Genomic DNA, 115,343 nt, shown 5'->3' on the forward strand with positions numbered 1-115,343 from the left:
GTTGCTTGGTCATCAGACACCTCTTCATGGCGAGTATTCTCGCCTAAATCAGTGTCCGGGTTCATTAGACCACTACACGTTGCTTTGGTCGGCGCGTGCGGTGCTATCAGCGCCAGAAGCTCGCGCCACGGCACCGCGTGCTCCATCTCGTCGAGAAACACTCGCTTGCGCGTGCGTCGGTTGTTCAAGTCCAGGCCAAGGTCAGTTTGTTTCATGCGCTTATTCTGGCTGCGAAATCCACCCCCGGGTATCCGGTCTTGTGCGAGTTTTGAACACTATTCCTAAGCTAAGCTCACTGCCCCGAGACGGCAATATCTTTAACGAAGAGGACATCCGGGCCGGCTTCGAGATCGTGGAGGCGCTGCAGCGCGAGGTTGAGGTATTCGTGACCAACCGGGTGAAGGAGGCGGATGCGCTCGAGAAGGCGCGGGACCCCGCCACGAGGGCGGAACTCGACCAGCAACCAGCCGAGGTGCAGAAATGGAGACTGGGCTGCGACGATCGAACGATCGCAGCTATCACCGGACGTCGCTCGTACGCATTGCCGACCTACAAGGCCGCTACCAAAATGAATTTCCATGCGTAAACGAAACAAGGCGGACTCCTCACGAAGATCCGCCTTGTGCTCCGGTCACTTGGTATAAACGGTATTGCGCTTTCGGAGCGCTATCAGAATGCAACCCGTTTCACACCAGCGCCGACATTTCGCGAGTGACGGCGTCGAGCCGGCCTTTGAGCGGTGCGATTAGGCAATGGAGCTTTGCGCCCGATACCGGTACGCTCGCGGCATTGTCGAGCAAGTCAAGCAGCACATCCATCGCATCGCTCACCTGCAGAAGATCGTCGCTCGCGTTCGAGACGGTTTCGCGAACGGTACTGCTCACGGCGCTCAACTGAGCGTAGATGTCACGAGTTTGGTCACTTTGCGATTGCGTGTCATCGCTCAAGCGCTGTCCAAGCAGAGCGAGAAGCGAAGTCTGCTCGGCCAACGACAGTTGCGAGGTGAATTCGGAGTGGGATTGATACGTCATACGGTCTCCAACGAGTGCGGTTGTCATCCCGCACCTCATCCGAGGATGAGGTGGGCGGGCACAAGGCCGGAGTCGAAAACCGGGACCGTATGAACCGGCACACGCAAGCGTGTTCCGGCCCAGGCCCGCCTATAAGGACTTTGCCAGCAAAGCAAGGGGGCAATTGTTGAGATATCTGTTCAATACGCAATTCGAGAACGTTTGGACGTTAAAGCGGCGGGGCGGACTGCGTACCTATAAACGGCCTTTTGGGTATCGTTTCTGCTGACACCGGGCCCGGATAATAACCGCGCAGTGGGACTCCACTCATTGAGAGGCATAGGCGCTTACGCATTGCCTGGCGGGCCTTCGAGTTCGCTCACTGCCGGTCTGACCTGTCGCTATCTCTGTCGTTGCGTCTCTCGCTGCGGGATAGACTCCTGAAGTTGAATTGCCAGTTGTGCTACTCGATTATGTTGCCGTGTCTGGCGAAACAACGAAACTTGGGCGATGAGGCACATAGGAAGGATCAAAGCGTTCCCCCTTGGCGAGAATGGCCCACATAATACGCGCGTGCTTGTTGGCCACCGCTATAAGCGTTCGGGACCAGCCAAGGCGTGCACGTATTTCGACAATCCAGCGCGAAAGTCGATCATGGCGACGTGCCGCGGTGGTAATTGCCGCGCGAGCACCTTGGACTAGTAGCGTGCGCAGATAGTCATTGCCCTTCTTCGTAATGTGTCCGAGGCGGCTTTTCCCTCCGCTGCTTGCCTGTTTGGGGACCAAGCCGATCCATGCCGCCATTTGTCGACCGTTCTTGAACTGTTTGGCGTCAACGATGGTGGCAAGGGTTGCGGATGCGGTGATCGGGCCGACTCCAACGATGGCTAGCAGTTGCTTGGCCTGATTGTCCTGATTGGCGTGCAACGCGATTTGTTCCTCAAGCGAAGCTATTTGTTCGTCGAGTGCCAGCCAATGTTCCCAGCCCTTCAGAAGTGCTGCACGCGCGAGACCATGGAGTTCGTTGGACGCGGCCTCTAGCGCTTCAACAAATTTCGTTCGGAATATTTCGATACCTTGCGGGATGAATACGCCAAACTCGCCTAACAGACTGCGCAACCGACTGGTCAGTGCGGTACGTTCCTCGACAAATCCGGTGCGCATCCGGTGAATTACCATGACGCTCTGCTGTGCGGGCGTTTTAACCGGAACGAAGCGCATATGAGGCCGGCTTGCCGCTTCGCAGATGGCTTCGGCATCGAGGGCATCATTTTTTACCTGCTTACCGCCTTTACGATACGGCGTGACGAATTGCGGAGCGATCAGGACCACATCATGTCCGAGCGAATGTAACCTGCGCGTCCAGTAGTTCGATGAACTGCACGCTTCCATTGCGACCCGGCAGGGCGCGAGGTTAGCGAACCATGCGGCAAATCTATCGCGTGAGATTGATTTGCGGATGACAACATTGCCTGATTCATCCACGCCATGCAGTTGCATGACGTTCTTGGCAAGATCTACGCCGATGCGGGCAACCGTATTCATCATTTCCTCCGTCGGAGATGGCTGATTGGGTTCGGTTATTTTGCCCCCTCGGTGTACGGGCCGATGGCCGCAAAGTCCTTACTAATTCATTGAAGGCGTGCGCGAACATGCCGTCAATTGACGGCCCGTCCGCTACGGTTTGCGGGTTTCGACACCCGATCGCCAATGATTCGGCGATGGAGGCATTCTCCGCAAACGCGACGGGAATCGCCATCGGACGGTTCCGAACTTTAGCCGCGAGTTGGCAAAAACGTGGCAACTTGCCGTCTGAACAGGAAAATTCCCGAAGCAATCCGACCAGGTACACTTTTTTGTCAATCGGGCGAGGCAACCTCAATCGAGCGTCTTGTTCCAATTCGCCTCGAACATCGACACGGTGTGAGCATCTCCGGCGCGATCAACGTGAGCCATCAGAAGAACAACAGCGACTAACCGAGCGCGCGAATGCCAAGCTTCAGCGCGCCGAGGACTTCAACAGCCTGCTACGTCGCCCCGATCGAAAAGCGCGCACGGTAGTCCTGCGGACCGACGCCGAGTTGCCGCAGAAAGGTGCGACGAAGATTCTGTTCGTCGCCGAAACCGCAGGCGAAAGCGATGCGCTTGAGCGGCGCATCGCTTTCCAGCAGCGCCTGCCGCGCGGCCTCGAGCCGCATCGACGCGACCGCCTTCGCGGGCGTTGTGCCGGTCCTGGCAAGATACGTGCGCGAGAAGGTGCGTGGACTCATATTGGCTTGCGCCGCCAGGCGCTCGATCGTGAGATCGTCCGACAGATGTTCGAACATCCATGCATGCAGTTCCGCGAACGGCGCCTCCGTCGCCATCTGCCGCATCAGCGGCGGACTGAACTGCGATTGCCCACCCGCACGCTTGAGGAACACCACCAGCCGCCGTGCGGCTTGCAGGGCGACGTCCGCACCGAGATCGTCCTCGATGAGCGCCAGCGCAAGATCGATGCCGGCCGTAATGCCCGCCGAGGTCCAGACCGGATCGGCGCGTACGTAAATCGGATCGGCTTCAACGCGCGCCGCCGGATAACATGCCTGCAAACGGCCGACGTCGAGCCAATGCGTCGTGGCGCGGCGTCCGTCGAGCAAGCCGGCGGCCCCCAGTACAAACGCGCCGATGCACACCGAGCAGATGCGTCGCGCGCGCGGCGCGTACCCGCGCAGCCAGTCGTCAAGTCCGGCTGGCACGAAGGGCTGGACCTGCGCCGTGCCGCCGACGACGATCAACGTGTCGACATCGACCGCATCGAGCACAGCGACAGGCTCGGTATGGATCGCCAATCCCGACGACGTCATGACGCCACCGCCGAACTGTGACACGACCACCGTCCGGTACGGCACAATGCCGAGCGGCGCCATCTGACGGCAAACCGCCTGGAAGGCGTCGAGCGGCCCGGCCAAATCGAGCAGGATGCAACGATCGAGCACAAGGAACGCGACGGTTCGCACTGGCATGTCGGCCCGTGTCATGCCGAAGCGACGTCCGGCGTGCGGCGGCGGGCGTCGAACGCGTACCAGACCGTCGTGACCGCCGCGACCGCCAGCAGCGGGAAAATGGCCTGATTGATCATCGCCCAGCCAAAGCGCGCAAGCAGTTGCCCCGCGAACAGGCTTGACGCTGCCGTGCCAGCAAAGGTGATGAACTCGTTGGCCGCCTGCGCCCGCCCCCGCTCAGCAGGCCGATACGACATCGTGAGCAGCGTGGTGCCGCCGACGAACATGAAATTCCAGCCGACGCCAAGACATAGCAATGCGGCATAGAAGTACGGCAAGGACGTCGACATCAGCGCCAGCACGCCGCAGGCCGCACACATCGCGATGCCGGCAAGCAGCACAGGCACGACGCCCCAGCGCTTGACCAGATGGCCCGAGAAGAATGACGGCGCATACATGCCGACAAGATGCCATTCGATGATCCGCGCGCCGTCGCCGATGCTGTGCCCGCATGCGACGGCCCCAATCGGCGTAGCGGTCATCACGAACATCATTACCATGAAACCGATCAGGTTGTTGGCCAGCGACGCGATGTAGATCGGCTGGCGCATGATCTCGCCCAACGGCCGCGCAGGCGCTTGCCCTGCGCCCGCCGACACCCCGGCCGTCCCCGCCACACCCGGCGCCATGGCGGCATGTACCGGAAGGTTGCGCAGGAACCCCAGCAGCAACAGCAGCGACACGCCCGAGAGCAGCGCCACGACCAGATACGAGCCGGCGAACGTCACGGGGGCCAGCCAGTCCTTGCTCCCCGCCGCAAGTGCCGGGCCGAGCACCGCCGCAATCACCCCGCCCGTCAACACGATCGAGATCGCGCGCGGCTTGTCTTCCAGTGGTACGACGTCGGCCGCCGCCAGCCGGTAGTAGCGGGCGAACGCCTGGAACACGCCAACGCACGCCGTTCCCACGCAGAACAAGGCAAAGTGTTTTTCGAAAATGGCCCATACGGAAATCAGCCCCCCCAGCGTGCCCGCCGCCGCACCGATGGCGAAGCCGATTCGCTGCCCGAGCCGCTGAATCAATAGGGATGCGAAGATCGTCGTCACGGCGGAGGCGACCGTAATCAGCGAGAACGGCAATGTCGCATTACCCTTGTCCGCCGCGAGCACGAAACCGACGAGCCCCGTCAAGGTCAGGTCCACGGACATCGCCGCCGTATACAACGCCTGGCATGCGGCGAGGATGGCGGCGTACCGTCGTCCTTGCCGCCCGGCGGCAGGATCGGCGGCGGCCAAGGTCGGTGCAGCGACGGCGGTCTCGGTGACAGCTTCTGGCATGGCGGGCATCTCATCTGAATGGGAACGGAATCGGCGCGCTCGCCGGCCCTCGGCCGTGGCACCGCGTGACGCCATCTTGCCGCCGCTCCGTTTGGCATGAATGCCAATCATGCATCAATTCTTGCCAATCGAACACACGCCCGTGTAAAACCAACGTTTCCACGCGTCGGCATCGCCCCGCGAGCCAGTTCCCATCATCCTTTCCTCCCCCGTGCGCCACGCCGGTGCGCACCACTTCGGCACGCCCACGCACCAAATTGCTTCGCATCGCTGACGAGTTTTCCATCCGTGTCAGGCAACCCAGCGGCGGCAAGCCATCGCCCGGCATGCCGACGATCGGCGGACATGGCACGACAATTGCGTTGTACCCCGAATGCCGGATCGACCGGTCTAACCAGGAAGGGGAAGAGGCATCATGAAACGACGCACGCTACTCCAGATGGCGGCCCTCTCGGGCACCGCTTCGCTCGCAGGTTGGGTACCCAGTGTCTTCGGACAGGACAAGACGCCGATCAAGATCGGCATCCTGCATTCGCTGTCGGGCACGATGGCGATTTCAGAGACGTCGCTCAAGGACGTTGCGCTGATGACCATCGAGGAGATCAATGCCAAGGGCGGCGTGATGGGGCGCCCGCTCGAAGCCGTGGTCGTCGACCCGGCCTCGAACTGGCCGCTGTTTGCCGAGAAAGCGCGCCAGTTACTGACGAAGGACAAGGTCGCTGCCGTATTCGGCTGCTGGACGTCCGTCTCGCGCAAGTCGGTGTTGCCCGTGTTCGAGGAACTGAACGGCATGCTCTTCTACCCGGTGCAGTACGAAGGCGAAGAGATGTCGAAGAACGTCTTCTATACCGGCGCCGCGCCGAACCAGCAGGCGATTCCCGCCGTGGAATATCTGATGAGCAAGGAAGGCGGCGGCGCCAAGCGCTATTTCCTGCTCGGCACCGACTACGTCTATCCGCGCACCACCAACAAGATCCTGCGCGCCTTCCTGCACTCGAAGGGTGTGGCCGACAAGGACATCCAGGAGGTCTATACGCCGTTCGGGCATAGCGACTATCAGACGATCGTCGCCAACATCAAGCAATTCGCCCAGGGCGGCAAGACGGCGGTCGTCTCGACCATCAATGGCGACTCGAACGTGCCCTTCTACAAAGAGCTTGGCAACCAGGGCCTGAAAGCGACGGACGTACCCGTGGTCGCGTTCTCGGTCGGCGAAGAGGAATTGCGCGGCATCGACACCAAGCCGCTGGTGGGTCACCTCGCGGCATGGAACTACTTCATGACGGTCAAGAATCCGACCAACGACGCGTTCAAGAAGGCGTGGTTCTCGTACGTCAAGGCGAAGGGCCTGCCAGGCGGCGACAAACGCGTGACGAACGATCCGATGGAAGCGACTTACGTCGGCATGCACATGTGGAAGCAGGCGGTCGAGAAGGCCGGCAGCGTCGACGTCGACAAGGTGCGCACCGCCATGATCGGGCAGAACTTCAAGTCGCCGGACGGCTTCGACATGACCATGGACGGCAACCACCATCTGCACAAACCCGTGATGATCGGCGAGATCCGTCCGGACGGGCAGTTCAACGTCGTATGGAAGACGATGTCGACGGTGCGCGCACAGCCGTGGAGCCCGTTCATCGCAGGCAACCAGGGCAAGCCGGACAAAGTCTGACGCCCGCCTGACGGACGCCGGCCGGCGCATCGCGCCCAACGCTGCACGCGCGCCGCCGGCGTCCGCTTCGATCATTCGCATCGGCTGCGCCCGCCCACGCGGGCGCGGCGGTGCGCGGAGACTTCATCAATGACTCGCCGCCCGATTTGCCGCTTGCGCCGTTCCCTCAACGTCTGGATGACGCTGCTTGCGCTGCTGTGCGCCGTGCCGATGCATGCGTTCGCCGCGCTGAGCGCCGCCGACCTCGCACCGCTCGCCGGCGATGACTTCGACGCGAAGTCGAAAGCCATCGATCATCTGGTCGCCGACGGCTCGCCCGCCGCGCAGAACGTCCTGAAAGCGCTTGCCGAAGACACCGCCGCCGCCGCGGGCGACCATATCCTGATCCAGCAGGGCGACGCCTACGTCGACGCGCTTTCGGGACAACCGGCGAAGGCCGACGACGCCCAGTCGCTTACGCTCAACAACGTGTTACGCGCCCGCGTTGCCGGCGCCGCCGCCGCTGCGCAATTGGGTGCGACGGATCGCGCCGTGCGTGCGCAGGCGATCGAAACCTTGCTCCAGAATCCCGATCCCGCGTTCAAGGCGCCGATCGAACAGGCCCGTCAGCATGAGGCCGACACCCAACTGAAAAAGCGCCTCGATCAACTCTGGGCGATCTCGGCGCTCCATGATTCCGACCCCGAGAAGCGGCGCGATGCCATCGCGCTGATCGCAGCACGCGGCGATCCGCAAATGCGCGACCTGCTCCTGCCGATCGTCACGCGTGGCGCGGATGGCACCTATGCCGAAGCCGATTCGGGGGTCCGCAGCGCTGCGCAACTCGGCCTCACGCAACTCGATGCCGCGCAGCGGCGCAGCGAATTCTTCGGCACGCTGTTCGCCGGCCTCAGCCTGGGCAGCGTGCTGTTGCTCGCCGCGCTGGGGTTGGCCATCACGTACGGGCTCATCGGCGTCATCAACATGGCGCACGGGGAGTTCCTGATGATCGGCGCGTACGCGACCTACGTCACCCAGGTCTTGTTCCAGCGTTACCTGCCGGGCGCGTTCGACGCCTATCTCGTGGCCGCCGTGCCGGTCTCGTTTTTCGCAGCTGCCGCGGTGGGCTGGGTGCTCGAGCGGCTGGTTTTGCAGCGTCTCTACGGGCGTCCGCTGGAAACGCTGCTCACGACATTCGGTATCAGCCTGCTGTTGATCCAGTCCGTGCGCACGCTGTTCGGCGCGCAAAACGTCGAGGTGATCAATCCCGCGTGGATGAGTGGCGGCGTCGCGGTGCTGCCGAACCTGATCCTGCCGTACAACCGGCTCGTGATTCTCGGCTTCGCGCTGGCCGTGGTGATCCTCACGTGGGCGGTCCTCAACCTCACGCGCTTCGGGCTGTTCATCCGCGCGGTGACGCAGAACCGCGCCATGGCCGCCTGCGTCGGCGTGAAAACCGGGCGCGTGGACAGTTACGCGTTCGCCTTCGGCGCCGGCATCGCCGGTCTGGGCGGTTGCGCACTGTCGCAGATCGGCAATGTCGGCCCCGATCTCGGCCAGGGGTACATCATCGATTCGTTCATGGCTGTGGTGCTCGGCGGCGTTGGTCAGCTGGCCGGCACGATCGTCGGCGCGTTCGGCCTGGGCATCGCCAACAAGCTGCTCGAACCGGTGTGGGGCGCAGTGCTCGCGAAGATCGCGGTGCTGGTCCTCATCGTGCTGTTCATCCAGAAACGCCCGCAGGGCATGTTCGCGCTCAAAGGGCGCAGTGCGGAGGCTTGAATGGATACCCACATTCTGTCCGACCTGACCAAGGACCGCTCCGGCTTCACGCTCGATGTCCCGGCGCGCGCCCGACTGCTGCCGAAGTACTTCGCGCCGCTGCTGGCCGCCTTCGTGCTGGCCGTGCTGGTTCTCGTGCCGTTGTGCGCGCTGGTCTTGCCGCCTTCGCATCCGCTGCATCTGTCCGCGTACGCCATGACGCTCGTCGGCAAGATCATGTGCTACGCCATCGCGGCGCTCGCGCTCGATCTGGTGTGGGGCTACTGCGGCATCCTGAGTCTCGGGCACGGCCTGTTTTTTGCGCTCGGCGGCTATGCGATGGGCATGTACCTGATGCGCTCGATCGGCCGCGACGGTGTCTATCACAGCGATCTGCCAGACTTCATGGTGTTCCTCGACTGGAAGTCGCTACCGTGGTACTGGGCCAGCACCGAGCATTTTGCCTACGCGATGCTGCTCGTGCTTGCGCTGCCCGGCAGCGTGGCGTGGATCTTCGGCTATCTGGCGTTCCGCTCTCGCGTCAAGGGCGTGTATCTGTCGATCATCACGCAGGCGCTCACGTTCGCCGCGATGCTGCTGTTCTATCGCAACGAGACCGGCTTCGGCGGCAATAACGGTTTCACCGACTTCAAGCGCATCCTTGGTTATTCGATCACATCGCCCAACACGCGCACGGCGTTGTTCCTGATCACCTTCGTCATGCTGGTGACGGCGTTGCTGCTCTGCCGCGCACTGGTCGTATCGAAGTTCGGCCGCGTGGTGACGGCGATCCGCGACGGTGAATCGCGGGCGATGTTCCTCGGCTACCGCCCGCTTGGCTACAAGCTCTTCGTCTGGACGCTGTCCGCCATGTTGTGCGGCATCGCCGGCGCGTTGTATGTGCCGCAAGTCGGCATCATCAACCCGAGCGAAATGGCGCCGGTAAACTCGATCGAAATGGCGATCTGGGTCGCCATCGGCGGACGCGGCTCCCTGCTCGGCGCGGTGGTCGGCGCGTTTCTCGTCAACGGCGCGAAGAGTGCCTTCACGGCCTATTTCGCCGAGTACTGGCTGTTCTTCCTGGGCGCGATGTTTGTGCTGGTGCCGCTGTTGCTGCCGCAAGGGGTGATGGGCCTGCTCGCGCAATTCGCGCAGGGACGCCGCGCCCCGTCGCGCGATATCGGCGCCGATGCCCCGCCCGTCAAATCCGTTACCGGAGACCGCGCATGAACGCCCTCGCCCCCGGACAGTCCGTCAGCGGCGATGCCACCGGCATGTCGCATTTCGTCGTGCCCGGTGCGATCGATACGTCGCACGGGCCGATTCTCTATCTCGAAAACATCTCCGTGAGTTTCGACGGTTTTCGCGCGCTGCACGATCTGTCGCTGTCGATCCAGACCGGCGAACTGCGCTGCATCATCGGACCGAACGGCGCGGGCAAGACCACGATGATGGATGTCGTGACAGGCAAGACGCGCCCCGATGCGGGCGTCGCCTTCCTTGGCCAGACGCTGGATCTGACGCGCCTCGACGAACCCGCCATCGCGCAAGCCGGCGTCGGACGCAAATTCCAGAAACCGACGGTGTTCGAGCAGCACACGGTCTGGGAGAACCTCGAGCTCGCCAGCGCGGGCGACAAGCGCTGGTTTGCGGCGCTGCGCGCAGCGCTTACCGGCGAGGTGCGCCGCCGCATCGAGGAAGTGCTGTCGCTCACGCACCTCGAGGCGCAGGCGGCCTCCCAGGCCGGCCAGTTGTCGCACGGGCAGAAGCAACGGCTGGAGATTGGCATGCTGCTGATGCAGCAGCCGCAATTGCTGCTGCTCGATGAGCCCGCCGCCGGCATGACCGATGAGGAAACGGCGCAGCTGGCCACCTTGCTCGACAAGCTGCGCGGCCATTGTTCGATGATGGTCGTGGAGCACGACATGGCATTCGTCGCCGCATTGGCGGGCGACGCGGGCCGCGTGACGGTGATGGCCGAAGGCCGTGTGCTTGCCGAAGGCACGCTCGACGCAGTGCAACGCGACGAGCGCGTGATCGAATCGTATCTGGGGCGCTGAACATGCTCGACATCCACGCACTGAATCAGTACTACAGCGGCAGCCACATTCTGCGCAATGTCGAATTCACGGTGCCGGACGGACAACTGACGGTGCTGCTCGGGCGCAACGGCGTCGGCAAGACCACGCTGCTCAAATGCCTGATGGGGGTAGTGCCGGTGAAGGGCGGCAATATCGCCTGGCGCGGCAAGACGCTCACCGGCCTGCCGCCGTATTCCCGCGTCGCCAGCGGCCTGGCTTACGTGCCGCAAGGGCGCGACATCTTCCCCAGGCTGACCGTCGAGGAGAACCTGCTGATCGGCGCGGCGAGCAAACCGGCGATCGAGGCGCGCAAGGGGGTGCCCGAGCACATCTATTCGCTGTTCCCGGTGCTGTCCGACATGAAGCTGAGGCGCGGCGGCGACCTGTCAGGCGGTCAGCAGCAGCAACTCGCCATCGGCCGCGCGCTGATGAGCGATCCGGAGCTGCTGATTCTCGACGAGCCGACCGAAGGCATTCAGCCGTCCATCATCAAGGATATCGGTGCGACGTTGCGCAAGCTTGTCGACGATCACGGCATGACTGTCTTGCTCGTCGAACAGTACTATGACTTCGCGCTCGCGCTTGCGGATCACTACCGCGTGATGAGCCGCGGCGCGATCGTGGCCTCCGGCCTCGGCAAAGATATGGAAGCCGATGGCGTGCGGCATATGGTGGCGGTGTAACGCGAGACCTGCGTGTGTCGTGGCAGGCGCGCTTCCGTAGGCGCTCATCCGGGAGCGCCGTGACAACCCCGGCCGCTTCGTCGTGCGCACTACGTAATGACACAGCACCCCCGGCCACCGAAAGGGTAAGGCTCCGACGCGCTCCCGGCCGCTAACGCGCCGCCCGAGGTCGCCTGCGCGTCAGACTGCAGCACGAACGCCCGCCGCACTTCCTGCTCAAGTCGCTCGAATTTGGCGTGTTCGCCATGCACTTCGGCAAGCCGTTTTGCAATGGCCTGCGGCGCCGTCATCGCGACGGTCTGTTTGCGCCACCGGCAATCGTCGGCGTTAAGCTTCGTCCAGAGATCCAGTCGATCCATCTCCGCCAGTGTGGGTTTGACGGCTTCGTCCGAAATCCCGGCATTGAGCCAGACACGAAGCCACCGGACCGCGGATTCGACAAGCGCCTCAGGGGACTTGACCGCACGGCCTGTCCTGTCTGCCCAAAAGTGCACACGCAGGGCAGTGACGAGCACGGAAGAATTCGCGAGAAGCGCGCAACGCGAGTCCTTCGCAGCCGTGTCAAGAAAGGCCAGGGACATGGCCCACCTCACGTCGGCGCCGGCACTGTCGCCGAAATCCTTCACGGCGCAGTCGAGACGTTGATTGAAGCTCACCAGACTCTGCAGGCGTATTGTGGAAATGTCGGGGCGGTATACCCACGTTTTGTCTATTTTTCCGAGTACGGCGTAGCATTGCCAAATCGCTTTAAGCCGCTGATTCGATATCCTCGCGTCATGCATCCAGGCGTCTTGTTCCGCTCCCGGGCAGTCCATGGGCGTGACGATGCTCGGGTTGTAGTCGAAACGCGAATGTCCCGAATAACGCCCCACAACGGATAGATACGCGGCCACGCGCGTTTTCAGTGGCCGCCCGCGAGCCTCGCAACTCGCCCTCTCCGCTTCGCACATCCATAGCTGTTTGTAGCACTCGCCGACGAGATCCTCGTAGGGCGTCACTGCCGCCCCCTCCCGGGCATGATGGACAACTGCCCACTCGTCCGGATGATTGGCAACTGCCCGCTCGTACGCAAGAAGAAACGCCGGTACAAACGGAAGCGGCATACGCCCAAGCCGAATCGCGCCCCAGGTATCCTTGAGAAAGCGGGTGAGTACCTCCGGATGGCGCAGGCACAATGCCGACAGTCCGCACTCATCCAATTTGGGCACCGGATCAGACCGCTTTGGTTCAAATTCACGCAACAACCGCTCAACGCATTTTCCGTCATCGTCTGTCAACGCCGCACGGCCAAAGAGCGACTTCAGCAACGATGCCACGCTTTGCGCATCCGGCGCGCACCGGAATTCGCCAAAACGCAACCCTTCGCGAATGGTGGCGAGCGCGCGGCCGCATTGCACTTCACGCATTCCTCGCCCGTGATTGCGCTGCGCACCTGCCGCGCGCATCTCGAGCGCGATTTCGTGGGTCTTTGGGCTTGCCGTCCGGCAGTCTGTCGGATGGCGGTCGTCAGCCACGTCGCCCAGCCCGTGCGGTGACGCATCGTCCAACGCGGGCAAATCACGGTGAGCTGGCCGCATGCGCAGGGTGTCGAGCGTCTGCGCCAGCATGGACGCTGGTGTCGACCGGCTGGCCACGGGCGAACAGGCTGACGAAACGGACGACACCGAGGATGTCGCGGGTGCGTTGCATTGCATGAAGGGTCTCCTTTCGTGAAATTCCGCGCTCAATGGCGTACTTGGTTCGCAGTCCATCGTTCTTCATCCCATCCATCGTATGCCGCTGGCCGCGCCGTCCCCGTGCAGAATATTCCGATATTCGTAAACGGCTCGACTGGCGGTCCGTAAACGCGTGGCGCACGCGAGCACTTTTAAGGATTTCCCCACCGGCCTGCCGATCCGGTCATGCCATCTCCGCAAAACCACCGGTGTGCTACATTCGCCGCTCCCCCTGTTCGTCGAACTACCATGTCAGCCGCAGACCGCTCCAGCAATCCGGAATCGTCCGATACCACGCATCGAGACAGCGCCACCGTGCCGCCCGCCGCCTCGGGCTCCCGTGGATGGCATGCGTCATTGACGCTCGGCTTCGCGGTACGCAACGGACGCACCATGCTCGCCGAACGACGCCACAGCGGCCCGCTCGTCGTGCAAAAGCCGCTCTATCCGGAAGACCCGGCGATCTGTCACGCGGTCATCGTGCATCCGCCCGGCGGCATCGCCGGTGGTGACACGCTCGATATCGACATCACGGTCGGCACGAAGAGCCACGCCGTGCTGACAACCCCCGGCGCAACCAAGTGGTACAAAGCGCCGCAGCAGTGCGGGCGACAAAATGTCACGCTCACGCTGGGTGCCGGCGCAAAGCTCGACTGGCTACCACTCGAGAACATCGTGTTCGAAGCCGCCGATGCCGAGCAGAAGATCACCGTGCGCATGGCCGAGGACGCCACGGCGATCGGTTGGGACGCGACCTTGCTGGGCCGCCAGGCGGCCGGCGAGCAATGGACGCAGGGCCAGTGGCACGCCACGTTCGATCTCGTCGATGCCGCCGGACAACTCGTCTGGGCTGAGCAGGCCGTATTGCCGGCCAGCGACGGCCTGCGCGAAGGACCCACCGGCCTCGCAGGATTCCCGGTGTTCGCCACACTGTGGGCCGTCGGCCCCGCCTGCACGCCGGCCCTCGCAGAGACGTTCGCGGCATCACTGCCGCACGACGACCTGCTGCGCGCCGGCATCACCTGCCTGCCCGGCAATGTGCTGGTGCTGCGCGTGCTGGGCCGGGAGATGGAGGCCGTGCGCCATCTGTTGATCGATCATTGGCTTCGGCTACGGCCGATCGTCCATGGCGTGCCGGGTACGCCCCTGCGGTTATGGGCGACCTGAGCGCGACGTAATCACGACGTAAGCGCCCGCGCTGGCGCGCACCTGTTTGGCGCATGAGCCGAAAACGATGCACCATTCCTGCGCACGTGCCCCCCCGCGCGATGTCGGGCAGCGGGCCATCGCCGGACCGCGCAACGATGGCGACCGGACTTGCGGGTCTCGCCGCCCGCGTCGCCGGCGATTGCCTGACCCGGGCATGAATCCTGCTACCTCACTGTATCGACCGGTCTGACCAGTCGCCCTTTCCCCCATGGGCCGTCTTACCGAGATCTTTACTGAGGGTATCGCCATGCTTTCGAATTCCCGCCAGGTCCTGACGCAAGCGTCCATCGCATCGATCGCCGCCACCGTGAGCGCCCGGCGCCGTGCGCGCCGCATGTTCAGCACCGCCCTGTTCGCCGTGGCTGTGCTGGCCGTCATCGCCGTGATGATGCCGCGCGCCGCCCGCGCGGACGCGCTCGACAACATCGTCAAGCGTGGCACGCGCGCGCCCTGCGTCTGAAAGTCAGCACGGTATTCCAGCAGTACAATCTGTTCCCGCACCTCTGGGCCGGCGAAAATGGGATGCTCATTGGCTGGCCAGTGCAAGGCAAAAAACGAAAATGAAACTCACCCCGCGAGAAAAAGACAAGCTGCTCATCTTCACCGCCGCGCTGCTCGCCGAACGGCGCCGCGCGCGTGGACTGAAGCTCAACTATCCGGAGGCGGTGGCGTTCATTTCCGCCGCGCTGATGGAGGCCGCGCGCGACGGACGCACCGTCGCCGACCTGATGCACTACGGCACCACGCTGCTGACCCGCGACGACGTCATGGACGGCGTGCCCGAAATGATCCCCGACATTCAGGTCGAGGCGACATTTCCGGACGGCACCAAGCTCGTCACCGTGCATCACCCGATTCCGTAAGGAGGCCCCCCATGATTCCCGGCGAATTGCTGCCCGCCGACGGCGAGATCGAACTCAACGCCGGCCGCCCGACGATCACGGTGACGGTCGCCAATACCGGCGATCGCCCGATCCAGATCGGCTCGCATTTCCATTTTTTTGAAGTCAACGACGCGCTGCAGTTCGATCGTGATGCCGCGCGTGGCTTTCGTCTGAACATCGCCGCCGGCACCGCCGTGCGCTTCGAGCCGGGGCAGCGCCGCACGGTCGAACTCGTTGCGTTGGCAGGCGAGCGCAAGGTCTACGGGTTTGCCGGACGCGTCATGGGGGCCCTATGAAAATTTCACGCCGCGCCTATGCGGAAATGTTCGGCCCGACGACCGGCGACCGGCTGCGCCTGGCCGACACCGAACTGATCATCGAGATCGAGCGCGATTACACAATCTATGGCGAAGAGGTGAAATTCGGCGGGGGCAAGGTGATTCGCGACGGCATGGGCCAGTCGCAACGCCCCCGCGCCGAAGTCGTCGACACGGTCATCACGAATGCAGTCATCGTCGACCATTGGGGCATCGTCAAGGCCGATATCGGCCTGAAGGACGGACGCATCTGGGGCATCGGCAAAGCCGGCAACCCGGATATCCAGCCCGGCGTGACGATCCCCATCGGCGGTGCCACGGAAGTGATCGCCGGCGAAGGCATGATCGTAACGGCCGGCGGCATCGATTCGCACATTCATTTCATCTGCCCGCAACAGATCGAAGAAGCGCTTTCGTCCGGCGTGACGACGCTGCTGGGCGGGGGCACCGGGCCCGCTACGGGCACCAACGCCACCACCTGCACACCGGGTCCGTGGCACATCGAACGCATGCTGCAGGCCGCCGACGGCTGGCCGATCAACCTCGGCTTTCTCGGCAAGGGTAATGTCAGCCAGCCCGCACCGCTCGTCGAGCAGATAGAAGCCGGCGCGATCGGCCTGAAGCTGCACGAAGACTGGGGCTCGACGCCCGCCGCGATCGACGCCTGCCTGTCCGTGGCCGATGCAACCGACACGCAGGTCGCGATTCATACCGACACGCTCAACGAGGGCGGCTTTGTCGAAGCGACCGTCGCGGCCATTGCGGGACGCACCATCCACACGTACCACACCGAAGGCGCGGGCGGCGGTCATGCGCCGGACATCCTGAAGGTCTGCGGCGAACCGAACGTGCTGCCGTCATCGACGAATCCGACCCGCCCCTACACCATCAACACGCTCGACGAACACCTCGACATGCTGATGGTGTGTCATCACCTCGATCCGGCCATCGCGGAGGATATCGCCTTCGCGGAATCGCGGATTCGCCGCGAGACGATCGCGGCCGAAGACATCCTGCATGACCTCGGCGCGCTGTCGATGATCTCGTCCGATTCGCAGGCGATGGGCCGCGTCGGCGAAGTCGTCATGCGCACCTGGCAGACGGCGCACAAGATGAAAGTCCAGCGCGGCGCGCTCGGCACCGATACCGCGCAGGCCGACAACTTCCGCGTCAAGCGATACGTCGCCAAATACACGATCAACCCGGCGATCACCCATGGCATGGCGCATGAGATCGGCTCCGTCGAAGTCGGCAAATGGGCGGATCTGGTGTTGTGGGAGCCGGCGTTCTTCGGTGTGAAGCCGACGATGATCCTCAAGGGCGGCATGATCACGACCGCCTTGATGGGCGATCCGAATGCGTCGATCCCGACGCCGCAGCCGGTACACTATCGCGAAATGTTCGGGGCCCGTGCAGGCGCCCTGTCGCGGACGTCGCTGACATTCGTGTCGCAAGCAGCGTACGATGCAGATGTGGCGGGCCGCTTCGGGCTCGCCAAGCGCCTCGTGCCGGTACGCAATATCCGGCAGGTGACCAAGGCGCAGATGGTCAACAACGACTGGCTGCCGCAGATCAGCGTCGATCCCGAGACTTACCAGGTCATTGCGGATGGTCAATTGCTGACGTGCGAGCCGGCCACGGTGCTGCCCATGGCGCAACGCTATTTTCTGTTCTGATCGCGACGATGCCTGAATCCGTTGAATCTGTTGAATCTGTTGAACCCGCCGCATCGGCATCCCTGCGGCGTATCGAGAAACGCCTCGACGCTGCTGCCCGCATCGCCGCGCCGCTCGTGCGGCGCGCGCCGGCGCTCGTATTGCCGTTCGACGATCGCAAGAAGAGCCGCCTGCGCGCAGCCCTCGCCACCGGCGAGGAAGTCGCGCTGTTTCTGCCGCGTGGCTCGGTACTGCGCCACGGCGACCTGCTGGTGGCCAACGACGGCGGCATGATTCGCGTGGAAGCCGCGCCCGAAACGGTGCTGCTGGTGAGCGCCGATACGCCGCAGGCCTTGATGCGCGCCGCCTATCATCTCGGCAATCGCCACACGCCCGTGGAAGTCGGCGACGGATTTCTCAAGCTCGAATACGACCCGGTGCTGCGCGACATGCTGCTGCGGCTCGACGTGCACGTGGCCGAGGCGCTTATGCCCTTCGAGCCCGAGGCCGGCGCGTATGGCGGCGGTCACAAGCACGGGCACGACGAAACCTTCGCGGAAGACTACGCGCTCGCGCAGCAGGTGTTCCATGAGCGTCATGGGCACGATCATTCGCACGACCATGGCCATGATCACCCCCACACCCATTCGCACGATCCCGTCCACCCCCATGACGGCGATTGTTGCGGCCTCGCCTCGTCCACACATGACGGCAAGTCTGGCAAACACGATCACTGAGCCGGTCGCCGCGGCGTCGTTGCACACGTTGGCCGCGCTGCTCCACCTTGCGTCGCCGGCACTGCCGATCGGCGCGTTCAGCTATTCGCAGGGATTGGAGGCAGCCGTCGAGCACGGGATCATTCACGACGCGCCGAGCGCCGAGCGCTGGATCGCGAGCCAGCTCGACGGCGTCTTCGCGACCGGCGAGCTGCCGCTGCTGGCCCGGCAATGGCGTGGGTGGCATGCCGACGATGCTGCAGCGCTCACGCGCACGAACACCTGGATCCTGGCAACGCGCGAGGCGTCGGAGCTGCGTTTCGAAACCGAACAGATGGGCTGGTCGCTCACGCAACTGGCGGGATCGCTCGCGTGGGGCACTGACGCTCGCCGCGCCGTGCTGATGTCGATGAAACCGATCGCCCTGCCGACCGCGTTTGCCTTCGCGGCTGTCGCACACGACGCGCCGTTGCACGACACGCTGGTCGCCTACGCCTTCAGTTGGCTCGAAAATCAGGTGGCGGGCGCGCTCAAGGCCGTGCCGCTCGGGCAACTCGCCGCACAGCGCATCATCGTCGCTTTGCGTGCGCGCCTCGCGCCGGCCGCCACGCACGCCGCGTCGCTCGATCCGGCGCGGATCAATACGTTTTCGCCGGGGCTGGCGATCCTGGCATCACGCCACGAAACCCAGTACTCGCGGCTATTCCGCTCCTGACCATTTTCCGGTAACCCACCCATCATGAACTCGACGAACGCCACCCGCCGCACCAAGCCGAACCCGCCGCTGCGCGTGGGCATCGGCGGCCCGGTCGGCTCGGGCAAGACGACCCTGACGGAGATGCTGTGCAAGGCAATGCGCGAGCGTTACGACCTGGTCGTCATCACGAACGACATCTACACCAAGGAGGACCAGCGGCTCCTGACGGTCGCGGGCGCACTGCCCCCCGAGCGTATTCTGGGCGTGGAAACGGGCGGCTGCCCGCACACGGCGATTCGCGAAGATGCCTCGATCAATCTTGAAGCGGTCGACCGGATGCTGGCGCGCTTTCCCGACGCGGACGTGGTCTTCATCGAGTCAGGCGGCGACAACCTCGCGGCCACCTTCAGCCCGGAGCTGTCCGACCTGACGATCTACGTGATCGACGTGGCCGGCGGCGAAAAGATTCCGCGCAAGGGCGGCCCGGGGATCACGAAATCCGATCTGCTCGTCATCAACAAGACGGACCTCGCGCCCTACGTGGGCGCGTCGCTCGACGTCATGCGCAGCGACACCGAGAAGATGCGCGGGACGCGTCCGTTCGTGATGGGCAATATGAAAGAAGGCAAGGGCCTCGAGGAAATCATCCGCTTCATCGAGGCGCGCGGGATGCTGGTGTGAGCGGCCCGAACCGGTACTGGCTGTCCGGGCTTGTCCGAACCCATCCGGTTTCCTGTGGGTGAGGCGTAAGCAGACAATCAAGGCGCCGTTGCCCACCACGCAAACTCAGGACCCTTGGAAATACGTTTCGCTCCCCGGTCCCACCGGCCAACCCAGGGCGAAGACCCACAAACAGAACATGGCGCTCCAGATAATGCCGAAGGCGACCGAATACGGCAGCATCATCGACATCAACGTACCCACGCCGATGTCTTTGCGGTAACGCGCGGCTACGGCGACGATCAGGCCGAAATAACTCATCATCGGTGTAATCAGGTTCGTCACGGAGTCGCCGATGCGGTAGGCGCCCTGGATGACTTCGGGCGCGTATCCCACCAGCATCAGCATGGGAACGAACACTGGCGCAGTGAGTGCCCATTGCGCGGATGCCGAGCCGATCATCAAATTCAGTACGGCGCACACCAGAATGAAGCCGGCGAACAGGGCCGGGGCGGGCAAATCAAGGACATGGAGGAATTGCGCGCCGGTCACGGCCAGAATAGTGCCCAGATTGCTCCAATTGAACCATGCAATGAACTGCGCGGCGAAGAACACCAGCACGATGTACGGTCCCATCGACGTCATGGCCGACGACATCGCTTCGATCACATCCCGATCGGAACGCATGGTACCGGTCACACGTCCGTAGGTCAGCGCGGGTAGCAGGAAGCAGAGAAAGATAAGCGCCACCACGGCGCCATACAGTGGCGCTTTTGCGCCCAGTTCGCCCTGGGCGTCGCGCAGTGGGGACCCGGGCACCCACACGGCCGCGACGACGGCGGCAAGGCAGACAAGGAAGACCGCGCCCGCGGCCATCAGTCCTCGCGTTTCGCGTGCGGCGCGCGACGCATCGCGGTCATCCCCATGTGGCACCGGGGCTTGCTCGCTCGACCACGGCCCGAGGGCAGGCTCGACCACGCGCTCGGTGACCCAGCTGCCCACAAGCGTGATCATGAGCGTGCTGGCCGCCATGAAATACCAGTTGGCGGCAGCGCTCACGCTATAGTCGGGCGCCACCAATTGCGCCGAGGCTTGCGTGATGCCGGCCAGAAGCGGATCCACCGTGCCCAGCATCAAGTTGGCGCTGTAGCCCCCGGAGACGCCTGCAAATGCGGCTGCCAGCCCCGCCAGCGGATGCCGCCCGCACGACTGGAAGATGATGGCCGCCAATGGAATCAGCACGACATAGCCCAACTCGCCGGCGGTGTTCGACATGACAGCGGCAAAGATGACCGCAGGGCTTACCCAGCGGCGCGGCGCGGCGAGCACCAGGCGCCGCATGCAAGCCTCGATCAGGCCGCATTTCTCCGCTACGCCGACGCCAAGTAGCGCTACCAGCACCGTGCCCAGCGGCGCGAAGCCAGTGAAATTGGGAACCATCGCCGTCAGTATGCGGGTCAGGCCTTCGGCATTCAGCAGGTTGACCACCTCGATCATGGGCGGTACGTCGCCCCCGGCCGCCGGACGCGGATCGGCCACCGCGACGCCCAGCCATGACGCGACGGCCGAGCCGGCCAGCACGACTGCCGACATCAGGACGAACAAGGTAACAGGGTGCGGTAACAGGTTGCCGAGCCGCTCCACGATGTGAATCAACTGGAAGGCGGGAAAGCGTCGGGGGGTTGTGGTCATTGCGCTTGTCTGGTGTAGGTTTTCGTCAACCCCAGCCCGGGCAGCCGGTGTACCGGCGAGGCGTTCGTGGCGGCCGGGGTTGCGTGACCGAAATCATTCAGCAGTTCATCGCAAATTGGGGGATTGTCGATGAAAATTCAGACATTTCCCAATATCCTGAAAATGCGCTTTGAAATCATTCAATGGTGTGGTTTGGCAGCGCAAGTGCATCGCGACGGCCGACAGCAAGCGCACCCTGCGGATTGCGCCGAACCTGATGCATCGACATCTCGTCAACGCTGCGCGACCGAGAACCCGTGTTCACGCAGCAGTTGCAGGACGCCGCGCGGGCCGCCCAGATGCAGCGCACCGATGGCGACGAACACCGGCTTGCCTGGGTCCGCGAGGAACAGCATCCGCGCCATGAAGCGCCGGTTGCGCGCGTAGACGATCCGTTCGTCGATTGCGTCGGCGAGCGCCGGGCGCTGGCGCACCTGCTCGGCCTTGCTCTGCGAAAAATCGTAGATCATGTCCGCGTCGCCGGCACGCCACAGCCGGTGCAGCTCGCGCAGCTGCGACGTGCTGCGCGCCGGCGTCTGCGCCAGTTCCTGCGCGAGCAGTTCGTTCTGCTGCGCAGCGCTCAGTCCCGTGAAGGCGTCCATCTGCTCGGCCAGCGACTCGAGACCGACGATGCGGCCCCGGTAGATGTTCTCCAGCTGATTCTCGGTGCCATACTCCGTCTGCAATTCCGCGCTCATCGAATCGAGCGTCTCGACGAGCAGCGCCGCCAACCACGGCCGCATGTGTCGGATCTCGCTCAACATCGCCGGATTGCCCTTCAGGCGCTGGTGCAATTTCTGCCACAGCGGCGCCGGAATCATGCGCGGCAGACAGGCCCGGGAACACATACCGTATTTCTGGACGTCATCCTGCGACATCGTCAGATCGTCGGGCGACAGTTCGAACGCAACCGTACGCGACACGCGCAGCGCATCGACCACGACCTTGCGGAACGGATAGTCGTCCGGCTTGCCGACGTGCAGCGTGCCAAGTACGTAGATCGTCAGGTCGCCCTTGCGGGCTTCATAGAACGGCAGGTTCGCCCCGGGCGGTGCATTGCCGGGATCGGGCACGACGAGCGGCATGGCGCGTTGCGCGGCCGGTTTGGCGCCGCTGTAGGGCGCCGCATCAAGCGTAACGGCGAACGCCATCAGCAGGCAGCCGAACAGCCAGCTGGCCAATGCTACGCCCCGGCGCCCGCGCGCCGTTTCCGGGGAACCTGCCAATCTCGTCATCCCTGTATTTCTTCCACCCGGTGACAAGCCACCAGACGGCCCTCCAGCATTCTCAATTGCGGCACTACCTGACGACAATGGTCGACGGCATACGGACAACGCGGCGCAAACGCACACCCCGGCGGCGGCCGCAGCGGCGAGGGCAGTTCGCCGATCAACGGAATCTTCACGCGCCGCTCCGACGGCTTGATCGCCGGCGTGGCCGACATCAACGCCTTGGTGTAAGGATGCAGCGGCTTGCCGAACACGGCGGCCTTGGGACCGTGTTCGACCGCGCGGCCGAGGTACATCACCATGACGTCGTCGGCCACATGCTCCACAACCGCAAGATTATGCGACACGAACACGTAACTCGTCGCGAACCGTTCCTGCAAATCCATGAAAAGGTTCAGAATCTGTGCCTGAATTGACACATCCAGCGCCGAAACCGGTTCGTCCGCCACGACAATCGGCGGTTGCAGGATCATTGCCCGCGCGATCGCCACGCGCTGCCGCTGGCCTCCCGAGAACATGTGCGGGTAACGTGCCACATGCTCCGGCCGCAGCCCGACCGTCTGCATCATCGCGGCGATTTTCCCGGCGCGCTCGGCCTGCGACAGCGACGTATTGATCGCCAGCGGCTCGTCGAGCGTCTGGCCGATCGTCTTGCGCGGATTGAGCGACGCATACGGGTTCTGGAACACCATCTGCACGCGGGCGCGCAGCGGCTTCAGGTCGGCGTGGGCAGCCGTCGTCTCGGTCGCGTCGATCGCCAGCGTACCCGAGGTCGGCGTTTCGATCAGCGTCAGTACGCGCGCCAGCGTCGATTTGCCGCACCCCGATTCGCCGACCACCGCCAGCGTGCGGCCGGACTGCAGGTCGAACGATACGCCATTGAGCGCCTTGACGACGGCCTGTGGGCGCAACATGCCGCGGCTGACGGTGTAATGGCGCGCAAGATCCCGCGCCGACATGACGGTGTGTGCGCTGCCCTCGACCGGCGGCAGGGGGGACGACGGCCCGCCTTCGGACGCCGGGGATTGCAAAGGGATCGAAGATGGCTGGGTCATCGCTTCCGCCCGATCGCGTTGTGGTCTGCGCCGGGCGCATGCGGCAACGGCTTGAAGCAGCGCACCAGCGCCGCCTTGGAAACCGTGCCGTCCGGTGCGATGTACGGCGCCAGCGCGGGCTGCACGGCCCGGCAATGGTCGTCCGCATACGGACAGCGCGGCGAAAGCAGGCAGCCCGCCGGCCGGTCGTCGCGCCCGGGCACGATCCCCGGCAGCGTGTGCAGCCGGCGCGTGCCACGGTTGTGCTCCGGGATCGCCGCGAGCAGCGCCGCCGTGTACGGATGATGGGGGGCGTCAAAAAGGTCTGGCACGCGCCGCGACTCGATAACCTGCCCGGCATACATGACATTCACCCGCTGTGCGACTTCAGCCACGACCGCCAGGTCGTGCGAGATCAGCACCAGCGCCATGCCGTGCTCTTTCTGCAGATTCAACAGCAGCGCCATGATCTGCGCCTGGATCGTGACATCGAGCGCGGTCGTCGGCTCGTCGGCGATCAGCAGCTTGGGGTTGCACGCAATGGCCATGGCAATCATGACGCGCTGGTTCATGCCGCCCGAGAGTTGATGCGGATAGGCGCCCAACCGGTTCGGCGCGTCGGGTATCTCGACCTGCTCCAGCAGTTGGACGATCCGGTCGCGCAGCGCGCGGCCGCGCAAGCCGGCGTGGCGGCGCAGCACCTCCCCGATCTGATAGCCGACGGTGTAGCTCGGGTTCAGGCTCGTGAGCGCGTCCTGGAAGATCATCGCGACATCGCGACCGGCCACGTTGCGGCGCTCGCGGGCGCTTGCGCGCAGCATGTCACGGCCGTCAAAACGAATCTCGTCGGCAGTCACACGCCCGGGAGCGTCGATCAGCCCCATCAGCGCAAGCATGGTCACGCTCTTGCCCGAGCCGGATTCGCCCACGACGCCGATGACTTCGCCGGGCTGCACGGTCAGGTCGACACCGTCGACGGCGCGTGCGCCCTCGAAGTCGACCGATAGGTTGCGGATGCTCAGTAAGCTCATGCGATGCGTTTCAGTTTGGGGTCGAGCGCGTCGCGCAAACCGTCGCCCACGAGATTGATCGCGAGCACGGAAATGAGAATCGCCAGCCCCGGCATCGTCACGATCCACCAGGCGCTATCGATATAGTCGCGGGCCGACGCGAGCATGGCGCCCCATTCCGCCAGTGGCGGCTGCACGCCAAGGCCAAGGAAGCCCAGCGCCGCCGCGTCGAGAATTGCCACCGAGAAACTCAGCGTCGCCTGTACGATCAGCGGCGCCGAACAGTTCGGCAGCACGGTCGAAAACATCAGCCGCAATGTGCCGGCGCCCGCCATCCGGGACGCGGTCACATACTCGCGCTCCAACTCGCCGAGCGCCGCCGCCCGCGTCAGGCGCACATACGCCGGCAGCGTCACGATCGCAATGGCGATCATCGTGTTCGCGAGGCCGGGCCCGAGCACGGCGACCACGGCGACGGCGAGCAACAGCGACGGCAGCGCCATCATCATGTCCATCAGGCGCATGATCGGCGTGTCGAGCCAGCGCGGAAAAAACGCGGCCGTGAGACCCAGCATGATGCCGGGAATCAGCGACATGACGACGGATGACAAGCCGATCCAGAACGACAGCCGCGCGCCGTAGATCAGCCGCGAGAGGATGTCGCGGCCGGCCTCGTCGGTGCCGAGGAAGAAGCGTCCCTGGCCGCCTTCGAGCCACGACGGCGGCACCTTGACGAAGTCGCGGTACTGCTCGATGGGACTGTGCGGCGCGATCAGCGGCGCGAAGATCGCGCACATGAACAACAGCAGCAGGATAACGGCGGCGAACGTGGCGCCGCGATTGGCGGAAAAGCCGCGCAGGAATTCCCGCAGCAAGCGCGCGCGCGGCGTCGCGGTCACGGCGGCGGGCGGCGGCATCTGCACCGGCGGGAGAGACGAAGGGGTATCGCTCATGGTCGTCTCCTCAATGGCGAATGCGCGGATTGACGACGCCGTACATGACATCGACCACCAGGTTGACCACGATGACGAGCGTGGCGATGAGCAGGATGCCGCCCTGCACAACCGGATAATCGCGGCGGCCGATCGCGTCGATCAGCCACTTGCCGACGCCCGGCCACGAGAACAACGTCTCGGTCAGCACAGCCCCTGCGAGCAACGTGCCGACCTGAAGGCCGATCACGGTGATGACCGGAATCAGTGCATTGCGCAGCGCGTGCACGACGATCACGCGCCACGGCGACAAACCCTTCGCACGCGCCGTGCGGATGTAATCCTCGCGCAACACCTCGAGCATGGCCGAGCGCGTCATGCGTGCGATGACCGCCAACGGTACCGTGCCGAGCACGATGGCCGGCAGGATCAGATGGCTGGCAGCCGACGCAAACGCCCCCTCCTCGCCCGAGAGCAGCGTGTCGATGAGCATCAACCCCGTGACGGGCGGCACGTCGAACTCGACACCGATGCGCCCCGAGACGGGCGTCCACCCGAGATCGACGGAGAAGAACATGATCAGCAGCAGGCCCCACCAGAAGATCGGCATGGAATAGCCGGTCAGCGCCGCGCCCATGACCGTATGGTCCAGCGTCTTGCCGCGCCGCAGCGACGCGGCGACGCCGGCCGGCAGCCCGACGATCACCGCGAACAGCAGTGCGCACAGCGACAGTTCGAGCGTGGCGGGAAAGCGGGAGAAGAATTCATGCAACACCCCCTCGTTGGTGACGATCGACCGTCCGAGGTCGCCATGCGCCGCCTTCGCGAGATAGGTGAAATACTGGGTGGGCAGCGGCTGATCGAGGCCGAGCCGCTTCATGGCCTCGGCGTGCATGACCGGGTCGAGGTTTCGCTCGCCCACGAGCACCTCGATCGGATCGCCGGGGATCAGATGGATCAACGCGAACGCGAGAACCGTAATCCCGATGAAGGTCGGGATCACCATGCCCAGTCGTCGCAGAACAAATCTCAGCATAGGGACGTTCCGTGGGCGGACGCACCGCATGCCCGCAGGCTTCAGGGGCATGCGGCACGTAGCCGCAAATTCTTGTGGTGCGTGGCGCACATGCGGCGATGCGGCCACGCCGGCGCCCGCCCGCGAAGGCCGCACCGCCGGCAGCCCGCACTCGCGGGCCACCCCAAGCGCTTACTTCAGGCCGACGCCAACGAAGCTGTTGCGGCCAAACGGGCTCAGCGTGAAATTGGTCACGTCTTTGCTCATCGGCTTGTACTGCGTCGAATGCGCGATCGGCGAGAACGGCAGCTGCTGCACGAAAATTTCCTGCGCCTTGGTGTACAGCTTCGTGCGCTCGCCGATGTCGGTCGTCTGGCGCGCCTGTTTGACGATGTCGTCGAACGGCTTGTAGCACCACTTCGAAAAGTTGTTGCCGTTGACCGAATCGCAGCCGAGCAGCACGGCGAGCCAGTTGTCCGGATCGCCGTTGTCGCCGGTCCAGCCGATGAGCAGCGCGTCATGCTCGCCGGCCTTGGCGCGCTTGATGTACTCGCCCCACTCATACGTGACGATGTTCGCCTTCACGCCGATCTTGGCCCAGTCAGCCTGGATCATTTCGGCCATCAGCTTGCCGTTCGGGTTGTACGGACGCTGCACCGGCATGGCCCACAACGTGATCTCGAGATTCTTCACGCCGGCCTTGTCCAGCACCGACTTCGCCTTTTCGGGGTCATATGCCGCCGGCTTGATGTTCTTGTCGAAGGACCATTGCGTCGGCGGCATCGGCGCGCCGTTCGACGGCTGCCCCGAGGCCTGGTACACGGAGTCGAGGATCGCCTTCTTGTTGATCGCCATGTCGAGCGCCTGGCGCACTTCCACGCGATCGAGCGGCTTGTGCGTGGTGTTGTAGGCGACGTAGCCAAGATTGAAGCCGACCTGGCTCGGCATCTGGAGCTTCGGATCGGCCTTCAATTGATCCAGGTCGGCCGGACGCGGATACGTCATGACCTGGCATTCGCCCTTCTTGAGCTTCTGCACACGCACGCTCGCGTCGGTCGTGATCGCGAAGATCAGCTTGTCGACTTTCGTGTCTGACTTGCGCCAGTAGTTGGGATTCGCATCGAAGCGGATCGTCGCGTCCTTCGTATAGCTCTTCATGATGAAGGGCCCGGTGCCAACCGGCTTCAACGCGATGTCGCGCGCATTGTTTTCCTTGAGCAGCTTGTCCGCATATTCGGCCGACAGAATCGACGCAAACGGCATCGCCAGATTCTGGATGAACGGCGCGTCGACCTTGCTGAGCGTGAAGCGCACCGTATACGGATCGATGATATCGATCTTTTCGATATCGGCCTTCATGCCCATGTCCACGAAGTACGGAAACTGGGCCGGGGCCGCCTTGCTGAACTCCAGCTTGTCGCCCGCCATGCGCTCATACGTGAATTTCACGTCTTCCGCATTGAAGTCGCGGGTGGGCTTGAAGTACTCGGTGGTCTGGAATTTGACGCCGTGGCGCAAATGGAAGGTATAGATCTTGTTGTCCGAAGAAATCTCCCATTTCTCAGCGAGACCTGGCGCGACTTCGGTCTTGCCCGGCACGAACTGCACGAGCCGGTTGTAGATGGCGTCGGCCACGTCGAAATCGGTGCCCGTGGTCAGTTGGCCGGGATCGAAGCCGGCCGGACTGCCCTCCGAGCAATACACGAGGGTCTTGGATGCAGCAACGGCCGGCAGGGTGGCCGCCAGGCCCGTCAGCAAGGTCGCAGCCAACAGCAAACGCAGGGTATGAGTCTGTTTCATGGGCTCCTCTCGAGGTACGCGCGGCAGCCAGTCGCCACCGTGCACACGAGGGATATTACTGACGTTTCCCCCGTGTCACAACACGCCAAATCCCTAGCAAACCCTGATGCTGCGCCCTTCTAACTTAAGACATTTCCCAAAAACAGGCGTCCACGTCACAGACCGAGGCGTTTCCAGATCGCCTGCGTAGCCCCGGCTGCGTTAAGCGTGTAGAAATGCAGTCCCGGCGCGCCGCCCGCCAGCAGGCGGTCGCACAGTTCGGTTACCACATCGAGGCCGAACGCGCGAATCGACTCGCGGTCGTCGCCGAAGCTCTCGAGGCGCTTTGCAATCCAGCGCGGCACTTCGGCCCCGCACATTTCCGAAAACCGCATCATTTGCGAATAGTTCGTGATCGGCATGATGCCCGGCACGATCGGCACGTCGACGCCAAGTCGTTTGGCATCCTCGACAAAATGGAAATAAGCGTCGGCGTTGAAGAAGTATTGTGTGATCGCAGCGTTCGCGCCGGCTTTCACCTTTCGCGCAAAATTCTCGAGATCGTGCCGCGGCGACTTCGCCTGCGGGTGATATTCGGGATACGCGGCGACTTCGATATTGAACCAGTCGCCGGTTTCCTTGCGAATATATTCGACGAGCTCCGACGCGTAGCGGAATTCGCCGATCTCTCCCATGCCCGAGGGCATGTCGCCGCGCAGCGCCACGATGTGACGAATGCCGTGACTGCGGTAGGTGCCGAGAATTTCGCGGATGTTCTCATGCGTCGAGCCAACGCACGAGAGGTGCGGAGCGGCTTCCACGCCTTCGCGCTGGATCTCCACCACTGCGTCGAGCGTACCCTGCTGTGTCGAGCCGCCCGCGCCGAACGTCACGGAAACGAACTTCGGTTTCAGGGGAAACAGTTGCTGGCGCGTGGCGCGCAGCTTCTCCGCGCCTTCGGGCGTCTTCGGCGGAAAAAATTCAAAACTGAAGGAACGTTGCGTCATGATTGTCTTTTAATAATATATTCAGTGGACTAGCGCGCGCGTCCTGCGTGCACGAAGAACTCGCGGTTGCCGTCGCCGCCCACGATCGGGCTATCGAGCCAGGCGCGCACCGTCAAGCCAAGTTCGTCGCATGCGGCGCGAATCTTTGTCTCCACCGCCGCGTACTGCGCCGGGTCACGTACCAGGCCGCCGCGTCCGATATGCGCGCGGCCGACTTCAAACTGCGGTTTCACGAGCATCAGCAGATCGCCGTCCTCGGCCAGCAAGGGCGCCACTGCCGGCAGCACCAGCGTCAGCGAAATGAACGACACGTCGCCGACGATCAACGCAAAGCCGGCCTCGGGCACGCCGTCGGTTTCCCGCGCGTGCAATCGTTCGTCGAGCATTTCGCGCGTTAGGTGGCGCGCGTTGATGCCTTCGAGCGACCACAGCCGCGGCTCGAACGCGAGTCGCGCATGCAATTGTCCATGACCCACGTCCACGCCGATGATGCGCGCCGCGCCCGCTTGCAGCAAGCAGTCGGCGAAGCCGCCCGTCGACAGGCCGACATCGAGCGCAACGCGGCCGGCCGGATCGATGCCCGCCGCCGCCAACGCGCCGGCCAGCTTCAGGCCGCCGCGCGAGACATAGCGCTCTTCGCCCGGCAGACCGTCCGGCGCCGCGCGCACTTCGAGCGCATCTTCGGCCGCCACCCACTGGCTCGCCTTCTTGAGCGGCGCCTCGCCACCGGCGTAAAACACGCGGCCGGCGTCGATCAGACGTTGCGCCGCCGTGCGCGAAGCCGCAAGTCCGCGGGCCACGAGCGCCTGGTCGGCACGCAATGCATCGCTCATACGTCCACCTTGGCCGCGCCTTATCGCACGCGCTCGCCGAACACGAGGGCCGACAGCACCCACGAGATCAGGCTATACAGCAGCGAGCCGAAGAACGCGGCCCAGAACCCCGACACTTCGAAACCCTTCAGAAGGTGCGCAGCCAACTGGAACAGCAATGCGTTGATCACCAGAATGAAGAGGCCCAGCGTCAGCACCGTCACCGGCAGGGTCAGGACGACGAGGATCGGCCGCAGCAGCGCGTTGATGAGACCCAGCACCACGGCCACGAGGAATGCAGTGCCGACGCCGCGCAGATGGATGCCCGACACGATGTGCGGCACGATCAGCAAAGCGACCGCATTAATGATCCAGATCAACAACAGACGCATGGGGTGCTCCGGTGGACATGCCGGCGCTTGCCTTGGCAAGGCATGCGCCGGCGTTCAGTAACAAGACGGCGTGAGCGGCAAGCACAGAAACCGTGCCGGACGCACGCGCTCGCGCGCAGCGTCCGGCAGGCACGATCAGTAACGGTAATGCGCCGGCTTGAACGGACCGTTCTTGTCGACACTGATATAGCTGGCCTGCGCATCCGACAGCACCGTCAGTTCGGCGCCAATACGGCCCAGGTGAGCGCGTGCGACCTTTTCGTCCAGATGCTTCGGCAGCACGTACACACTGTTCTTGTACTTCTCGCCATGCACGAACAGTTCGATCTGCGCGAGCGTCTGGTTCGTAAACGAGTTGCTCATCACGAACGACGGGTGCCCCGTGGCGCAGCCGAGGTTCACGAGGCGGCCTTCGGCCAGCAGGATGATGCGCTTGCCGTCGGGGAACTCGATGTGGTCGACCTGCGGCTTGATGTTGTCCCAGGTGTACTTGCGCAGCGACGCGACGTTGATTTCCGAGTCGAAGTGGCCGATGTTGCACACGATGGCCTGATGGCGCATCTTGACCATGTGGTCGTGATCGATCACGTGGAAGTTGCCGGTCGCCGTCACGAAAATGTCGGCCTTGTCGGCAGCGTAGTCCATCGTCACGACGCGGTAGCCTTCCATGGCGGCCTGCAGCGCACAGATCGGATCGATTTCCGTGACCCACACCGTGGCACCCAGGCCGCGCAGGCTCTGCGCGCAGCCCTTGCCCACGTCACCGTAGCCGGCCACGACAGCGACCTTGCCCGCGATCATCACGTCGGTGGCGCGCTTGATGCCGTCCACGAGCGATTCGCGGCAGCCGTACAGATTGTCGAACTTCGACTTGGTGACGGAGTCGTTGACGTTGATGGCCGGGAACGGCAGGCGGCCGTCTTTTTCCATCTGGTACAGGCGGTGCACGCCCGTGGTCGTTTCTTCCGTCACGCCCTTGATCTGCGCCAGGCGCACGCTGTACCAATGCGGATCGATCGCCAGATGGCGTTTGATCGAGGCGTACAGCGCGACTTCTTCCTCATTCGTCGGCTTGGCGATGACGCTTTCGTCCTGCTCAGCCTTGCTGCCCAGGATCAGCAACAGCGTGGCGTCGCCGCCGTCGTCGAGAATCATGTTCGCGAACTCGCCGTTCGGCCATTCGAAGATGCGGTGGCTGTATTCCCAGTACTCGTCGAGCGTTTCGCCCTTGAAGGCGAACACCGGCACGCCGGCTTGCGCAATCGCTGCAGCGGCATGGTCCTGCGTCGAATAGATATTGCACGAAGCCCAGCGGACTTCGGCGCCCAACGCAGTGAGCGTCTCGATCAGCACGCCGGTCTGGATGGTCATGTGCAGCGAACCGGCGATGCGCGCGCCCTTGAGCGGCTGGCTGTTCTTGTATTCCGCGCGCAGGGCCATCAGGCCCGGCATTTCGCTTTCGGCGATGACGAGTTCCTTGCGGCCCCAGGCGGCAAGCGACAGGTCGGCAACGTGGTAATCGGCGGATTTCGAATCGATGACTGCGGCGTTCATCACGCCTCCTTTCTAAAATGTCTAGAAACCGGGACGTGAGCGCCGTTCAAAGCGGGCCCACGCGCCGAAAACGGGGCGGCGGGCCGGAAAGAAGGATCTTGAGCCTGGCGGCGGGTGAGCGCACCCGTCCGTCGCAACGCTCCTCAAGATCCCGGCATTGTAGCAAAGAAGCTTGCGTTCGTTACATCGGCAGATGTGACAGCAGCGGTGCCGCGAAGACCATCAGGATGCCGTTGATCATCATGACGAGACTCGCGACCACGCCCTCCTCGCTGCCGATCTGGCGGGCCTTGGCCGTGCCGAAGCCGTGAGCGCCCGCGCCGAACGGGGCCCCGCGCGCCAGACGGCTGCGCAGCGGCAGCAGTGAAAGGAGCGCCTCGCCGGCCAGCATGCCCATGAAACCGGTGATGATGACAAACAGGCCGACCAGATCGCGCGAGCCGCCGACCTTGTCGGAGACGGCAAGCGCGAACGGCGTCGAGATCGAGCGCGCCAGCAGGCTGCGCGCCATTTCCGGTGGCAGTTCGAACAGGCGGGCCAGCACGAAGGCGCTGCCGACGGCTACCACCATCGCCACCAGCACGCCGACCGTCAGCGCAAACGCGTGGCGGCGGATGACAGCCCGATGTTCGTAGATGGGGACCGCGAATGCGATGGTCGTCGGGCCCAGCAGCCAGACCAGCCAGCGCGAATCGGAGATGTACGTCGTGTACGGGATATTGCCGCCGACCATGACAGCGATGAGCAGCGTCGGCGCCAGAATGGCCGGCCCGAGCCAAATCTTGCCGTAGCGCGCGTGCAGCCGCTTCGAGATCCCGTAGAAGACGATCGTCAGGACAAGACAGAGCAAGGCCGTGCGGTTCATTTTCAGTCTCGCGGCGAACGCAACGTACGGCCGCCGGCGCGCACGGGCACGGCCGCACGCATCAGGCGACGCTCGGCGCGCAGGGCCAGATCGACGGCCAGCGCGGTCGAGACCATCACGAGCGCAGTCCCCGTGCCGATGACGGCGAGCAACTGCAGGCCTTCGTGGCGCAGCAGATCGGTGTATTGCATGACCGCGGCGACCATCGGCACGAAAAACAGCAGCATTTCGGCCAGGAACCAGTCGGCGCCACGCTTGATGCGGTCGGCCTTGAGCACGCCGGTCATCAGCAAGCCGATCACGGCCAGCAGGCCGAGCACGCCACCGGGCAGCGGCAAATTGAAATGACGCGACGCAGCATCGGCGGCCAGATAGATACCGGTCAGCAGGGCAACCTGCCAGACGACATCCACGAGACGCTTGCCACGGATCACGAGGCGGTTTGCGGTGGTCTTGGTCATCAGGGTTCTCCCTAGGTTTTGCATCAATGAGGCAAGTATAGGAAGCGGCGCAACATAAATATAATGAATTGCGATCATCGATTCGATTCCAAATTGGAATGATAAGATTCCGTCATGGATCGACATCGGGCGGATCGCTGCCAAACAGGGGGCAGAACATGGAATTACGGGCGTTGCGGGGGTTTGTGGAGGTCGTCCGTCAGCAGAGCTTCACGGCGGCGGCCGAGGCGCTGTTCGTGACGCAGCCCACCGTCAGCAAGATGGTGAAGGCGCTCGAAGAGGAACTTGGCACGCCCCTGCTGCTGCGCGAAGAGCGCGGCATGGGGCGGCGGCTGCAGTTGACGGACGCGGGCCGGGTCGTGTTTGAACGCGGGCAGGACCTGCTGGCGGCGCAGGCGCGGCTCAAGCAGGAACTGGCCGACCTGGCGACGGTGGCCAGGGGCGAGCTGTTGATCGGCATTCCGCCGTTGGGCGGGGACCTGTTCATCCCCGTCATCGGCGCGTTCCATCAACGCTACCCCGACATCGAGATGAAGTTGTTCGAGACGGGGTCGCGCGCGATCGAACAGGCCTTGTTGGCGGGGGATGTAGAGTTGGGCGCGGTGTTGCTGCCGGTCGATCCGGCGGTCCTCGACGTGCTGCCGGTTTGTCATTACCAACTTCGGCTGATCGCGGCGCGCGGATCGCGCTGGGAGGGGCGTCCCGCGGTGTCGCTGGGCGAGTTGCGTGACGAATCGTTCGTGTTCTACGGCGAGGGGTTTGCGTTGTCCGAGATCGTGATGGCGGCCTGCCGGCGGGCGGGTTTCACGCCGAACATCGCAGGGCGCAGCAGCCAGTGGGACTTCATTGCGTCGATGGTCGACAACGGCGTGGGTGTCGCGTTGCTGCCGGAGCCATTCTGCGCTCGCCTGTCGCCCGCGCGCTTCGCCATCGCGGACATCCGCGAACCCGAGATCCCGTGGGATCTGGCAATGGCCTGGCGGCGCGACTCGTATCTCTCGCATGCGGCGCGCGCGTGGCTGGCGCTGGCACGCGACATCCTGGGTCCCGGCGGCGGCGCCGCGAATATCGTGCCGTCGGAACGGTGAGCCGGGCGGAGCGCATTGCAACCGGAGCTGCCCAGGTTCCACGGGGCCGCTCCAGCGATCACATCCCATTGTTCCTGCTTGCCGGCGCCCTTACGGCTCACGGGAAGAGGGGGCAACCCCTCCTTGGTGATCCATGTACGGCCTGGCGCACCGTTCTCGATGGGGTATTTCTTCCCCTTGAGGTTGAGGTAAGGCGGTTCTGCTGCGCCAGACGCCGCGGTCTTTGCGGATGCATTCACGGGCGCAGGCCGCCTGCTCCCGCTTGAGTGTGAATCCGGGTTAGCGCACGCTCACCCGATTCAATTTTGCAAAGCCTCGCAACAGGTCGACGTCATTGACTGCCTGATCGAGCTTCTCGACTGAAACCGGTTTGTTTTCGATGACATTCGCAAGCGTGTCGAACGAGCGAAAAAATGATCTGGAAATCGCAGCATTCGGTGACATGACTGTGGTCTGGTCGATCGCGCCCCCCACTTTGTCAAGTATTCGCCTGGTTTCATCGGGGATATCCTGGCCATGTGCAACGCTGTGGATCTGGTTTGCAACGGCCACCAGCGATTCGAAGGGATTCGCCCCCGAGCCGATCGAACGGAGCGCATCGCCCCACGTCCGATGGGTCTTCAAAATCGGGCGCGCCAGCCGCTCCAGCTTTACGTCGTCGGCGGGGGAAACCGTCATTACGTTATCGCGATCATCAATTGTTCGCGCGGGCACATGCCTACGCTTTCTGGCGCCTCGTGCCGGATGGGCACTTCCTGTCGTGCCACGCTGATCGTAACTGACGGCGTGCGGATGGGGAGATGAAATGCCAGTGATCTGATTCGGCAGCGGAGTTGCCAATGCTGTTACGTTATTGAGCGATATGTTGTAGCTGGACAATGTGTTGAAAATCGAGAGCAGGGCATGGAGAAATTGCGCCCTGCTGCCTGGCGGCGGCTCGGCGTCGGTGGTGGATTCCTGCAAACGCTTGGCAATCTCGGGATGTAGCGGCTTGTCTGAGCTTTGGACAAAATTGAATGCCTGTTGGGCAAGGTCCTGACGCTGCCGGCGGGTCAGACGCTGCCCTCGCGTACCGCGCGACGGGGCCTGGTCCCTGAAAGGCGCTCCTTTTGTTTGTTCGTCTTGCAAGTCGGGGAGAAGATAACGCGATCCGTTACGGCATATTTTCATGTGGAGTCCGCATCAAATACTCAGAAGGTCAGCAACTTACCGGGCAGCCCGTCGGGTGAGCGCGAGTGCGCGACCGTGATTTTCTGTCCATTTGTCTACTGCCCCCTGTGCAATTTCTACAGGCCACTTCTGGAAATCAACCCGGCGATACGAACGCAGGTGTAAGAACGCCTCGGCCTTCTGACGATCATCGGCGGGTTGTGGCCGACGCCGCATGGCACCGCGTGCATCTCGTCACCCAGCGCGCCCTTGAGCCAGCTTCTCGGAATTTCCCTTCCCTCAAAATGCCGTGGCATTGATGCAACGTCGGAATCTCCCAAACCTCGAATCAGAGGATTCCGAAAATCTCGTTGGCAGCCTATATTCGCTTGTGCGCAGCATGTGCCCTCGATAAGCTTTCCTTGTCGCGACCCAATCGCGACTCGGGAGTGAGATCCTGAAACGTTTATTTCTGGGGCACACGGCCGCGCTCGCGCGGTCAGTTGTGCACTGGCTTCGTTCGCCATTTTCGTTATGGGCGGGTTCAGGCCGGGCGATCTTCGGATCGGCCGTCTTATCCCAGATAAACGTACGGTATCTCACCCCGGCCTGATGCCCGCCCACCCGTTCGTCTTCCGAATAACAGATAAATGGGAGAAATCACACGCCAAATCATGCGGGAACGGCCCCAAAATATCGACGGAAATCCCCCCGAACCGTCACGATATAACCATGTCAAAATGCGCGAACAAACAATGCGGCCTCTGCTATCCCAAAGGCGCACAAGAGCCTGAAAAGAAGGAAGTACCTTTCGACTGCGTGCAAGCGTGGCACTTCTATCAAAAGAAGGCGGAAGCCATTGTCGCCGAGCATGACCCGATTGCGCGCAATCGACGCATTAATGCCGCTTACGCGCAGCTCTGGCTGGACGACCCTCGCTTCCAATGGGCCGGGCTGGCGGCGTTCGCATCGAAGCAGGTGGGGTGCGGCCTGATCCACGCCGCAGGCATGGTTGCGAATTCAAATCGGCAGCGCGACGCGCATCAAGCGTGGATGCGGCAAAGTTCGGCGTTGGAGCGGATGTCGCCTTTTGCCTCGCCCAGGATGCCCATGCATGACCAAGGGGCCGGCGGCGCGTCGGCATTTGCCTACGAAATGCTGACCAAAGGCAATACGGCGCTGTTTCTCGATATTTGGCCCTTGCATATCTTCTATCAAAAATACGGGCTTCAACGGTTCAAAAGTTGTCTGGAGAAGCGTGCGCAATTGGAGGGCCAGGTGGTTTGGCCGTTTGGGAAGGAGGTTACATTCGGGAAACTCTCTGCGGATATTGTGGAAGGGTTCGAGGCGATCGATGCGGGAAATATTCACGGCGGCGTCAAAGCTCTTGCAACCCATGAGCAACTGAACATCCTGCAGCCTGCGATGTACGATAACGTTCGCTTCGCTACGCTGATGCGATCGAATCAATTTTTCTGGGTAACGAACTTTCCAACTGGATTCTCCCAGGAAATCCAGTTGACGTTGTCCAACGAATGCAAGAGCGAACGAGATGACGATCCCCGCCATGTAGGTTTCAGCAAATCCCGGTTTGCCAATCTCGCGAACGGCGAGGAGCGGATGAAATTCGTTTTACGCGCAGCCGACCAGTTCGATTGGTTGCTGCGGGATCCGCTGCGTCGTCATGACGTCGGTAACGCCCTGAGCGGGGTCGCCCGGGGTCGCAATTGACGATCTTCAGGAAGTTGCTTCGTCGGCGCCCCAAAACCGTGTTGGTCATAAGCTCCGCACTCCTGTGGGGACTCTACATGCTTGTTCGTCCGGCGGACATTGTGACGCTGACCATCGGTGAACCGTACGAGCAAGTGAGGCAGCGAACCAGTACAACGTTGCCACCTGGGCTTCTCGGTCACTACGCGGGAGGCTATGTCAAACGACCGACGATATTGCGCTTCACGGATCCCCAATTTGGCTTCATCACGCCTGCCGCGAAGCGCCTTTTTGTCGGCTACGACGAGCATGGAAACGTTCGGTCGGTGACAATGTGGCCGCAAACCAAGCTTTTGCCCCTCGACGAAACGTTGAAAGTCGTCACCGATCTGCAAAGGCAGCTTCGCCAGGGAGGTTGGTGCCTTAGAAAGCCCGACATGTTTCCAGCGATCGAGGACACGCCGGCCATGCGCGAGAGAATGCGCTCCCTACCGAGTCCGACCAGCTATTGGCAGGGGGGCGACAAGCTAAGAGCCAGTATTAACGTATTCCGCATCCAGGACGATGATCGTCCGAATGACGATCGTTTTCGCATCGCGTTGGAACTCTCCAGGTCCTCTGATACCGGATGCTCAACCGAAGACACGACGCAACCGGTTGCCCCGTGATCCTCAGGAAACTGCATCCGCCCATCACCCACGCGCCACATGCGGTATCCTTGCTTCTGATCATTTTTTCAGGGCGCCGGCTCGCGCGGCGTGTCACGTTTCCACCATGCGCATCATTACCGCAAACCTCAACGGCGTGCGTTCGGCCGCCAAGAAGGGCTTTTTCGAATGGTTCGGCAAGCAGGACGCCGACATCCTGTGCGTTCAGGAACTGAAGGCGCAGTTGCCCGACATGACGCCCGAATTCCTGAGCCCGCACGACTACCTCGGCTATTTCCACTACGCGGAGAAGAAAGGCTACAGCGGCGCAGGCATTTACGCGCGCCGTCAGCCGGACGACGTCCACATCGGTTTCGGCAATGCCGAGTTCGATGCGGAAGGCCGCTATGTCGAGGCGCGCTTCGGCAACCTGTCGATCATCTCCGTCTATATCCCGTCGGGATCAAGCTCGGAAGAGCGGCAACTCGCGAAATTCCGCTTCATGGACGTGTTCATGCCGCATCTGGCGGAACTGCGCGCGGCCGGCCGCGAAGTCATCCTGTGCGGCGACGTGAACATCGCGCACAAGGAAATCGATATCAAGAACTGGAAGGGCAACCTGAAAAACTCAGGCTTCCTGCCCGAAGAACGCGCGTGGCTCACGCAGTTGTTCGACGAAGGCGGTTACGTCGACGTATTTCGCACGCTCGATCCGCGCCCCGAACAGTACACGTGGTGGAGCAATCGCGGCCAGGCGTATGCGAAGAATGTCGGGTGGCGTATCGACTACCAGATCGCCACGGCCGGCATCGCGGAAAAAGCCCACACGACGTCAATCTTCCGCGACATCAAGTTCAGCGACCACGCACCGCTGACCATCGACTACACGCACACGCTGTAAGACATTCAAGCCGTAAGACGGGGCCGATTCATCGCATTCAGTCGGTCGCCTCGACCGATTCCGTCGACTTGACCGTACCGGCCGATTTGCCGGGCTTCGGATCGCCGTTTTCGTCATCCGCGCCCCACGGCGCGACCTTCGGCAGCAGCAGCATGCCGGGCACGGCAAGCGCCGTGCAGATGAGGAAGAACGGCACCCAACCCACGCTGTCGACGATATACCCGGTGCCTGCGTTCGCGAACGTGCGCGGCACCGACGCCAGGCTCGTGAACAACGCGAATTGCGTGGCGGTGTAACGCGGATCTGTGGTGCGGGCAATGTACGCCGTAAACGCTGCCGTCCCGAGCCCTGCCGTGAACGCTTCGAACGCGATCACGCCACCGAGTCCCGCCACGACCGGCCCGGTTTCGGCCAGCCACGCGAAGCCGAGCACGGATACCAGCTGCAGGACGCCGAAGACCCACAGCCCGCGGTTGATACCGAGCTTGATCAGCCAGATGCCGCCGATAATGCCGCCCGCAACGCTGGCCCACAGGCTGGTCGCCTTCGCCACGACACCGATCTGCGTTTTCGTGAAGCCGAGGTCGAGATAGAACGAGGTCGCCAGCGACGTCGCCATCGAATCGCCGAGCTTGTACAGGAAGATGAACGCCAACACCAGCAATGCCTGCGACCAGCCGCCGCGCGTGACGAACTCGTGAAACGGTTCCACAACCGCCTCGCGCAAGGTCTTCGGCGGCGTGCCGCGAATCTCGGGTTCCTTCACGAGGAGCGTCATGACGATCCCCGGGAGCATGAACGCGGCCGTGATGAAAAACACCTGCGACCACGGCAGATGATCCGCCAGGATCAGCGCAAGCGAACCCGGCACCAACCCCGCGACTTTGTAGGCGTTGACATGCATCGCCGTACCGAGGCCCTGCTCGCGGTCCGTCAGCAATTCACGGCGATAGGCATCCAGACAGATGTCCAGGCTCGCACTGAAGAACGCCAGCGCCGCCGCGAGTGCCGCAATCGTCATCAGATCGCGCTGCGGCGAAAAGGTCCCCATCAGCGCCACGGCGCCCGCGACCAGCCATTGCGTGAGGAACATCCAGCCACGCCGCCGCCCCGGCTTCCAGCCGGCCAGGTTGGGCGCGTAGCGGTCCATCAGCGGCGCCCACAGGAATTTCCAGGTGTAGGGGAATTGAAGCAGCGCAAACAGGCCGATCGCCTTCAGGTCGACGTGCTCGCTGCGCATCCACGCCTGCAGGAGATTGAGCAGGATGAACAGCGGCAGGCCCGACGTGAAGCCAAGGATCACGCAGATGAGCATCCGCGTCGGGTGAAACACGCGCCCGTTGGCGGGCGGGGTCGAGTCGGTCATGGGCAGGGCGGACGGGGGGAGCGTCGTCGGTTCAGGAACGCTTGACGCGATAGACCGCAAGACTACCACGCCAGTTCGCGCCGACCGTAATCAAACGCCCGTTATGCAGCACGGCGCGGTCGAGAATTTTTACGCCGACGTCGGGCGCCAGCGCCTCGAAGTCGCGGATCGTCAGCACACGCACGTTCGGCGTGTTGTGCCATTGAAACGGCAAGCTCTTCGACACCGGCATGCGCCCCTGCAACACCGACCAGCGATGCGGCCAGTAACCGAAATTCGGGAAGGAGACGATCGCCTCGCGGCCCACGCGCACCGTCTCGCGCAGAATGTCGGCGGTGCGATGGATGGTCTGGAGCGTCTGCGACAGGATGACGGTATCGAAACTCTGGTCTTCGAACAGCCTGAGACCGCCCTCCATGTCCTGCTGGATGACATTGATGCCGAGCTTGGCAGCGGCAAGCACGCCGTCGTCCTCGATCTCGACGCCGTAGCCCTGAACGTCGAGTTCGTCGCACAATAGACGCAGCAGCGCACCGTCGCCGCAGCCGAGATCGAGCACCTGAGAGCGCGCATCGATCCAGCGGGCAATGACACGGAAGTCGGCGCGATCGGCCAGCGACGTCGCGATGCGCGTTGCGGCGGGCCGGGTTGCGGTCGGGGCGGGTGAAGTCACGATGCCGGTCATACGCGGACCTCCTCGGCGATGCGTTCGTAATAGGCGCGCACGAGATTGTGGTAGCGCGGATCGGTCAGCAGGAAGGCGTCATGACCGTGTGGCGCGTCGATCTCGGCGTAGCTGACGGTGCGGCGCGTGTCGAGCAGCGCCTTGACGATTTCGCGCGAGCGGTTCGGCGCGAATCGCCAGTCGGTGGCGAACGACACCACCAGGTACTTGGCCGAGGTATGCGCGAGCGCGCGCGACAGGTCGCCCCCAAACGCGCGCGCCGGGTCGAAGTAGTCGAGCGCGCGCGTGATCAGCAGATACGTATTCGCGTCGAAGTACTCGGCGAATTTGTCGCCCTGATAGCGCAGGTACGACTCGACCTCGAACTCGACGTCGAAACTGAAACGGTAATTGTCGTCGGCAGCCGACTTGACGCCGTCAACGAGCGCTTCGGCGCGGCGCAGCGTGCGGCCGAATTTCGTCGCCATGTCCTCGTCGGACAAATACGTGATGTGGCCGATCATGCGCGCCACGCGCAGTCCGCGACGCGGCACGACGTCATGGGCGTAGTAGTCGCCGCCGTGAAAATCCGGGTCCGAAAGGATGGCCGAGCGCGCGACTTCGTTGAAAGCGATGTTCTGCGCGGACAACTTCGGCGTCGAGGCGATGACCAGACAGTGCCCCACCCGCTCGGGGTACATGATGCTCCATGCAAGCGCCTGCATGCCGCCAAGGCTCCCGCCCATGACCGCGGCAAAGCGCGCGATGCCGAAGGCGTCGGCCACGCGCGCCTGGGCATTGACCCAATCCTCGACGGTCACGACCGGAAAGCGTGCGCCGTACGGCGTGCCGGTGGCGGCATTCAGGCTCATCGGCCCGGTGGAGCCGAAGCACGAGCCGAGGTTATTGACGCCGATGACGAAGAACCGGTTGGTGTCGAGCGGCTTGCCCGGCCCGACCATGTTGTCCCACCAGCCGATGTCCTTCGGGTTGTCGGCGGCGATGCCGGCGACGTGATGCGAGGCGTTGAGCGCATGACACACCAGCACGGCATTGCTGCGGTCGGCGTTGAGTTCGCCATAGGTCTCGACCATCAGGTCGTACCCGGCGATCGAACTGCCGTTTTGCAGCGCCAGCGGTTCAGCGAAATGCATCCGCTGCGGCGTCACGATTCCGATTGACGATTCCATAGTCCCTGTCCGAATACGGATGAACGCGAACGACCGGCGCCGGCCTGCATGGGGCTGACGTCCGGAAACGACACTGCGGAAAAGGGGTCGACGGAAAAGCGATGTGGTGCGCGAACGACCTCTTTAGCCGCATTTATATGAACGAACGGCAATGAAGCCGTCCATTCGCGCGCCCGCAATCGAGTCACCAAATCGGCGCGCCAATGATGCAAGGGCCAGATGACCAACCCCCGCGTGGCTAGCAGTATAAAGCAAAACGCCGCCCCAAGGGCGGCGTCGACAGGACCGGCGGGCGCAGAAGGACACTCAGCGCAGCAACGCCTGGACCTGCGGATCGGCGCCTTCGGTCGGCGCGCGCTTGAAGCCGCTTTTCGCGAATCGGTGCCAGCGGCCAAGCACGTAGCTGACGAGCAGGTTCGCGCGCGATGTTGCGTCGAACGTCTCGGGCAACGTGCCCTGCACGATGGCCAGGCGCAACACCTGACGCAGCGAGGCCTCGATACGGTCGAGCAACTGGTTCATGCGGTCCTGCAGCCGTTCGTGTTCGCCCACCAGGGCTTCACCGGTCAGCACGCGCGTCATGCCGGGATTCTTTTCGGCGAAGCCGAGCAACATCAGGACAATGGCGCGCGCCTGCGCCACGCCGTCCTGATCCTGCGACGATATCTGGTTGATCAGGCCGAAAATCGTCTGCTCGATGAATTCGATGAGGCCTTCGAACATTTGCGCCTTGCTCGCGAAATGGCGGTACAGCGCCGCTTCGGAGACATCGAGCCGGGCCGCGAGCGCAGCCGTCGTGATCTTCTCGCCCTTGGGCGTTTCCAACATGGCCGCAAGGGTCTGCAATACCTGCACGCGCCGCTCGCCCGGCTTGGGGCGCGCAGCTTTCACCGGCGCCGCATCAGCCGCAAGCGCGGTCTCAAGCGCGGGCTCCGGCGCGTCGACTGTGCCGAAGGCGCCACTCGAAGGATTTTCCTGCTGCATCGTCTGGTCTGGGATCATTAAGTGAATTATCGTCGGGACGCACGGGCCACGCGCACGGCACCTGCACCCGTGGCCAAGCGGCCCCGCAACTCGCGCAGAGATTGTACTTTGATATCCACATAGTGTGGGCGCCCACTGCGCTGCAAAGCTTTGCCAAAGTTGTTTCTCGCCGGCAAATGGCCCGTAATCCAGACACTTCCTATGCCAAGCCGGCGGTAATGTTTCAGGTGCGAGCGCGTGTCTTCGACGAGCCACACTGCCGACGGTTTCAGGCGTTCGCGGCGCAGCAGGGCGCGCATCATGACCGGATCGGGCTTGGCGCGCCATGCGCGCCTGTCGGCCATTGCCTCGATGCTGATGCAGCGTTCGAAGTGATGCGCAATGTGGAGTTCTCGCAACACTGCCTCCGCATATTGCGCGGGCGCATTGGTAAGCACCAGCTTGCGCCCCGGCAATCCGGCCAGCAGACGTCCCAGACCGCGCTCGCTGCGCAACATGGCGTGCAGCTCGGGGAAATCGTGCACCACGGCAAGAAAATCGTGCGCATCGATCGCGTGATGCCGCAGCAGACCGAGCAATGCCGCGCCGTAGCGCTCCGTATAGAGATAGCGCAACTGGTTCGCTTCGCGCTCGGGTACGCCGAGCCGGTCGGCGATGTACGTCGTCATCGCGGAATTGATGCGCGGGAAGATCGCATGCGAAGCGTGATGCAGCGTATTGTCGAGATCGAATAGCCAGACGGGGCCGCGCGTGCCGTGTTCGCTGCGCGCGACACCGGCACGCCGGCGGCGGCTGACGGAGGGTCGCCCCATGACGATCAGCGCCCGGCCAGAGAGACGGCGGCCCGGTGGTACGGCGTCTGACCGTACGCCTTCGGACCGTGGATCGTCTCGACCGTGTCGATGCGCCACGGCACCAGCTGCGAAAAGCGCGGGCCGGCGTAGGCAAACGTATGGAATTCGCCGTTCTCGCCACAGGCATCGACGCCCGGGGGCAAATCGGCCAGCAGCGCGTCATCGAATTCACGGCCAACGAACTCGGGGCCAAGGTACCGCCCGTCGACGCAGACGATCACCGCGCGATAGCCCAGACCGATGAATTCCCGGGCAAGCTCGAGGCGCGGGCGTTGCCACAGCGGCAGCACGGCGGTGATGCCGGCCGCTGTGCAGACTTTTTCTTCCCAGTCGCGGTGCGGCTGGAGATCGATGTCGCCGAACAGACCGTGTGTGATGCCTTGCGCGGCAAAGGTACGCAGCTGCGCCGTGAAAACGGCCTCGTAATCCGCCCAGCCGGCGCGCGCCGTCACCAGATCGATGCCGAGGGCGCGGGCTTGCGCCGCCATCAGATCGAGCGGCAGCCCATGCGAGCGCGAACTGTCGCCATCTTCATCGAACATGGCGAGCAGATGCCGCACCTCATGACCGGCGGCACAGGCGTGATGCAGGGCGAGGCACGAGTCCTTGCCCCCGCTCCACGAGAAGAATGACGGGATCGTCACCACAGGCACCGGCGCGGGTGCGTCAGTGCGAACGGATCATCGTGCCGAACGGCTGTTCGGTCAGGATTTCCAGCAGCACCGAGTGTTCGATGCGGCCATCGACGATGTGCACCGACTTGACGCCGCTCTTGGCGGCATCAAGCGCCGACGAGATCTTCGGCAGCATGCCGCCCGAGATCGTGCCGTCGGCGAACAGTTCGTCGATTTCGCGCGCGGACAGGTCCGTCAGCAGATTGCCGTCCTTGTCCATCACGCCCGGGATATTGGTCATCATGACCAGCTTCTCGGCGCCGAGAACAGTCGCGAGCTTGCCCGCGACCAGGTCGGCGTTGATGTTGTACGACTGGCCGTCTTCGCCCAGGCCGATCGGGGAGATCACGGGAATGAACGCGTCGTCCTGCAGTGCGCGCACCACGGCCGGGTTGATCGATTCGACTTCACCGACGAAACCGATGTCGAGGAATTCACCGGCACGCTCGCGGTCCGGCATCAGCATCTTGCGGGCGTGGATCAAACCGCCGTCCTTGCCCGTCAAACCGACCGCCTGGCCGCCGTACTGATTGATCAGCATCACGATGTCCTGCTGGACTTCGCCGCCGAGCACCCATTCCACGACTTCCATGGTCTCTTCGTCGGTCACCCGCATCCCCTGGATGAACGTGCCCTGCTTGCCGATTTTCTTGAGCGCCTGGTCGATTTGCGGGCCACCGCCGTGGACCACCACGGGATTGATGCCGACCAGCTTGAGCAGGATCACGTCGCGCGCGAAGCCCTGCTTGAGGCGTTCCTCGGTCATGGCGTTGCCGCCGTACTTGATCACGACGGTCTTGCCGTGATATTTGCGGATGTACGGCATCGCCTCGGCCAGGATTTCGGCCTTCAGTACAGGGGCGATGTCGTCGAGATTCGGGACAGCGGGCAGATCGGACATGGCGGCAAAATTTCGCTCGGGAAACCGGAACACGGCGAATTGTACAAGGAAGCGCCGGGTGCGTGCGCCCCGGAAGCCCAATTGTGCGCCCATTCGGTCTTGCGCGCAGGCCTCACGGCAGCTAAAGTCGGGTTCAAGGCCTGTGGGGCCCTGTTTCGGACACGCCGCTGCGAACGGCCACACAGGCCGTCATCCGGCCCACTTTCCCGACACCATGGCCATCGATCACGCCACACAACGCGCGCGCCGCCCGAACCCGCCCGGCAACGACATGTTGCAATCGCGCAACTGCGCGCCGGACGCTGCGGACACGACCGGCTGCCCTGTCTGCGGTCAGCCGGTCTCCTGCGGGGCGCGCGACGGCGCCGCACAATGCTGGTGCTTCGACGCCCCCCATTTACCCGCGCACGCGCGGTTGGACACGGGGCGCTGCCTGTGTCCCGCGTGCCTGCGGGCTGCGCTGGCCGAGGCGGGCGCCGGCGGCGGCTGAGCGCCGTTCGCTTGCCGCGCCGGTTTACTGGCTGTGCGTCATGTTGCCGTGCTGCACGCCCGAAGCCGGCGGGGCGCCGGCCGTCAAATCGCGCACAGGCACGTCGACCTTCTGCTCCGTCACCTTGTGGTCCGCGCCCTCGAAGCGCAACGTGACCGGCACGGAATCGCCCTTCTTGAGCGGCCCCTTCAGGTCGTTGAGCATGATGTGATAGCCGCCCGGCTTCAGCTGCACGGGCTGCATGGCCGGCAACGGCAGGCCGCCCGGCAGTGCACGCATTTTCATCAGCGTGCCCTCGAGTTTCATCTCATGGATATCCGCAGTGCCGGCCGCCGGCGTGGACACCCCGACGAGCATGGCGGCCTGATGCGCCTGCAAGGTCATGAATACGCCGGTCGCCGTTTGGCCCGGCACGGTACCGCGCGCCCAGGCGTCGGTCACGTCGACTTGTGCAGCGAACGCCTGCCCCATGCCGAGACAAAGCACGGCTCCCAGCCACCACATTTGCTTCATGCAATCTCCTTGAATCGATACGTTGGCACTGCGTGCTGCGTATTGTAGGCGCAGCCGCGTGCGGGCGCTGCATACCCGTGTCAAATCCCAAATCTCAGGCATCACGTATATACCTGCGGCGCACCGCCGCGCTAACCGCCATGCGGCAGAGTGTCGCAGCGGGCGGCACTCGAAAGCGCCGTCACTGACGCTCGCGTTACACTTGCCTCCATGAATCTATTTCCCATCGAACGAACCAACGTCGCACAGCTGTTCTGGCTGCGCTGCCTGGCGATCGTCGGCCAACTCGCCACCATCGGGGTCGCCCAGATGTGGCTGGGGGTGCGGCTACCGCTGGAGCCGATGCTGACGATCGTCGCACTTGAAGCGCTCTTCAACGCGCTGACGTGGTTGCGCGCGCGCCGCGCCGCTGGCCGGCCCCGCCGCGACACCGATTTCGAGCTGATGAGTCAGTTGCTCGTCGACCTCGGCGCGCTCACCGGCCTGCTGTTCTTCTCGGGCGGCGCAACGAATCCGTTCGTGTCGCTCTACCTGCCCGGTCTCGCCATCGCCGCCGCCGTGCTGCCGTGGCGCAGCGCATCGCAACTCGCCCTGCTCTCGCTCGTCGCCTATGGCGCACTGAACTTCCAGTATGTGCCGCTCGATCTCACGGACCCCGGCAATCTGCTGCGCCTGCACCTGGCCGGGATGTGGGTCAACTTCGTCGTGAGCGTTCTGCTGATCGCGTGGTTTGTCTCACGCATGTCACGTGCGCTGCGTGCCCGCGACGCTCAGTTGGCCCGCGCCGAACAGCGTCTGCTGCGCGACGAGCGCATGGCGGCCCTCGGCGCGCAGGCCGCAAGCGTCGCACATGAACTTGGCACACCGCTGTCCACGATGGCCGTGGTCGTCGGCGAGCTGCGCAGCGAAAGCGTGGGCAGTCCCGCGATGAAGCCGTTCGAAGCGGACCTGAAGATGCTGGAGCAACAGATCGCGCTGTGCAAAAGCGCCATTGCGCACGTCCAGACGCGAGCCGCGGCGCCGGTGCGGCAAGCCCTGACGGAATGGCTGCCTGCGTTCACGACGCAGTGGCGGCTGCGCCACCCGCAAGTGCAGTTCCAGATGCGTTTGCCGCCGAGAATGACGACCCGCATCGAAGACACCGTCCAGGTGGGCCAGATTCTGACGATCCTGCTCGACAATGCCGCGTATTTCAGTCCGTCGTCGGTCTCGCTTGAAATCGCCGTCGATCCGGACCACCTGCGCCTCACCGTCTGCGACGAGGGGCCTGGCATGACGCCGGAACTGCGCGACCGGCTCGGCACGTCGCCGGTACTGAGTACGCACGGCGGCCACGGCATGGGCCTCTATCTCGCCTTCGCGAGCGCCGCCCGTCTCGGCGGCGAAATCACGCTTACCCCGAACCTGCCGCACGGCGCGCGCGCCGAGTTGCGGCTGCCGATGTCCACGTTCTTCTTCGGCTTGCGGAGCCAGTCATGAATGCCTCGAATTTCCTGTTGATCGACGACGACGTCGTGTTTGCCGAAACCCTCGCCCGCGCATTGACCCGGCGCGGCTACGACGTGCAGATCGCCGCCGACGGCGCCGCCGCGCTGCTCGCGGCGCGCACGCGCCAGTTCGATCTGATCTCGGTCGATTTGCATCTCGGCCAGGATTCCGGCCTGCCGCTCGTGACGCCGCTGCGCGCCTTGCAGCCGAAGGCGCGCATTCTCGTGCTGACCGGTTATGCGAGCATCGCCACCGCAGTGCAGGCGGTGAAGGACGGCGCGGACAACTATCTCGCGAAGCCGGCCAATGCGGACACTATCCTCGCCGCACTGCGTAACGAGGCGAGCGAAACACAGGCGGACGAAGCGTTCGAGAATCCGTCCCCGCTGTCGGTGGCGCGTCTTGAATGGGAGCATATCCAACGCGTGCTCGCCGAACACAACGGCAATATCTCGGCCACGGCACGCGCGCTCAATATGCATCGGCGTACGCTTCAGCGCAAACTCCTGAAGCGGCCGGTCAAGCAGTAATCCTGACCGTGCGCGCGGGATCGGCGCGCATTGCCGAACGCATGCCTGTCGGTTCCTGACGGGCAGGTTGCAGTTCCTCCCTCCCCGCGATCGGCAAATTCCGAAATGCGGCGGCGCCCATGCCCCGCCGCTTCCTGAATCCTCCAATACTGAGTCCGCCACGCCGCACGCCATCATCAGGCGCGGAGTGACCCGACGCGTTGCATGGCGGGCAGACAGGTCCCCTATGCGACACGCCGGCCGTATGCCAACCGTGGGGATTTCTTCGGAGGACGTTCATGACGCATTTCGCGCATTCCAGCCGTTTCCGCCAACATCATGCCGCACCACCGCGTCACACGCTCGATGACGTTGCCAGTCATCAGCGCCGGCTCGCCCGCACTTCGGGGCGACAGCCTGCGTATGTCCCGCCGCGTACGATGCCGAGACTTTCACACGATCTGCAACGTTGCGTGTCTGTCTTGCATCCGGAGCGCGCCGTCGCGAGTCCGGCCCCCCATCGCCGCACGACGTCGCAAAACTTGATGGTGTTGCTCGCCGTCTCGCTGGCAACGCAAGCCGTCGCCGCGCCCATGCGCCCATCCCGCTCGCCCGTTGGCGCTGGCAACGGCAGCGGCATTGGCCCCGTGCCAGCACAACGTCTGCGCCGCTCGCTGTCTGCGGCGACGACGTCGCTCACGCGCGATTGGACGGACGCCGGCTTCAACCTCACGCGCATCGCGGCCGCGTTCAACGCCGCCCGGCCCTTTGTGCTGGCCGGCCTGGTGGACGGCAACGACATGGCGCGGCGCGTCGTTGCGTTGGAATGTCAACTGCCCGTGCCTTCAAGCGCCGTGAGCCCATTCACCGAAGCCCCGGACGGTTCGCCAGCACCCCAAGGCGAGAATTCGACACGACATTGCAACAGCACCGAGGGCCAAGCGGACGCGACTGCAATCCTGGCCGGGCAACTCGTGGCGTCACCCACCATTGAAGAAATGATTGCACGCTTTGACCGGGAGACGGGCGCTGCGAAGATCGACATTGATCGCGTTCGGGAAAAGCACGCCAGTCCACTCGATATCCTGCGTGCGACTTGCTTTCGCCATGGCCGGGCAATCTCACCGCTCGTCGACGCTCGATACCGGCGTCCGCCTGATCCAGGCGACGAAGCGCTCGACTTGCTCGACGAAGCGGCAAGCGTTGACTATCGAAGTTATCCGTCGGTCTATCCGCATGATGCGCAGTCATTCGGAGAAGTACGCGAAGTGTTCGTTGAACGGCTGGGTCGCTGGCTGGATGACTTGCACATTGGCACTTGGCTGATTCCGGAGTCCGCGAACGGCGCTCCGCTCTGGTTCGATCGCATCGCCTTGCGTGGAGCGCTCGGCGAGACGGTAGCGTCATTGGCTGCCGCGTTTTGCGACGACACACAACGCATGCAGGCGCTGCGCGATCACGGCGCACGCGAAGGCATTGCGCTACACCTGTCTTCGCCTCCGGACACGGACCATTGCCGCACACGCATCGCCGATCTGATGCGCGCCCGCCTGACGGAACTCGGCGAGAGCACAAGATTTCCGTTCGGCACGCCGATTCAGTCGATGGCCACGACGATCCTACGGCTAGGCGCCATGCATGGTCTGAACGCACCGGAGATTCGCAATACCGCGGACGTTCTCAGGCAGTTTGCCGCGCTTGAGGCTGCATGGCAGACCAACGCCACGTACCCCATCGACCCGCGCTACGTCGCCGCTGCCCACCTGGGCATCTCCAGCGCCAGCGACACCGGGATGGCGGCCCCGGCGTCGACTACACCAGCCCCGACACCGAACGCGACGCTCCCCTCCGGAACTGCAACCACGCTCGCCAGCGGCCCTCCTTCCCGGTTCGCCGAAGCTGTCGATGCGGGCCGGTTTGCGGAGCGTCTGCTCGCCTATCAGGCCCTGCCGGTGTGGCGCCGCAGCGCGGCGGTCGAGCATATTCTCATCGAGCGCCTGGGCTTCTCGCGCGCACAATTGTCGGACACGCTTTACGGCGACCATACCTTTGAATCCGCTCGCCGATTCCGTCGGGTCATCAGGCTCCCCGGCACCCCCGCAGCGCATTTTGACCTGGCAGTGCAACATCGCGAGGTCATGCCTCGGCTGTACACCTCGCAAGGCACCCCGGCAGTGACAGCCGGCGTGACCGACGTCAGGCCTGCCGACGAACTGCTCGATAAAGCGGAGCGAGGTTTTACAAGGAAACTCAATGGCGTTGCACGCGCGAAGGCACGCGAAATGCTGTTGTTGCGGCAATTGCCGGACAGTGACGATGCCGTCAACGCGCTGGCGTCGGCCATCCTTCGCCGCCGGGCGACCTATCCCCGGGATTCGATTGCCGAACGCATCCGGGGCGCGATTGAGATCATCGATCCTCTCACCATTTCGCAACCGGTCAGGCATGTGGTGGATGCGATCGCCGAGGGCGATGTCCAGTCATTGATGGAAATGCTTCCCTTCGTCGTGCCGGCCTACGACGTCGAGGAAGGATTGCGAACCCGTGACTTTGCGCGGGCGAAAAATGGCGCCCTGCGCTTCAGCATCGACGCCGTCCTGGTGTGGGCGGGTGGCATGGCGGAACGCGCCGCGGCGCGATCCATGCGCATCGCGCTCGAGGAAATGCGCATGGCGCCGATCGAGCGCCGCAATGCCGTCATGCTGCATACGCTTGCCGGCGAATCGCCGAACATTGCCGACGACACGGTGGCAGAAACGGCGTTCAATACCTTCGATGTGCAGGGAACGCTGACAACGCTGCCTGCGGACCGACTGTCAGTCGATCCGTACGAACTGCTCGAAACCGAAGCCTCTCGCACGCCACGCGTGCAAGCGCAGGATCCCGGTGAGGGGACTTCGTCCACCTTGCGGTCCTATTCGCTCACCGGGCACGGGCCGTCACTCAGGCCGAACAGCGTGCTCTTTGACGAAGCGTCGACATCGATCGATCGTGCATCGGAGATGTCGGCGCCGCCGGACTCCACCCTGCAGTCCGTCACCCGCTACCTGCAGGAGCACCGGCGCAACGCCGTGAGCGACACCATTACAAAGCTGGCTGACCGCCTCCAGTGTTGCGAGCCCAAGTCACATCAGCCTCCCCGGCTCGATGAATGGCTACATGCCAGCACGCCGGAAGGCCAGGCCGCGATCGATCGGCTGCAGTCGATGGTCAACGATTCGCCCACCCTGGCGATACTGACGCGCGACGCCGGGGCCGCGGCGATACGCGCGCAACGCCCGTGGAACATTGTCATCACACACGAGGGACTACCCAAGGTGTGGCCTGACCTTCGGCAGATCCGTCTCCTTGCCGATAACGTCCCGATCGACGCGCATTACGAAACCGTCTCCGGCCAGCATACCTTCACGCATGAAAGCGCCGCGCTGCACGAGTTCCTGCACGCCGTGCTCGAACTGCCGGACGCTTCATCACCGGGACACCGGGGCGCAGTCGTATATTTCACGGACCTCATCGCCTATGAACTCAATTGGCTCATCGGCGAGCGCGTCATGTACCGGGACGGCGGCGCGACGGCAACCGCCAATCGCCTTCGTCATGCGGCCAAATTACGCATGCACAGGGAAGACGCAGCGCTCGATCAGCAGGTCAAACGGGCGCTGCGCCCTCCCAGGCCGTCACACATCCTCGGCACACCGGCGCAAGAACGGGTCGCCATACGTGACGGCACTGCGCTGCGGAACGTGATGAGGTACGTGTTCCCGACCGATACGGATTTCACCAATGTCCGAACCCTTGAATTCGAGATCGATTCCGTCAGTCGTCGCAGCAACGTGCGGTCGCTACTGCGCGGCGTGCTGCGCAAACTTGAAAGATCCAGCGCCGTCATGGGCGCGTTGTATCAGCTCTGGAAGGAGAGCAATGCGGATAGCCGCTGGGTCATTCGCGTGATCGGATCATCGGCCATGCCGCCGGGATCCTTCGGCATGCGGGGAAAACCTTGGCATATCGACTACCCCACCCATGTGATCTCCATGCATTTCGAACCGGTGCGGTATTTGTCGGCGTCCGGGCCGCGTGTGATGACAACCGAACATCGGATGGTCGGCATGCTGACGGAATTTTTCGCCGACGCGGTGCTGTATCAGCGGGTCGGCGATCCTTACACGGAGCGCGACCTTCTCGTGCTGATCGAGAACGAAGCCCGGCGCCCGGCGCCGGACAATGCGCGGGTCGCCGTGGCGCTCGACCCCGATCCCGACGTGTTGTGGCCGTACACGACACGCGCACGGCGTGCGGCCGAGGACGAGGACCGTTATCTCAAGAGCCTCGCCTGACTCGGCGGCCAAGCGCCGCCGCGTAACGAAAAAAACCGGCTTCCGCAGACGCCGGTTTTTTTGACGCGCGGCGGCGGCCCGACCGGCCTCCCGCCGTTACAGCACGTAGCGCGACAGGTCTTCGTTCTGCGAGAGCTCGCCGAGGAAGCGATTAACGTACGCCGCATCGATCACGACTGTCTCGCCATTCTGCTTGCCCGCCGAGAACGAGATGTCCTCGAGCAGCTTTTCCATGACGGTGTACAGACGCCGCGCCCCAATGTTTTCGGTCTTCTCGTTGACCGAAAAAGCGATTTCCGCCAGACGCTTGATGCCGTCCTGGGCGAACTCGAGCGACACATCTTCCGTGGCGAGCAACGCCTGATACTGTTTCACCAGGCTCGCGTCGGTCTGCGTCAGGATCGCCTCGAAATCCTCGACGGACAGCGAGTCGAGCTCGACGCGAATCGGAAACCGGCCCTGCAGCTCCGGAATCAGATCGCTCGGCTTGGCCAGATGAAACGCCCCGCTCGCGATGAACAGGATGTGGTCCGTCTTGATCATGCCGAACTTGGTGCTGACGGTCGTGCCTTCGACCAGCGGCAACAGATCGCGTTGCACGCCCTGGCGCGAGACCTCACCGCCGCCAACTTCGCTGCGCGACGCGATCTTGTCGATTTCGTCGAGAAACACGATGCCGTTCTGTTCGACACTGCGCACCGCCTGATGCTTGACTTCCTCGTCGTTGAGCATCTTCGACGCTTCTTCGTCCGTAAGCAGCTTGAGCGCTTCCTTGACCTTGAGCTTCTGACGCTTCTTGCGCTGGCTGCCCAGGTTCGCGAACATGCCCTTGATCTGCTCAGTCATTTCTTCCATGCCCGGCGGACCCATGATGTCCATGCCGGCGGCAGGCAGCTCGATATCGAGCTCGATTTCCTTGTCGTCGAGCTGGCCTTCGCGCAAACGCTTGCGGAACGTCTGGCGCGTCGCGCTTTCCGGACCGTCGTCGGCCGAGGTCTCGGCTGCATGAAAGCGGATGTCGCGCGAGCTTTCACGCCCGGACGGCAGCAGGATGTCGAGAATGCGGTCCTCGGCGCGATCTTCCGCCGTGGTGCGCACCTTCTTCATTTCCGCTTCGCGCGTCTGCTTGATCGCGATTTCGGCGAGATCGCGCACGATGCTGTCCACGTCGCGCCCGACATAGCCGACTTCGGTGAACTTCGTGGCTTCGACCTTGATGAACGGCGCCTCGGCAAGCTTCGCGAGGCGACGGGCGATCTCGGTCTTGCCGACGCCGGTCGGCCCGATCATCAGGATGTTCTTCGGCGTAATTTCCTGGCGCAGCGGGTCAGCGACCTGCTGACGGCGCCAGCGGTTGCGCAACGCCACGGCCACGGCTTTCTTGGCCCGGTCCTGGCCGATGATGTGCTTGTCGAGTTCCGAGACGATCTCGGAGGGGGTCATATGGGTCATGACGTTCCTTTACTTGGCAGCCGCAGGCGGCAGCGTCTCGATGATGTGGTTCAGGTTCGTGTAGATACACATTTCGCCGGCAATCGTCAGCGCCTTCTTGACGATTTCGTCCGGGCTCAAATCGGTATTGTCGACCAGCGCGCGCGCCGCAGCTTCGGCATACGCGCCGCCCGAACCGATCGCCGCCACGCCGCCTTCGGGGTCGAGCACGTCGCCGTTGCCGGTGATGACGAGCGTGGTTTCGGCGTCAGCGACGATCATCATCGCTTCGAGCCGGCGCAACATGCGGTCCGTGCGCCAATCCTTGGCGAGTTCGACGGCTGAGCGCGTGAGATTGCCCTGATGTTTCTGCAGCTTGGCCTCGAACCGGTCCAGCAGCGAGAACGCATCGGCCGTGGCGCCGGCGAATCCGACCATGACCTTGCCGTCCAGGATGGTGCGCACCTTGCGCGCCGTGCCTTTCATCACAATATTGCCAAGCGTGACCTGGCCGTCGCCGCCCAGCGCGACCTGATTGCCGCGTCGAACGGAGACGATGGTGGTGCCGTGATATTGCTCCATACGGGTTCCCTGTTCCTTTTTCCGGGGGCGGAATCCCGCCCCGTGACGATGGGCCCGGCCGCGCGGCGCCGGCCAGACAGGCGCGTCGTGTGAGACCGGGCGAGACGTCACTGTAGTTTAGGGCACTCGCACGAATATCAAGGGGGGATGCCGCCGGCGAAGTATGCGTTCACGGGGCGGTTTCGGCGTCTGCCCGGCGTGAAGTCGCACGACGCGAGGCCGTCAAGACGCGCATGGCGCGCTTCGATACGTCCTTCACTGGATTGGATTTGCAACTGAGTTGCAATTTCCCATGGAGGCAAAAAAAACACACCGCGTCGGGTGTGCTTTCCGTACGCGCCGAACGCGTCCGGATTCGCAAAGCCGCGCGGCGCCCGGCAATCGGGCGCCGGGCGTCGATCAGTCGCCGAACAGCTTCTGACGCAGTTCGCGGCGCTCCTGCGCTTCGAGCGAGAGCGTGGCGGTCGGACGTGCGAGCAGACGCGGAACGCCGATCGGTTCGCCCGTTTCCTCACACCAGCCATATTCGCCAGACTCGATGCGGGCGAGCGACTGCTGCACTTTCTTCAGCAGCTTGCGTTCGCGGTCGCGCGTGCGCAGTTCGAGGGCATGTTCTTCCTCGATGGTCGCACGGTCGGCCGGATCCGGCACAAGAATGGTTTCGCGCAGGTTTTCGGTGGTTTGGCCCGCATTGCGCAGAATTTCTTCTTGGAGCTGCTCCAGACGATGCTTGAAGAAGGCGAGTTGGTCTTCATTCATGTAATCCTTCTCGCCCATCTTCAGAATTTCGGCTTCGGTCAAAAGTCTTTTCTTGCTCATGGGTTTTTGTGGCATCTCTTTCGGATTATCTGGCGTTGCTTCCGACTTTGGGGATCGAGAAGCTTGCTGCTCGCCAGGCGTGCCGCGGGCGGCTTCCTTGGTTACATTCCTGCCGGGTGACTTGGCTGGCCCCGTACTGGCGGCGGCTCGGGCACCCGTCTTCAGCTTGCCTTCAGGCGCACGCTTATCCCCGGTATCTGGCGACGTCTTTGCCTGACGCGCGGGGCGTTGGGTGGCGGTCTTGCGAGGGACGGTGGCCATGGGCGTGCTCCCTACCTACCTCTTGGGCGCCGCACTCGCTCGCTGGCGGCAGCCCAATTGGGCAGGTATTGTAACCGAATCGGACAACGGCCCCGTTAAGGGCTTTCCCCGTTGGCGTTCCGGCGGTCCCGCTCAGACCAGACAGCGCTCCAGCCCTTGCAGGATGATGTCTTTCGGCAACTCTACGCCAATAAACACCATCTTGCTATTCGGCGTCTCTCCCGCCTGCCAGCGCGTGCCCACGTCGCTACCCATCATCTGGTGCACACCCTGGAACACAACGCGGCGGTCAATACCACGCATGCTTAATACGCCTTTATAACGCAATAAGCGCTCGCCGTACACCTGCAGGATACTCCCGAGGAAATCCTCGAGCTTGGCGGGATCGAACGCCCGTTCGCTACGGAACACGAACGACTTGATGGCGTCGTCATGATGCGCGTGTCCGTGGTCATCGCCGTGATCGTGACTGCATTGGCCATGATCGTGATCGCAATCGCCATGATCATGCCCGTGGTCATGGTCATGGTCATGGCCGTGCTCGCCGGCCGCCAGGAAGTCGGGGTCGATGTCGAGCTTGTCGTTCAGATTGAACCCGTGGATATCGAAGATATCCTTCAGATCCGCCTGTCCGAAGTCGACGACCTGCTGCGGCGCGCGCGGATTCATGTGGCCGATGCGGTGCTTGAGGTCGGCCATGTCGTCTGCGCTCACCAGATCGCCCTTGGTGAGGAAGAGGCGGTCGGCGAAACCGACCTGGCGCTGCACCACTTCATGGTCGTCGAGCTGCTGCTGGCCGTACTTGGCGTCCACCAGCGTAATGACTGCATCAAGGCGGTACCTGTCGGCGATTTCGTCGTCGATGAAGAACGTTTGCGCGACCGGCCCCGGATTGGCCAAGCCGGTGGTCTCGATCACGACACGGTCGAACGCCAATTTGCCGGCGTCGCGCTGGCTGATCAGGTCGCTCAGCGCCTGCACCAGGTCGCCGCGGATCGTGCAGCAGATGCAACCGTTGCTCATCTGCACGATCTGCTCGGCGCGGTCCTGCACAAGGATCTCGTTGTCGATGTTTTCTTCACCGAATTCGTTCTCGATGACGGCAATCTTCATGCCATGCGCTTCGGTCAGGATGCGCTTGAGCAGCGTGGTTTTGCCGCTGCCGAGAAAACCGGTCAGGATGGTGACGGGCGTCATGTGTCTGGGTCCTGTAGTGAAAGGGGGGCCTGCCCGCGCGACGCAGAAACGTCGCACAGGCACGCAGGCATCAGTTGGCGGCGCCGGCGCACTGGGCGCAGCAGCCGTGAATCATCAGTTCGACCTGTTCGCCGACGAAACCCTTGGGCAGGCGCTTGAGTTCCCGCAAGCTCAGTTGCGGATGCTGCGGCCAGTCGTCGAGGCAGAACGTTCGGTGACAGTGTACGCAACGGAAATGTCCATGTTGCGTATGGGGACGCGGCGAACTCGCGCGCGCCGGGTCGACGTGCTCGGCCAGCGTAAAGCGGAAAATCCGGTCGTCGCCGGCCTGTTTGATGGCCCAGCCCTGCGCCACGAGCCAGTCGAGCACACGATAGGCGGTGACGCGATCGAGCGGATCGGCGTCGGTGGCCAGGTCCGCCAGGACTTCCTGGTGGGTCAGCGGCCGGCCAGCCTTCAGCAGCAGCGCGAGTACGCGCACACGGCCCGAGGTGACCCTGCCCGCCTTGTCCTGCAGGCACGTGCGGGCTTGTTCCAGATACGGTTGCAATTGAATAAGGCTCATGAAACGATTTAAGCACATGCCCGATTAACGTGCAACCGAGTTGCAAAAGCGCACACGACGCAGCGTTTCAACGGAAACGTTGCGCTACCGCAAAGGAGCGATCGCGTTGACGTTCGGCAAGCCTCAGGTCCGCTGCAGCCAGAGGCCCTTGAGGTATTCGCCTTCCGGGAAGCTGGTCAGCATTGGATGATCGAGGCCGGCCGACAGGCGGCGCAGAATGCGTGCCTCGACGCCCGCATCGGACGCGGCGCCAGCGATGATTTTCTGGAACAGGTCCGCGTCGATCGCGCCCGAGCACGAATACGTCAGCAACTGACCGCCCGGGCGCAGCAGCTTCAGGCCGGCCATGTTGATGTCCTTGTACGCCCGCGCCGCGCGGTCGACGTGATGCGCGGACGGCGCAAATTTCGGCGGATCAAGCACGATCATGTCGAAACTTCGGCCCTCCTCGCGCAAGGCGCGCAGGGTTTTGAAGACATCGGCGTCGCGCCATTCCGCGCGGGCCGGATCGAAACCGTTGAGCTCGACGTTGCGCGCACCGATGGCCAGGGCGTCGCCCGACGAATCGATCGACATGACACTTGCCGCGCCGCCTGCCAGCGCCGCCAGCGAGAAGCCGCCGGTGTAGCAGAAGCAGTTGAGCACGTCGCGGCCGGCGGCCTGCTGCTGCACGAGCAGCCGGTTGTCGCGTTGATCGACGTAGAAGCCGGTCTTGTGGCCGCGACGCACGTCCACGTAATACTTCACGCCGGATTCGTGCGTGACGAGCGTCTCGGGCGGCGCCTCGCCCGCCAACACGCCCGTCAGGCTCGGCAGCCCTTCGCGTTCGCGCACGGCGGCGTCGGAGCGCTCAAAGACGTTCGGGCACCCGGTGGCGCCGACGAGCGCCCCCACGATCGCATCCTTCCAAGCCTCCACGCCGGCCGCCATGAATTGGCACACGAGCTGGTCCGTCGCGCCTGCGCCCTCGCCCTGATACCGGTCGACGATCAGCCCGGGCAAGCCGTCGGCCTCGCCGAACAGCAGACGCGTGGCGCCGGTGTTGTGGATCATCTGACGGCGGTACTCAAGCGCCGTCGTCACGCGACGCTTGAAGAACGCGTGATCGACCGGCTCCTGCTCGTCGAACGTCCAGACGCGCGCACGAATGGCCGAGACCGGGCTGAAGGCAGCGCGCGCGAGGAAACGGCCGTCGGCGGCGCGCACGACCACCGTCGCGCCCGATGCCGGCTTGCCCTCGATTTTGGCCACGGCGGTGGTGTAGATCCAGGGATGACGGCGCAGCAGCGACTTTTCTTTGCCGGGCTTGAGAATCAGGGTATTCATGCGGGCGACGAGGCTCAAAACGGAAGCAAACGGCCGGCGCATCGCAGGTTCGGTACTACGGATGGAACCGCAGCGCCCACAGGCACGATGGCAACGACCGGGAGAAGGCCCGAATTCTACACCGAGCCGGGATTGCGGCAGCGCCAGGTCGTCCGTGGTCGTCCGTGGTCGTTGCGCTGCGGCACTCAGGTCTTCTTGCGGGCGCGCGGATGCGCCTGGTCGTAGACCTTGGCCAGATGCTGGAAGTCGAGCTTGGTGTAGATCTGCGTGGTCGAGATGTTGCTGTGGCCGAGCATCTCCTGCACGGCCCGCAGGTCGCCCGACGATTGCAGGACATGCGTCGCGAACGAATGGCGCAGCATGTGCGGATGGACATGCGTGGGCAGCCCGGCAGCCAACGCGTGGCGCGCGAGTCCCTGTTGCACGGCGCGCGGACCGATACGCCGGCCGCGTGCGGACAGGAACAGCGCGTGCGGCTCACGTGTGCTCAGCGGCGCGCGGGCCGTCAGCCACACGGCCAGCGCCTCGGCCGCCTTCGCGCCGACCGGCACCCGACGGCGCTTGCCGCCCTTGCCCGTCACGATCACTTCGCGCTCGGGCAGATCGAGCCAGCTCACGGACCGGTAACCGCCGGTATCCACGTAAACATGATCGAGGCTTGTCAGCTCGGACAGACGCAAGCCGGACGAGTACAGCAACTCGAACATCGCCCGGTCGCGCAGGGCATCCGCGGCGCTTCCCCGTTTGAAATCGACGAGCGCCCCGGCCTGATCGGGCGAAAGCGCCTTCGGCAACGGCTTGGGCTGTTTCGGCGCACGTACGCCATCGACCGGATTGGCCGGCAGCGCGCTGCGCTGCGACAGCCAGCCGTAGTAGCCGCGCCAGGCGGAGAGCTTGCGGGCGATGGAGCGGCCAGTGAGGCCCTGGCCATGCAATTGCATGGCGAAGCGGCGAATATCGCCATGCACGAGCGACGCCAGGGCGCGCCCCTTCGCAAGGGTCTGCAACTGGGCGAGATCGCGCCCGTAGTTCGTCAGGGTGTGGTCCGCCAGCTTGCGCTCGGTCGCAAGACTTTTCAGATAGTCCGCAATCGATGCGTCGAGCGGCGGCCGGGACGCCATGGCGTGATTCAGTCGTCGGCGCGCAGCTTGCCGAGCGCGGCACTGGCGAGTTCGCCGATCTGGCTCAGGAAGTCGGTCGCCATGCCGTCATGGAAGCGGCGGGCGTCGCCCGAGCCCATGACGAGCAGGCCGAACACCGGCGCGCCCGCGACGTTGGGGTCGCGCAGCGCGAGCAGCGCCACGGACGCCGGCGCGGACGGCGCGCCAAGCCACGTCACCGCCTCGAAGCCGGTATTCGCGCCGCAATACGGGGTGGCCAGGCTGGCGGCAAATATCTTGACCTCTTCACTGACGTTGCGCGCGAAGTCGGCCGGCGCATAGGGCGCCGCCACGTTCCACAGGCGCACGGCCGCATACGGGACATCGAACACGTCGCGCAGACCGCGCGCGATGGCGTCCGGCAGGGCGTGCGGGTCGCGTTCGCCGAGCAAACCGAGCGTCCAGCGGTGGAGCTTGCCCGAAATGTCGTCGTTCTCGTGACCGTAGCGGAGCAGTTCAGCCAGCCGGCGTTCCATCTGCTTGGTCTTTTCGCGCTGCATCTCGATCTGGCGTTCCTGCAGCGACACGGCGCGTTGGCCGTGCGGACTGGTCAGGCGCACGCCTGACAGCAATTCGGCGTGGCGCTCGAAGAAGTCGGGATGCGCGATCAGGTATTCCGCTATATCTCGGTCGTTCATGAGTGTCCGTCTGGTATCGGTCAGGTAAGCATGGCGGCCAGGCCGCCGCGTTTCGCGCGCCCTTGGCGTGCGCTCGGGTCAAAGTGCGCTCGGGTCAAAGCTCGCACGGTTCAAAGCTCAATTTCGCCCTCGAAGACAGTAGCGGCCGGGCCCGTCATGATGACCGGACCGTTCGCGCCGTCCCACTCGATGGTCAGGGTGCCGCCATGCGTGTCGATCGCGACCGGCGAACTCAGCAAGCCGCGCCGGATGCCGGCCACGGCGGCCGCGCAAGCGCCCGTGCCGCACGCCAGCGTCTCGCCGGCGCCGCGCTCGAAAACCCGCAACCGCGCGTGATGGCGTTCGACCACCTGCAGGAACCCGGCGTTCACGCGGTTGGGAAATCGTACATGGCACTCGATCAGCGGCCCGTCGGTCTCGACCGGCGCCGTGTCGACGTTCTCCACGACTTGTACCGCGTGCGGATTGCCCATCGACACCACGGAGATCCATTCGGTCTTGCCCGCCACGTCGAGCGGCCAAAGCGTATCGGCGCCGTCTTGCCGGCCGGCCAGCCCGTTGGCATCGAACGGGACGTCTGCCGGGTTCAGGACCGGCGCGCCCATATCGACGCTGACCTGGCCGTCTTCGCGCATGGTGAGCGTGATGACGCCCTCCTGCACTTCCACCCGTACCGAACGCTTTTCGGTGAGCCCCCGATCGCGCACGAACTTGACGAAGCAGCGCGCGCCGTTCCCGCAATGCTCGACCTCGCCGCCATCGGCGTTGAATATCCGGTAACGGAAGTCGACGCCATCGAGATCCGAGCGCTCCACCAGCAGCAACTGGTCCGCACCGACGCCGAAATGGCGGTCGGCGAGCGCACGCCACTGCTCCGGCGAAAAGTCGATCGTCTGATGGATGCCGTCGATCACGACGAAGTCGTTGCCGGCACCGTGCATTTTGGTGAATTTGAGCTTCATGGCGCTATTGTAGTGGAGAAGCCGGACCGCCCGCTGCGTTCAACTGCGTTCAATACACGCCGGGCTCCCCGGCCGGCCGGGTCTTGAAGCGCTTGTGCACCCAGTAATACTGTTCGGGCATCTTCAGGATTTCCTGCTCCAGGAACGCCATCATCGTGCGCGCATCGGCGACAGGATCGTCCGTCGGATAGTTCTCCCAGGCCGGAAACACCTTGAGGCGATAGCCGCGATAGTCGGGCAGGACTTCCGTCACAAACGGCACGACCTGTGCCCGGCCGACCTGGGCGAGGCGTGAAATGGCCGTCAACGTACACGTCGGCACGCCGAAAAATGGCACGAACGCGGAATTCCGGACGCCATAGTCCATGTCGGCGGCGAGCATGACCGGTTTGCGCTTGCGCAGCACGCGCAGCACCTCGCGGGCGCTATCCCCGCGCGAAATCATTTCGGCGTCGAAGCGGCCGCGCTGAATCTTCGCCAACTGGTCGAACGCCAGGTTCGACATCGGCGTGTACAACGACGCGCAGGGTCGCCCGAGCGAATAGTTCAGGAAGATCGATCCCGCCTCGATGCCGACGAAATGAAATCCCAAAAGAATCGTGGGAGGCATATCCGGGTCGTGCAGATCGATGGCCGAGTCCAGTTCGACCAGCTGCTCGAGCCGCTTGCCGCTCGCGAACCATTGCACGCTGCGCTCCGCGTAGCTGCGGATCGCATGGACAAATGACGCGCGCGCGACACGCTCGCGCGTGGCGTCGTCCCAATGCGGAAAGCACAACCGCAAGTTGGTGTGCACGACGCGCCGCCGTGAACTCGGGATCGCGTAAAGGAGGCGGCCGAGGCCCGCGCCGAAGCGCGCAACCCAACGGTAAGGCAGCAGGTTCAATCCGCGCAGCAGGCCCACGCCAAGGTAGTAGCCGACGGTTTTCTTGTTGGTTGCCATAGACGTTTTCGCGGGCGGCTGTCGCATAAAGGCGATAGTTTGCGGCGGCCGCCTGCACAATTTCCATAGGCGCGTATAATAAGCGACATCGCCGAGTTAACTGACAACTTGCGGGGCGATTCGAGGGTTCACGCGGCAGCCGTCAGGCTTGCCAGCCGAACGCCCGACATATTTTCCGCTAAAGCGTCGCCGCTTCCCCTCCGATGACGGCCACGTGAGTCAATCCATCACATGCAGAGGAGCCAGAAGTGGCGAACGATTATCTCTTTACCTCCGAATCCGTTTCCGAAGGCCATCCCGATAAGGTTGCGGATCAAATTTCCGACGCCGTGCTCGACGCGATCCTGACCCAGGACAAGTACGCGCGCGTGGCTGCCGAAACGCTTTGCAACACCGGTCTGGTGGTGCTCGCCGGAGAAATCACCACGACCGCCACGGTGGACTACCAGCAGGTTGCCCGCGAAACGATCCGCCGTATCGGCTACGACAACACCGACTACGGCATCGACTACAAGGGTTGCGCCGTACTGGTCGCCTACGACCGCCAGTCGCCGGACATCGCGCAGGGCGTCGACCGCGCCCATGACGACAATCTCGACCAGGGCGCCGGCGACCAGGGCCTGATGTTCGGCTTCGCGTGCGACGAAACGCCCGAACTCATGCCGCTGCCGATTCACCTCGCGCACCGTCTCGTGGAGCGTCAGTCGCAAGTCCGCCGCGATGGCCGCCTGTCGTGGCTGCGCCCGGATGCCAAGTCGCAAGTCACCATCCGCTACGTCAATGACAGGCCGCACAGCATCGACACGGTCGTGCTGTCGACGCAGCATCATCCCGATATCGAACTGAGCGTGCTGCGCGAAGCGGTCATCGAGGAAGTCATCAAGCCGGTCCTGCCGGCCGAACTGATCAAGGGCGACATCAAGTTCCTGGTCAACCCGACCGGCCGCTTCGTCATCGGCGGCCCGCAGGGTGACGCCGGCCTGACCGGCCGCAAGATCATCGTCGACACGTACGGCGGCGCCGCCCCGCACGGCGGCGGTGCATTTTCGGGCAAGGATCCGTCGAAGGTCGACCGTTCCGCCGCGTACGCGGGCCGTTATGTCGCGAAGAACATCGTGGCCGCCGGCCTCGCGTCGAAGTGCCTGATCCAGGTCTCCTACGCCATCGGCGTGGCACGCCCGACGTCGGTCATGGTCAATACGTTCGGCACCGGCAAGGTCAGCGACGCACGCATCACGGAACTCGTCGAGCAGCATTTCGACCTGCGTCCGAAGGGCATCATCCAGATGCTCGACCTGCTGCGCCCGATCTACGAAAAGTCCGCCGCCTACGGCCACTTCGGCCGCGAAGAGCCGGAATTCACGTGGGAAGCGACCGACCGCGCCGCCGCGCTGCTGGCCGACGCCGGCCTTCGCGCCGTGGCGTAAGCGTCCGCCGGCCGCGCCGTCTCGCGACGGCGCCCCGTGAAGAAACCCCGCGAAGGCGCCAGCCTCGCGGGGTTTTTTCATGATGTCAGCCCACGGAATCCTCAGTGGACTAACGCAAAAGTTGCCTGATCATCATCGAGAAGCGCTTGCCGTAGGGCGGATTGAGCAAGCCCACGCCATTGAAGCGCGCCTGCCGGAACACCGGCTTCATCTTCGAAAACGTGCGGAAGCCGAATTCTCCGTGATAGCCGCCCATGCCCGAGGCGCCCACGCCGCCAAACGGCAACCCGTGTTCCGCCACATGCAGCAGCGTATCGTTCACGGTCACGCCGCCCGAAATCGTCACGGCAATCACCCGGTCCACAATGGCGGCTTCCGTCTCGAACAGGTAGAGGGCCAACGGACGCGGACGATCGTTGACGAATGCGAGGGCGGCATCCAGATCGTCGTATGGCACAAGCGGCAGAAGCGGCCCGAAAATCTCTTCGCGCATCAGCCGCATACTGTCGTCGACCTCGGTGAACAGCACCGGCGGCATGCGCCTGCGCTCGGCGTCGGGACTGCCATCGAACATCGGATGCGCCACCGCCCCCTGGGCTTCAGCCTGGGACACCAGGCCCGCCAGCCGCTCGAAATGGCGATCTGAGGCAATGCTCGTGTACTGCGGATTATCCCGCGCGTCAGGATATAGCCGCGCGCAGACCTGCCTGGCCGTTTCGATGAACGCCGCGAGCCGCTCGCGCGGCAGCAGCACGTAATCGGGCGCGACGCAGGTCTGCCCGGCATTGACGAGCTTGCCGGCCAGAATGCGTTCCACAGCGTGGTCGAAGCGCGCATGCGGCCCGACAATAGCCGGGGATTTCCCGCCCAATTCGAGCGTCACCGGCGTCAGATGTTCGCTGGCGGCACGCATCACGTGATGACCGACCGAGGTGGCGCCGGTGAACAGGAGATGGTCGAACGGCAGTGACGAAAACGCCTGGCCGGTCTGCGCGTCGCCGGTCACGACCGTGACCCATTCCGGCGGGAAAAACTCCGCCACGACCTGCGCAAACAGCGCGGCGAAGCGCGGCGTGTATTCGGACACCTTGATCATCACCCGATTACCGGCGGCCAGGGCGTCGGTCAGCGGCCCCGCCGCCAGGAACAGCGGATAATTCCACGGCGCAATGATGCCGACGACACCGAGCGGTTGAGGCACGATGGCCCGACGTGCCGGCAGCATCCAGAAGCTGGCCCAGCCTTGCGAGCCGCGCATCCAGCGGCGTCCGTGAGACATGGCATGCTTGAGATTGCCCAAGGTCGGGAACAGCTCGAGCAGTTCGGTCTCCTGCTCGGAGCGGCCACCGAAGTCGGCATCGATCGCAGCAGCCAGCGCTTTGCGATGCCGCCGCAGCATGCGCGCGAGCATATGCAGGTGATGCTTGCGCGTGGACCAATCCGGCATCGGCGCTGCGGCGTGTGCGCTGCGCATTCGCTCGAAACGCGGCGCGAGCGCCACGCGCGCGGCCTCCTCGCCCAGATCAATTTCGCTGTGTCCCATGGCCGTCTCCCCTGGATGATTGAAATGTTCGCATTGCGAGCCGGCGGCGCCCGCCGTCGCGGGCGCCGCTCAAGCGGCAAACGCCCGATCGAGCCAGGCGCGCTGCGCCGCTGCCGTGACGCCTGCAGGCAGCACACCGTACACGCGCCCGTTCGAGGCCCCGAAGCGGCTCTCGATGAACGCGTGCGCGAGATCCGGGGGGGCATGTTCGAGCAGCAGCGAGGCCTGCGCGAGCAACACCGTCTGCTGTGCAATCGCGCGTGCCATGCCAGTGCGCGTATCGGCGTCGCACGCGAGCCAACCATGGAGGTCGGCGAGCGCAGCACGCAACGGCGCGTGACCCGACACTCGCTCGCCCAGCCAAGTGAACCACGCCTGCGCGACGTCCGGCTCGCGCTCCATCGCGCGCAGCACATCGAGGCACATCACGTTGCCCGAACCTTCCCAGATCGAATTGACGGGCGCTTCCCGGTAAAGCCGCGCGAGTGGTCCGTCGTCCACATAGCCGTTGCCGCCCCATACTTCCATGCATTCGCCGCACAACTCGAGCGCGCGTTTGCAAACCCAGAATTTCGCTGCGGGCAATACGACCCGCCGCCAGGCGCGCTCATGCGGCGAGTCGTTGTCATCGAACGCCTGTGCAAGCCGCATCGCGAGCCAGGTCGCTGCCTCCGATTCGAGCGCCAGGTCGGCAAGCACGCGTTGCATCAGCGGCTGCTCGGCCAGTTGCCGCCCGAACGCATGACGGTGACGCGCATGATGGATCGCCTGCACAAGTGCCGCGCGCGTGATCGCCGCGCTGCCGATCACGCAATCGAGCCGCGTGTAGGTGGCCATCTCGATGATCGTCGGAATGCCCCGGCCCTCTTTGCCCACGAGCGTGCCGTACGCACCCGGGAACTCGACTTCGCTGCTCGCGTTGGAACGATTCCCCAGCTTGTCCTTGAGGCGTTGGATCTGCACGGCGTTCTTGCTGCCGTCCGGGGCGAAGCGCGGCACGAAGAAGCACGACAGCCCTTCCATGCCGGCCGTGCGTGCGAGCACAAGATGCGCGTCGCATTGCGGCGCGGAGAAGAACCACTTATGCCCCACGATCGAATACGCGCCGCCTCCGGCAGGGGTCGCTGTCGTGGTATTGCTGCGCACATCGGAGCCGCCCTGCTTTTCTGTCATACCCATGCCGATCAGCATGGCGTGCTTCTGTGACAACGGCAGGTCTCGCGGATCGTGGGACGTCTCAAAGAGCTTGTCCTTAAGCGTCGCGAACAGATCCGGCACCTGCGACAACACCGGGATGCTGGCGAACGTCATGGTGATCGGGCACAGGCTTCCGGCTTCGTTCTGTCCATGCAGAAAATACGACGCCGTGCGCGCAGCCATGGCCCCGGGCTGCGGATGCGCCCAAGGCAGCGAATGGAGTTGCGCGCCGCGCAACAGGCGCATCAGCTCGTGCCATGCCGGATGAAATCCGACGTGGTCGATACGTTGTCCGCGCGGATCGAAGCTGTCGAGTTCCGGGGGATGACGGTTGGCGTCGCGCGCCCATTGCTGGACATCTGCCTCGCCCAGCCGTGCGCCTTGGCGGTGCAGCGTCTGCGCATGCCATTGCGCGCCCGTGGCGGCGACGGCAGCCTGCAGTACGGTATCCGATGCATACAGGTTATAGCCGGTCAGCGGCAGGACCTGGTTCGTGACGTCATGGGTGTGCCAATCATGGCGCATGGCGTGTCTCCGGAAGTGGCGCCGCGCAGAATGGCGAACGTTTCGGCGCTCGGGATGCGGATGCCAGTCTTTCATGATAGCGCCAAAGCCGGGTTCGCTTCATGATCATGAATTAGAGGATTGCCTCAGACGATGCGCGCTGGCCGCACGGCTGGCTTTCCCGTGACGGATGATTTCAACGGTCCACCGCCGGAAGGCGTGGCGGCGGCGTAGCTGGCGTCAGAATCCGGCAGCCATGTCGACGAACGTGCCGACGATACGGTCACCCCAGGCAAGCGCGACGAAGCCGGCCGCGACGAGCGACGGTCCAAACGGTAAAGGGGTTCGCATGCTTTCCCCGCGGCGCGCGAGCGTGAGGCCGCCGACAACGCATGAAAGCAGCGAGCCCAACACGAGTACCACCGGCAACATCGGCCAGCCAAGCCACGCGCCCAATGCAGCAACGAGCTTGCAGTCTCCGGCGCCAAGGCCGTCGCGGCCCAGCGCCGCGCGATACGCGCTCGCCACGAGCCAGAGCCCGAGATAGCCGCCCGCCGCACCGATGACTGAATCGTCCGGCGTTACCGTAATACCGGCGACGCTTGCCAGCAGCCCGAGCCAGACCAGCGGCAACGTCAGGGCATCCGGCAGCAGGCAGGTATCGGCGTCGATCAGCGCGAGCGCCAGCAGCATGGCGCAGAACGCAGCGTAGGCGACGAGCGCCGGCCAGTGCCCGAAGGCGCCGAAATGCCAGCCGATCACGCCGAACACGAGGCTGGTGAGCGTCTCCACAAGCGGATAGCGCGTGCCGATCGGAAGGTCGCACGCGCCGCACCGGCCGCGCAACCAGACATAGCTCAACACCGGAACGTTTTGCCACGCCGCGATACGCGTCTCGCACGACGGGCAGCGCGACGGCGGCCAGGCAAGATTGAAGCGTTCCGCGGGAACGGCCGGCGCGCCGCTGATCTCTGCGGCTTCGCGTGCCCAGGCGGCCTCCAGCATGCGAGGTAATCGATATACGACAACGTTGAGGAAGCTTCCGGTGCACAAGCCGATGATCGCGCAAGCGGCAACGACCCTCGTCCGCTCGGCGGCATCGACAGCCAGCCAGCCCAGCCACACGGCAAGCACCAGCATCAGCCCGCCAACGACAGTGACGGACCGGCGCAAGGATATCGATCGCGTCTGCACGATTACATCATCGACGCGGCGTGTTCGCCCGCCTGTTGCCCGATCTGGAGCATGCTGCCGACCGTAAACACCATGAAGCCGCCGACCAGCATGATCAGGACATTCTTCATCACCGCCGAACGCTGCCGGATGATATCGGCCACTTCTTCCAGCGCCGTCAGGCCGATCTTTCGTATGCCCTTCTCGAAGTTGCTGCGCTCCGAATATTCGGCAATCCGGTCAAACAACGCTTCGGAGAACAACCCCGTGTCCATGGCCTTCGTCATGCTCCGATCGCTCTTGAGCGACGCCCGCATGCGCATGAGGTGACTCCGCATCCACGGTCGCGTGCCGGTCATCATCATCGTGATGGCATCGAACGTCGAGACCTTCGCCTCGGTCAACGCGGCCAGCGACACCAGAAACTCGCCCGCGCGAACATCACGATAAATCGAGAACGGGCCAATCGCGTCGAACCGTCGCCGTGTGGGGCCGGTCCACCGGGGCAAGGCGATGGCGATGGCCATCGCCGTCAGGATGGGCAGCCCGTATATCGCGTACCAGTAATGGGCGATGACACCGGACACCACGTACAGCCCCCGGCCGAGCAGGGGAAACTGTTCCGGTGGCATGACCTGCGTCATGATCGGCATCATGCCGAACGCCACGCCCATCTGGATGCCCATCAGGACAATCATGAGAAAGGCCGGCAACGCAATGGCGCCCGTGATCGCCGCGCGATTCCGATTTCTCATGGTCACAACGTGTGACAGGAACCGCAACGTGCCTGGCAGGTCGCCGCGCTCACCTGCGCCGACGACGAGCAGATCGTCGTGCGGGATCGTCCCCTCCCAGGATTTGCGCAGATTCAGCGAGCTGGCCCGATCACGCCAGAGTGCATACAACGGCGCGAGCGGATCCTTTCGCTGGCGCGCGCGAATGTATCTGCGGGAAAACAAATCATAAGGATTGGCGCCATCCTCGATCGAGTCCGCAAAGTCCCCGTAGAACTTTGCGCGGATCGCATGAAACCTGCGTATGGCTTTCGGCAGTCCGGGGTAGGCGGCGCGGCGTGGCGCAAATTTGGATAACCAGCGATTAAGCATGTCATTCCGAACGAAGGTCAGCAATGGAATCCGTTGTGAACCCGACGTCACAGCGCGGCCGCGCGCCGAAGACGCGGCGCCGTGGACTTCGGCGCCTGATACTTCTTGAGCTTGTAGAAGGCCGACTCGACGTCTCGCGGATCGATGAGGCCCAGGGACATTTTGTAGATCGCGTGCTCCATGGCGGTCTTGCCGTGCATCACGCCATCAGTCAGGCTGCCGCTGTGTTGTGCGCGCCACATCTGTTCGGCTTCCCAGAAGCGCGCCTCGCGAATCAAGGGCAGCATCGGTTCGGTGACTTCGCAGACCTCCGCGACCACGGTTTGTCCCGCCGTTCCGCGATGCTTGCATGCGGGACAGCCACCGCCGTCCGCCCGAATGGCCGATACGTCGAGCCCCATTCGGCACAGTACGCTGAGATAGTCGCCGTCGAGAACATCCGCGGCGGGCTTGCAGCACGAAGGGCACACGACCGGCACCAGCTTCTGATAAACCATCGCCGTCAGGAAATTGGGTGCCGCCACCGCGGCGAGCGGCATGCCGATCTCATCGCTGACCAGCCGGGGCACAATGCCGAATGCACTCGAAGCATGAACCGTCGACAACACCTGATGCCCGGTTTCCGTCATTGACTTGGCGAACGAGCCGGTTTCGACGTCTCGAATTTCACCCGGCATGACTTTGTCGGGGTCCCCGCGCAGCACCACCTTGGATGCAGCGCCGAAGGCGGTCTCGCCCTCGCCCGCATCTTCCGCGCGGCGCTGGATGGGGATTTGCGTCATATGCGGCTGAATGTATTCGACCGGGTCCTCAATCGAAAAAAACTTCTTCCCCGAGTCGCGCTCGTAGGTCATCAAGGTCCGCAGCGTGGTCGACTTGCCCGAACCCGTTTCGCCGGCAATGATGGTCAGCCCCGGCGACCGGTGCACGGCGTCTTCGAGCACTTCGACCTGGTCGGGAGAATAGCCAAGCTGCGCGAGCGTAAGGATGTCGCCCTCCACCGCTTCGTTGAGCAGCAGTCGCAAAATGATGTCGACGCCGCGATTTTCCTTGATGCTTTGAAAGCGCAGTTGGTACTGTCGATTGCGTACGGACAGCGGAATCGAACAGCTCTGATGTTGCGATTCGTCAAAATGGTTGTGGCTTCGGCTACTGGGGTCCGCGCGGGAATTGTAGGCTGCGGAAACGGCATCGAGCATCGCGTGATAGTCGCGTGACAACCGGTCCCGGGCGTCTGTCGCACGCAATTTTCCGTGCACGCGAAACCGCACACTCACGTGCTTCTCGTTGCGAAATTCGTAATGGATGTCGGAAGCCCCCGCTTCAATGGCCTTTTCCACGACGAGATCGAAGTTTCGATACGCGCCCGTAATCCGTTCGGCGGAACGCTCACTGTCACCGGCCTGCTGCTGCAATCGGGACTGCACCAGCAGGATCTCTTCGGTCGTGCCGACATAGATGCCCTCGCGCTCGAGCCGGTGGGTTGCGCGCACCGCCAGATCGAAACGCTCCAGCAAGTCCGACTTCTGCAGTTGCCGATAAGCCGAATGCTCAAGCAAAATCAGGTACAGCCGCGACTTCGCCGCCACCAGCACGAGCGAGTTCAGTTCATAGCCCGTGAGCGCAAGGCCGAAATCCTGCCGCCAACCGAAATGCTGCATTTCTTCCGGTTTGAGCGTATTGACCGGCACGACGTTGGCGTGATGCCTGCCGCGCCTGATCCAGTACCGAAGCTGGTTTGCAATGTTCACGGGGAACCCTGCCGCTCAGACGACGCCTGCCGTGGTGCAATGGCATGCAGCAATAACCGATGACGTTCGCTGCCGCGCCGCACGTCGACATAGTCGTCTCCGATCGCGTCGACCCGCCAATGACGGATGGACTCGTTGCGGCGAACCGCCTTGCCGAACTGTCCGTCGACGATCAGGTAAGCATGCGTGGCGTCTCCCACGCCCTGGATGTACACCAATTCCAGGCGTTTCGACACGGGCTGGTCGGATTGATCTGCGGTTACGGTTTCGTTGCCGGCCTTTTCCGCCGCCGCCTGGGCATTGCGTAAATGCAGGCGAGCGAACTCGTCGATATTCTCTTCGGCAACGGCCGGTGATGCCGCCAGCGCGACGAGCAGCACCAAGCGAGTGCCCGCTCGCAAGTTAGTGAACATAAAATGCTCCTTGGGCCGAGAACACCGGCTTCTCGTCATTGAGTTGAACCTCCACCTGCGCCAACGACAAATTTGCCGAGCGTTGCATCAAGCCCTTGACCGAGTCCAGAAACGCCAGATGCCCGCTGATTTGCCACGTGCCCTTCAGGATTGGCGGCGCGATATCGGCCCGTTTGGCGAGCGCTGGGGGCACCGGCACGATCGGTGCGGCCATGGTCATGGAGATGTCCAGGCCGTAATCGCCCAATTGCTGCAGACGCGCGCCGGCGGTGCGCAGAAACTGGCTCAATGGCACTGGAGACACGCGCGAGGCCTCCGGCGCACCGTCGAGCGTCAACGGCATCGTTTCCGTCGCCGAGTTGATGTCGACGATCACGGCACGCTCACGTTGCGCGAGGAGCTTATCGAACGTTCCGCCTTCAAGCCGGCGCCACTGGATATCGCAAGCGGCCGCCTTACAGACGATCGATTCGGGCCGCCATCCGCTCGCATTCGCAGGCAGCGCATGAACATACGTCTGCACGGCCTGCGCAAAGGCAGACCCTGCGTCGAACGGTTCGCGGGCGAGCGCTTTGCGCACGGCGTCGCGATAGGCTTGCACCGGATCGACACGTTGTGATTGCGCGATACGCAGGCGCTCGGCTTCCGCCCTGGCCGACCACCACCACCAACCTCCGGCGATCACCACGGCGACGACCGCCACGATCGCAACGCCGATGCCGATCAGGCGCAGGGACGGCGCTTGGTTCACCGGGGACAATCGATAATCGTCGATGCCTGCGCGGCGCACGAACTCGGCGATCTGCGCGAGTGTCACGACTTCCGCCCGCGTCATGGCGGCGTCCCAGATGTCGTTGCCCGCCTCACGCGCTTCCCGTCCGATTTCCGCATTCGCCGCAGCGTCGGCAGCCGGCCCGATCGGCTGGCTTACCACGCCACATACGATTGTAGAACCCGTCTCGTTCGCCTCGATGAAACGTCTGGCGGCATCATGCGCGGCGGCTATCGAAAGGACTTCATCGCGATCGGGCCGGCCATCACGAATTGTCACGAACAGGCACTCGGCACGCGCCTCCGGATCCGGGCACAGGAAGACCGCGTTCTCCGAAGGCAACATTCTGCACAATGCGGCCGCGAGGGAAACGTACGGCATCGGTTGCGAGCGCGGCTTTCCGGACGCAGGCGCCAGTGCTTCAGCGGGCAATTTCGCCAGCCCCACCGTGCGGTTGACATCGTCGTCGCCCACGACCACGAATTGATCGGCGTCGCGCCGGGCTGCCAACGCGCGAATTTCGACGCTTTCCTTCTCCAGCCCGATGAGCGTTTCCCACCGCAGGCCGGCAACCAGCCCGTGAGGAAGGAGCTTGGCCATCTCAAACCCCTTCCGTCAGAACGGGCGAAATCAGGATGACAATCTCCCGTTCGCCTTGCGAAGCCGATTTGCTGCCGCCCTCGTACATGAACAGTCCGTCCTTCGAGGTATTCCCCTTCGCCTGGCGGAATCCGCTCAGCACCAGCGTCTCGCCGGCCTTCAACGATGCGCGTTGCATGGTTTGCACAGACGAAGTTCTGGGAGACTGTACGGATGTCGTGCCGCCCCCCTTGTCGCCCTCCTTCCCGGAGGTCCTGTCCTTACCTCTTTCCGATCGCTCCTCCAATTCGCCACCGGCGCGCAACAGGCCTGCGGCGTGACTCTTGAAGCCGTGGTTTTCCGAGAGGTCGACCTGCACCTGCAGCATCACGCTCCGGTTGTCGAGCAATGTCGGTAACAGATTCATGACAAAACCCGTCGTCAGCATCGATTGCTCCGCCGTCACAATCGGCATCGAATTGAGGTTGCCTTGTGTGATGGACACCTTGGAGATATAGCCCTCGTTGTCGGTCACGGCGATCGGCGCCGGCTGATTGTTCAACGTCACGACGCTCGTGTCGACCACGGTGCTCACACGCCCCTGTTGGCTCAGTGCCTGCAGGAACAGTTTCGAGCCATTGAATCTGCCGGACGCGTGCGTGGCGCCGAGTTTGCCGACGCCCGTGCCCAGTGCCGCCCCCATCGGCGCGCCAACCAGTTCGACGGCGACGCCGTTCGCCGCTTTGTACACGAGATTCCAGTCAATGCCTGCCGCGGAGTTTTCGGACAAACTGACCGAATATACCTGCACACGAAGACTGACCTGACGGCCAAGCACCGCATTCTCGGCTTCAACGTACCGCGCGATGCGTTCGACCACCTCTGCCGTATCGGTGACGGTGATGGAACTGGTGACCGTTGACGGGCTGACCCTGCCTTCTTCCGACACCATGCCGGAAACCGCGCGCACCAGATCGTCCCAATAGCTGAGCTCTGCGACCATGCTGACTTTGGCATCCGCACCGAAATTCAGCTCTATGCCTCCCGCACCGCCTCCGCCACCGCCGGACGACCGTTTTGCTTGCGTATCGCTGCTCTTTCCTACCGATGCCGCATACGACGTCGCACCCGGCATCGTCTTGACTTGGAACGTACGCGTGACGAATCGTGAGAATTCAACGGTCTCGTTCCGATAAGTCCAATGGGTGCCGGACCGGCTTGCCAACGTATCGAGCAAACCGCGCAGCGTTCCCTTGTATTGCACGGTGACCATCGGCCCGTTGCCCTCCCCGTCGGCCGGTGCGGCACGCCTTGCGTCCCGGCCGCCTCCCCTCTGGGCATCGCGGCCGTCTTTCCCGGCAGGCGCGGCGCCGACGTTCCGGGATACGCGGATAGGAACCCCGTGCGCCGCGCCGATCTGCTGTGTAATCAGTGGCAGCGGCAACGCCTTTCCAGAAGTAAAGGTTGCAGGCGTGTCAAAGAACGCTGGAAGAGACCGGGTCGAATCGATCGGCATGGAGCGGCGTGTCAGCCATGCGCCATCCTCACGTTCCAACACCGATAACCCCTTGGCCCCATAGCTCTTCGTCAACGCCTGCGCCTCCGATCGCGCGGCCAGCACACGCGTATCCGTGTCCTGCAATATGCCGGGCGTCCCACACGCACTCAGAATCAACGGCGCACAAATTCGCCCTGCCCACTTTCTCATCGCCATGCTTCCCTTGTTATTGCGTTGCGTGCAGGATGCGCAGCACCCGGTTCGCCTCATACGCTTTGACCCGCACAGGCGCGTCGGTGGCATTCAGAGCGAGGGCGACCTTCTCCACGATCTCCAGAAAGGACCCTTCGAACGTTGCCGGATAGTCGATCGGGAAATCCCGATCGATCTCCCATGCGAGCTGCCAACCGTGTGCGGCGGCGAATTCCCTCAGCGAGGCCGATACCCGCTTGGCATCGACGGATAAACGCAAGGAAGTCACCTCCGATTGTTCGGGGCTCACTTCGGGCACCAGATGGTCGGCACCCACTTTCGCATCCGGAGCCGAGGGTAATGTCGTAGCGCTCGAAGTGACCTGCCCAGCGCGCGCGTCCGCCGCGTCGAGCGGGTGGACCGTGGTCACGGTTTGAACATGCGCCACTGTTCCCGTTGTGCGACGCTTGTCGACCGCATCCACAAGTCGCACATGCGACAACGGCAATGGGTCGAGAACTTGATATGACGCAGTTGTTGACACGGTATCGGCCAAAACATGCGCCGATATCGTCAGCCACATGAACGCAACCAGCTTCCTTGCATGAACTCCAATCATGAATCGTCTCTGTTTCTTTTCGAATGGATCCAGAACATCACAATAATTTTCACTCCGTACATTTACGGATCGGAAGCATAAGGCGAGCGAGCGCGTCCTGGCGTCTCAAGACTTCATCTCCAGTTACTGCAGCGCAATCTTGTATGTGACATCCGGATTCTCTGCCGCACAACCCGTTGCGAGGGTGGCCATGTTCAACGGGCCACGGAATGGCTTTACCGCTTCGCTACCCACGAGAATTTCGTCAAATACGCCGGCAACCGCGCCAACGACCTTGACGCAAGCTGCCGTGGGAACGGCTTTCGACAGGATTTCAATGCCCTTTCCTTGCCCAGTGACGATCGCGTCCAGAGGCGTAATGGTTATGTCTCCGTTGAATCTATTTTTGAGCCCGTTGATTGTAGTAGCGGCGCCCCCTGTACCGGCGCTCCCTGTTGAAGAAGTGAACCGATGCGAAGGATAGAATCCCAGAGCGTGGGCAGCGGGAGCGCCCAGTGCCGTTCCTGAGGGCGGCATCGTAATGGCAGACCCCATGGCGATCCGCTGAATCCCGGCAGCCGCTTCCTGCAGATCGGTGACTTCGCCGTTCGCCTTGAGATTCATCATGATGGCCGGCACGCCGACAAACGCGCCCGCCATCAGCACGCCCACCAATGCGACGACAACGCCGATCTCCACCAAGCTCATGCCGCGCTGCCGGCGCCGCGCTCCCATGACGCCATGTGCCGCCGTCCGATTCGCCGCGTAGCCGGCACTTTCCTTCCTGATATCCATGCTGTTCTCCGATTCCTGTAGCTAGTGCAAGGCACTTGCGCGAAGTCTCCTTCGGCGCAAGTGATGTCCTGAAAAACGACAGGCCGATTTATGCCCCACTTCGGATCACACGGTTATTGAATTTGAACCCCGACTATCGATTTGCGACACGCCTCAAATTCGTTGGAATACGGAATTCTTCGCTCCGATAACAGATCGCGAGGATTTCATCAATCGGATCTTTCCGAAATTTCAAAGAGCGCGTCCACAATGAATTTCCGGCATGTCAGACGTCACAAAGCGTCAGCGATGCCAGCCAGATTCAGACGTTTCGGAAATGTGCAGAGAAATAGGCCTGTACGACCCGCTCACACCGCCCTGCGTATGGGCGTTTTCACCGGCGCATTGCACGCCGGTCACCAAATGCGCGGTGCGTCATCGGAGAGACGACCGCACCGCGCTTCAGAACCTCAATGCCCCGATCCCGCCTGCTTCGGCGTATCGTCCGTCGACACCCCGCCGCCGTCATTGGCCGCGCGGTCGCCCGGCAGCACCAGCGGTCCCTTGCCGGCAAAGCGGTCGAGATACAGATAAATCACCGGCGTGATGTACAGCGTGATCACCTGCGAGAACAACAGCCCGCCGACCACCGCCAGGCCCAGCGGCTGACGCAATTCCGCGCCTGCCCCCAATCCCAGCGCGATCGGCAACGCCCCCATGAGCGCCGCGAGCGTCGTCATCATGATCGGACGGAAACGCAACTCGCACGCCTGCCGGATCGCCTCGGACGGCGTCAGCCTGCCATTGCGCTGCGCGTCGAGCGCGAAGTCGATCATCATGATCGCGTTCTTCTTCACGATGCCGATCAGCATCAGGATCCCGATCACCGCGATCAACGACAGATCCATGTTGACGATACGCAACGTCAGCAGCGCACCCACGGCCGCCGACGGCAAGCCGGCCAGAATCGTGATCGGGTGGATGTAGCTTTCGTACAGCACGCCCAACAGCACGTAGATCACCAGCAGCGCCCCGACCAGCAGCACGATCTGGCTGGACTGCGACGCCTGGAACGCCGCCGCATCGCCGCCCCAGCTCGTGATAATGCTCGCCGGGAAATTCAGCTGCCGCTGGAAGCCTTCGATCTTCTTTGCCGCATCGCCCAGCGCCGCGCCGGGCGCCAGATTGAACGACAAGGTCACCGCCTGCAATTGCCCCTGGTGATTCACCGACACCGGGCCCATCTTGCGCTCGACCGTGGCCACCGCGGACAGCGGCACCAACGCATTGCCCTTGCCGCGCACGTAGATCTTGTCGAAGGCGCTTTCGTCGCGCCGATCCGCATCCGTCGCCTGCAGGATCACCTGATAGCTGTCGCTCGGCGTGTAGATCGTGGAGACCTGACGCTCCCCGAAGGCGCTGTACAACGCGCTGCGGATGTCGCCAATCGCCACGCCCAGGGTGTTCGCCTTGTCGCGGTCGATCGTCAACTGCGCCTGCAGGCCCTTCATCTGCGCGTCGGTCGTGACGTCCCGAAACAGCGGATCGGCACGCATGGCGTTCATCAGCTTGTCCGACCAGCTTTGCATCTCGCCGGTCTTCACGCTCTGCATCACGTACTGGTAACGGCTCTTGCTCGCCTTGCCGCCCAGCTGCAAGTTCTGCACCGGGTTGAAATAGACGTTCAATCCAGGCACCTGCTTGACCTCGCGGCGCAAGGTCTCGAGCACTTCATTCATGCCCGGACGCTCGCCATGCGGCTTCAGGTTGACGAACATGCGGCCGACGTTGCCGTCGCTCGCCGACACGATCACCGTGGCGACCGCCGGGTCGTTCCTGACAATGTCACCCGCGCGGCGCAGTAACGTCTGCATCGCCGAGAAGGAAATATCCTGCGCCCCCTCGGCGGTCACCTGAATCTGCCCGATATCTTCGCTCGGGAAAAACCCCTTCGGGCTGTTCGCGAACAACACGCCCGTGGCGACAAACGTCGCCGCCGCCGCCCCCAGCACGACCTTGCGATGGCCGATACACCAGTCGACCGATTTGACGTAGCGGCCCTGAACCCAGTTGAAACCGTCCTCGAACCACTGCGTCGCACGCAGACCGAGCCCCTCGTCCTGCTCATGCGACAGAAAGCGGCTGCATAGCATCGGAATCAGCGTCAGCGACACTGCCGCCGACACGAGAATCGCGAGCGACACTACCACCGCGAACTCGTGAAACATCAACCCGATCACGCCAGGCATGAAGAAAATCGGGATGAACACCGCCACCAGCGAAATCGAGATCGACAGAATCGTGAAACCCATCTCGCGCGAGCCGACCAGCGCCGCCCGCAGCGGCGGCACGCCATTCTCGATGTGCCGGACGATGTTCTCCAGCATCACGATGGCGTCGTCGACCACCAGCCCCACCGCGAGCGTAATACCGAGCAACGAGATGTTGTCGATCGAGTAGCCGAGGCCCTTCATCAACGCCACCGTGCCGATCAGCGAGATCGGCAGCGACATCACCGGGATCATCGTGGCGGCCAGGCGGCGCAGGAACAGGAAGATGACCAGCGTCACCAGAATCACCGTCAGGCCCAGCGTGAACTGAACGTCGGCGATCGATTCGCGAATCGACACCGAACGGTCGTTGAGCAGTTTCACCTGAATCGACTGCGGCATCTGCGCGGCGAGCTTCGGCAGCGCCGCCTTGACCTGATCGACGGTCGCCACGGTGTTCGCGTTCGGCTGACGCAACACCGCCAGCACGATCGAACGCTCGCCGTTGACCCAGCTGCCCGTCTTCACGGATTCGACACTGTCTTGAACATCGGCGACGTCACGCAGATAGACCGGATTGCCGTTCACGCTCGCGATGATCAAGCCGGCGAACTGGTCGGCGCGCGTCATCTGCGCGTTCGCTTCGATCGTCATTGTCTGGCGGTTGCCGTCGAGCGTGCCGACGGGGCTGTTCGCGTTGGCGGAAGCCAGCGCGCGCGCCACGTCTTCCAATGTCAGCGACCGCGCGGCCAACGCGTCCGGCCGCACCTGCACGCGCACCGCAAAACGCTTCTGGCCGAAAATCAGCACCTGGGCAACGCCGGGCAGTGTCGACAGCGTGGGCGACACCAGGTTCTCGGCGTAGTCGTCGAGTTCGGCCAGCGACATCGACGGCGAGTTGACCGCAAGGAACAGGATCGGCGCGTCGGCCGGGTTCACCTTGCGGTACGACGGCGGGGTCGTCATCTCCGCAGGCAGCCTGCGCTGCGCACGGAACAGGGCGGCCTGCACGTCGACAGCGGCCGCATCGATGTCGCGATCGCTGTCGAATTCGATGATGATGGACGTCACGCCCTGCGTGTTGGTTGAACTGATCACTGCCACGCCGGCGATCGTCGAGAATTGCTTCTCCATCGGCGCGGCGACCGACGCCGCCATCGTTTCCGGGCTCGCGCCCGGCAGCGTCGCCGTGACCTGAATGACCGGCGAGTTGAAACTCGGCAGCGCGGAGATGGGAATCTGGCCGTACGCGATGAGACCGGCCACCACGGCCGCCACGCACAGCAGGATCGTCATCACCGGGCGGCGGATGCACAGTTCGGACAGGTTCATGGCGTCTTCGCGCTCGGCGCGGCAGGGGCCGCGTTGGCTTGCACACCGGCTTGGGCATCGGCGCCGCTGCGCGCCGCTTCCGCGACCAGGTTGCCCGGACGCAGATTTTCCGCGCCTTCCTGCACGACGCGCGTGCCCGCGGCCACGCCCTCGACGACCGCGAGCTTGCCTTCCACGTAACCGACCCTGACCGGCCTGGCGGTGACCTTGCGGTCGGCGCCGATGACATAGACGAACTTGCCGTCCGGCCCGGTCAGGACCGCTTGCGGCGGGACGACCGTCACCTGCTTGAGTACACGGCCGGTCACGGCGACGTTGAGGTACATGCCCGGCCACAGCTTCGCGTCGCGGTTCTCGTACGCCGCCTTCAACCGGATCGTGCCCGTCTGCGAATCCACGGCATTGTCGATGAAGCTGAGCTGACCGGTGGCGGTCTGTCCGGTGTTGCCGAGCGTGGCCGTCACCGTGACCGGCCCGCCCGCGCGGGCGGCCTGCAATTCGGCCAGTTCGCGCTCGGGCAGCGTGAAGCTGATATCGATCGGATCGATCTGCGTGATGGTGACCAGCGGTGCGCCGCCCGGCGTCACGAGGCTTCCCGGGTGAACGTTGATCGCGCCCGTACGGCCGTCGATGCCGGCGCGGATCTGGTTATAGTCGACGGCCACCTGGCTTGCCGAAATCGCCGCGCGGTCGGCCTGCACCTGTGCTGTCAGGCTGTCGACGGCGCTCTGCGCCGTATCCAGCGCGCTTTGCGAAACAAAATGCTCGGCGATCAGTTGTTTCGTGCGCGCGAGCGTGCGCCGGGCGTTGGCAAGGTCGGCTTCGTCCTTGGTCACCTGGGCCTGCACCTTCTTGAGGTTGGCCTCATCCATGCGCGCGTCGAGCGAAAACAGAAGCTGCCCGGCCTTGACCGTGTCGCCTTCCTTGATATGTACCGCGCGGATCGTGCTCGAAATCTGCGGGCGGACGTCGACGGTCTGGCGCGCCGTCACGGTGCCGTTCGCGCGCAGGCGTACGGGAACGTCCTGCACAACGACCGTGGCGGCAGTGACGGACATCACGGGCACCGTCCTGACAGGCGTTTCGCCACCACGTGCCCGCATCCAATAGAAACCGCAAGCGAGCACGGCAACGGCCAACACGGCCACCGCCCATTTGCGTTGCTGGCGCGCCTGCGGCCGGATTCCGGCTGTCTGGCGTCCGTCTTCGGTCTTCATCATCTTCCCCGTGTCGCGCCGTGCCTGAGGTTGGCGGCGCAGTTATCTGGTCTTGCCTGAAACCTGGTCTTGCTTGAAACGATGCGGCCGGCCGCATCGGGATTCATTATTCGATCTTCAAACCTTCGAGCTCCGGCTTGGGTGGCGGGAAATCGAGCCCCAGCCGGGACAGCGCCGCCACCAGCAGCTCGGCGACCATCAGGTTGCGGTGCCGCTTGGAGTCGGAGGGGACGATATACCACGGCGCCCATTCCGTCGAGGTGGCCGATAGCGCCGACGCGTAAGCCTTTTGGTATTCCGGCCAGAACGCACGCTCCTTGAGGTCGGTCGGGTCGAATTTCCAGTGTTTCTGGGGGTCGTCCACCCGTTCCTGCAGGCGCTCGCGCTGCGCATCCTTCGAGATGTGCAGGAAACACTTCAGGATCAGCGTGTCGCTGTCCGCCAACAGCTTCTCGAAATGGTTGATGTGCTCGATCCGGCGCTTGCATTCGTCCGCGTCGATCCAGTCGTGCACCCGCGTGATCAGGACATCCTCGTAATGGCTGCGGTTGAAGATGACCAACTCGCCCGCCGCCGGCGCCTGACGATGCACGCGCCACAGGAAGTCATGCGCCAGCTCGGTCGGCGTCGGCGCCTTGAAATTTGCGACGCGCACACCCAGCGGGTTGACAGTCTGGAAGACGGCGCGGATCGTGCCGTCCTTGCCGCTCGTGTCCATGCCCTGCAGGACCAGCAGGACGCGATGCTTGGCGCTGGCGTGCAGCCTGTTCTGCAGGTCGTCGAGCAACACGGACAACTCGTCCATGCGCGCGCGGTCGTCCGACTTCGACTCGCCCGCAAACGGCTTGTCAGCCGGATCGAATTTGTCGAGGTCGAGTTTCTTGTCAAGCGTTACGCGGTATTTCTCGAACATGTGTCCCTCCCTGCCAGATGAGGCTTGAGAACGGGCCAGTATCGCGGAAAAACCGGTTGACGAAAATAGCGGATAGTTACGAGGGATTAATGCAGGGCGCCGGTTTCACTAACGAAACGGCCTGCCAACGATGCAAAAACCGTCGGCAGGCCGAATAGCCCGGGAAGGACAAGGATCAGGCGCGCCCGTGCGCGGCTCAGCCCGCGAGCTTCTTTTTGAGCAGTTCGTTGACCTGCGCGGGGTTGGCCTTTCCCTTGGTCGCCTTCATGGCTTGGCCGACCAGCGCGTTGAAAGCCTTTTCCTTACCCGCGCGGAATTCCTCGACGGACTTCGCGTTGGCGGCGAGCACTTCGTCGATGATCGCTTCAAGGGCGCCGCTGTCGGAAATCTGCTTCAAACCCTTCGCCTCGATGATGCGGTCGGCAGCGCCCTCATCGCTGGCACGCTCATCCCACATGATCTGGAAGACTTCCTTCGCGATCTTGTTCGAGATAGTGCCGTCGGCGATCCGCGCCAACAACACCGCCAGCTGCGCGGCGGACACCGGGCTTGCGTCGATGGTCGTGTCGTCGCGGTTCAATTGCGACGACAACTCGCCCATGATCCAGTTGGCCGCCGGCTTCGCCCCGGCTTCGCCGAGCTTGGCGAGCACCGCCTCGAAGTATCCCGCCTGCGCCTTCGACTGCGTGAGCACCGCGGCGTCGTAGTGGCTCAGACCGTATTGACTGACGAAACGGGCCTGCATGCCCGCCGGCAATTCCGGCAGCGAGGCACGCACCCGTTCGATCCATTCGGGCTCGATCACCAGCGGCATGAGGTCCGGATCCGGGAAGTAACGGTAGTCGTGCGCGTCTTCCTTGCTGCGCATCGAACGCGTTTCTTTCTTGTCCGGGTCGTAGAGACGGGTTTCCTGCACTACCTTGCCGCCGTCTTCAATCAATTCGATCTGACGGCGCACTTCGTAGTTGATCGCTTCTTCCAGGAACCGGAACGAATTCAGGTTCTTGATTTCGGCGCGCGTGCCGAATTCCTTCTGGCCGACGGGCCGCACGGAGACGTTCGCGTCGCAACGGAACGAGCCTTCCTGCATATTGCCGTCACAAATGCCGAGCCACACGACAAGGCCGTGCAACGCCTTGGCATAGGCGACAGCTTCCGCCGCGCTGCGCATGTCCGGTTCGGTCACGATTTCCAGCAGCGGCGTGCCGGCACGGTTCAAGTCGATGCCCGTCATGCCCTCGAAGTCTTCGTGCAACGACTTGCCCGCATCCTCCTCCAGGTGCGCGCGCGTCAACTGGACGACCTTCTCGTAGGCTTCCTGGCCCGTTTTCGGGTTCGCCTCGACCTGAATGGTCAGCGTGCCGCCTTGCACCACCGGAATCTCGTACTGGCTGATCTGATAGCCCTTCGGCAGGTCCGGGTAGAAATAATTCTTGCGCGCGAAGATGCTGCGCGCCGCGATGGTCGAACCAATCGACAGGCCGAACTGAATCGCGCGCTCGACAGCGCCGCGGTTGAGCACCGGCAACACGCCCGGCAACGCCAGATCGACGGGGCAGGCTTGCGTGTTGGGTTCCGCGCCGAATTGCGTCGACGCCCCCGAAAAAATCTTGGAAACGGTGGAGAGCTGCGCGTGCGTCTCCAGGCCGATCACCACTTCCCATTGCATAGGATTCACCTTTATTTATCCTGGTCGCTCAGCGCCGCGTGGCGGCCGAGCATTGGCCCGTCGACGGATCGAACATCACCGGCCAGGCTTCCTCGTAAATACCCGGCGTGCAGCGTGCCTCGCAGTTCGCATGGGCAATCGTGACGCGGCGCGGGTCGCGCCAGATCATCAGCTTGCAGCCGCTGCCGTCGTTGGCGAGCAACTCGATCTGCGGGCGCGAACGCGTCTGATGGAAATCGGGCAGGTTGAAGCGGCACGTGCCGCGGCGCCCCACCCACAGTTGCCAGTTCAGCGCCTGTACCTGATTCGCGTCGACACGCAGTGTCGCCTGTTCGCGAAAACCGTCTTCATCAGTTTGCGAGCAATTGCCCGAGATGTCGATCTGCCGGTAGGCGATCGGCGTCGGGCCGCCGCCAAACGGCAGTGCACACGACGCCAGGACGGCGGCGGCCATCGCCAGCAGGGCGATGCGCAATGCGGACTTCAGCGGGCGGTGCATCACAGTCCCTCCGGTGCGCGTTGGTGCCAGTCGGTGGCGCGCTGGAACGCGTCGGCGACTTGCAGCAGGCGGGCCTCGTCGAAATAATTGCCGACGATCTGCAAGCCCACCGGACGGCCACCGGCCCCTGTGCCGGCCGGCACGCTCATGCCGGGCAAACCGGCCAGGCTGACCGACAGCGTATAGATGTCCGCGAGGTACATCTGCACCGGATCGGCGCCCTTCTCGCCGAGATTCCAGGCGACCGTCGGCGCGACGGGCCCCATGATCACGTCGCACTGCGCGAACGCGTTCTGGAAATCCTGCGCGATCAGGCGGCGGATCTTCTGCGCCTGCAGGTAGTAGGCGTCATAGTAGCCGTGCGAGAGTACGTAGGCACCGACCAGAATGCGACGCTTCACTTCGGTGCCGAAGCCCTCGGCGCGCGACTTCTTGTACATGTCGAGCAGATCGCCGTACTCGGCCGCCCGGTGACCGAAGCGCACACCGTCGAAACGCGACAGGTTCGACGAGGCTTCTGCCGGCGCGAGAATGTAATAGACCGGAATCGACAATTCCGTTTTGGGCAGCGAAACCGGCACACGCACCGCGCCCAGCTTCTCGAAGTCGGCGAGTGCGGTTTCGATGGCGGCGCGCACATCGTCCGCCAGGCCGTCACCGAAGTATTCGGCGGGCAGGCCGATGCGCAAGCCCGCGAGCGGCTTGTCGGCAGTGGCGCCGGCCAGCGGCCGGCCGAGGCCGCGCGCGTAGTCTTCGGCGGGGCGCTCCAGGCTTGTCGAGTCACGGGGGTCGAAACCCGCCATGCCGCCCAGCATCCACGCGCAGTCGGCCGCGCTGTGGGCGAGCGGGCCGCCCTGATCCAGGGACGAGGCAAACGCGATCATGCCGTAACGCGAGACACTGCCGTAGGTCGGCTTGATGCCGGTAACGCCGCAGAACGCCGCCGGCTGGCGGATCGAACCGCCGGTGTCGGTGCCGGTGGCGACGGGGGCCAGGCGCGCGGCCACCGCAGCGGCGGAGCCGCCCGACGAGCCGCCGGGCACGGCCGCGCGGTCCCACGGATTGCGCACCGGACCGAAATGGGAGTTTTCATTGGACGAACCCATCGCGAATTCATCCATATTGGTCTTGCCGAGCGTGACCATGCCGGCCGCGCCCAGGCGCTCCACCACCGCCGCGTCGAACGGGCTGACGTAGTTCTCCAGCATGCGCGAGCCGGCCGTGCTGCGCCAGTGGCGCGTCACGAAGACGTCCTTGTGCGCGACGGGAATACCCAGCAGCGGCGCGGTCTCACCGGCAGCAATGCGGGCATCGGCGGCGCGCGCCTGCGCGAGCGACGCTGCCGGATCGACGTGGACAAACGCGTTGAGGTCGCCCGCAGCGGCGATGCGGTCGAGATAGTGCTGCGTCAGCTCGACGCTCGACACGCGCTTCGCGTCGAGCGCGGCGCGCAAGTCCTGCAGGTGGATCAGTTCTTTTTCCATAACGGCGGGAAAGTAGGAATGCGGTGATGGCCGGGGACAGAAGGCGCCATGCGGCCGGCAAAGCGTATCAGGGGCGCGCGCGGATGTGGCCGGGCGACGCGGCTTACTCGATAACCTTGGGCACCAGATACAGGCCGTCCTGCACAGCGGGCGCGGGCTTCTGATTCTCCTCGCGCACGACCGTCTCGGTGACGGCGTCTTCGCGCAGACGTTGCGCAACCGCCTGGATCTGCTCGATCGGATGCGCGAGCGGCGCGACGCCGGTCGTGTCCACCGCCTGCATCTGCTCGACCAGTGCGAAAAAGCCGTTCAGTTCGGCCTCCATGTGGGCGGCCTCGTCGTCACCCAGCTCCAGCCGGGCCAGATGGGCAATGCGTTTGACGTCAGTGAGATTCAAAGCCATGAAAAATCCCGGAAAAAATGCGCATTCGAAAGCGGCCAGATGCGTGCCGGACGCCCCATTCAGGGGCATCGCGCGGGGATGCCGCGCGGGGGGCGACATCGTGTGCCGCGCAGGAGCGGGCAACGGTCGACCCGGGGCCTCCCGGGCGGATGCCGGATGGGCGAATTGTGGCGTCAACGTGCTCGTTTTTCCTGCAAAACCTGCAAAATTATAAGGTATCATTGCGCATTAAATTTGCGTCGAAGCGTGTTTTTGCACCCTTCGCCGCAGTCGCGCAAGCGGGCCCCCGGCGTCGCCGAGGCGCGCGGCAGATGATCGCGCAGCCCATTGGAAGACCCTGACGCGACGGAAATTGACGGATTGGCGGCCCGCGCCCCGACCGTTTCAGCTTTCCTCGGTTTGTCCGTAAACATCATTATGCCGCCGTGTGGCGGCCGGGATTTTTTTGGACGGGCCGGAACCCCAGATGACAGGTTGCCGTCCCAGTCCCATTCGTGAGACGGCCTCACGCAAACACAGGATTTTGCATGTTCGGTTTTCTTCGCAGCTACTTCTCCAACGACCTTGCCATTGACCTGGGTACGGCCAATACCCTCATCTACATGCGCGGCAAGGGCGTCGTCCTCGACGAGCCGTCGGTCGTCGCCATCCGCCAGGAAGGCGGCCCGAGCGGCAAGAAGACAATCCAGGCCGTCGGCAAGGAAGCCAAGCAGATGCTCGGCAAGGTCCCGGGCAACATCGAAGCCATCCGCCCGATGAAAGACGGCGTGATCGCCGACTTCACCGTCACCGAGCAGATGATCAAGCAGTTCATCAAGATGGCGCACGAGTCGCGGCTGTTCTCGCCGTCGCCGCGCATCATCATCTGCGTGCCCTGCGGTTCGACCCAGGTCGAGCGCCGCGCCATCAAGGAAGCCGCGCACGGCGCCGGCGCCTCGCAGGTCTACCTGATCGAAGAACCGATGGCCGCCGCGATCGGCGCGGGCCTGCCGGTCTCGGAAGCCACCGGCTCGATGGTCGTCGACATCGGCGGCGGCACGACCGAAGTCGGCGTGATCTCGCTGGGCGGCATCGTCTACAAGGGCTCGGTCCGCGTCGGCGGCGACAAATTCGATGAAGCGATCGTCAACTACATCCGCCGCAACTACGGCATGCTGATCGGCGAACAGACGGCTGAAGCGATCAAGAAGGAAATCGGCTCCGCGTTCCCGGGCTCCGAAGTCAAGGAAATGGAAGTCAAGGGCCGCAACCTGTCCGAAGGCATTCCGCGCGCGTTCACCATCTCCAGCAACGAAATCCTCGAAGCCCTGACCGATCCGCTGAACCAGATCGTGTCGTCGGTGAAGATCGCGCTGGAACAGACGCCGCCGGAACTGGGCGCCGACATCGCCGAACGCGGCATGATGCTCACGGGCGGCGGCGCGCTGCTGCGCGACCTGGACCGTCTGCTGGCCGAGGAAACCGGCCTGCCGGTGCTCGTGGCCGAAGACCCGCTGACCTGCGTGGTGCGCGGCTCGGGCATGGCCCTCGAGCGCATGGACAAGCTCGGCAGCATCTTCTCGTACGAGTAAGCCCGTCATGTGCGTCGTCCGTCTTCCGACGTGGTGCGGACCAGAATCCGCCACCTCGCCGGGGGCGGCGGCGCAGCACGACTGACCCGCCGACGGATGCCCCGCATGCAGCGCTCCGTCCGGCCGCAATGTTTCGCGCACCGCGCAGCGTCTGCGCGCGTGCTCCCCTGAAGGGCCCATCATGCAGTACAGTCCGCCGCCACTGTTCAAACAAGGACCGTCGGCGCTGGCACGGCTGATATGTTTCGTCGCGCTCGCCATCGGCCTGCTGGTCGTCGATTCGCACTACAACACATTGGAACGCGTGCGCAGCGTCGTCGGCACCGCGCTCTACCCGGTGCAGCGCCTCATGCTGCTGCCGCGCGATGCCATTCTCGGCGTCGCGGGTTTTTTCGCCACTGAAGATCATCTCAGCACGGAAAACCGCATCCTGCGTGCACGCAATCTCGATCTGTCGATCCAGGCGCAGCGCAACGATCAGCTGACCACCGAAAACGAGCATCTGCGCCAGCTGCTGTCGCTGCGCGGACAGATGCCGGTGCCGTCCATTCCGGCTGAAATCGAATACGACACGCGCGATCCGTTTACGCAGCGTGTCGTGATCGATCGGGGTTCGAAGCACGGCGTGAAGCTCGGTGCACCGGTCGTCACCGAACAGGGACTGCTCGGCCAGGTGTCGCGCGTGTTCCTGCTGCAATCGGAAGTCACGCTGCTCACCGACAAGGATCAGGCGGTGCCGGTACAGGTCACGCGCAGCGGCGTGCACAGCGTCGTGTACGGCGGCCTGCGCGGCGGCGTGCTCGACCTGCGCTTCATTCCGTTGTCTGCGGACGTGAAAGCCGGCGACGAGATCGCGACGAGCGGCCTCGACGGCATCTACCCGGCCGGCCTGCCGGTCGCGCGCATCGTCAAGGTGGACCGTGTCTCGGATACAGCCTTCGCCCGCATCCTGTGCCAGCCCGTTGCGCAATTGCGCAGCCAGCGCCAGGTGCTGGTCCTGCAGTACAACGCACCGCTGGCGCTGCATCCGGACGCCGCCGCCGACCTGGCGCGCGCCTCGGATCCGTCCGCCGCGGGCAAGCCGGTGTCCAAGGGCGGCGTGCGCGCCGATCCCAGGCACGCGCCGGCCAAGAAGCCCTGAGGAACTGTTATGACGCGACCGCAATATATCCTGCTGCCGGTCAACCCGTACTTCATCACGCTCAGTCTCGTGGTGGCGTTCCTGGTCGATCTGATGCCGTGGGGCCAGGCCCCCGCGATGCCCGACTTCGTGGCGCTCGTGCTGATCTTCTGGAATATCCATCAGCCCCGCAAGGTCGGCATGGGTGTGGCGTTCATCGTCGGCCTGCTGATGGACGTGCACAATGCCGGGCTGCTCGGTGAGCACGCGCTCGCTTACACGCTGCTGTCGTACGGCGCAATCATGATCCACCGCCGCGTGCTGTGGGTCACGCTGCTGGGCCAGGCGCTGCATGTCCTGCCGCTGCTGCTGCTCGCGCACGTCGTGCCATTCATCATCCGGCTCGCCACCGGCGCCGCGTTTCCGGGCTGGTGGCCACTGGCCGCCGGCTTCGTCGAAGCGGCGTTGTGGCCGGTGATCTGCACGCTGTTGCTCGCGCCGCAAAAGCGCGCCGTCGACCGCGACGACACGCGTCCGATCTGATGGGCCGCGCCGCCGTCCCGCACCAGAATAGCGCCCCCGCAGAGCCCCAGCGAGCATGACCGAATTCAAGAACCCCCAGCAACAACTGCAGACATTCCATCTGCGGGTGACGGCCGCCGCGCTGTTCGTGCTGATCTGCTTCGCGCTGCTCGCCACGCGTTTCGTTTACCTGCAGGTCTTCCGTCACAATCAATACGCACTGCAAGCCGACGAAAACCGCGTCTCGCTCGCCCCGATCGTGCCGAACCGCGGCGTGATCATGGACCGCAACGGCGTCGTGCTGGCGCGCAACTATTCCGCCTACACGCTCGAAATCACGCCGTCGAAGATCGGCCGCCCGCTCGAGGACCTGATGGGCGAATTGTCCGAGGTGGTCGACATCACCCCGCGCGATCGGGCACGCTTCAAGAAGCTGATGGACGACAGCAAGAGCTTCGAGAGTCTGCCGATCCGCACGCGCCTGTCCGACGAGGAAGTCGCGCGCTTCACCGCGCAGCGGTTCCGCTTTCCGGGCGTCGACGTGCACGCGCGCCTGTTCCGTCAATATCCGCTTGGCGATACCGCCGCGCACGTCATCGGCTATATCGGCCGGATCTCGCAGCGCGACCGCGAGCGAATCGACAACATGAGCGAGGAGAACGACAGCGACAGCGCCAAGTACGACATCCGGCGCGATGCGAACAACTACAAGGGCACCGACTATATCGGCAAGATCGGCGTCGAGCAGAGCTACGAAAACCAGCTGCACGGCATTACCGGTTTTGAGGAAATCGAAGTCACGGCGGGCGGACGCCCGGTGCGCACGATCTCGCGCACGCCGGCCACGCCGGGCGACAATCTTGTGCTGTCCATCGACATCAAGCTGCAGCAGGCGGCCGAAAAAGCACTGGCCGGACGCCGCGGCGCGGTCGTGGCAATCGAGCCGAAATCGGGCGACGTGCTCGCTTTCGTGTCCGCGCCGAGCTTCGATCCGAACATGTTTGTCGAAGGCATCGACCAGCAGAACTGGGACGCGCTCAACGGTTCGCCGGACAAACCGCTGCTGAACCGCCCGCTGCGGGGGACCTATCCGATCGGCTCGACGTACAAGCCGTTCATGGCGCTCGCGGCGCTCACGCTCGGCAAGCGCACGCCGAGTTGGGGCTTCCAGGACACGGGCTCGTTCACGCTCGGCAACCACACGTTCCGCAACGATGTGCGCAACGGGCAAGGCTGGATCGACATGTACCGCTCAATCGTGGTGTCGAACGACACCTATTACTACATGCTCGCGCACGATATGGGCGTCAACGCGATCCACGATTTCATGGAGCCGCTCGGTTTCGGTCAGTTGACGGGCATCGACATCGAGGGCGAGGCGCGCGGGATCCTGCCGTCAACGGAATGGAAGCGCAAGGCGTACAAGAAAGCGCCGCAGCAGAAATGGTATGACGGTGAAACCATCAGTCTCGGCATCGGCCAGGGCTACAACTCGTTCACGATCCTGCAGCTCGCGCACGCCACGGCGACGCTGGCCAACGACGGCGTCGTGATGAAGCCTCACCTCGTGAAGGCGATCGAGGATCCCGTCGTGCATTCACGCCAGTTGACCGTGCCGAAGGAAAGCGCACGCCTGCCGTACAAGCAGGCAGACATCGATATCGTGAAGCGCGCGATGGTCGGCGTGATCAAGGAAGGCACGGGCCGTACGGCCTTCGCCGGCGCGCCCTACACGGCCGGCGGCAAGACCGGGACGGCGCAGGTGTACTCGCTTGGCAAGAACGAGAAGTACAACCACAGTGCGATTTCCGAGTTCAAGCGCGATCACGCCCTGTTCATCGCGTTCGCGCCGGCGGAAGAACCGAAGATCGCGCTCGCGCTGGTCGTCGAGAACGCGGGCTGGGGTGCCTCGGAAGCCGCTCCGGTGGCGCGCAAGCTGCTCGACTACTATCTGATCGACGAACCGAAGGAGCGCGCGGCCGAACAAGCAGAGTTGCAGGCCGGCACCGCGTCCGCACCGGGCGCGGCATCGGGCGCCGCAGCAGTGTCTTCCACACCGGATGCGCCGCCGGCAAGCGCCGCAGCCACCGGCACAAACGCCGGCAACCGCCCGATGACCGGCTTCACGCCGTTGCCGGGAGCAGCATCGGGCACGAATGCCGCCGCACCGGCCAGCGCGCCTGCGCCCGGGCGTGCTGAAATCGCAGGCCCGGCCCCGCAATCGCCCGCCCCGACCTCATCGCCGCGCGCCGCCGCCGGCCCCGAACCGAAAGCGCCGCCCGCACCCCGCCCCGCTGCACCGGTCAGTCCAACGGTCGCCGACGAAGCGCGTCACCGCGCCGCCATCCGCGCGCAAGGAGCCACGCCATGATGGCATTCGACAAACGTACCATGAAGGAACAGGTCAAGCGCCTGTTCATCGGCTTCGACAAACCGCTCGCCCTGATTGTCTTTCTACTGCTGTGCGTGGGCCTGGTGACGCTTTACAGCGCCGCCATCGACATGCCGGGCCGCGTGGAAGACCAGATCCGCAACATCGCGCTGACGTTCCTCCTGATGTGGATTCTGGCGACGCTGCCGACGCAGACCCTGATGAAATTCGCGGTGCCGCTCTATACCGTGGGTGTCGGACTGTTGATCGCGGTGGCGCTGTTCGGGCTGACCAAGAAGGGGGCCAAGCGCTGGATCAACGTCGGGATGGTCATCCAGCCGTCCGAGATCATGAAGATCGCCATGCCGCTCATGCTCGCCTGGTACTTCCAGAAGCGCGAAGGCAATGTCCGCTGGTTCGATTATCTGGTAGCACTGTTGTTGCTGGGCGTACCGGTCGGCCTGATCGCGAAGCAGCCTGACCTCGGCACCGGCCTGCTGGTGGTCGCCGCCGGGCTGTATGTCATCTATCTCGCCGGGCTGTCGTGGAAATTGATTCTGCCTGTGCTGATCGCGGGCGTGCTCGGCATCGGCACAATCCTCGCGCTCGAAGACCGGATCTGCCAGCCGGAAGTGGAATGGCACATCCTGCACGACTATCAGAAGCACCGCGTCTGCACGCTGCTCGACCCGACCTCGGATCCGTTGGGCAAAGGCTTTCATACGATTCAATCGGTGATCGCGATCGGCTCCGGCGGCACGATGGGCAAGGGGTGGCTCAAAGGGACGCAAGCGCACCTGGAGTTCATTCCGGAAAAACATACGGACTTCATCTTTGCGGTGTTCTCGGAAGAGTTCGGCCTGCTCGGCGAAGCGGTGCTGCTGATTCTCTACCTGCTGCTGGTCGGCCGCGGCCTCGTGATCGCCGCCTCGGGTGCCACGTTGTTCGGACGGCTGCTGGCCGGATCCGTCACAATGATCTTCTTCACCTACGCCTTCGTGAACATGGGCATGGTCAGCGGCATCCTGCCGGTCGTGGGCGTGCCGCTGCCGTTCATGAGCTACGGGGGAACAGCGCTCGTCACGCTCGGCTTGGGCATCGGGATTCTCATGAGTGTCGCCCGCGAGAAGCGGCTGATGCAGAGTTGAGCGGCCAACCCCGGCAGCAAACCCGGCGCGTACGCCAGGAAAAATCGCCGCGTCCGGGCCGAAGCACACCTGGATAACCCGTTCTGGCGACACCCCTTCCGCCAGTCAAAACGCAACGGCGACTCTCCAATTTCGCCGCCCCCTGTCAATATTGACAGCTGCCCCGCAGTCCCGATCGGCGTACTGTGCAATCTCCCCTGCCGCGATAAGTCGCGAGGCGGGCAGTGAGGGACAGTGGGCCGATGGCATCGCCATGCGCCCGTTCCATCGGCCGCTTTGGCGTATCGAGCGCCCGGGCGCTGAAGCGGAGTTGTCAAGATGGCCAATACAGCCCCCATTCTTGCGCAAGATTCGATCTACTCGAACGCGTTCAACTTCGTCAGCCATGTCCAGACGGGGGTGGATCCGCGCACCGGAATGTTCGGCTGCTCGCTGTCGCTGCCGACAGTGTCCGTCAACGCCCTGTCCGGGCCCGACCTGCCGCTGAACTTGAGCTTCAGCCCGTTGCAGCAAGCCGACGCGGGGTTTGGCATCGGCTGGTCGCTTCAGCTGAGTTCATATGACAGAGTGGGCAAGATCCTCACGCTTGGCACCCGTGAGCGTTTCGCGGTGGAAGCGTCGAGCCAGGAATTCACCTTCAAGGACAAGAAGCTCGATACGTTTCGCGTGCGGCGCGAAGGCGGCTTTTACTGGGTCACGCACAAGAGCGGGCTGATCGAGCGCCTGTCGGACCGCAACGGCGTCGACGACGTGGCGATGGTCGTGGAGCGCCGCGCGCCGGAGGGGCGCTCCGTCGCGCTGGCTTACGCCTCGGTCAACGGCACGCGGGCGTTGTCCGAAGTGAGCGACGATACCGGGGTGCTGCTGCGCATCGACCGCAGCAAGCCCGGGCGGGTCGACGTGATTGTGCACCCGGACACCCCGGCCGCGGCCACATATGCCCTGCACCAGCAGAGCGGCCGCCTGACGAAGTTGACGTTGCCGGTCGAGAATGGCGCGGGCTGGCGCTTCGCGTACGATACTGTGGGCGGACTCGAGCACCTGACGCGCATCGACTTGCCCACGGGCGGCTTCGAGACCGTCACCTACCAGGCGCAGGGGCACCGGTTCCCGAGCGGCGCGCCGCTCACGCACCTGCCGTATGTGCTGTCGCACAGCCAGACACCACGCGCGGATCAACCGCCGATGGTGACCCGCTACACGTATTCGGACTACAACTTCCTGGGTTACGGGGTGCCGGGGCTGACATGGCAGGCGGGCGAAGACAACCTGTACCGTATCGTGATGCCGCAAGGGCAAGCCTACGAGTACAGCAGTACGGCGGAGCGCCTGATGGACGGTGGCTATCACCGCGTGGAGAGACGATACAACAGGTTTCACCTGATGGTGCTGGAGAAGACAATCCGCAACGGGCACGTCATGGAGACGGCAACGCTCTACCACGAAGACCCGACGCAATCGTTTCCGAAGCAGCCAGCGTTCTGCCAGTTGCCGAAGACGGTGACCCAATCCTGGTACCTGACGAGCGATCCCGGGCACCGCCGCGACGAGATCACGGAGACACGCTTCGACGATTACGGCAACGCGTTGTGGACCCGGGACAGCGCGGGTCGGGTGCAGACGTGTACGTACTACGACAAGGCGGGCGAGGACGGTTGCCCCCAGGACCCGCTGGATTTTGTGCGCTTCCTCAAGGAGAAGAAGACGATCCCGGCGCCGGACAGGGTGGCAGGCGCGCCGACGCTCGCCACCCGCCACCGCTATGCTGCGCGCACTTCGCTGATCGACGGCGCGCCGCAATACATCGTGCCGGTGCAGGAGCGACTCGTCGACGCGACGGGCGTCGACGTGCTGCTGCGCGAGTCGGCGACAACCTATATCGACGCGCATGGTCCGCATTACGGGCGGCCCGCGACCAAAACCGTCACACGCAACGACCGTGACACCGTGACTCGCTACGCCTATGCCATCGAAGGTGTCGCCCTTACCGCTGTCGCCACGACCACGGGTTTCGACGGTACGTCTCACGCGGATACCACGCATCGATCGCTGCGGACCGGCCAAGAAACCAAGCGCCAGGATGAAACCGGTGCATCCATCGTATTCGAATACGATGCGTTGGGCCGCGTGATCGAAGAGATCGCCTCTCCGGGGTCCGAGTATGAGGCCAGTCGGCGAGTTGCCTATCACTTGGCCGCCGCCGATGGCGACACGGCCTGGCAGGAGGACACGGACGCCAACGGGGTACGCAAGCGGACCTATTTCGACGGCATGGGCCGTGAGCTCAGACGGGAAGATGAAGACGTCGACAACGCCCCAGGCACCTTCCGGGAGGTCTATGCGGTGACGTATGACGCTTTCGGACAACGGCGCACCGAGGTCCATCAAGACTGGATCGAAGGCCAGGCACAAGCCCCATTGACTACGCGTTACCAATACGACGATTGGGGCAACGTCGCCGTCACCACGGGCACCGACGGCGTGCGCGCGTGCGAGAACGACGATCCAATCGCGCGGTCCCGGACGGTCTGGTTCGAGTCACCCGATGGCGCGCGTTCCGGCAGCACCGTGACGCTTGACAACAGCTTCGGCAAGCCCACATCGAGCACGCGTTTCGATCGTGACGGACAGGCGGTCAGCGTCGAGCATTCCCGCTATGATGGCCTCGGCCGTCGCGTCGAGCAGATGGACCCCGGCGGGAACGTCACAACCTATACCTACGATGCCTTCGATCGCCTGATCGAAAGCGCATTGCCGGGCGGCGCGATCACGACCACGGCGTATGCCGACCACACGGAAGGTGAGTTGGCGACGGCGATCACGATCGAACATGCCAGCCTGGGCGGCCCCGTCTGCATTGGGCGACGGAAATTCGATGGCCTGGATCGATTGATCGAAACCTCGGTCGGCGGGCGTACCGATCGCCTGAGGTACGAGGCAGGCAGCGTCAAGCCGTCAGGTCAAATCACGCCGCTCGGCGACGCGTTGAGCTACGCCTATGAGCCCCTGCTCGGCGACCGGCTGACCCGGTTGCAAGCCGAGACGGAAGCGCAATTCGAATATGCGCCTCACACCGCGCAACTGATCCGCGCGACGCAGAACGGCCGGGAGAAAACCAACGAGTATTTCCCGTCGGGGCGGATCAAGCGCGAATGTTGGCGGCATGACGGGGAACAAAGCGAGGCGAGTTATCGTCATTCGCTGGCGGGGAGACGGTTGTCCTATGCCGATGTCTTCGCACAGGCGCACATTCAGGCCTACGATGCATTTGGGCGCCTGACCAGTATTACGCAAGGCGAGGTGGTCACGACGCTGTCGTACGACGCCTTCGGGCGGTTAGCGCGAACCGACACGACCGACGCAAGCGCTGGCACCGGGCTTGCCCTCGACATTTCATATGACGATTTTTGCCGCGAAATCCGCCGCACGCTGACTGCCACGACAGGCTCGGAACACCAGCTTCGGACGCTGAACATGAACTACGACGCGGCCGATCGCATGACGCGCCGTCGGATCGAGGCCGACGGCAAAGTCATGCGCGATGAGCGCTTCGGTTACGACGTGCGCGGCCGATTGGAAAAGTACGATTGCAGCGGCGACGAAAAGCCGCATGATCCGTGGGGCAAGCCCATCGAGTCGCAACGCTGGCAGTTCGACGCACTCAACAATGTCAAGAAACTGACCACGCGATTTCCCGGAGGGAGGAACGACACCCTTTTCACCTATGGCGAACTCGATCCCACCCAGTTGCAAAGCATCAGGCACAGCCACGACGACTATTTGCCCAAATCAGCCACGCTGGAATGGGACAAAGGCGGACGACTGGTGCGCGATGAGCAAGGCCGCAAGCTGATCTGGGATGCACGCAATCGCCTGATCCGTGTGGAGCCGGCCGATGCGCTGCCAAGCACATACCGATATGATGCGCAAGGGACGCTATGCGGCCTCACTAACGGCGAGACCGCCCGGGAGCGCTGGTATTGCGGCGAGCATCCGATTTGCGAACAGCGCGGCGCCAACCGGATCACGTGGCTGCGCACCCCCGCCGCACCGGTCGCTGAACGCCTGGAAGGGCCCGTATCCCATCTCGTGTTGCTGGGCACCGACGCTTCAGGCAGCGTGCTGGTCGAGGCCGATCGCGCTGCCGTGCGCCCTATTGCCTATGCCCCCCACGGCCATCGTCTTCCCGACGCCGGCCAGTCGTCGCTCGCATACAACGGCGAGCCGTTCGACATCGGCATAAAAGGGTACCTCCTTGGCAATGGACATCATCGCCCCTATAGCACGACATTGATGTGCTTTCTTGCCCCCGACAGCGCCAGCCCGTTCGGCGCCGGCGGCCTCAACGCCTATGCGTATTGCGCGGGCGACCCCGTCAACTACACCGATCCATCAGGGCATATGCCCAAATGGCTTCATATCACCTTCAGCGTTGTCGCGATTGCCGCTGCGGTGATCAGTGCTGTCGCAGGGGTCTATGCGGCGTTGCCGGCGCTGGCGGTCTGGAAAGCTTCGGGATTCGGCGCGGTCGCCTTGAGCGGTCACCTGGGAATCGCCAGTGCGGCGACCGGGACGCTGTCGGCAGGCGCCGCCATAGGAGAAGCGATAGCGTCCGAATCGGGAAACGAAGGTGCGGCCAACGTGCTGACATACATCAGTGGCGGGTTGGGTCTGGTCTCCGCGGCAACGGGCGCGGCCAGCGGGTTCATCATGGGACGCGAGGCCATCAGGCAGAGGACCACGGCTATCCAGCGCAGGGCCATTGATATCTGGCGGGGCATGGCAGCGAAAGTCGGGCAACCCGGTGCGAGTGCTTCGCGTGCCGCATCGCCAGTCTCGGAAGCCGTTGCCTCCACGGTGCAACGCACGGCTGTCGGTTATGCCCCGGCATCGGACAAGACGTTGGTCGGGTATTTCGGGACCACACGAGCGCAAGCGCAAGAAATCACATCCCGAGGGTTCAGTGCGCCTCCCGATCTGGTAAACAGCGCGGAATCGGCCGCTTTTTACTCGATACGTGAGGGTTCCGGTGACGGCACCGTCATGGCCGTTTTCACGAGCGACCGGGCGCAAACAATGCGCGGCCAGATCGCTGTGCGAAATGTGGATGCCCCGTCCATCGACTTTCAGATGCACACGAACTTCGAGGTGCTTTCCGCTACGCGGGTCAGGTATCGTCCTGTGCCGGACGAAATATTCGTCGGATGGCCCGCGCCGACGTAAATATTGTTCACTCTTCTTGTCAACCTCGCCCATGGGCCCTACGGAGTCTCAACATGTCGAAAACGTCAATTGGCAAAGAAATGCTGGATCAAGCTGTCGACGTAACCAAACAATTGGGCGTAACCGGCTTGAAAACGTTCAGATTGGTATATAACGCCCAGTCTTCAACGGACAACCCTACGGCGAAGGTTTTTGCCAACGGACGCCAACAGGTTCATATCGAAGTGCACATCGATGCACGCGATGCCGACGGCGTGCATGTCGATTTGCCGAGTGATTTTGTCAACAACATCTCTCTGTTCAGTTACGACAAAAGCACGGACATTAATTTCATAGGCGGCTGGAAATCATCGAGAATCAAAGACATCTACGATCCATTTCCCGTTTCGAAAAATGAAGCACCGGGCGAAGTCGTTTTCGAACCGGAATCATATGGTGCGTCCGGCGTCGAGAGCAAGAATACGTTGAATATCTTCTCGCTGTGGGCAACCACAACGAGTCTGGAAGCGCTGCGCATCAGCGCTGTCGCGAGGCTTGCCTCCGGCGCCGAGTACCAAACGAATCACCGCGATGTGCCTGCCGGCGGCGAGGGACACCAGGGGAAATTCAACAGTTCGGTGACGGTGCAGCCGGTGCGTCCGGAAGTATATGATGCGGACCACTTCGAATTGGAGCGCATCGATGAAAAAGAGCAAAACAATATGGATGTGGATCTATATTTCGTCTCTCTCAAAAATAAACAAATGAGGATCGTTTCAAGCTTTCAACGTGGCTACAACGAAAATGGAATGTATTATTCCTGGCCCAAGAGTCCAAGGAAAATACAATTCGCGCACCCTGTTGCGCCGGCGGAATCCCAGTTCACCTACCGTACGACGGGCGATACTGGAGCCTTTATCACTTACCGAATCAATTATCGCCCTGGCAAAGCGACCGCAGCAAGAATCATTGACAGGAATAGAAACAACCATCGTGGCCCGCAACTTTCCACCGATGCACAAATGACTTACACCGACAACTTTGGCAATGAACATCAGATCCGTCTTTTTCATTCCTCAAATGGCAACACGATCCATTTGTCGAACCCTCGATCCGCCGAAGCGGAGGACGACGTTTCGGCGCCAATTGACGATCCGGCGGCATAGCGAACCGTTGTCATGCATCGACAGATGACCTGCAGTCCCGAACAGCGTGCGGTGAAATATCGCCGGCCACAATACGCCGTTGGATCGGCGCGGTGGACGGCACCTTAATCTCGCGCAACCTTTCGCCGCGATGGCGGCCGGGAGACGGAAATGAAAATGCAGAAAGATTCTCGGCAGTCCTTTGAAGAACTCGCCGACTTCGATCTCGAACTGGGCTCGGCGACATCGTCGCTTTATCGCAATGGCCGTCAGCAGGTCAAACTGACGGTCAAGATACGAGCGATCGACGTGAACGGTAACGACCTGGCGTTGAGCGACGCGGAACGGAAAAGCTTGCACCTCGTGCAATACAAGGGCTCGGCCGAGTTGCCCCAGGAGTGGGTGAGCAGCACCACGTATGACGGTTATGAGTACTTTCCCGCAAGCGAGAGGCGTGCTGCACGCGACGGCGCTCCACGTGACACCGAGTATTTCGATTTTTACGTGTCATCGACCGCGTCGTCCCCAATGCAAGTTGCGGCACAAATCACGCGTGACGACGGGGTGATCATCCGCACCAACGGCACGACGTCGCACCCCGACAAGTATCCCCACAAACACGATAGCTCGGTCACGTTGACACCGGTCACGCCGCCAAATTATCCGCTCGATCATTACCACCTCGTCAAGGAGCGCGTGCAGGGCGACGCCGGCGAATGGAACCCGACATTCATCGATAACCACTATCTGTCTCTGAACGATAATCGCGGGCAAGTCATTGACTTCCGGGCGGCAGGGATGACCATGAATCCTGCCGGCATGGTTCAGTGGCACGACAAAGTGGTAACCGAAACGCATGTGTCCTATGTCGGCTACGGGCAGCCTGGCGAAGCGCAGGCGTATTTCAACCCGGAGATTTACCTCGAGAATCACACGCCCGATCCGACTGTCCTGCGCCCCAAGCCGGGGCAGTGCACGATCATCCTGGTTGCCCGCGCGGACATTCGGTACCACAACGACAGTGCCAATCGACACAATGGCCCATGTCTCATCCACGTCGAAGACGTTTATGGTAACGAACACAAGCTGCGGGTCACTTTCGCCAGTACGACGAACCGCTTCGACCTTACCCTGAGCAAAGCATAGCGGCCGTGTCTCCCCGGAAACCTGCACACCCCTCGGATGAAACATAACGACTATCGATATATCGGACTTGAACGCCGTTGAGCATCGACCATACGTGGCGGCGTATGGTCGATTCCTGAAAGCGTCGCGTCCCCGGATCGCTCACCATGGCCCCCATGCCTATCTGATCCGGAGAAATTGCATGACGTCCATTGATACCCTGGCCAGCTCAGCGAGGATGGATCGCGACGACGCGAACCGAATACTCGAGGCAGTGCATACGCACTCCCCGGGTGCCGCAACCACGATGGTCGGCGTGACCAGGCAAGGCGGCGTGGTGCTGTTTACCGGGTTGCAATTCCTGCTGCATCCCCGACAAACGCAGCGGGCGAGATCGCTCATCGCCGATCATCTGCAATCGATCGGCTTCGACCGATACACGTTCCTGCCCCGCCTTTACGACCAGCCTGCGACGCAATGGATCACGCGCAACCTCGGCCAGGCGCAGAAGCGGCAATACGAATCCATGATGGCCAAGAACGCCGACTACGCCGATCGACGGTTCGCGTGTGCACCCAAGCCGGAACTGGAGCGGGTCAGGGGGACGCCGCCTCAAATGCGCCTTGCCGGGACGCCGCCGGTCAAGATGAGCGGCGTCGACCAACCCGTGCTCAGGTACACCACCCCGCATGAGACGGTCAACGATATATTGGGCACAGCGGACAATAAGGTCGGACGATACCTGCAGTTGCAATGCAGCGGGGAAGGTGGCACGGACTACGCGACGCGACTCCCCTCGGCCCGGTTCTCCGACGTCCATACCGCACGCCACACCATGATCTCGGCGCCTGACGGCACGCAGTTGCCGGCAAATGTTGTCAAGATCGACGGCAGGGAAGTTGCGATCGCTTGCCAGTATCCGCTGGACGCGTTTATGCAACATCATTTTGAGATGTTGATGGCGCAAGCCCCTTCCATGCTGGTGGTCCTCGCCGGCACCATGGAGACCAGCTCCCCTTGGGACGTTCCATACTTCGCGCACCGGGCCACCGCCGGGCAAATCGAAGTCGAGCATTATCAGATTGGCAAGCTCGACATGGGGCGCCACGAAGAGGCCATCCACGTGCATCGGTTGGCGCTCGATACCGGCAAAAGCTGCGTGAGTTTTCCTGTTGTACACGTTACGGGATGGCCCGATCACCAGAGCATGCCCGCCGAGGACATCAAGTCCTTGATCGATGTGATCTCCGACGTGCGAAGCCTTCATCCTCCGCTGGTCGACGGACACGAAGCCGTCCCTGGCGCGATCCGGCGGGAGACCCCCTTGCCGATCGTGCATTGCCGTGCCGGCGTCGGCAGAACGGGCACGTTGATCGGCGCAATGGCACTCTTGAAAGACAGGACGCTCCCCCTCGAAACCATTGTCACCGACATGCGCCTGAGCCGCTCCCCGATGATGGTGCAGACAAAAAATCAGCTCAACACGCTCGTGGACATCGCCCTGGAGAATGGCAACCCGCTCCCGCCGCAGGCGCATAAGCCCGCCCAGTATGCGTGAACGCGCGTCAGCGTTGAGAAACAAGCCGTCGATCGACGGCTTTTTTTTCGGCACGATGCCGCATGGGCGATTTATGCAAGCGCTCTCTCAACCTGATCAAGCATCATGACGCCAGAGGGTCGCCAAGGGCTTACCGTTCTCAGGAGATAGACATGACTGGCATCGCCACGCAAGTACCCGCTTCGAGAATGGGGCCTGAAGACTTGAGGACGCTATTCGACACGGTGCGCCATTCCCCGTCGTGCAACAACGACGCAGTGCTCGGTGTCAACAAGCGCGGCCACGTAGTGCTGTTTGCGGGGTGGCAATTCCTGCTTCATCCGATGCAGACACTTCGCGCGCAATCTCTCATCGCTGACCACGCGCAGAAACACGGGTGCTCCCGGTTCACGTTTCTGCCGCGCATGGACAACCAGGATTTACGAAAATGGTTGGTGCGCAACCTCGACGACAAAACGCGGTCGTATATGACTATCGAGGACCGCCCGCGCCGGCCGCATCACCGCCGGACGGCGCAAGCGCAGCCGAAGACATATCCGGCATTGCGCCAAACAACGCTGTACCACGCGCGGCGTACCTACCCCGCACATTCCCCCGCCGAGCTCAAATGCGAGCCGACCGCAACACAAGCCGATCCACGCCAGGCGGTTCACGACGCACTGGGCACCAAGGACAATGTCACCGGTCTGTATGAACGCATGACGGCAGCGGGCGAAGACTGCGGCGTGCTGTTCCTTTCAGGGCTGCCTACCGCCCGCTACCCGGCCGAGGGCGTCGCGTGCCACACGATGGTTACGGCGCCCCACGGCACGTCGCTGCCGGCGAATGTCGTGAACATCGCGGCACAGGACGTGGCGATTGCTTGCCAGTATCCCATTCGGCCTCATGTGACGAAGCACTTCGAAATGTTGATGGCGCAAGCGCCCTCCATTTTGGTGATCCTCGCCAGCGCCACGGAGATCGATGAGCTACCCGCCTGGTCCTACGGTGCGACCGACCCGCAGCATTGGTATTTCTCGAATGCGCTGACTGCCGGCCGTATCCATGTCAATCCGCAAGCGCTCGGAAGGCGCAGCTTGACGGCGCAGGCTGGTGAGATCGAGACCTATCGGCTGACACTCGCCACCGAGGAGAGCTCAGTGAGCTTTCCCGTACTGCACGTAAGCCGTTGGTCACGGGTGAGCGACCCGTCCGCCAGCGATATTCGGGCGCTGGTTCGCGAGATCGACATCGCCCAGCGGCAACATCCGCGCCAAGTGACCGGACAGCCCGTGCTTGGCGCTGTCCACCGTGACGCCCCCCTGCCAGTGATTCATTGCCGCCGCGGCGCGGGCAGGACGGGCGTGTTGATCGGCGCGATGGCGCTTTTGAACGACAAGGGTGCAGCGCTCGAGGATATCGTCACCGACATGCGCATGAGCCGCAATCCGGACATGGTGGCGACGACGCGTCACCTCGACACGCTTATCGAAATCGCAGAGGACAACGGCAATCCGCTACGCAGCATACATCCGCCACGCGTCGTCGCCGCAAGCGTATAAGCTCGTCCCGGCAGGTACTTCGCCGGGGACCCATTGTGCATTACCACTTTCAAAGGAGCTCGGCATGACAACATCGAGCATGATCAACGGCGAAACCGCCGCAGCCCTGCGCATTGCCGACACGATTCACCGGCGTAGCATCGGCGTGAACAAGGCACACGAATTGGTGGTGTACAGCGGCCTCCAATATCTGCTTCATCCACATCAGACACGACGTGCCGCGAGCATCATGCGTGAAGTGGGCGCGACCGGAAGCGCCCAACGCCATCGCTTCTGGCGCCCGCTGCGACTTTCGGACGCGTCGACTCGTCGGTTCGTGAAGTGGTTCCTGCATGACACCTTTCCGAATCGCAACCTGCAGATTTATCGGAGTGCCGCGATACGGCTGGCCGACATCCCGCGTGACGGTGAAGCGGAGCGCTGGCTCAAATCGATCATCGACGCGCCGCCGACCTATATGGCCCTGTTCACGTCCGAGGCGGAATCACGCGAAGCGGACCTTGGACGCCCGGCATTGCTATGCCCGCCCGAATCCGACTCAACCGCCTCTCCCACGCCCAGGTACGTGGGTAACGTGGAAATCGAAATCGTGGACAAACAGATCGAGCATTTCGCGCAACACGGCATTTTCGTCCGAACTTCCTGGATCACCTTGGCGTGCGAAGACGAACGCGTCACTTTTCCGTTCTTTCAGGTGATCAACGACGACGGGGGGCGCCCTCTGTCTGTCGATGAAATCCAGGAGCTGCAGCGATGGTTCGAGGCCGGCCCGGCCAAGTCCAATCACCGCTTCGCCCCGAGCATGGAGCGTGCAGGCATCCCCGAGTCGCCGATGCTCCTCACACCCGGCGCCCTCCGTCAGGCCGCTCTGTGGGCAGCAACCGCAGAGATGCGTACGGGAAGCACGGGCTCCGTGCGGCACATTGTGGACGACTTGGGCGCTGCAAACCTGCCGCTGAACCTGGAGCCAGACGAAGTTCAGGCGCTCGAAGACATCGCCCAAAACATCAGGATCGACAGCCAGGCGATCCGGAATTCCGAACAGGTGCTGTTATCGGACTCCGAAGAAACATGGATGTGGGATTCCGAGGGAACGTGGTGGTGGTATCCCGAGGAGGACACGGAATCAATTCGGTCACAGGGACCTTATGGAAAGCACCATGCATGATCTGACTTCCTTTCATTGGGTGGTCAACGACCTGCTCCGGCATGTCGGTTTCCCGACGCAGACGTTCGCGCCAGATCAAGAGGTTGTCAGCCTCGAAGTCGAAGACCATTTCTTGTTGCATTTCGGCTCGATCGACCCCACCGCCTGGTTCATGCTTGCCGAAATGGTGAACCCCGTGGAGAACCTTAACGCCATCGACGCATTGCGCCACAACCACATGCGCGCCGAGCGCTGGCATCCGATCATTGCGATCAACGCCGAAGACAAGCTCTTTTGCTGGTTGAAGCTGTCGGTCCAGGAGCATGATCTGGCGAGCCTCGCCGAGGCCTTCGGCGCGCTTATCGCAACGACGGAACACATGCTGGATCTATCGAGAGCGCATCCATTTCCCACCCCGCTCTCGCCGACCTAGGCTCGCGCGTGCGCTCTATTCGGGCGAACGGAGATGCACGCTTGCTTTGACCGGTTCGCCCGCTTCCGACTTCACCCAAGGGAAACACCCTATGAGTCTTGCCCTCCCCCCCCTCGGGAACCCAACGCTGCTGAATACATTGCGTGAGCTTCCCGCCGATACCCCGATTGGGTTCAGCAAGAATGGCCTGGTCGCCCACAAAGGCTTCAATATCCTTGCGCATCTTGGCGCACGGCGGCGTGCCTACGAATGGCTCAAGGCGCCACCGCCGGCCGGACTGCCGATCTCGACGCGCATGACGCTCAAGGACTCGCTGGCCTGCCTGCTCAAGCGAGTTACGGCATCCGACGTGATCGCGCGCCTGGAGCAACTGGAAAAAGGTGCACCTACGACGCGCCAGTCCATGCGCCGCCTTATCGAAAAGACGGAATCGGCGCACGTCCAGACAGGGGTGAGGCGCAATGCAACTGCGGGTGGCGAGGCATCGAATGCAGACGGGCCTCCTGTTCTGTCTACAGCCAACGAAACGAGCCGCCTGGTCCGGGGCGTACTCGACGTCCTTCGCGGGGATAGCCTGACCTTCAAACCGCAAACGCTGGAGCCTATCTACGACACGATTCCCCCAGGCCCTGCCCGCTCAGTGCCAAATCTGGCGGCGCACCGCGACGTGCCGCCGCCATTGCCGCCCAGACTGCGGCGATCCACCAGCGAGCCGTCGATCCTGGCAGGCGCGCACCGGCCAGCAGTGCCGCAGTATTTGGAGCCCGGTGCGAGTCCGAGCTCGGTGAATCCGCCGCAGGCCAACCCCGCGCCCCGTCAACCCAAGCCGATTCCGCTGCCGCGCACTGTGTTTCCGGGCAGGGAAGCCAACCAGGAAGCCGATGCAACGGATCGTCCTCGCCCCGTTGCCCGGCCGCGCCCGGACCGCCCCGCGCCCGACCTTGAGTCGTCGCATTTGAAGGCGGAATAGCGGGTGCCGCCCTCGGAGCCGGCCGAGCGTACTGCGTCCTTCTAGCCGATTGAATCGGGTAGCGTCCTGTGCCCTCGCCCCACCCGCACGCCACTCGAACGGCAGCGTGCGGGACCTGCCGCTTACACGCGCATCGATCGTGCGTACGTCGCGGCATATGATCGATTCCTGCAAGCGTTCCATCGCCGCATCGATCACCATGGCTCCGGAGAATACTTATACGCCTGGTCACTCAGGAGAAGTCCATGACTCAAATCGTCACAGGGGTACCCGCTGCAAGCATGGATTTTGCCGCTTGCGCGTCGGTCGTCGACATTATTTGCAGTTCGGGTTGCGACAAAAACACAGTCCTTGGCATAGACAAGAAGGGCGAAGCGGTGCTGTTTACCGGGTGGAAATTCGTACTTCACCCGCAGCAGACGCTGCGCGCACGGTCGCTGATTGCCACGCATGCGAACACGAAGGGGCTCAAGCGCCTCATATGGCTGCCGCGCATCGGCAGCCCTCGCGTACGGCAGTGGATGGTACGGGATCTCGGCGGCGATGCGCCGCTGTGCATGCTTCTCTTGGACAGCCATCTGGCGCGGCCTCAAGGCGGGATGACGACGGCGCACCCGAATATGCGCTCGGAACCGCGCGAGACGCTGTCACACCGCGCGCCATTTGCCACAAACACGCATTACGCCGCAGAGCGCCTGCGCGGATCGAATGCAACGCAAACCCCTTCGGCCCAAGCGGTTCACGATGCGCTCGTCGCGCAAGCCGATGTCCCCGGTCCGTATGACCGCTCGACGACCGCGTACATTGGCAAGCCCGGCCCCGTCTCCTACACAGGCATCAATAGCTTTCGGCATAACGCGCGCCGCGACGCACCGGATACCGGCACATCCAACAGCCATCCCACACCCGCCGACACGGACAGCCTGCTGCGGGAGGTCATCCAAATCCTCCGCGGCAAGGGCATATCCCTCGACGAGCCCGACCACGACACGATTCCCGCGGGGCCAAGCCGCTCAGCGCCAGGCCTGACGACATTTCGCGACGCGCCTCCCACACTGCCGCCCGGAATTGCGCGATCCACCGGCGGGCCGGTGGACCCGGCAGGCAGGCCGCGAAAGCCCCCACGGTTGTTTCCCCCGCCGCGCCCGAATCTGAGTTCGGTGAGCCGCCCGGCGCACCAGCCAAGCCCTCCCACCTTCGGCTAACGGACTCAATCCAGCGCAACAGCCGCCCCGCGAACGGCTCGAACGGCCCGAACGGCAGTGTGTGGGGCATGCCGCTTACACCGCGGCGCGACTCCCTTGTCCGGCAAGGACAGCGGGCGCTGCCTTGACTTTAATTAATCCACCGACCGTGGTGGAACACAACGACGCGTTCGCCAGCGTGTCGAGTCTGAGCGCCCGCACTTCGAAGCCGCACGCGTTACCGATCATGTACGCGCCGTATTGCGTCGCCATCTGTCGTCCGATCAGATGATCCTCCATCAGTTGGGACAACACGTCCGCGTGACGGTGACTGATCACTCCGAAGTTGGGGTCGTAGAAAAAATAGTTCAGCGCACCGGTGCGGTCGAGGCATGTGCCGAAAAGCATCGAATGCTCGACGGTCGACATCAAGAACATTTGATTCGGACTGGACAACGCAGAGATCATGTCGGTGACTTCGCTGAACTCGCGCAAGCCCACACTTTCCTGCGCAGCGGCGATCCCGGCGTGGGAGTGCAGGGCGATCAAGTCGGCCTTCAACGCCATGGCGCGTTCGGTTTGGGGCGCGGTGATTGCCGCATCCAACGTGCGCACCCAATCGGCGGTTTTCCGCCGGTACAGCGCCACGGCCATCGCCCGGCACAAGGGAAGGCAGAAACCGCGTTGCGCTCCGACACTGGCCAGATAGGGCGCCTGGGGAAGCGGCAGGAACTGCCCACCCAACAGCGCAACGTCCGCACGCAAGAGGTTAGCCGCGACCACGGCTTTTTCCGCGAGTTCCGCTGCGCGCGTGGCGACAAAGCGTTGATATAGCATGCCGAGCTCGCGCGGGTCAGTCGTCGCCGGGTCAAGAAAATCCAATTGCAGCAGGCCGGAAGCACGCCGGGTTTGCGGGCTGGGCAGCGCAATTTGCTTGCCCGCCTGCACACCGTCCAGGAACGCGTCTCTTTTTAACTGATTGGAAGCCGTCCTCAGCGCCGTCGCCTTTGATTCAAATTTCGCACCGACAACTACCGTGGCGGGGTCGGGTAGAACATTACCGCCCCAGCTGCTTTGCGCTTCGACCGGCGACTGTATCTCGCTCAGATACCATTCGAAATCCCCCCCCAACTCGAGCAACGGCCCCGATGCCAGTTGCGTGGCCTGATCAACCATCCGCCAGGAACGGACATCCGTGTCATAGGCGACGCCGTACACGTGATCACGGACTTGAGCGTAAAGCCTGGAATCATGGTGATAGAGTCCGGGCAACGCTGGCGCCATGTCCGACGACGATGTCGAGGATCGGAACGCATTGAGGCCACCCATGGCGCTAACATTGCGGGCGATCAGTGCGCTCAGCGACACGCTCCCTCCGACCAAACCGCCGACCGCGAAATTGGCGGCCACCGACTTCTCGGCGGGGGTGTCGGCGAATAGCGCCAGCGCGCCGCCTAGTGCCAACTGAAAGGCCGCGAGGCCAATCGCGGCTTGACTCAACGGCGCCATGAAAAAACTGGCGGCGCCAATGGCAAGGTTAAGCGCCAGAAGCACCTTTTGAAAGCCCCCCAGCGGGTGGATTTCCTCGGCAGCCGACACCTCAAAGGCTCCCGTCAACCGGCGGCGGAAGGTATTGAATATCGCGTCGAAAACATCGCCATCGATATCAACGCGATCGGGTCTGATCTGCCAGACGCCCGCGTCATCAGTGATTTGTGTGCCGCGGATATACGCGGAGAAGTCCATCGCGCTCTCAGTGCCGCGCCTCAGGGAAAACGCACTTTCGAGTCGAATGCGCTTTTCTTCGCTCGATACCTGGTCGTGGCACCAACGCTGCGCGGCGTCCCAATCGGGGAACTCCTTGAAGCGAGGTCCTCGCGACCACGCGTCGTAAAATACAACGACGCCCGTGTTCCGATCGGTAAGCGTGAGGATGTCCGAGCGATAGCCGTTCAGGGATAGCCACGCCACCCGAACGTGCTGCGGCGCGTCAATATCGGTTCGAGCCAAACCGCTCAATTCCAACGGCGCCGACGGCTCGACATTGGCGACCGCCAACGCCATGGCCATGGCCGGCGCCCCCAGCCGCCTGGCAAATGCACCGGTATTGGCTTCAACAATATACGAGCCTTTCAGTACCTCACGGATCTGCCGGCTTTGCTCGGACAAGAACGCGTCGAACCTGCGACGCAAAGTCTCACGATATTGAACAACGTCAATGCGCCGGAATAGCGCGCCCGGGGTCAAGCCTGCCAAATCATCGGGCTTGCCGTCCTTGCCCGGCGGCAGCTGAAAACGCGCCCGGGAAAGGGCATTCAGCGGCAGACCGCCTTCTTCCAAGCGGATCATCACAACGGCCGGCAATGGAATTACAATCTCCTTATGGGATTGAACATCCGACTCGGGGGAGCGGTCGATAAGTAACAGGCTCAAACCGATCCGCTCCACATCGACATGTTTGCCGACGTGCGCTTGCATAAGCGACGCAACGTACTGCGTGGCCACTTCTCGCACGCTCGGCGCGGCCGCCACAATGTCCGCACGCATTTGGTTCAAATGCCGCAACTGCTCGACAGCCCTGTCGTCAAAACGAACGCACTCCTGTCGCGGTGGCAGATCGGGCGGAACGCCGCCGGAAAAACCGATAAACGCAGCATCCGCCCCGGGCACGCGGGCGGAAGTCTCGAACGGCACGGCCGTGAACCAGGAGAGCCAGCGTTGCTCGCGCGCGCCTTCTGCCACCGCTTCGGCGCTGAACGCAAGGTCGTCCTGAATCACAGCGCAGTTCGTTCGTGTAACGACGGACAGAATGTTTTCCCGCTCGATCGTCAACACGATGCGCGCCCCCTCGGCACTCGCTGCAGCGCGATGCCGCAGCGGCAAACACTCGAGCAGGTGACGGCGCGCGGATGAGGTCCCATCGCGCGCGAGATCGCCGACCAGCGCGTGAAGCGTTGCATAATCTCTGAAAGGCACCGCACCGCCTGGAGTGAAAAGCACGCTTCTTGCGCCCGCGCGTTGTGAAACGACAAACATGCCTGCGGGATATAGCAATTCGGTCTGTCCCGGCACACTGACCCCGATACGATAAACGTCGACCCCGTCGACGCCGCCGTCACTCTCCTGGCGCTGCGAAGCGCTCGGCAACGTCAGGACGGTGCGCATGAGCGCCGTAGCTTGCCGGCCGATGCGGCCGGCCAACGCCTCCAGGTTCAAGCTGGTACGAATGACCCACAAATGCTTCTGGATCAATAACGAGCTATGTCCATCGGGATCCACATCGAAGCTTTTGATCACGCTGTCCCAGCCCTGCCGATACACGCGCAGCCAGTCGGCGTTGCGCACGCGCGCGATAAACGTGGACAGGTCGATCCCCGGGACGGCGTCTGCAGGCGTGTATTGTCTCGGAAGGTTCGTATTACGCAGATACACACCGTAATCGACCGAGTCCGGAATGCCGTTCTCAGGATCCGACGCAATGCGGATAGCCGCGTCCGTCAACGTCCACGATTGCCGCAACCGCTTTCGTTGGTACTGACCTTCGGCTAACGGCGAAGACCACAAGGGCCCCCACACGTCGAATTGATTCAGATAGAGCCTGTCGGGATTGAATCCACGGCCGGCCGCACGTGCAAACGCCGCGCCAAATTCCGCAACAAGCCCTCGCTTGAAAGCCGCCCGTAAATCCCCTTGCGGCAATAACATCCTGGTAAGTTCGTTTTGCATATGATGCCGCAAGTTATAGTCTTCTGCGAGTCCGTGCAGGGTCAGTCCGGCTCGGGTCGGCGCAAGATATTCCAACGCCGCCGGCAATGTTTGGTCTTCCGTGGAAGCGGTCGCGGGCACTGTCGTCATGCTCAATGGCTGATCCACGGATCTGCGCGGACGGCGCGCGGCGGCGCCGCGAAGCGCCAGCGGATCCCACTCGGAAAGTCTGTCCGGGAGCACCTCGTCGCAAACCGCAGGCGTAGCCGCCAAATCTTCGGAGGGTGTGGGGGACGCGGCGGCGGATTGACCGCCGGCCTCGGCGTCACGCCCGTCCGCTGCGCATGTGGTGTCCTGAGGCGGCCGATAAGAGGGCGTGTGAATATTGATACTGGACATGACGATTCTCCGGACAGTGAAAGATGAGATGCATCACAACGCAGCGGGCGCGATCGACGTTGCGCCGCGATCGCGCCCGCTCGACATCCTTCCGCCCGGCGGTACCGGCCACTTTCAAATTTTGCTCACGCGCGTTTCGCCGAAATCGTCCAAGGCGCGCGAATCGAGTGTCACTGTGTGCGCAGCATCCCGCCCAGCCTGCCCCTTCGACACGTCCGGCACGGTGATCTCCATGCCGTAAAGGACGCCGTGCCGCGGATCGCCCATCGAAAAAAATGGGAATCCGACCTGAGGCCAGATCGGAACGAGAAAGGAGAGGACGAGCACTCCGTTTGACAGGCGCCGTTCCGTCGGGCGCCGGACGGCTCAGGTCAGAAATAGCAACGTCACGGTCGCGTCGACAGCGACCAGTTCTGCGCGGCAGCGTCGCGGTAATGGTCGTCGAGGTAGGCAAGCAGCACTTGCGCCAACGCATCGTGGGCCGTTGCCCGGTGCGACGGGGTGGGCGCCTCGGCCATCCTGCGCGCACAGTCCGTCAGACGCGTGATCAGGGGGGCGGTCCTGGGCGCATTGCGCGCAATCTCCGCCAGATCCAGATCCAGGGTACTTCCCGTGGATCGCTGTGCGATATTGAACAAAAGCTGGTCGAAATCGTCTCGATGGGCTTCGACGTAGTTGTCCCACCATGGACGGCCGGCTGCACCGCCCAAGCGGCTTCTCGCGATCGGAAGCAGCAGGTCGAGGCATTCGGTGCCCAGCGTTTCCTTCTCGACGAGGCGTTGCGCCGAAACAAGACTGACCGACACTGGCAGGAAGTCCGAGGGCGTCCCGCCGCTATTTTCCGGAGCGTCGCCATTCCCTCTCCAACCCGGGACAACGATGCCGGAAGAGTCAAGGGGAATCCCGGACGTCTTGAGCGCCTGAGCCACCATCAGCTTCAATCGCCCCCCTTTCACCTTGTATAACGCTCGCGTCGAATAACCTTTCGTCACACTCGGCACCATGGCCAGTGCGTCGGAGAATGCGACCGGATTGACGACGCCATCCGGGGACACGCTCGCCTCCAACGCACCCGTCAGGATGGCCGTGCCATCGAGCAGGCCATCGAAGGAGACGTCAACGAATTTGCCGCAATAATAGGGGTCCTCGTCCTCAGTCACGTGCTTGAAGGCAATATTCACGCCCAACTGCACGCCGAGCTGCGGCACCGTCACCTCGACGCCAGCCCTGACAACGCGTTGTTTGGCGACACAGCTCATCCGATAAATTTCCAGGCTTGCCGGCCGCAGGATCTCGGGATGCCGCGCGATCAGCGCCCGGATGTCCCGCTCGACGTCTTCCGAGAGATAGCCATCAAGCTTAAGCCGCGCAAACTGCTTCAACAGCCCGTGAGACGTTTTCGCGACCTCGTCGAGCACGGCCATTGCCTGCTTGCCCCCGCTCATGTTCGTCAGCGCTTCCACGACAGCTTCGCTACCGAACTGCGCATGCTGTTCCATCGCGAACTGCAGCCCGAGATCCGTATATTCATGGCAGGTGTCGCGAAGCGACTCGCGTGCATCGTCCGGGCGTCGGTCGAGCAAACTCATGATGTCCAGCCTCCCCCGCTTCACCGCATGCTCATGGGCACAGGCAAGCTTTCCCGATCCGGTGACGATCGGGGGCAGTCCCGCGGCCACCCCCGCGTCGGCGCTGATTTCCGTTACCGCATGACGCTCCAGTTCACGAGGCGCGGCGCCCGGAAGCGGCCGGCATGCCACGTTGCAACGGAGTCTTTGCAATTGATCGACGAGGAAGGGGTGCGAGATATTGGCGCGACGAATATCTCGCTCGTAACTTGTCGTCAACTTCACGACGTCGCGCAAATTGAACAACAGGTCAAGCTTCGCGTGAGTGAGCCACGTGATCAGTTTATGCCCCCTCGCCGCGACATAATCCGAGAGCTTGTCGTAGACCGCTCGCCTCGTGTGAATCAACTTCACGCCGCCGTCCGCAGATACGCCATCGGTAACTTTCGCGCCCACAAATACGCGGGCCGAACCGCTCTTCTGCTGCAACGCGTAGCCTGCCTGGGAAACGCTCATCCCATGTGCTGCCGACACCTGCAAACCGACGGGGCCTATCTTTCCCGCCGCGCCAATCGTCACCGACTCGGACGAGCCGCCCCGCATGGCGCTCACATTCTTTTCCATCACCCGATCGAGCCGATGCTTGATCAGCTCGCTTACGGCCGCACGAAATCGCCACTTCAATGTCCGGCACGTGAGATAGGCGTCTCGCACCGCCCAATCGTCATGACCGCCTTTGACAACGCGCTCCCCGCCGGCCTGCTGGGCTGCCTTGAAGAACAGGTAGCAATCGTTGATCGCTTTGGCATCGAGCGCAGCGCCCTGGCCGGGTCGCGCAATCCGCGACGCATACTTCTCACACATGGCGAGCCTGGCACTCTTGTCTTCGCCGAATGTCGATAGATCGCGCAGCAACGTCAACACGGCGTTCGTGACGCTGATCACATCTGCACGGCTCATCGGCGCAACCTCGCCGGCCGAGGTGCCACGCTGCTTCACCGATAAATTGCCGAGACTCAGGGACTCAAGCGCCCCTCCTGTTGCGGCATTCTTGAGCGAATCGTCAACCCTGGCCGACGCGATACACGTCGCCGCCGTTGATCGCGCCAGCGCCAAACATCCCTTTGCTGAATCAACATGTTGCGTCACCAATTTTCGCCCTCCAATGGTTGGTGAAACTCAGTCGTCAAGCGACAATTTCCCTGAAATCCGAAACGATCCTGAGGATATCGGACTTGTCCGGCCGCACATTCTTCGCGAAAAAACAGCGCATCTTTCGTCTATCGATGCTTGCCGGGAACGACATCCACGATTCGCAATCCCCACGATCACCGCCACGAACCACCTCGCTCACCGTGCCTGCGGTGGCGCATACGAGCGCGACAAACAAATCCCCATCCCTGAATTCGACCAGCCAAGTCCACGGGTTTTCGAAACTCCGAACCTGAAAATACTCGCCGATTTTTTCCGGAATCTCCGTTTCCAGCGACGGGGCCATGAGTGCAAACGCATCCTGGTTCATTCACCCCCCAGATTATTTTTTATCTTTTGCGACCAGGATATAAATGAAGCAATGCGCGCCACGGCGGCATCCGGTGCCACGCCGGGCAAGTTCGCACACATTACCCACGCCCCCGCTTGCGGAGCGATCGCGAACCCCTGCCAGCAGATCGAAAAGTTCATCTCCAGCACGCGATCCGGATCGGCATCGTCCGCCGTATTGAATCGTCGCTCGATCCCTTTGCGCTGCCCACCATGAATGACACCCACATCGCCGTCCTCGAACTCGAAGAAGATCGCGTTATTCCGAAGCACAGCATCGACATTCATTTCGCATTTCAACCATTCGAACAACAACGACAACCATTCGCAGGGTTCGATAACCTCCACATCGCTACTCGGTGGAAATCCTTTTCCCGTGCTCAATATTTCCCGTCTCGTCAAATGCAAAGCGGTCTCCGGCGGTGGAACGACGTATCCAATTCGTTTTCAAATACCTTCAACCATTGCAACCCGCATTGATATCAATATTCGCTCCCCGCGCTAGCACGACGCCAACAAGAAATCCATATCGCAGGAGATTTATGTGAAAAATCCCACCAGAACGTCATGCGCAACTTCCTGCCCATGTCTTTCAGAAATCGGCTATTCAAATATTTGCGGAAAATATGAAATCTGCGCCTAATTCCGGAACAATATAATCGTCATGCGATCAAACTTAACAGTCCGAAATGCCAGGTAATCGGCCCATGCACTCATAGTGACGTCCATCGGCATGCTCGGACAGAACGAGCATTGGCAGAGGGTTGAGAAATGGTGCAGCTAGACAAACTTGGCATCGACAAGCGGTATTTGTTTGACGATTTCATTCTGACCGCCGAGGGAATGTTGATTCGGGGAAATTGCCAAGTCAAAGTCCCCCCCAAAGAACTCGCAGTGTTGACGATCCTTCTCGATGCGGGGGGCGCCGTCGTGGACAAGGGTGATTTGCTCGACGCGGTCTGGCCATTCAACGGCGCAAGCGAGGAGTCGTTGACACGTTGCATCTATGCCCTGCGCCGCGCGCTTCAGGAAAGCAAGACCGACCGTTTTATTGAAACGGCGTACGGCAAGGGATACCGCTTCTCCCGTCATGTGGTGGTCGTCTCGCGCGGCGCGCAGAGCGCTGCGCGCACGTCTTTGGCCATACTGCCGTTCCGATCCCATGATTTGCTGAATGTGGCGGACCTTCAGGACCGTCTGGTGACGCGGCTTTCGCGTTATGCACCCTATGGCCTTGCCGTACTCCCG

At 63.2% G+C, this 115,343-nt stretch carries 96 protein-coding genes, 2 pseudogenes and 1 riboswitch (1 of these 99 running past the window's edge); of the genes and pseudogenes, 39 read left to right on the forward strand and 59 right to left on the reverse strand.

Translation table 11 applies throughout. The features are described 5' to 3' along the window. Nucleotides 1-215 (reverse strand): annotated as a pseudogene (locus PTE30175_RS28525) (hypothetical protein); the annotation flags it as partial. Between the two features lie 53 nt (nt 216-268). Here PTE30175_RS28525 and PTE30175_RS05600 point away from each other — a divergent pair. Beyond that, entirely contained in the window at nt 269-586 is a 318-nt protein-coding gene (locus PTE30175_RS05600; protein WP_150696088.1) for a hypothetical protein, read from the forward strand. A 100-nt stretch (nt 587-686) separates the two neighbouring features. Here the strand turns inward: PTE30175_RS05600 and PTE30175_RS05605 are convergent, their stop codons facing one another. From PTE30175_RS05605 to PTE30175_RS05620, 4 genes are all read right to left on the reverse strand, one after another. Continuing rightward, the gene (locus PTE30175_RS05605) at nt 687-1,031 is read right to left on the reverse strand and encodes a DUF1484 family protein (RefSeq protein WP_191628845.1); all 345 of its coding nucleotides are present in this window, start codon (nt 1,029-1,031) and stop codon (nt 687-689) included. A 450-nt stretch (nt 1,032-1,481) separates the two neighbouring features. Next, on the reverse strand, nt 1,482-2,555 hold the full coding sequence (locus PTE30175_RS05610; protein WP_150696338.1) for an IS110 family RNA-guided transposase: 1,074 nt from the start codon (nt 2,553-2,555) through the stop codon (nt 1,482-1,484). A gap of 482 nt (nt 2,556-3,037) precedes the next feature. Continuing rightward, complete coding sequence (locus tag PTE30175_RS05615; protein ID WP_150696090.1) at nt 3,038-4,015, reverse strand: GlxA family transcriptional regulator; 978 nt, start codon at nt 4,013-4,015, stop codon at nt 3,038-3,040. Between the two features lie 11 nt (nt 4,016-4,026). Beyond that, nucleotides 4,027-5,340 carry an MFS transporter gene (locus PTE30175_RS05620; protein WP_420819608.1) on the reverse strand — a complete coding sequence of 438 codons (1,314 nt, stop codon included), beginning with the start codon at nt 5,338-5,340 and terminating at the stop codon, nt 4,027-4,029. 406 nt (nt 5,341-5,746) lie between these two features. On the opposite strand from PTE30175_RS05620, the gene urtA reads away from it, so the two are divergent. From urtA to urtE, 5 genes are all read left to right on the forward strand, one after another. Then, nucleotides 5,747-7,003: an urea ABC transporter substrate-binding protein gene (gene urtA / locus PTE30175_RS05625; RefSeq protein ID WP_150696092.1), complete on the forward strand. Its 1,257-nt coding sequence runs from the start codon at nt 5,747-5,749 to the stop codon at nt 7,001-7,003. A 129-nt stretch (nt 7,004-7,132) separates the two neighbouring features. Beyond that, nucleotides 7,133-8,764, forward strand: a complete 1,632-nt coding sequence (gene urtB, locus PTE30175_RS05630; protein ID WP_150696093.1) for an urea ABC transporter permease subunit UrtB — start codon at nt 7,133-7,135, stop codon at nt 8,762-8,764. Continuing rightward, nucleotides 8,765-9,973, forward strand: a complete 1,209-nt coding sequence (gene urtC, locus PTE30175_RS05635) for an urea ABC transporter permease subunit UrtC (protein ID WP_150696094.1) — start codon at nt 8,765-8,767, stop codon at nt 9,971-9,973. Then, entirely contained in the window at nt 9,970-10,803 is an 834-nt protein-coding gene (urtD, locus tag PTE30175_RS05640; RefSeq protein WP_150696095.1) for an urea ABC transporter ATP-binding protein UrtD, read from the forward strand. Before urtC ends, urtD begins: the two co-directional genes overlap by 4 nt. A 2-nt stretch (nt 10,804-10,805) precedes the next feature. Further along, nucleotides 10,806-11,507, forward strand: coding sequence for an urea ABC transporter ATP-binding subunit UrtE (gene urtE, locus PTE30175_RS05645; RefSeq protein ID WP_150696096.1), 702 nt, complete (start codon nt 10,806-10,808; stop codon nt 11,505-11,507). Between the two features lie 89 nt (nt 11,508-11,596). Here urtE and PTE30175_RS05650 read toward each other — a convergent pair whose 3' ends face one another. Then, entirely contained in the window at nt 11,597-13,201 is a 1,605-nt protein-coding gene (locus tag PTE30175_RS05650) for a hypothetical protein (RefSeq protein WP_150696097.1), read from the reverse strand. A gap of 270 nt (nt 13,202-13,471) precedes the next feature. On the opposite strand from PTE30175_RS05650, the gene PTE30175_RS05655 reads away from it, so the two are divergent. The 9 genes and pseudogenes from PTE30175_RS05655 (at nt 13,472) to ureG (ending at nt 19,381) form a co-directional block, all read left to right on the forward strand. Beyond that, nucleotides 13,472-14,389: an urease accessory protein UreD gene (locus PTE30175_RS05655; RefSeq protein WP_150696098.1), complete on the forward strand. Its 918-nt coding sequence runs from the start codon at nt 13,472-13,474 to the stop codon at nt 14,387-14,389. Nucleotides 14,390-14,678: 289 nt separating this feature from the next. After that, nucleotides 14,679-14,891 carry a hypothetical protein gene (locus PTE30175_RS05660; RefSeq protein ID WP_150696099.1) on the forward strand — a complete coding sequence of 71 codons (213 nt, stop codon included), beginning with the start codon at nt 14,679-14,681 and terminating at the stop codon, nt 14,889-14,891. Continuing rightward, nucleotides 14,876-14,959 (forward strand): annotated as a pseudogene (locus tag PTE30175_RS28530) (amino acid ABC transporter ATP-binding protein); the annotation flags it as partial. The gene PTE30175_RS05660 and the pseudogene PTE30175_RS28530, both read left to right, overlap by 16 nt. Before the next feature lie 32 nt (nt 14,960-14,991). Beyond that, nucleotides 14,992-15,294, forward strand: a complete 303-nt coding sequence (locus PTE30175_RS05665; RefSeq protein WP_023598019.1) for an urease subunit gamma — start codon at nt 14,992-14,994, stop codon at nt 15,292-15,294. An 11-nt stretch (nt 15,295-15,305) separates the two neighbouring features. Then, entirely contained in the window at nt 15,306-15,611 is a 306-nt protein-coding gene (locus PTE30175_RS05670; protein WP_150696100.1) for an urease subunit beta, read from the forward strand. After that, entirely contained in the window at nt 15,608-17,308 is a 1,701-nt protein-coding gene (gene ureC, locus PTE30175_RS05675) for an urease subunit alpha (protein ID WP_150696101.1), read from the forward strand. Before PTE30175_RS05670 ends, ureC begins: the two co-directional genes overlap by 4 nt. Before the next feature lie 62 nt (nt 17,309-17,370). Continuing rightward, nucleotides 17,371-18,024 carry an urease accessory protein UreE gene (gene ureE / locus PTE30175_RS05680; RefSeq protein ID WP_150696339.1) on the forward strand — a complete coding sequence of 218 codons (654 nt, stop codon included), beginning with the start codon at nt 17,371-17,373 and terminating at the stop codon, nt 18,022-18,024. Beyond that, nucleotides 17,993-18,718, forward strand: coding sequence for an urease accessory protein UreF (locus PTE30175_RS05685; protein WP_150696102.1), 726 nt, complete (start codon nt 17,993-17,995; stop codon nt 18,716-18,718). Before ureE ends, PTE30175_RS05685 begins: the two co-directional genes overlap by 32 nt. A gap of 24 nt (nt 18,719-18,742) precedes the next feature. Next, nucleotides 18,743-19,381, forward strand: a complete 639-nt coding sequence (ureG, locus tag PTE30175_RS05690; RefSeq protein ID WP_150696103.1) for an urease accessory protein UreG — start codon at nt 18,743-18,745, stop codon at nt 19,379-19,381. Between the two features lie 105 nt (nt 19,382-19,486). Here ureG and PTE30175_RS05695 read toward each other — a convergent pair whose 3' ends face one another. The 13 genes from PTE30175_RS05695 to PTE30175_RS05755 form a co-directional block, all read right to left on the reverse strand. Continuing rightward, complete coding sequence (locus PTE30175_RS05695; RefSeq protein ID WP_150696104.1) at nt 19,487-21,052, reverse strand: AbgT family transporter; 1,566 nt, start codon at nt 21,050-21,052, stop codon at nt 19,487-19,489. A 272-nt stretch (nt 21,053-21,324) separates the two neighbouring features. Then, nucleotides 21,325-22,326: a TraB/GumN family protein gene (locus PTE30175_RS05700; protein WP_150696105.1), complete on the reverse strand. Its 1,002-nt coding sequence runs from the start codon at nt 22,324-22,326 to the stop codon at nt 21,325-21,327. Continuing rightward, nucleotides 22,323-23,279, reverse strand: coding sequence for a peptide ABC transporter ATP-binding protein (locus tag PTE30175_RS05705; protein WP_150696340.1), 957 nt, complete (start codon nt 23,277-23,279; stop codon nt 22,323-22,325). Before PTE30175_RS05705 ends, PTE30175_RS05700 begins: the two co-directional genes overlap by 4 nt. A 92-nt stretch (nt 23,280-23,371) precedes the next feature. After that, complete coding sequence (locus PTE30175_RS05710) at nt 23,372-24,385, reverse strand: ABC transporter ATP-binding protein (protein ID WP_150696106.1); 1,014 nt, start codon at nt 24,383-24,385, stop codon at nt 23,372-23,374. Further along, the gene (locus PTE30175_RS05715) at nt 24,382-25,317 is read right to left on the reverse strand and encodes an ABC transporter permease subunit (protein WP_150696107.1); all 936 of its coding nucleotides are present in this window, start codon (nt 25,315-25,317) and stop codon (nt 24,382-24,384) included. The genes PTE30175_RS05710 and PTE30175_RS05715 overlap by 4 nt, the downstream gene beginning before the upstream one ends. Nucleotides 25,318-25,327: 10 nt before the next feature. Continuing rightward, nucleotides 25,328-26,332, reverse strand: coding sequence for an ABC transporter permease subunit (locus PTE30175_RS05720; RefSeq protein ID WP_150696108.1), 1,005 nt, complete (start codon nt 26,330-26,332; stop codon nt 25,328-25,330). Nucleotides 26,333-26,503: 171 nt separating this feature from the next. Next, complete coding sequence (locus tag PTE30175_RS05725) at nt 26,504-28,111, reverse strand: ABC transporter substrate-binding protein (RefSeq protein WP_150696109.1); 1,608 nt, start codon at nt 28,109-28,111, stop codon at nt 26,504-26,506. A gap of 155 nt (nt 28,112-28,266) precedes the next feature. Continuing rightward, entirely contained in the window at nt 28,267-29,097 is an 831-nt protein-coding gene (metF, locus tag PTE30175_RS05730; RefSeq protein WP_150696110.1) for a methylenetetrahydrofolate reductase [NAD(P)H], read from the reverse strand. Nucleotides 29,098-29,126: 29 nt separating this feature from the next. Next, nucleotides 29,127-29,930: a TlyA family RNA methyltransferase gene (locus PTE30175_RS05735; protein WP_191628850.1), complete on the reverse strand. Its 804-nt coding sequence runs from the start codon at nt 29,928-29,930 to the stop codon at nt 29,127-29,129. 20 nt (nt 29,931-29,950) lie between these two features. Beyond that, complete coding sequence (locus tag PTE30175_RS05740; RefSeq protein ID WP_150696111.1) at nt 29,951-30,301, reverse strand: phage holin family protein; 351 nt, start codon at nt 30,299-30,301, stop codon at nt 29,951-29,953. Nucleotides 30,302-30,436: 135 nt separating this feature from the next. Then, nucleotides 30,437-31,855, reverse strand: coding sequence for an adenosylhomocysteinase (ahcY, locus tag PTE30175_RS05745; protein WP_150696112.1), 1,419 nt, complete (start codon nt 31,853-31,855; stop codon nt 30,437-30,439). A gap of 30 nt (nt 31,856-31,885) precedes the next feature. After that, nucleotides 31,886-32,006: riboswitch (S-adenosyl-L-homocysteine riboswitch) on the reverse strand. 30 nt (nt 32,007-32,036) lie between these two features. Beyond that, a complete protein-coding gene (locus PTE30175_RS05750; RefSeq protein ID WP_150696113.1) occupies nt 32,037-32,720 on the reverse strand; it encodes an LrgB family protein in 684 nt (227 codons plus the stop codon). A 2-nt stretch (nt 32,721-32,722) separates the two neighbouring features. After that, a complete protein-coding gene (locus PTE30175_RS05755) occupies nt 32,723-33,181 on the reverse strand; it encodes a CidA/LrgA family protein (RefSeq protein ID WP_150696114.1) in 459 nt (152 codons plus the stop codon). Between the two features lie 158 nt (nt 33,182-33,339). Here PTE30175_RS05755 and PTE30175_RS05760 point away from each other — a divergent pair, with 158 nt between their 5' ends. Further along, nucleotides 33,340-34,269, forward strand: a complete 930-nt coding sequence (locus PTE30175_RS05760) for a LysR family transcriptional regulator (protein WP_150696115.1) — start codon at nt 33,340-33,342, stop codon at nt 34,267-34,269. A 279-nt stretch (nt 34,270-34,548) separates the two neighbouring features. Here the strand turns inward: PTE30175_RS05760 and PTE30175_RS05765 are convergent, their stop codons facing one another. Beyond that, nucleotides 34,549-35,439 carry a hypothetical protein gene (locus PTE30175_RS05765; RefSeq protein ID WP_150696116.1) on the reverse strand — a complete coding sequence of 297 codons (891 nt, stop codon included), beginning with the start codon at nt 35,437-35,439 and terminating at the stop codon, nt 34,549-34,551. 711 nt (nt 35,440-36,150) lie between these two features. On the opposite strand from PTE30175_RS05765, the gene PTE30175_RS05770 reads away from it, so the two are divergent. The 3 genes from PTE30175_RS05770 to PTE30175_RS05780 all read left to right on the forward strand — a co-directional run bounded on the left by PTE30175_RS05770 (nt 36,151) and on the right by PTE30175_RS05780 (nt 38,676). Continuing rightward, nucleotides 36,151-37,149, forward strand: a complete 999-nt coding sequence (locus tag PTE30175_RS05770; protein WP_150696117.1) for a DUF2515 family protein — start codon at nt 36,151-36,153, stop codon at nt 37,147-37,149. 77 nt (nt 37,150-37,226) lie between these two features. After that, on the forward strand, nt 37,227-37,796 hold the full coding sequence (locus PTE30175_RS05775) for a flagellar biosynthesis sigma factor (protein ID WP_224788617.1): 570 nt from the start codon (nt 37,227-37,229) through the stop codon (nt 37,794-37,796). Between the two features lie 106 nt (nt 37,797-37,902). Next, the gene (locus tag PTE30175_RS05780; RefSeq protein WP_150696118.1) at nt 37,903-38,676 is read left to right on the forward strand and encodes an exodeoxyribonuclease III; all 774 of its coding nucleotides are present in this window, start codon (nt 37,903-37,905) and stop codon (nt 38,674-38,676) included. A 37-nt stretch (nt 38,677-38,713) separates the two neighbouring features. Here the strand turns inward: PTE30175_RS05780 and PTE30175_RS05785 are convergent, their stop codons facing one another. The 7 genes from PTE30175_RS05785 to argB form a co-directional block, all read right to left on the reverse strand. Next, complete coding sequence (locus tag PTE30175_RS05785; RefSeq protein WP_338044408.1) at nt 38,714-40,042, reverse strand: AmpG family muropeptide MFS transporter; 1,329 nt, start codon at nt 40,040-40,042, stop codon at nt 38,714-38,716. Between the two features lie 31 nt (nt 40,043-40,073). After that, a complete protein-coding gene (gene metW / locus PTE30175_RS05790; protein ID WP_150696119.1) occupies nt 40,074-40,727 on the reverse strand; it encodes a methionine biosynthesis protein MetW in 654 nt (217 codons plus the stop codon). Continuing rightward, nucleotides 40,724-41,896 carry a homoserine O-succinyltransferase MetX gene (gene metX / locus PTE30175_RS05795; RefSeq protein ID WP_150696120.1) on the reverse strand — a complete coding sequence of 391 codons (1,173 nt, stop codon included), beginning with the start codon at nt 41,894-41,896 and terminating at the stop codon, nt 40,724-40,726. Before metX ends, metW begins: the two co-directional genes overlap by 4 nt. Nucleotides 41,897-42,202: 306 nt before the next feature. Continuing rightward, nucleotides 42,203-42,880: a nucleoid occlusion factor SlmA gene (gene slmA / locus PTE30175_RS05800; RefSeq protein ID WP_150696343.1), complete on the reverse strand. Its 678-nt coding sequence runs from the start codon at nt 42,878-42,880 to the stop codon at nt 42,203-42,205. Between the two features lie 26 nt (nt 42,881-42,906). Then, nucleotides 42,907-43,692: an HAD-IA family hydrolase gene (locus PTE30175_RS05805; RefSeq protein ID WP_150696121.1), complete on the reverse strand. Its 786-nt coding sequence runs from the start codon at nt 43,690-43,692 to the stop codon at nt 42,907-42,909. 5 nt (nt 43,693-43,697) lie between these two features. Beyond that, entirely contained in the window at nt 43,698-44,378 is a 681-nt protein-coding gene (locus PTE30175_RS05810) for a Dph6-related ATP pyrophosphatase (RefSeq protein WP_150696122.1), read from the reverse strand. A 22-nt stretch (nt 44,379-44,400) separates the two neighbouring features. Further along, a complete protein-coding gene (argB, locus tag PTE30175_RS05815; RefSeq protein WP_150696123.1) occupies nt 44,401-45,309 on the reverse strand; it encodes an acetylglutamate kinase in 909 nt (302 codons plus the stop codon). Between the two features lie 271 nt (nt 45,310-45,580). On the opposite strand from argB, the gene PTE30175_RS05820 reads away from it, so the two are divergent. Beyond that, nucleotides 45,581-45,799: a cysteine-rich CWC family protein gene (locus tag PTE30175_RS05820; protein WP_150696344.1), complete on the forward strand. Its 219-nt coding sequence runs from the start codon at nt 45,581-45,583 to the stop codon at nt 45,797-45,799. 24 nt (nt 45,800-45,823) lie between these two features. On the opposite strand, the gene PTE30175_RS05825 is transcribed toward PTE30175_RS05820, so the two are convergent. Continuing rightward, nucleotides 45,824-46,312 (reverse strand): copper chaperone PCu(A)C, encoded by a 489-nt coding sequence (locus PTE30175_RS05825; RefSeq protein WP_150696124.1) that lies wholly within the window; start codon nt 46,310-46,312, stop codon nt 45,824-45,826. Between the two features lie 210 nt (nt 46,313-46,522). On the opposite strand from PTE30175_RS05825, the gene PTE30175_RS05830 reads away from it, so the two are divergent. The 3 genes from PTE30175_RS05830 (at nt 46,523) to PTE30175_RS05840 (ending at nt 52,646) form a co-directional block, all read left to right on the forward strand. Then, nucleotides 46,523-47,791: an ATP-binding protein gene (locus PTE30175_RS05830; protein WP_150696125.1), complete on the forward strand. Its 1,269-nt coding sequence runs from the start codon at nt 46,523-46,525 to the stop codon at nt 47,789-47,791. Next, nucleotides 47,788-48,330: a response regulator transcription factor gene (locus PTE30175_RS05835; RefSeq protein WP_150696126.1), complete on the forward strand. Its 543-nt coding sequence runs from the start codon at nt 47,788-47,790 to the stop codon at nt 48,328-48,330. Before PTE30175_RS05830 ends, PTE30175_RS05835 begins: the two co-directional genes overlap by 4 nt. Before the next feature lie 278 nt (nt 48,331-48,608). Further along, a complete protein-coding gene (locus PTE30175_RS05840) occupies nt 48,609-52,646 on the forward strand; it encodes a hypothetical protein (RefSeq protein ID WP_150696127.1) in 4,038 nt (1,345 codons plus the stop codon). Nucleotides 52,647-52,742: 96 nt separating this feature from the next. Here PTE30175_RS05840 and hslU read toward each other — a convergent pair whose 3' ends face one another. The 10 genes from hslU to PTE30175_RS05890 all read right to left on the reverse strand — a co-directional run bounded on the left by hslU (nt 52,743) and on the right by PTE30175_RS05890 (nt 62,530). After that, the gene (gene hslU, locus PTE30175_RS05845) at nt 52,743-54,098 is read right to left on the reverse strand and encodes an ATP-dependent protease ATPase subunit HslU (RefSeq protein WP_150696128.1); all 1,356 of its coding nucleotides are present in this window, start codon (nt 54,096-54,098) and stop codon (nt 52,743-52,745) included. A 9-nt stretch (nt 54,099-54,107) separates the two neighbouring features. After that, complete coding sequence (gene hslV, locus PTE30175_RS05850) at nt 54,108-54,659, reverse strand: ATP-dependent protease subunit HslV (protein ID WP_150696129.1); 552 nt, start codon at nt 54,657-54,659, stop codon at nt 54,108-54,110. Nucleotides 54,660-55,058: 399 nt separating this feature from the next. Continuing rightward, nucleotides 55,059-55,478, reverse strand: a complete 420-nt coding sequence (gene dksA / locus PTE30175_RS05855; RefSeq protein ID WP_150696345.1) for an RNA polymerase-binding protein DksA — start codon at nt 55,476-55,478, stop codon at nt 55,059-55,061. Nucleotides 55,479-55,871: 393 nt separating this feature from the next. Then, nucleotides 55,872-56,936, reverse strand: coding sequence for a CobW family GTP-binding protein (locus PTE30175_RS05860; RefSeq protein WP_150696130.1), 1,065 nt, complete (start codon nt 56,934-56,936; stop codon nt 55,872-55,874). A 70-nt stretch (nt 56,937-57,006) separates the two neighbouring features. Then, nucleotides 57,007-57,501, reverse strand: a complete 495-nt coding sequence (locus PTE30175_RS05865; protein ID WP_224788618.1) for a Fur family transcriptional regulator — start codon at nt 57,499-57,501, stop codon at nt 57,007-57,009. Nucleotides 57,502-57,624: 123 nt separating this feature from the next. After that, nucleotides 57,625-58,827 carry a class I SAM-dependent rRNA methyltransferase gene (locus tag PTE30175_RS05870; RefSeq protein ID WP_150696131.1) on the reverse strand — a complete coding sequence of 401 codons (1,203 nt, stop codon included), beginning with the start codon at nt 58,825-58,827 and terminating at the stop codon, nt 57,625-57,627. Nucleotides 58,828-59,012: 185 nt separating this feature from the next. After that, on the reverse strand, nt 59,013-59,948 hold the full coding sequence (xerC, locus tag PTE30175_RS05875) for a tyrosine recombinase XerC (protein WP_150696132.1): 936 nt from the start codon (nt 59,946-59,948) through the stop codon (nt 59,013-59,015). An 8-nt stretch (nt 59,949-59,956) separates the two neighbouring features. Next, nucleotides 59,957-60,625 (reverse strand): DUF484 family protein, encoded by a 669-nt coding sequence (locus PTE30175_RS05880; protein WP_150696133.1) that lies wholly within the window; start codon nt 60,623-60,625, stop codon nt 59,957-59,959. 110 nt (nt 60,626-60,735) lie between these two features. Continuing rightward, entirely contained in the window at nt 60,736-61,587 is an 852-nt protein-coding gene (gene dapF / locus PTE30175_RS05885; protein ID WP_150696134.1) for a diaminopimelate epimerase, read from the reverse strand. A gap of 49 nt (nt 61,588-61,636) precedes the next feature. Then, nucleotides 61,637-62,530 carry a lipid A biosynthesis lauroyl acyltransferase gene (locus PTE30175_RS05890; protein WP_150696135.1) on the reverse strand — a complete coding sequence of 298 codons (894 nt, stop codon included), beginning with the start codon at nt 62,528-62,530 and terminating at the stop codon, nt 61,637-61,639. Between the two features lie 248 nt (nt 62,531-62,778). Between PTE30175_RS05890 and metK the strand changes: the two genes are divergently transcribed. Beyond that, nucleotides 62,779-63,957, forward strand: a complete 1,179-nt coding sequence (metK, locus tag PTE30175_RS05895; protein WP_150696136.1) for a methionine adenosyltransferase — start codon at nt 62,779-62,781, stop codon at nt 63,955-63,957. A 109-nt stretch (nt 63,958-64,066) separates the two neighbouring features. Here metK and PTE30175_RS05900 read toward each other — a convergent pair whose 3' ends face one another. The 17 genes from PTE30175_RS05900 to gatC all read right to left on the reverse strand — a co-directional run bounded on the left by PTE30175_RS05900 (nt 64,067) and on the right by gatC (nt 85,844). Then, nucleotides 64,067-65,431, reverse strand: a complete 1,365-nt coding sequence (locus PTE30175_RS05900) for a coniferyl aldehyde dehydrogenase (protein ID WP_420819612.1) — start codon at nt 65,429-65,431, stop codon at nt 64,067-64,069. 138 nt (nt 65,432-65,569) lie between these two features. Continuing rightward, complete coding sequence (locus PTE30175_RS05905; protein ID WP_150696138.1) at nt 65,570-67,222, reverse strand: isovaleryl-CoA dehydrogenase; 1,653 nt, start codon at nt 67,220-67,222, stop codon at nt 65,570-65,572. Between the two features lie 219 nt (nt 67,223-67,441). Continuing rightward, on the reverse strand, nt 67,442-68,395 hold the full coding sequence (locus PTE30175_RS05910; protein ID WP_224788619.1) for a prepilin peptidase: 954 nt from the start codon (nt 68,393-68,395) through the stop codon (nt 67,442-67,444). Nucleotides 68,396-68,397: 2 nt separating this feature from the next. Continuing rightward, complete coding sequence (locus PTE30175_RS05915) at nt 68,398-69,480, reverse strand: type II secretion system F family protein (RefSeq protein WP_150696139.1); 1,083 nt, start codon at nt 69,478-69,480, stop codon at nt 68,398-68,400. Between the two features lie 47 nt (nt 69,481-69,527). Then, on the reverse strand, nt 69,528-71,231 hold the full coding sequence (locus tag PTE30175_RS05920) for a GspE/PulE family protein (protein ID WP_150696140.1): 1,704 nt from the start codon (nt 71,229-71,231) through the stop codon (nt 69,528-69,530). After that, complete coding sequence (locus PTE30175_RS05925) at nt 71,228-71,614, reverse strand: hypothetical protein (protein ID WP_150696141.1); 387 nt, start codon at nt 71,612-71,614, stop codon at nt 71,228-71,230. Before PTE30175_RS05925 ends, PTE30175_RS05920 begins: the two co-directional genes overlap by 4 nt. A 19-nt stretch (nt 71,615-71,633) precedes the next feature. Then, nucleotides 71,634-73,016, reverse strand: a complete 1,383-nt coding sequence (gene pilO2 / locus PTE30175_RS05930) for a type 4b pilus protein PilO2 (protein WP_150696142.1) — start codon at nt 73,014-73,016, stop codon at nt 71,634-71,636. 1 nt (nt 73,017) lies between these two features. After that, complete coding sequence (locus PTE30175_RS05935) at nt 73,018-74,616, reverse strand: secretin N-terminal domain-containing protein (protein ID WP_191628852.1); 1,599 nt, start codon at nt 74,614-74,616, stop codon at nt 73,018-73,020. A 103-nt stretch (nt 74,617-74,719) separates the two neighbouring features. Beyond that, complete coding sequence (locus PTE30175_RS05940; RefSeq protein ID WP_191628854.1) at nt 74,720-75,241, reverse strand: TcpQ domain-containing protein; 522 nt, start codon at nt 75,239-75,241, stop codon at nt 74,720-74,722. A 186-nt stretch (nt 75,242-75,427) separates the two neighbouring features. Then, the gene (locus tag PTE30175_RS05945; RefSeq protein WP_150696145.1) at nt 75,428-76,078 is read right to left on the reverse strand and encodes a type 4 pilus major pilin; all 651 of its coding nucleotides are present in this window, start codon (nt 76,076-76,078) and stop codon (nt 75,428-75,430) included. 449 nt (nt 76,079-76,527) lie between these two features. Then, nucleotides 76,528-79,659, reverse strand: a complete 3,132-nt coding sequence (locus tag PTE30175_RS05950; protein ID WP_150696146.1) for an efflux RND transporter permease subunit — start codon at nt 79,657-79,659, stop codon at nt 76,528-76,530. Then, on the reverse strand, nt 79,656-80,879 hold the full coding sequence (locus PTE30175_RS05955; RefSeq protein ID WP_150696147.1) for an efflux RND transporter periplasmic adaptor subunit: 1,224 nt from the start codon (nt 80,877-80,879) through the stop codon (nt 79,656-79,658). The genes PTE30175_RS05950 and PTE30175_RS05955 overlap by 4 nt, the downstream gene beginning before the upstream one ends. Before the next feature lie 103 nt (nt 80,880-80,982). Beyond that, nucleotides 80,983-81,789 carry a polyphosphate kinase 2 family protein gene (locus PTE30175_RS05960; protein WP_150696148.1) on the reverse strand — a complete coding sequence of 269 codons (807 nt, stop codon included), beginning with the start codon at nt 81,787-81,789 and terminating at the stop codon, nt 80,983-80,985. A gap of 196 nt (nt 81,790-81,985) precedes the next feature. Then, nucleotides 81,986-83,467, reverse strand: coding sequence for an Asp-tRNA(Asn)/Glu-tRNA(Gln) amidotransferase subunit GatB (gene gatB, locus PTE30175_RS05965; RefSeq protein WP_338044409.1), 1,482 nt, complete (start codon nt 83,465-83,467; stop codon nt 81,986-81,988). A gap of 19 nt (nt 83,468-83,486) precedes the next feature. Next, nucleotides 83,487-83,957, reverse strand: coding sequence for a hypothetical protein (locus tag PTE30175_RS05970; RefSeq protein WP_150696149.1), 471 nt, complete (start codon nt 83,955-83,957; stop codon nt 83,487-83,489). Next, the gene (gatA, locus tag PTE30175_RS05975; RefSeq protein ID WP_150696150.1) at nt 83,957-85,441 is read right to left on the reverse strand and encodes an Asp-tRNA(Asn)/Glu-tRNA(Gln) amidotransferase subunit GatA; all 1,485 of its coding nucleotides are present in this window, start codon (nt 85,439-85,441) and stop codon (nt 83,957-83,959) included. The genes PTE30175_RS05970 and gatA overlap by 1 nt, the downstream gene beginning before the upstream one ends. 103 nt (nt 85,442-85,544) lie before the next feature. Continuing rightward, nucleotides 85,545-85,844 (reverse strand): Asp-tRNA(Asn)/Glu-tRNA(Gln) amidotransferase subunit GatC, encoded by a 300-nt coding sequence (gene gatC, locus PTE30175_RS05980; protein ID WP_150696151.1) that lies wholly within the window; start codon nt 85,842-85,844, stop codon nt 85,545-85,547. Between the two features lie 527 nt (nt 85,845-86,371). On the opposite strand from gatC, the gene PTE30175_RS05985 reads away from it, so the two are divergent. The 14 genes from PTE30175_RS05985 to PTE30175_RS06050 all read left to right on the forward strand — a co-directional run bounded on the left by PTE30175_RS05985 (nt 86,372) and on the right by PTE30175_RS06050 (nt 106,902). After that, entirely contained in the window at nt 86,372-87,415 is a 1,044-nt protein-coding gene (locus PTE30175_RS05985; protein WP_010805637.1) for a rod shape-determining protein, read from the forward strand. Between the two features lie 181 nt (nt 87,416-87,596). Then, on the forward strand, nt 87,597-88,556 hold the full coding sequence (mreC, locus tag PTE30175_RS05990; protein WP_150696152.1) for a rod shape-determining protein MreC: 960 nt from the start codon (nt 87,597-87,599) through the stop codon (nt 88,554-88,556). A 9-nt stretch (nt 88,557-88,565) separates the two neighbouring features. Then, nucleotides 88,566-89,078, forward strand: coding sequence for a rod shape-determining protein MreD (gene mreD, locus PTE30175_RS05995; RefSeq protein ID WP_150696153.1), 513 nt, complete (start codon nt 88,566-88,568; stop codon nt 89,076-89,078). Nucleotides 89,079-89,133: 55 nt separating this feature from the next. Then, on the forward strand, nt 89,134-91,428 hold the full coding sequence (gene mrdA / locus PTE30175_RS06000) for a penicillin-binding protein 2 (RefSeq protein ID WP_150696154.1): 2,295 nt from the start codon (nt 89,134-89,136) through the stop codon (nt 91,426-91,428). After that, a complete protein-coding gene (rodA, locus tag PTE30175_RS06005) occupies nt 91,428-92,576 on the forward strand; it encodes a rod shape-determining protein RodA (protein WP_150696349.1) in 1,149 nt (382 codons plus the stop codon). Before mrdA ends, rodA begins: the two co-directional genes overlap by 1 nt. Before the next feature lie 318 nt (nt 92,577-92,894). After that, entirely contained in the window at nt 92,895-97,799 is a 4,905-nt protein-coding gene (locus tag PTE30175_RS06010; RefSeq protein ID WP_150696155.1) for an RHS repeat domain-containing protein, read from the forward strand. A gap of 53 nt (nt 97,800-97,852) precedes the next feature. Beyond that, the gene (locus tag PTE30175_RS06015) at nt 97,853-98,944 is read left to right on the forward strand and encodes a hypothetical protein (RefSeq protein WP_150696156.1); all 1,092 of its coding nucleotides are present in this window, start codon (nt 97,853-97,855) and stop codon (nt 98,942-98,944) included. 156 nt (nt 98,945-99,100) lie between these two features. Beyond that, the gene (locus PTE30175_RS06020; RefSeq protein ID WP_150696157.1) at nt 99,101-100,069 is read left to right on the forward strand and encodes a hypothetical protein; all 969 of its coding nucleotides are present in this window, start codon (nt 99,101-99,103) and stop codon (nt 100,067-100,069) included. A gap of 181 nt (nt 100,070-100,250) precedes the next feature. Beyond that, complete coding sequence (locus PTE30175_RS06025; protein WP_150696158.1) at nt 100,251-101,606, forward strand: protein-tyrosine phosphatase family protein; 1,356 nt, start codon at nt 100,251-100,253, stop codon at nt 101,604-101,606. A gap of 152 nt (nt 101,607-101,758) precedes the next feature. Continuing rightward, nucleotides 101,759-103,147, forward strand: coding sequence for a protein-tyrosine phosphatase family protein (locus PTE30175_RS06030; protein ID WP_191628858.1), 1,389 nt, complete (start codon nt 101,759-101,761; stop codon nt 103,145-103,147). A gap of 229 nt (nt 103,148-103,376) precedes the next feature. Continuing rightward, nucleotides 103,377-104,315, forward strand: coding sequence for a hypothetical protein (locus tag PTE30175_RS06035; protein ID WP_150696160.1), 939 nt, complete (start codon nt 103,377-103,379; stop codon nt 104,313-104,315). Further along, a complete protein-coding gene (locus tag PTE30175_RS06040) occupies nt 104,308-104,727 on the forward strand; it encodes a CesT family type III secretion system chaperone (protein ID WP_191628860.1) in 420 nt (139 codons plus the stop codon). Before PTE30175_RS06035 ends, PTE30175_RS06040 begins: the two co-directional genes overlap by 8 nt. A 91-nt stretch (nt 104,728-104,818) precedes the next feature. After that, a complete protein-coding gene (locus PTE30175_RS06045) occupies nt 104,819-105,697 on the forward strand; it encodes a hypothetical protein (protein WP_150696162.1) in 879 nt (292 codons plus the stop codon). 245 nt (nt 105,698-105,942) lie between these two features. After that, a complete protein-coding gene (locus PTE30175_RS06050) occupies nt 105,943-106,902 on the forward strand; it encodes a hypothetical protein (RefSeq protein WP_150696163.1) in 960 nt (319 codons plus the stop codon). Between the two features lie 75 nt (nt 106,903-106,977). On the opposite strand, the gene PTE30175_RS06055 is transcribed toward PTE30175_RS06050, so the two are convergent. From PTE30175_RS06055 to PTE30175_RS06070, 4 genes are all read right to left on the reverse strand, one after another. Further along, on the reverse strand, nt 106,978-110,985 hold the full coding sequence (locus PTE30175_RS06055) for a dermonecrotic toxin domain-containing protein (RefSeq protein WP_338044410.1): 4,008 nt from the start codon (nt 110,983-110,985) through the stop codon (nt 106,978-106,980). A gap of 386 nt (nt 110,986-111,371) precedes the next feature. Continuing rightward, nucleotides 111,372-113,552, reverse strand: coding sequence for a hypothetical protein (locus tag PTE30175_RS06060; protein WP_150696165.1), 2,181 nt, complete (start codon nt 113,550-113,552; stop codon nt 111,372-111,374). A gap of 187 nt (nt 113,553-113,739) precedes the next feature. Further along, the gene (locus tag PTE30175_RS06065; protein WP_150696166.1) at nt 113,740-114,075 is read right to left on the reverse strand and encodes a hypothetical protein; all 336 of its coding nucleotides are present in this window, start codon (nt 114,073-114,075) and stop codon (nt 113,740-113,742) included. Further along, complete coding sequence (locus tag PTE30175_RS06070) at nt 114,072-114,443, reverse strand: hypothetical protein (RefSeq protein ID WP_150696167.1); 372 nt, start codon at nt 114,441-114,443, stop codon at nt 114,072-114,074. The genes PTE30175_RS06065 and PTE30175_RS06070 overlap by 4 nt, the downstream gene beginning before the upstream one ends. 423 nt (nt 114,444-114,866) lie before the next feature. Here PTE30175_RS06070 and PTE30175_RS06075 point away from each other — a divergent pair, with 423 nt between their 5' ends. Continuing rightward, a protein-coding gene (locus tag PTE30175_RS06075; protein WP_150696168.1) for a winged helix-turn-helix domain-containing protein crosses the window boundary here: on the forward strand, nt 114,867-115,343 show its 5' portion. Its footprint extends 1,191 nt past the window's final position; only the first 477 of its 1,668 coding nucleotides appear in the window; it begins with the start codon at nt 114,867-114,869; its stop codon lies beyond the right edge, outside the window.

This window comes from Pandoraea terrae (genome assembly GCF_902459695.1).
GTDB lineage: Bacteria > Pseudomonadota > Gammaproteobacteria > Burkholderiales > Burkholderiaceae > Pandoraea > Pandoraea terrae.

Excerpts from the sequence above, each read along its gene's own strand:
- PTE30175_RS05605 (WP_191628845.1), bottom strand. The coding sequence starts at position 1,031 with ATGACGTATCAATCCCACTCCGAATTCACCTCGCAACTGTCGTTGGCC.
- PTE30175_RS05610 (WP_150696338.1), bottom strand. The coding sequence starts at position 2,555 with ATGAATACGGTTGCCCGCATCGGCGTAGATCTTGCCAAGAACGTCATG.
- PTE30175_RS05615 (WP_150696090.1), bottom strand. The coding sequence starts at position 4,015 with ATGCCAGTGCGAACCGTCGCGTTCCTTGTGCTCGATCGTTGCATCCTG.
- PTE30175_RS05620 (WP_420819608.1), bottom strand. The coding sequence starts at position 5,340 with ATGCCCGCCATGCCAGAAGCTGTCACCGAGACCGCCGTCGCTGCACCG.
- urtA (WP_150696092.1), top strand. The coding sequence starts at position 5,747 with ATGAAACGACGCACGCTACTCCAGATGGCGGCCCTCTCGGGCACCGCT.
- urtB (WP_150696093.1), top strand. The coding sequence starts at position 7,133 with ATGACTCGCCGCCCGATTTGCCGCTTGCGCCGTTCCCTCAACGTCTGG.
- urtC (WP_150696094.1), top strand. The coding sequence starts at position 8,765 with ATGGATACCCACATTCTGTCCGACCTGACCAAGGACCGCTCCGGCTTC.
- urtD (WP_150696095.1), top strand. The coding sequence starts at position 9,970 with ATGAACGCCCTCGCCCCCGGACAGTCCGTCAGCGGCGATGCCACCGGC.
- urtE (WP_150696096.1), top strand. The coding sequence starts at position 10,806 with ATGCTCGACATCCACGCACTGAATCAGTACTACAGCGGCAGCCACATT.
- PTE30175_RS05650 (WP_150696097.1), bottom strand. The coding sequence starts at position 13,201 with ATGCAATGCAACGCACCCGCGACATCCTCGGTGTCGTCCGTTTCGTCA.
- PTE30175_RS05655 (WP_150696098.1), top strand. The coding sequence starts at position 13,472 with ATGTCAGCCGCAGACCGCTCCAGCAATCCGGAATCGTCCGATACCACG.
- PTE30175_RS05660 (WP_150696099.1), top strand. The coding sequence starts at position 14,679 with ATGCTTTCGAATTCCCGCCAGGTCCTGACGCAAGCGTCCATCGCATCG.
- PTE30175_RS05665 (WP_023598019.1), top strand. The coding sequence starts at position 14,992 with ATGAAACTCACCCCGCGAGAAAAAGACAAGCTGCTCATCTTCACCGCC.
- PTE30175_RS05670 (WP_150696100.1), top strand. The coding sequence starts at position 15,306 with ATGATTCCCGGCGAATTGCTGCCCGCCGACGGCGAGATCGAACTCAAC.
- ureC (WP_150696101.1), top strand. The coding sequence starts at position 15,608 with ATGAAAATTTCACGCCGCGCCTATGCGGAAATGTTCGGCCCGACGACC.
- PTE30175_RS05685 (WP_150696102.1), top strand. The coding sequence starts at position 17,993 with ATGACGGCAAGTCTGGCAAACACGATCACTGAGCCGGTCGCCGCGGCG.
- ureG (WP_150696103.1), top strand. The coding sequence starts at position 18,743 with ATGAACTCGACGAACGCCACCCGCCGCACCAAGCCGAACCCGCCGCTG.
- PTE30175_RS05695 (WP_150696104.1), bottom strand. The coding sequence starts at position 21,052 with ATGACCACAACCCCCCGACGCTTTCCCGCCTTCCAGTTGATTCACATC.
- PTE30175_RS05700 (WP_150696105.1), bottom strand. The coding sequence starts at position 22,326 with ATGACGAGATTGGCAGGTTCCCCGGAAACGGCGCGCGGGCGCCGGGGC.
- PTE30175_RS05705 (WP_150696340.1), bottom strand. The coding sequence starts at position 23,279 with ATGTCGGCGCGGGATCTTGCGCGCCATTACACCGTCAGCCGCGGCATG.
- PTE30175_RS05710 (WP_150696106.1), bottom strand. The coding sequence starts at position 24,385 with ATGAGCTTACTGAGCATCCGCAACCTATCGGTCGACTTCGAGGGCGCA.
- PTE30175_RS05715 (WP_150696107.1), bottom strand. The coding sequence starts at position 25,317 with ATGAGCGATACCCCTTCGTCTCTCCCGCCGGTGCAGATGCCGCCGCCC.
- PTE30175_RS05720 (WP_150696108.1), bottom strand. The coding sequence starts at position 26,332 with ATGCTGAGATTTGTTCTGCGACGACTGGGCATGGTGATCCCGACCTTC.
- PTE30175_RS05725 (WP_150696109.1), bottom strand. The coding sequence starts at position 28,111 with ATGAAACAGACTCATACCCTGCGTTTGCTGTTGGCTGCGACCTTGCTG.
- metF (WP_150696110.1), bottom strand. The coding sequence starts at position 29,097 with ATGACGCAACGTTCCTTCAGTTTTGAATTTTTTCCGCCGAAGACGCCC.
- PTE30175_RS05735 (WP_191628850.1), bottom strand. The coding sequence starts at position 29,930 with ATGAGCGATGCATTGCGTGCCGACCAGGCGCTCGTGGCCCGCGGACTT.
- PTE30175_RS05740 (WP_150696111.1), bottom strand. The coding sequence starts at position 30,301 with ATGCGTCTGTTGTTGATCTGGATCATTAATGCGGTCGCTTTGCTGATC.
- ahcY (WP_150696112.1), bottom strand. The coding sequence starts at position 31,855 with ATGAACGCCGCAGTCATCGATTCGAAATCCGCCGATTACCACGTTGCC.
- PTE30175_RS05750 (WP_150696113.1), bottom strand. The coding sequence starts at position 32,720 with ATGAACCGCACGGCCTTGCTCTGTCTTGTCCTGACGATCGTCTTCTAC.
- PTE30175_RS05755 (WP_150696114.1), bottom strand. The coding sequence starts at position 33,181 with ATGACCAAGACCACCGCAAACCGCCTCGTGATCCGTGGCAAGCGTCTC.
- PTE30175_RS05760 (WP_150696115.1), top strand. The coding sequence starts at position 33,340 with ATGGAATTACGGGCGTTGCGGGGGTTTGTGGAGGTCGTCCGTCAGCAG.
- PTE30175_RS05765 (WP_150696116.1), bottom strand. The coding sequence starts at position 35,439 with ATGAAAATATGCCGTAACGGATCGCGTTATCTTCTCCCCGACTTGCAA.
- PTE30175_RS05770 (WP_150696117.1), top strand. The coding sequence starts at position 36,151 with ATGTCAAAATGCGCGAACAAACAATGCGGCCTCTGCTATCCCAAAGGC.
- PTE30175_RS05775 (WP_224788617.1), top strand. The coding sequence starts at position 37,227 with ATGCTTGTTCGTCCGGCGGACATTGTGACGCTGACCATCGGTGAACCG.
- PTE30175_RS05780 (WP_150696118.1), top strand. The coding sequence starts at position 37,903 with ATGCGCATCATTACCGCAAACCTCAACGGCGTGCGTTCGGCCGCCAAG.
- PTE30175_RS05785 (WP_338044408.1), bottom strand. The coding sequence starts at position 40,042 with ATGACCGACTCGACCCCGCCCGCCAACGGGCGCGTGTTTCACCCGACG.
- metW (WP_150696119.1), bottom strand. The coding sequence starts at position 40,727 with ATGACCGGCATCGTGACTTCACCCGCCCCGACCGCAACCCGGCCCGCC.
- metX (WP_150696120.1), bottom strand. The coding sequence starts at position 41,896 with ATGGAATCGTCAATCGGAATCGTGACGCCGCAGCGGATGCATTTCGCT.
- slmA (WP_150696343.1), bottom strand. The coding sequence starts at position 42,880 with ATGCAGCAGGAAAATCCTTCGAGTGGCGCCTTCGGCACAGTCGACGCG.
- PTE30175_RS05805 (WP_150696121.1), bottom strand. The coding sequence starts at position 43,692 with ATGGGGCGACCCTCCGTCAGCCGCCGCCGGCGTGCCGGTGTCGCGCGC.
- argB (WP_150696123.1), bottom strand. The coding sequence starts at position 45,309 with ATGTCCGATCTGCCCGCTGTCCCGAATCTCGACGACATCGCCCCTGTA.
- PTE30175_RS05820 (WP_150696344.1), top strand. The coding sequence starts at position 45,581 with ATGTTGCAATCGCGCAACTGCGCGCCGGACGCTGCGGACACGACCGGC.
- PTE30175_RS05825 (WP_150696124.1), bottom strand. The coding sequence starts at position 46,312 with ATGAAGCAAATGTGGTGGCTGGGAGCCGTGCTTTGTCTCGGCATGGGG.
- PTE30175_RS05830 (WP_150696125.1), top strand. The coding sequence starts at position 46,523 with ATGAATCTATTTCCCATCGAACGAACCAACGTCGCACAGCTGTTCTGG.
- PTE30175_RS05835 (WP_150696126.1), top strand. The coding sequence starts at position 47,788 with ATGAATGCCTCGAATTTCCTGTTGATCGACGACGACGTCGTGTTTGCC.
- PTE30175_RS05840 (WP_150696127.1), top strand. The coding sequence starts at position 48,609 with ATGACGCATTTCGCGCATTCCAGCCGTTTCCGCCAACATCATGCCGCA.
- hslU (WP_150696128.1), bottom strand. The coding sequence starts at position 54,098 with ATGACCCATATGACCCCCTCCGAGATCGTCTCGGAACTCGACAAGCAC.
- hslV (WP_150696129.1), bottom strand. The coding sequence starts at position 54,659 with ATGGAGCAATATCACGGCACCACCATCGTCTCCGTTCGACGCGGCAAT.
- dksA (WP_150696345.1), bottom strand. The coding sequence starts at position 55,478 with ATGAGCAAGAAAAGACTTTTGACCGAAGCCGAAATTCTGAAGATGGGC.
- PTE30175_RS05860 (WP_150696130.1), bottom strand. The coding sequence starts at position 56,936 with ATGACGCCCGTCACCATCCTGACCGGTTTTCTCGGCAGCGGCAAAACC.
- PTE30175_RS05865 (WP_224788618.1), bottom strand. The coding sequence starts at position 57,501 with ATGAGCCTTATTCAATTGCAACCGTATCTGGAACAAGCCCGCACGTGC.
- PTE30175_RS05870 (WP_150696131.1), bottom strand. The coding sequence starts at position 58,827 with ATGAATACCCTGATTCTCAAGCCCGGCAAAGAAAAGTCGCTGCTGCGC.
- xerC (WP_150696132.1), bottom strand. The coding sequence starts at position 59,948 with ATGGCGTCCCGGCCGCCGCTCGACGCATCGATTGCGGACTATCTGAAA.
- PTE30175_RS05880 (WP_150696133.1), bottom strand. The coding sequence starts at position 60,625 with ATGAACGACCGAGATATAGCGGAATACCTGATCGCGCATCCCGACTTC.
- dapF (WP_150696134.1), bottom strand. The coding sequence starts at position 61,587 with ATGAAGCTCAAATTCACCAAAATGCACGGTGCCGGCAACGACTTCGTC.
- PTE30175_RS05890 (WP_150696135.1), bottom strand. The coding sequence starts at position 62,530 with ATGGCAACCAACAAGAAAACCGTCGGCTACTACCTTGGCGTGGGCCTG.
- PTE30175_RS05900 (WP_420819612.1), bottom strand. The coding sequence starts at position 65,431 with ATGCGCAGCGCACACGCCGCAGCGCCGATGCCGGATTGGTCCACGCGC.
- PTE30175_RS05905 (WP_150696138.1), bottom strand. The coding sequence starts at position 67,222 with ATGCGCCATGATTGGCACACCCATGACGTCACGAACCAGGTCCTGCCG.
- PTE30175_RS05915 (WP_150696139.1), bottom strand. The coding sequence starts at position 69,480 with ATGCTTAATCGCTGGTTATCCAAATTTGCGCCACGCCGCGCCGCCTAC.
- pilO2 (WP_150696142.1), bottom strand. The coding sequence starts at position 73,016 with ATGGCCAAGCTCCTTCCTCACGGGCTGGTTGCCGGCCTGCGGTGGGAA.
- PTE30175_RS05945 (WP_150696145.1), bottom strand. The coding sequence starts at position 76,078 with ATGGATATCAGGAAGGAAAGTGCCGGCTACGCGGCGAATCGGACGGCG.
- PTE30175_RS05950 (WP_150696146.1), bottom strand. The coding sequence starts at position 79,659 with ATGAACCTGTCCGAACTGTGCATCCGCCGCCCGGTGATGACGATCCTG.
- PTE30175_RS05955 (WP_150696147.1), bottom strand. The coding sequence starts at position 80,879 with ATGATGAAGACCGAAGACGGACGCCAGACAGCCGGAATCCGGCCGCAG.
- PTE30175_RS05960 (WP_150696148.1), bottom strand. The coding sequence starts at position 81,789 with ATGTTCGAGAAATACCGCGTAACGCTTGACAAGAAACTCGACCTCGAC.
- PTE30175_RS05970 (WP_150696149.1), bottom strand. The coding sequence starts at position 83,957 with ATGCACCGCCCGCTGAAGTCCGCATTGCGCATCGCCCTGCTGGCGATG.
- gatA (WP_150696150.1), bottom strand. The coding sequence starts at position 85,441 with ATGGAAAAAGAACTGATCCACCTGCAGGACTTGCGCGCCGCGCTCGAC.
- gatC (WP_150696151.1), bottom strand. The coding sequence starts at position 85,844 with ATGGCTTTGAATCTCACTGACGTCAAACGCATTGCCCATCTGGCCCGG.
- PTE30175_RS05985 (WP_010805637.1), top strand. The coding sequence starts at position 86,372 with ATGTTCGGTTTTCTTCGCAGCTACTTCTCCAACGACCTTGCCATTGAC.
- mreC (WP_150696152.1), top strand. The coding sequence starts at position 87,597 with ATGCAGTACAGTCCGCCGCCACTGTTCAAACAAGGACCGTCGGCGCTG.
- mreD (WP_150696153.1), top strand. The coding sequence starts at position 88,566 with ATGACGCGACCGCAATATATCCTGCTGCCGGTCAACCCGTACTTCATC.
- mrdA (WP_150696154.1), top strand. The coding sequence starts at position 89,134 with ATGACCGAATTCAAGAACCCCCAGCAACAACTGCAGACATTCCATCTG.
- rodA (WP_150696349.1), top strand. The coding sequence starts at position 91,428 with ATGGCATTCGACAAACGTACCATGAAGGAACAGGTCAAGCGCCTGTTC.
- PTE30175_RS06010 (WP_150696155.1), top strand. The coding sequence starts at position 92,895 with ATGGCCAATACAGCCCCCATTCTTGCGCAAGATTCGATCTACTCGAAC.
- PTE30175_RS06015 (WP_150696156.1), top strand. The coding sequence starts at position 97,853 with ATGTCGAAAACGTCAATTGGCAAAGAAATGCTGGATCAAGCTGTCGAC.
- PTE30175_RS06020 (WP_150696157.1), top strand. The coding sequence starts at position 99,101 with ATGCAGAAAGATTCTCGGCAGTCCTTTGAAGAACTCGCCGACTTCGAT.
- PTE30175_RS06025 (WP_150696158.1), top strand. The coding sequence starts at position 100,251 with ATGACGTCCATTGATACCCTGGCCAGCTCAGCGAGGATGGATCGCGAC.
- PTE30175_RS06030 (WP_191628858.1), top strand. The coding sequence starts at position 101,759 with ATGACTGGCATCGCCACGCAAGTACCCGCTTCGAGAATGGGGCCTGAA.
- PTE30175_RS06035 (WP_150696160.1), top strand. The coding sequence starts at position 103,377 with ATGCGTGAAGTGGGCGCGACCGGAAGCGCCCAACGCCATCGCTTCTGG.
- PTE30175_RS06040 (WP_191628860.1), top strand. The coding sequence starts at position 104,308 with ATGCATGATCTGACTTCCTTTCATTGGGTGGTCAACGACCTGCTCCGG.
- PTE30175_RS06045 (WP_150696162.1), top strand. The coding sequence starts at position 104,819 with ATGAGTCTTGCCCTCCCCCCCCTCGGGAACCCAACGCTGCTGAATACA.
- PTE30175_RS06050 (WP_150696163.1), top strand. The coding sequence starts at position 105,943 with ATGACTCAAATCGTCACAGGGGTACCCGCTGCAAGCATGGATTTTGCC.
- PTE30175_RS06055 (WP_338044410.1), bottom strand. The coding sequence starts at position 110,985 with ATGTCCAGTATCAATATTCACACGCCCTCTTATCGGCCGCCTCAGGAC.
- PTE30175_RS06065 (WP_150696166.1), bottom strand. The coding sequence starts at position 114,075 with ATGAACCAGGATGCGTTTGCACTCATGGCCCCGTCGCTGGAAACGGAG.